Genomic DNA, 110,218 nt, shown 5'->3' on the forward strand with positions numbered 1-110,218 from the left:
TTTTTCATAGTTTTACTCCCTTTCTAATGACCTGTTTCCCCAAAGCAGGTCTTTTTTATATCCCGCTTCTCTTTTCACCATTTTTTCACCATAAAGGTATAGGATAGTACTTGCGAAGCCAATTAGCATATTTTTTTCATAGTTTTACTCCTTTGTGAAGACCTGCTTCCCCAGAGCAGGTCTTTTTTTGTTTTATGTTTCTTTTCACTGTTTTTTCACTGTTCGGCGTTAAGATAGTAAGTGTAAAGCCAATTAGCATATTTTTTCATAGTTTTACTCCCTTTCTAGTGACCTGTTTCCCCAAAACAGGTCTTTTTTTTTTTTTTTCTAAAAGCTTCCATCTTTTCACCGTTTTTTCACTTTTCTTTTGTATACTAAGTTTGTCAAAGCAATTTCATCATTTTTCATAAATGACCCCTATTTATTCCCCGCTTTTTGTGAGCGGGGCTTTTTTTATAAGAAAAGCATATTTTTTTAAAAAGCTTCTCTCTTTTCACCGTTTTTTCACTTTTCTTTTATATACTGTTCTTGTCAAAACAATTTCATCATTTTTCATAGATGTACCCTATTTGCACCCGCTTCTTGTAAGCGGGCCTTTTTTTTATTTCCATACAAAAAAGCTTAACCCGGAGGTTAAGCTTTTTTCGCCTGCTTGCGAAGAACAAGCATCATAATCGTAATGATGGTAAAAGCAATAAATGCTAAAAAAGGAATGGTGATAAACCCAAGCCAGTTAATATATTGACCTGAGCAAGGAACACCGCTTGTACACGTTTCAAATGCTTTAAGAGCCGGTATTCTCTGCAGACAATAATGATAGCCTGAAAGCGCCATACCAATCACAGAAAACGGCAGGACGTATTTGTAGATGAACGTATCATTCCGATACACGGCTACACCTAGCACAATCGCGAGCGGATACATTAAAATTCGCTGATACCAGCAAAGTTCACACGGGATAAAGTGAAGAACTTCACTAAAAGTTAAGCTTCCAAGCATCGCGACAAGCGCCGTAAGCCACCCGAAAACCAAAGACTTGTTCATTATTTGTTCTCCTTAGCCGCATCTTTGACCATTTGATCAAAATCATCAATTGTTTTTCCTTCAAATTTTTTGCCGCCTACATAAATCGTTGGTGTACCCGTAATGCCTAAGTCATTGGCTGTCTTCATGTCTTGATCAAACGCATCTTTTCCTTTTCCGTCTTTAAATGCACCTGCTACTTTTTTCGCATCAGCATCGCTAGATACTTCTTTCAGCGTATTTTCTAAGTAAGATTCCGTTAAGACATCTTTCTTTTCGTCCGCTGCGTTTTGCTTTTTATAAAGAAGTTCGTGGAATTTCCAAAATGTATCGTTTCCAAGCTCTTTGTATACCGTTTCAGCAAACTCTGCTGCACGAGAAGAGTCGTTGTTGATAAACGCATAGTTCATAAAGTAGAATTTCACTTTACCTGTATCCACATAATCTTTTTGAATCAGCGGGAAAAAAGATTCTGTGAAGTTTTTACAAGCCGGGCATTTGTAATCTCCAAACTCTACCACTTCTACCGGAGCTGAGTCTTTTCCAAGATACGGCTGATTATCATATGTAAGAGCGGCCTTTTCATCTCCTCCGCCCTTTGACATATTTGAAAGGACGATTAATCCTAGGATACAGACCGTAATAATTCCAATCACCCAAAAAATCCACTTGCTTGAGGAAGCTTGCTGATTGGGTGTTACTTTTTTCTTTTTCTTTGCTTTTGACACAATCTCATCTCCTTCTTTTCTTTCTCTCTTCCAAACTTACAAAGCTGTTAGAGCTGTAAAAATGAGCGCACACAAAATAAAAAACACGTATAGCGACGTCAGCGTTAAAACAACAGGAGGCTGCATCGGCATTTTCGTTTCCGGGTTTAAAATATATTGAATGCGATAATTAACCGACGTATCAGCAAACGATACGTGCGCACATGAAAGACTTGCCTGTCCCGTTTTTACCATTTTTAAAAGCGCGCTGCCGATGTGAGCAGGCGTGCCATTTTTCACAATGGCATCTTGATCAGCCAGCACTTCACGCATAACTTTGAAGCGTTTATGGCTCCATTTAATAAACGGAATATACCATAATGCAGAGGCAAGCGTGCTTAGTAAAAACGTTTTGAGCGGGTCTTTGTTTGCAACGTGCGACTGCTCATGGTAAATAACGGCTTCTAGTTCATTTTCATCAAGTACTGAGAGCAATCCTGTAGACAGAACGATGTGCGGTGTAAAGAGCCCCATCGTTAGGGCAATGGGCTGATCTGTTGTTAAGACCGTTAAATCCTTTCCGTACGCTTTTTGCAGGTTAGCCGTTGTGGTTTCATCTCGCAGCTTCGTAATCATTTTACGGACTTTCCGCATTTGAATCACTTGCTTTACAGCTTTAATGAACAGCACAAACATCGTGTGAAAAATAACGGCATTCAGCATATATTCAATAAAAAACAAGCCGAAAAAGTGGGCTACTTTGTTACAAAGTAAAATTAAGTTAAACGATAAATTCCATCCAAACAGCAAATGCAGCACATACATGCCCATTTGCATAAGCAACGTCACGGCAATAAAAAAGCACAGGTTAAAAATAAGCTTAGAACGCTTTAGTATTCCTTGATTCATTGATTATTCATCCTTTTTTAACTGTTTGACTTTTGATTCGAGCATACTTAACAGTGAATCATCGACTTCTTCTAATGCATCAAGCATATGAGTAACAGCAAGCGAGCCAAATTCATCGATCAGTTCGTGCGTTAACTCTTTCGACTGAGCGTCGATAAATTCCTCTTTAGAAAGAATCGGCTGATACATCGACGTACGTCCTTTTAAACGCTTTTGCAACACGCCTTTTTCCACCAATCGATTCATAACGGTCATAACGGTGTTGAAGTTCACTGATTTTTCTTTCTCAAGCACGTGCTGCACGTCTTTAATAGACATTTCACTTCCGTTCCATAAAGCCGTCATAATTTTTGCTTCAAGCGGGCCAAAAAAGCGATTAAGGCCGGTTTCGTTAAATTTGAATTTTTCAATTTTCATATTTGACACCTCACACTACTAATTGTAGTGTGAGGTGTCAAATCCGTCAACTTTTCCATGACAACCGCCTTACAATTGTCATAATTATTTTTTTACTTCATCGGTTAAATGCTGAATGGACAGCACAACTGTATCAAGCTTGGCTTCGATTCGGTGAAGTAAATAAAGCGTCACCACAACAGGAAAACCAACGTCTGAAACAAGCGTAAACCACTCTGTCATCTTCCTCGCTCCTTTTAAAAAAGCCCTTCGCACCGAAGTGGAAGGACTTTCGTTTTTAAATCGTAAATTCTGTTACATTTCGCTCGACAATTTGAGCGCCTTTTTTGGCAACGAGCGCTCCGCCGCTTGAAGTAAAGACATCGCTTGCGATCAGCGCATTCATTGCTGCTGTGATGGTGGCTGCATCTAACGTATCTTTTGGTGATTCAATCGATAGGATTACTGCTTTTTGTGACTCATTCAAAAACTGCATCGTTAAAGTTTTCATACTCTACCTCTTTTCTTATTTTAAAAGTGAAAACGTGACAACTTCGTTGATTTCAACAAGCGGCAGCGACTGCAGGCTAGCGATGGTTTCGCTTGCTGTAATGAGTGCATCTGCAGAACTTCCAGGCTGAATGTTCATATAGGATTTTGTCTTTAAATCGGGTTTTCCATCCTCTTTTATTCCTTGTTCTAATACTAAGCGAAGCTGGCTTGAATACTGAATTTTTTCTGCCATCTTTTATTCCCCCTTTCACTTTATATATAGAAATTGAAATAGGAAAGAGGGATGATGGAAACATAAAAATTTTTGGTTTATAATGGGAGATAGTCTGAGTTAGAAAGAGGCTTTGGTAATGAGAAAGTGGAGCTTTTTATTTTTTGTTCTAGCATTCATGCATCCAGCTTCAGCACTTGCTGATGACGGTGCAGATGAAAAAAAGCTTGGTCCGTTTTACTACACGGTTTCTCATGATTATAGTCGAGAAAAATGGAATGTAGGGGTGTTAAATCAGCAAGACAAAACGAACATTCCTGAGACTGATTTGAACGATGAAACGCTAAAACTGTTTCAAAGCACGGTTGATGATTTAGCAGACCTCGCGATTCGATTTGCTGCTATGAGCGTGCTGCTTGTATGTTCACTCGTTGTTTTTACGTACTTTCGCATTCAGAAAAAACGCCCTTTTCTCCGCTTGTTTTTTGTTTTTTCAAGCGTTGGCTTTCTATTTTGCGTCTATACATCATTGGAATTATTTAAAAAAACTGAACAAGCAAAATCATTATTTTACTTACTATGACTTGAAACCAAAAAAACCAGCCGATTGGCTGGTTTTTTCATTTATTTCTTACGGTTATGTAGTTCTGTTCATACGTCATTTCTTCCGTTTGCTTTTGCTGCTCCAGATGGTAATAAGCAGCGCATACTCCTCCTAATCCAGCCAGTGCTAGGACAATTAGAAGTATGGATGTCGCTTTTTTCATTGCCTTTTCTCCCCTTATGTTTAACCCTACCTAGCAACGGCATTTGTAAAAAAGAGTCCCCTTTCTCTTTTTTACTTGCTCATTACTTACGAAAGATATTATCATACTTTTTTTCACTTTTGTCATTTTTTTAACCATTGTCAAAAAATTGTATATTTTACCCAAGATTTAACGAATGTTTAAGAAAATCCAGAGACTGGTTTTTTGAAAGGCCAAAAGCTGTCACGATATAATCAACGTAGGCAAGAAGCTCCAGATCCCCTCCTAATTTTGTCGTTTTAAATGATTGATTAAACCGATATTGTTTTTTATCTGAAAAGACGAGCCCCTCTTCTTCTAGAAATGTTTGAAACTGTTGATGCGGAAAGTAAAGCACATCGTTTCGAACGTTCTCTAAGTCAATTACAATAATCATGTCTTCGAGCTCAGCTTTTAATTCCATCATACAATCGATGTATCCGCCGATGCAGCTGATTAGAGATGTGAGAAAAAAGGGTCCGTTTATATATTGAAACTGCTCAAAAATCGTCTCATCAATATAGCTTGAAATGCTGGATTTCAGCACGTCATGAATTTGTTTTGGTTCTTCCATATACGGAATAGGAATGTGAAACTTAGCTGATCCGTTATAAAATTGCTCCCACGCAATTGTTTTATCATATGCATCAATCACATCTGTGCTTCGAAAAATGATGGATTCCGCTGAATAAGAAGCTTTGACAAACGGTGTATGCAGCATCACCGTACTCTCGTCGTCCAAACGATAGTGTTTTGGTTCGCTAGATTTGCTTAAAATATATTGCTTTAGCCGTTCTTCTTCCATTTGTTCGATTAAATGCAAATCATATAGTGGCAGCACGTACATATTACACATCCCGTAATGAATATAGCTTTTCCCGTGCATCGGCCACTTTCTGTTATAGATAGACAGTTCTTTTGTGCAAAATTCCTCTATTCGCTGCGTTTGATCCTCCGATTTTTGATAAAGACGATCTAAATGATAGCGATCATCGATTTCCGTAACGGGAGATGTGCCGCTTCCAATTCTTCTGTAAATTTTCCCGTAAGACATGTACGGAGGGTTCGGACCTTCGGGAATCCAAATCACAAAAACACCTTGCCCGGGGTGATCTTCAGGTGATAAAAAACGTGTAACGATACGAGGAATGGGATTGGTGACATCTTTCAGCATATTATTAATAAACAGCTCATATTCCTTGCGCTCGAGCAGATTAATGGAATGGTCGTCTTCATCTACGCCAAAAATAAGCCACCCTCCTTTTTCATTGGCAAACGAAGCGATGATATTTGGGATTTTCCGTTTGACCGTTGAGCTTACTTCGCGCTTGAACTCAAGCTGATAGCCTTCTTCTAAATGTTTTTCCATCATGCGCTGCACATCTGAAAACTCAATTTCTCCAATTGTTTTTTTCTTTCCGTTTTCGCTTATAAATGGTGAATAAAACGTTTCTTCGTTCACTTGTCTTCCCCTCCTCACCACTTCTATTTAACTTATCCATATGATGAGAAGTAAAAAGACAGTCATACTTCTTTTATTTTTTTCGAAAAAACAAGTTTTTTCCAAATTCGTCCTTCTTTATATTATGATAGAAAAAGAGGTGAATAATATGATTGAAGCGATATTTTTAGATCGAGACGGAACGATTGGCGGCAGTAACGAAATACAATATCCAGGTGAATTCCAGCTGTTTCCCCAAGCGAAGCAAGCAATTAAAGAAATAAAGAAACAAAACATTCCGCTGTTTTCCTTTACGAATCAGCCCGATATTGCCAAAGGAAAGGTAAAGAAATCACAGTTTATCTCTGAGCTTTTAGCTTTTGGATTTGATGATGTTTACCTTTGTCCGCATGAAGATTCAGACGCCTGTCCGTGCCGCAAACCAAAACCCGGCATGCTGTTAAAAGCAGCGGAGAATCACAGCTTAAATTTGGCTAACTGCATCGTGATTGGCGACCGGTGGAAAGACCTCGTAGCGGCCAGTGCAGCAGGGGCTCAATGTATTTTAGTGTTAACAGGTGCTGGGCGCGACACGCTGCATGAACAAGAAAAATGGGCTGGTGTACAAGCAGCCTTTATTGCATCCAACGTGCAGGAAGCTGTTGAATTTATCTTTACGTCACTGAGTTCACAGCCGATACTACCGCATTCACATACGCGTTAAACAGCTGCTCATCCTGTAATAATTGTTCATACTGAGGAGTGGTGATTTCAAGCTGCAGTCCTTTATGCCGCTGATTATCGTTGGCGATATTTCGAGGTGAAACGCCTTTTAAATGCACGGGCGTTTCACTGATTTGAAAACCTGAGAGTGCATGACGCACCGCTTTTTCTAACTTTTCGTCTCTTCCTCCGATATAAGTCGTGCAGACGTCGCTATAGGCACCGTGAAGAGAAATCGTGACGGCTGATTTTTTAACGAGATGACGCGCCATTTCTTCATCGTAGTTTGCAGACGTAACATGCAATTCAAACGGATTTTCTGTTTTCAGCGTTTTAAATACGTACACCGTTGCGTTTAGCTTTTCTGCTATTTTTTCCGCTACTTCTTCTGTTCCAATTTCCATCGTTCCTCCATGAATAGCAAGCACGACAATTTCTCGCCGGCGAATGACACATTTTATTTCGTAATCGATTCCCGCTCGTTCGCACTGAGACAGTTCTTGAAAACTTTGATACACGTCCCTCATCTGTTTCTTCACACCTTTCTTTTATCTTTCATATACCCAGGCTTTATTATTTCTTTTTCTTCATATAGTAAAGGGATTCACCCTTTGTTTACTCGTTTATTTTTGTTTTTATACTTTATCTGTTAGTGTGCGCAAAAAAAATTTTTGAAATTCGAAATAAAAGTATTGCCAAACAAACCGTCCAGACGGTAAAGTATTCTAGGGAAAATCAAAAAGGAGGAAATTCATGTGTCTACATATGATGATATATTGCTTGCGGCCACTCAGGTTGTACAGCGTGACGGCGTGGGAAATTTAACTCTTGAAAAAGTAGCAAAAGAAGCCGATGTTAGTAAAGGCGGCTTGTTGTACCACTTCTCATCAAAAGATGAATTGATTCAGCAAATGCTGTACTCAGTCACAAAGCAATATGATGACGGGCTACACGTGCAAATTGAACATGATGATGCTCCTGGCAAATGGAGCCGGGCTTATCTCGCTGAGACGCTTCATGATCTGCAGCGTGAACAGGCGATGAGCGCAGGGTTGCTTGCAGGGATTGCAACGAATCCTGAACTTCTGCAGCACCTTCAAAAACACTACGAAAAGTGGCAGCAGCATATTGAACAAGACGGCATTGACCCTGTCCTTGCGACCATTGTGCGCTTAGCAGCTGACGGATTATGGTTCAGCCAAATGTTTGGGCTCGCACCCGTGGATCCAGACATGCAAAAAAAGATTCAACAACAACTTCGGAAATTAACAGAGGAGGGTTTTCGATGAAAGCCTATTTATTTTTAGCAATTGCAATTAGTTCAGAGTTATTTGGTACATCTATGTTAAAAGCATCAAACGGATTTACAAAATTTTGGCCTAGTCTTGGTGTTTTATTAGGGTTTGGTCTTGCTTTCTATGCGCTTTCCACATCGCTTCAGCACATTCCGCTCAGCGTTGCATACGCCATTTGGTCTGGTGTAGGAACTGCTGTGACAGCTGTGATTGGTGTAGTCATTTGGAAAGAAAGCGGCAGTCTTACGATGGTATTTGGCATCGTATTAATCATTGCAGGAGTCATTCTTTTAAATTTAAAATCAGTGGCTCATTAAAAAAAGAGCCAGTAAATACTGACTCTTAAGCAAAGGAGGAAAATCGACTGTCTACTTATGAAAGTAGTATGTATCGTTTTCCTTTTTTTTATACTCTTTTATAGATTAAACGGATCTAGGAATTTAACAGATGGATATTTGTCTTGGAACAAACGCCATACAAAATCGTTTTCAAACATAAGAACGGAATGCTTATCACGATCTTCTACTAGCATCACGCGAGAATCTAGCATGCGATCTTCAATTGTTGATTTGTCTACCCATTTTGCAATGTTATGAGACATGCGCGTGAATTCAAGATCGACATTGTACTCACCTTTCATACGATGTTCAAACACTTGGAACTGAAGTTCACCGACTGCTCCTAAAATATAATCTCCAAAGAACGGCGTACGGTAAAGCTGTACCGCTCCTTCTTGTACAAGCTGATTAATCCCTTTTTCAAAGTGCTTTGATTTCATTGCATTTTTCGCACGAACTTTTACAAACAGTTCAGGCGGGAACTTTGGAAGAGCGTCAAATTCAAATACTTTTCCCTCTCCTACAATTGTATCGCCAATTTGATACGTACCTGAGTCATACAAGCCAATAATATCCCCTGGATACGCTGTGTCTACTGTTTCACGGCTTGATGCCAAGAACTGATGAGACTGCGCTAGCTTCATTTTGCGGTTCGTTCTTGCTAATGTTACGTTCATTCCACGCTCGAATTTCCCTGAACATACGCGTACGAACGCAATGCGGTCGCGGTGAGCTGGGTTCATATTCGCTTGAATTTTAAAGATGAAACCTGAGAAATTTTCATCCGTAGGCTGAACGGTGCCATTCGTTGATTCACGAGGCTGCGGCGGTGATGTTAATTGTAAAAATGAATTAAAGAAAGACTGTACGCCGAAGTTTGCAATCGCACTTCCGAAGAAAACAGGCGTTAGTAAGCCTTGCTTTACTTTTTCGATTGAAAAATCATTACCTGCTTCATCTAATAGAGATAAATCATCCACTAAGCCTGGTAAATACATTTCATCGACGTGTTTTTTAATTTCATCGTCGATATTTTCACCGTCAAAGTCTGCAAAATAAGACTCTTTGTTTCCTTGATACACTTCAATTTGCTTTGAAAAACGGTCATACGTTCCTTGGAATCGTTTCCCCATGCCAATTGGCCACGTTACAGGGTATGATTGGATACCAAGTACATCTTCAATTTCTTCAAGCAGCTCAAGCGGCTCTTTTCCTTCACGGTCTAATTTATTGATAAACGTTAGGATGGGAATACCGCGCATACGACAAACTTTAAAAAGCTTAAGCGTTTGTGCTTCAATCCCTTTTGTTCCGTCAATAACCATGACCGCACTATCTACAGCTGTTAAGGTACGATACGTATCCTCACTGAAGTCTTCGTGTCCTGGTGTATCCAAGATGTTAATAAAGTGATCTTTATACTCAAACTGCATAACACTTGATGTAACCGAAATTCCACGTTGTTTTTCGATTTCCATCCAGTCAGATGTAGCAAACTTGCCTGATTTTTTTCCTTTAACCGTTCCGGCTGAACGAATCATTCCGCCCAGTAACAGCATTTTTTCTGTTAACGTTGTTTTCCCGGCATCCGGGTGAGAAATAATGGCGAATGTACGACGTGAATCGACCATCGTTTCTTGAAGTTGGTTGCTCATACGTTTTAAAATCCTTTCTGCTCTACAATTCCTATTTTCATCATTTCATTATACGCTTTTTTTATACTGCGTGACTAGTTTTTTTCATATTTGAATACTTCTGCAAAATCAAAGAAATCGTCAACAAGGTGTAAAAAGCGAACAAGAAAAGACCCCTTTTATAAAAGGGGCCTTCTCCCAGTTTAGTTTAACGAACGACCAGAGAAACGTTCTGCTGATCGGCTTAAACTTTATAAAAAAAATTACTTTTGAACGTTAGCAGCTTGTGGTCCACGGTTGCCTTCAACGATTTCAAATGTAACTTCTTGACCTTCTTCTAAAGTTTTGAAACCTTCGCCTTGGATAGCAGAGAAATGAACGAATACATCGTCTTGTCCTTCTACTTCGATGAAACCGAAACCTTTTTCAGCGTTGAACCATTTTACTTTACCTTGTAACATATCTCTTTTCCTCCTTGTGTGACAATCCACACATTGTGTATTACTCTATTCCTGCTCTTACAATAAGTCAAGACGAACACTTCGAACTATCCTTACCGAACAAAAATAAGCACCTTTATTGTAACAAATCCTCCAAAAAATTTCAAAGGAATTTGCACATTCTTTTTGTTTGCTTCTATCCCTTACCTACAGCCTTTCTACCCCTTTTTAAGCAGCCGAATGTGAACGCATTATCCGCACTTCTTCTTGATGTTTTTTCTTGTATAACGATCCTTTAAATGGATAACGCTATAGAGATAGATACTCTTTCTATTTATGGGAAAGCAGGTGACATCACAACCTATGGAAGACATTCTCATGTCCCTTCTTAGAACCTTTGTTTCTTTTATTATTTTAAGCATTACAACTTTCCTGATTGGAAAACAAATTAACACGCATAATAATCATTTTACGTTTGCGATGTCCATCATTATTGGGTCTTTCATCGCAAATATGGGATTTGATTTAAAATTAAAATTTCTGCCGATGTTCGCTTCTTTTGCTTTTCTTGTGGCTATTCATTTTCTTTTAGCATCAACAGCTCTAAAAAGCAGGCGCTTGCGAAAATGGATTACAGGACGCCCGACGGTTATTATGGAAAAAGGAAAGCTTCTTGAAGCAAATATGAAAAAAGTCAAATATTCTATTGACGACTTGAATCAGCATTTACGAGAACTAGGAACGTTCAACATTGCTGAAGTAGAATTTGCTGTTTTAGAAGTAAGCGGAAAGCTGTCAGTGTTAAAGAAAACTGCTTATCAAAACATTGCCAAACAGGACGTTTTGTCTAAGCCGTTTAAAGAAATGAATTTACCGGTAGAACTCATCATGGACGGAGAAATTATTCATAAAAATTTAACATCTCAATATACCGAACAATGGATCAACCTTGAGCTTTCAAATCGTCAGCTTCAGTTGAACCAAGTGCTGTATGCAGTTGTGTCAACAAACGGCATGCTCTATGTAGATGAGTATAAAGATCAGCTATCCGCTCCTACAGACAGAGAATAAGATTGAGACATAGCTAAATTACGCCAATCTAAAGGCAGACAAATGAAGGGAATGAGTTCGTATGGATCGATTGTGACATCGCTGTTGATTTCGGTGCAGGGCTTTGCTTTCCGCGGGCAGCCAGTGAGTCCCCTCTCTGCGTCCGTTCCCGCGGGATCTCACCTATTTCGCTTTTTCCGCTAGTCTTCGCCTTGGCCTCCAATCAACAGCTAGAAACAACTAGCCTATGTTCACGATCACCATGAAAAAATCCGAACGAATTTGATTCTTGATAGAGAATCAAACTGGTTCGGATAAAATGCGTTTGTTCCAGTCTCACTGTGCCATCTCTTCAACGGTTCCTTCTTTTAAGCCATAGTAGTTCCGTTCAAATCGCTTTATTTCTTGATCATAGCGGCGTACTTTTGCATCGGCTAGCTGGCGGCTTTGTTTTGTTTCTTCAAGCAGCTCAACCTGCTGATTAATTTGAAAAATAGTCGTCGTCAGCTCGTCTTGATAATCATAAATTTCATTTTGAATATCCACGCATACGGGCAAACGATTTGCTAAAATAAAGTCCGTCATTTGCATAAGCACTTTTTTACGCTCTACTTCTTTCACTTTGCTTTTGACAGCTCGTTCTGCAGAACGGAACGTCAGCCTTACTTTAGAGAAGAAGTCACCTTTAATCGAAAGCTTGCGCTGCAGTTCTTCTACATCTTGTTTTAATGATTCATGCTCTTCAATCATTTTTTGAAGCACAAGTCCCCCGTTTAACGATGTGAGCTCCATTTCATCAAGCTGCTGGCGAATGGCTGTTTTGAGCGTTTCAATTTGTTTCACCGTCTTTTTCTCCGTAGCGCGGAGCTGCTTAACATACTGCTCTGTTTTATAAATAAAGCTGTCTAACCGTTCACGGTCAAACAGTGACTGCTCTTTCTTTTTTACATAATCTTGATACGATGTGTGTACAGATGACCACTTGATCAGCAGAGACTGATAATTCAACAGCTCATCCTGATGCTCAAGCTTGTACGTCCACATCAGCTGAACAACTACTAATAACAGCGGTAAAAAAGTTCCAGCTTCCTTGCGTTTTGCAATAATTTCATGACTTTCAAAGCTTGCCATTAAAAACAGCGGCGCATTCATACTAAATAGCAGTGCTGGCGGGTAATTAACGGGAATAAAGATACTCATTACGGTTGCCATAAGGCCTGAAATAGCAGGGTATGCGTGCGGAGGAAGCTGTTTGTATAGCTCGATTGTCCCTTTTTTTTGCAGCAGTTTCACAAGCGCTTCCTGCTGATATTCTCCTAATACATCAATCATTCTTTCCTGATACATAGGAGGAAGCTGCTCAATCCAATTCATCAGCTGCTGCTGAAACACCGCTTGCTGACGATTTGTAGCAATCATGTATTGCGAATCAATTAGATGAAAGAACAGTCGGATTTGATGGCGCATTACGTCCTCTAGCGTATGACAGCGTGCAATTGAAAACAGCTCATTGTATTTAGATACAAGCAAATTTCCAATGTTGTCGCTTAACTCGTACAGCTCGCCATTTGTTGTAGCATGAGAAACGGGAAGTTCAAAAAACTTCGCCATTTCAAGCAAAATATGCAGATGCATGTCTACTTCAGGCTGTTTTTCAAGCAATTTCATTTCTTCTACCAATGATGCTTGAAAATCCGTATGCTCCGTTTGCTGATACTGTGCTGACATTTCCGTATAAATGCGGTGGTCACATAACACATAAGCAGCTCTTAGGATCTCGCCTTTAGACGTAAGCAACCCATACAATAACTGTTGTCCGTTCATCTTCACACCGTCCTTCATTAAATTTTTGTACTATAGCTTTCTATCATTTTATACTTTTTCTATAAATTCGATGCAATAGTTCAAATTTCCTGTTATCTTTCTTCTTGTTTCCTTAATACAAAAAGTGCCGTCCAACATGACATCAGCGCAGGCGGAATGGTCCAAGTCATATATCGCCACTCACCGGTCACAAGCGCCATAATAAGAAAGATGAGCGGAAAACCTATTAGTACTATGATAACACGTGCTCGGCTTACCGATTTTTTCATCGTGCATCGCCCCTTCTGTTCGTCCCTTATTCTTATAATACCCTTTCTCTTCTATAGCATTAAACACCTTTATAAACCGTTCGTACATTTCTTTGTTTTCTAGACAGTCTATGACATAAGTTTTAAAAAAGAACAGAGGATACCTCTTACTTTGGTGAATCTCGTAAGCAGCTTTTATGTTTTGACAAGCTAAATCGAGAAAAATGTGTTATGGTAAAAGAAAATTTCGTTTTTACTACCTATATTGAAACGAAAGGGTTGATCGCATGAACATTTTTTTGATTGGCGCAAGCGGCAGGACAGGACAAGAATTAATAAAGCAAGCGATTAAAAACGGACATTATGTAAAAGCATTTGTGCGAAATCCATCTAAGCTTAAGCTAACGCATGCGAACGTACACATCATACAAGGCGACGTGCTTGATTATTATGAAGTGTGTCAGGCCATGCGAGGGTGTGATGCAGTAATTTCTTGTCTTGGAACCGAAAATCTAGGGCATTCTACCCTTTTAGTAGAAACGACAAATCTGCTGATTCAATGTATGAATGAAAACGGAATTCAACGTATTGCCTACACGGCTTCTGCCGGAATCGACGGAGAAATTCCAGGCATGACGGGCTGGCTTGCTCAGCGTATTTTAAAAAATGTGCTTCGCGACCATCACGAAGCCGTGAAGCTCTTGAAGGTAAGCGGACTCGACTGGACAGTTGCTCGGCCAATGGGTCTAACGAGCGGTCCATTAACCACGTATTACCGTATAGGAGAAGCTAGCATACCAGAAAACGGACGCAACATCAGCCGTTCTGACGTCGCTCATTTTCTCCTTCAAGCCGTAGAAAACAACAGGCATATAAAAAAATCACTAAGTCTTTCGTATTAAGTGTTCTAAAGGAGTGTTGATAGTGAACCTATCAAAAATTTTTCTAAAAATAAGTCTTGTACTTTTAATGGCATGCGTCTTTATTGAAGGTAATTTTCAGGTAGCACTTGGCATCTTTGCTGCTGTTTGCATGCTTGTTATTATTTTTGCTAAGCCTCTTTCAAAATCGCTGCTGCCTGTTAATAAAAAAACAGGAAAAAAAGACCGCGAAACATTAATGATGGTCATTGGTGTCATCGTTTTTATTTCAGGAAGCTTTTTTATTGCGTAATAGCATCGTAAAGAAAACAGGCTTACATTGACATTTTGAATCATATAAAGAGCTGTGCTGTAAGTCAAATGTTCGACTTATGACACAGCCCTTTTTTAGCTTTAATGAGGTCTCGTTTCACAATAGCTTCTGTACCATTCCATTATTTAAGCAAATTACCTTACAAACCCTCTTATGCTTTTTTTCATCAACTCACATAATATATGTAGAAGATGTCGTAAGACAAGCGTCAAAAGAAAGAGGAGGAAGATAAATGAAATGCCCCCATTGCGCTTATTCTAATCCGGAAGGGGTAAAATTCTGCTTAAATTGCGGCCATGAAATCGTGGACCGCGATGAAAACTACAGCATATTCTACTTGTTTGCCCATCGTGTTGATAAAATTCCAAGAAATGAACGTTCGGTTGAACCTAAATTTCGAAATATATTCTCTCGAGTCTTCCGACAGCACAGTGAAATGGAAGCTGAACGGCTTTTTATTGTAGGAACAGGGCTTACGACTCCTAAAATAGAAGAGGTTGTAAATACGTGGCCAAAGCCTTGGCTTTTTGCAAGGGTCTTTCTTATTGCGCTTGTCGCATATTTAGGCCTATATCTAGGCGTAAGCTTGTTCGAAAACATCAACTTCATACCCGGTCTTATTGTAGTCGGTGCTTTTGCAGTGCCATTTACTACGCTCATTTTCTTTTGGGAAATGAACGCTCCGCAGAATATTGCTATTTACAAAATTGTTTATGTCGTTTTTATTGGCGGAATCCTCTCACTTTTATTAGCACTTGTGTTTTATGATATTCTTGGCAATAACACAAACGTGATTGTGATTGGAATATGTGAGGAACTGGCTAAAGTCATCGCGGTTATTTATTTTGTACGCAATCTTAAATATAGATATATCCTTAACGGACTTCTCTTAGGAGCTGCAATAGGAGCTGGTTTTGCTGCTTTTGAAACAGCTGGCTATGCTTTGCGAGCACTTCTTTCCGGGAGCTTTCACATGCTTTATTCTACAATACTCTGGCGCAGTATTTTTGCTCCTGGAGGACATGTGGCTTGGGCTGCCTTGACTGGAGCTGCCATCTGCATCGTGCAAGGAGATAAGAAATTTCAGTGGAGCATGTTGATAAAACCAAAATTTTTCGGTGTATTTTTGCTTGTCGTTTTTATGCACGCTCTTTGGGACTCACCTGTACTAGGTATTTTCCCAGCTGGACATACGATTTTAACGGTTATATTATGGATTTTGGTATTCAGTATGATTCGTATTGGGCTAAAAGAAATCGCGGATAAAAAGCTGGAGTTGACCTACTGCAAAGAAAAGCCTACACCCTCATAGGAAATGTTCAGCTTGCGTTTAGCTGCTCGTTTTAACTTTTTATTACCTTTATGTTTCATTTTGAAAATTGTTGTTACAAATTGTAAAAAACAGTATTCAAACTGCCTGTACATGGTATGATAACCTCAATAACATGAAAGGGTGATTTGGTGGATGAACCTAACTGAAATTAAGCACATGATAGCAAATTTAGTAAATTATAGAGATAGCGACATTACTCATACTCTTGCCAGTAGGTTTACACTAAGTTATTCAAAACAATTAAGCAGTTTCCAAATCCGCGATATTGAAAACGATATCATTCATCGTTACGAAGAACTGGAGACAGCTGCTTTAGCTTTGTTTAACATGATTCATAATCTTCCGGAAACCATTTATAATCATACTCATTCCTTTAAACAAATTTAAAGTGGGTAAAAGGTAAAAAAGCTCGTGTATTAAATAATATGAGCTTTTTTGCCGGTGTCTATCTGTTTTAGTTATTTATAACCTTCTTCAAAAGAAGAATATCCTTTTTAATTGCCTGTCTAATTTCTTCAGCTTTACAGCGTTTGTATTCTTGTACTAAGCGATAGAGCTCTCGTTTAAATAAAAATCCATCTTGTTGACTACTCATAGCAGCATGCCCCTTATTAGCTTTCTATCACAAGTGATTAAAGAAAGTATTCCCTTTTCTTCTTATAAAAAACAAGTAAATTCACAAATAGATGTAAAACAACCGCTTATCCCGAGTTTATGTAAACGGCGGGATGTTCTTGCATTTAGAGGAACGACAGCTGAAGAAACATAAAAAAACATTGACTACTAGCTCTCAGTCAATGTTTTTATTTGCTTTAGCTCTAATTCATTAAAGCTAATTTGCATATTTTTATGCGTTCATGTCTCCAAGACCTGGAGCGTGCTCATTTGGCATTTCAGATAAATGAGGGACTGGAAAAGCTTCAGGTGGAGGTGTTACGCTCAAGTCTCCGCCATTTCTGCTTGGCGTCTGTCCTTGGAATATTTCTCCCATTCGGTGCGGATCTAATCTAAAATCAAACTGCGTATTATGATACCCCATTTCCACAAATTTTCTGCATTCAGGGTATTTGTTAATATCATAATTTGGTACAGGGAATAGTTTTCCCCAGTCCACGCCTAGTGTTTCAAGAGCTTTTGCAAACGCATTTTGATGAGCATTATCTCGAACAATTAAGAAACCTAGCGTTTCTCTTAACGTTTGGTTAGAACTCATTTCGTATATTCTTGTTTTTTGTAAAACGCCGGTTGATTCTAATACGACGTTATTGAGCAAATCAGCCACTAGATTTCCGTGATTATAAACCCATGAGCCGTTCCATGGATTTCCGCCCGCATCCACTGGCAGTGAGCTTTGAGCGCCCATGATATAGTGATGAGGATTAGCATGTTTTACGGCTTCATCAAGAGGAGCCTGATCTGAACCTTGACTTCCTACCCCGGCTCCGCCAGATTCATCTAACAATGCATTAATGGTATTTTGAACGAGTTCTACGTGAGCTATTTCTTCTAAAAAAACACCTTTCATTAAATCGCGATACTGCGTCTCTTTCCCTCTGAAGTTAGAGCTTTGAAAGAAATATTGCATCATTGTCCGCATTTCACCAAACTGCCCGCCTAAGGCTTCTTGCAGTACCTTCGCGGCCGCAGGATCGGGCTTATCCGGTTTAATGCCATTGATTAATCCTTCTTTGTAATAATACATGTCAAACACTCCTTTTACTGACATTGCTTGATTGTTTTCTTAAACTAACATATGCACATACCTACTTTTTCCCTATGCGGCTTTTTTATTCTAGATATTAAAAGGTAACTTGATTGAAACACGTGGATAACACCCTTTGTTATAGGCAAAAAAAAAGACCTCTCGCACATATCGAGGGCCTTTCTTTCTTTTATTTAGAGGAAACTTTTTTACGAGTTAAATCATGATGCAACGAAGTATCAGGAATTTCCGGATTGGGAACCTGTCCTTTTGCTACAGGGTCTTTGATATATACATATTCACCGCTCCCGTCTGGGGCACTTCCAGTAGCCCACGGTCCCTCTTCTGATTCAGCGCCTTCTGAGAGGTTCCAAAACTCATAAGCTTCTGGCTGTGATTCTTTTTCAGCCTCGGGAGGGAAAGATGCAGGAACAACTACTCCATTTTTTTCTTCTAGTTCGTTTATAGCTTCCATCCACTGATACTGGTGATAGCGATCACGCGCTAGCATTTTGCGGAATGTCGCGCGTACACCTTCATCTTTTGTCATATGGTATAACCTAGCTACTTGAAGTCTGCCTTGACTTTCTGCATGCAAGTTCGAACGCATGTCTGCTAATAAATTGCCGCTTGCTACGATATATGAACCGTTCCATGGAATTCCATTTGAATTAGTAGGCAAACCACCAAGCCCGCTCACTAATAAATGCTGAGGATTAATTCCTCCCATGATAGCTGCTGTTGCAGGATCTTTCGCAGCTTCTGCTTGATCTTCTGGAGAGGCTCCATCAAGTAATTGACTAATAAGTGAACAAAGCATTTCTACGTGTCCAATTTCCTCTGTACCTATATCCATCAGCATATCTTTATATTTTTCTTCTCCTCGACAGTTAAATCCTTGAAAGAGGTATTGCATCATTACCGTCATTTCACCGAATTGTCCACCTAGTACTTCTTGAATCTGGCGAGCAAGCATCGGATCCGGGCGATCTACTTTAACTTCAAACTGCAGTTCTTTTTGATGACGAAACATGTTAATTCCTCCTTTAATATACTAAATTCCTTTTAGAGATTTTTTCCTCTTTTTTCCGTTCCCTCTTCCTATTCAATTAATCGCTAAACTTGTATTTTTTTTTATCTAGAACGAAAATGGATAAAAACACCTATTAATAAACTTAATATAATTGAGTAGAAAGACACTTAAAGAGAAGAAAATACCTCCCTTTTCTCTTTAGTATTCATTCAGTTTAAAAGCTCTCTCTGGCTTTTATAGACAAAACTGCTCCCAGACAGAAAAATATTCATTAAAAAAAGAGCTGGTTTAAACCAGCTCTTTTTTCTCTATTACTTCTCTATCCCTGCTTTGATTTCTTTAATCATGCCAGCCATTGACTCAAGACCTCCCCCAGATAAATACCAAAGGCCTGGATCAAGATACACAACGTGATCGTTTTTCACCGCATTGACTTCTTTTACGTACTCATTTTCAACAATTTGTTTAGCGGATGATTTTTCACCAATCGCTGCACCGCGGTCAACGACGAATAAGTAGTCTGGATTTTGCTTAACTAAATATTCGTATGAAATGCTTTGGCCATGCTTAGCCGATGGATCTAAGCTGTCGTCTGCAGCTTTAATACCGAATACGTCGTGGATTAATCCGTATTTAGAACCTGGACCAAACGCTGTCATTTTGCTGTCATTTGCCATCATTACAAGCGCTTTTTTATCTAGTTTGTCCGCTTGTTTTTTCAAATCTGCAATTTGCTTATCAATTGCTGCTAGCTCTTTTTTCGCTTGATCTTCTTTATCAAAAATTTGTCCTAGTACTTTTGTATTTTCTTTAAATGACTTCATATAGTGCTGGTTGTCCGTATCGATATAGATCGTCGGCGCAATTTTTGAAAATTCATCAAATGAATCTGCTTGGCGGCCTTGAATAATAATTAAGTCTGGCTTTAATTCTGCAATTTTTTCGAAATCAGGTTCTTTTAAGCCACCTACATTCGCATACTTATCATCTTGATACTTTGATAAATACTCCGGAATCGCTTGTTTTGGTAAGCCCGCTACTTCAACCCCTAGTTTATCTAGCGTATCAAGTGCACCCATGCTGAATACTACAACTTTTTTAGGGTTTTTCTTAATTTTAATTCCGTCTTTATTGAACTGATCGGTTACTGTTACCGTCTCTTTTTGCTTACTTTCTCCACCTGTTGTTTCTTTTGCTCCTTGATTACCGCAAGCAGCTACAACAATCGCAGTTAAGACTGCTACAAACATTACTAACACTTTTTTCACTTTTGTCACCTCATGAATAAGTTTTATGAAAAATACACGCAAATACGCTGGCCGCCAACCGTTTCGATTGGAATATCCATATCGTATATATCCTTTAATACAGACGTTTGAATGATGGTTTCTGTTGGGCCTTCACGGATCACTTCACCGTTTTTAAGCGCCACGATGTAATCCGAATAAACAGACGCAAAATTAATATCATGAATGACAATCACAATGGTTTTGCCTAAGTCTTCTACGAGACGTTTCAACAGCTTCATAATTTCAACAGAATGCTTCATATCTAAGTTATTGAGCGGTTCATCTAAAAAGATATACTCCGTGTCCTGTGCGATGACCATAGCGATAAAAGCTCGCTGACACTGTCCACCGCTCAGTTCATCCAAGTATTTGTCTTGAATACTTTCAAGCTTCATATAACTTAGCGCCTGATTAACCGCTTGTTCATCGCTTTTTGTTAACCGGCCTTTTGAATAAGGAAACCGGCCAAAATTTACGAGTTCACGTACGCTAAGCCTGATATTCAGCTGATTGGACTGTTTTAAAATACTCATTTTTTTGGCTAAATCTGAGCTGTCAATAGTCTCTATATTTTTTCCTTCTATTGATATTGATCCTGAGTCGGCTTTAATAAGACGGCTCATAATTGAAAGCAGCGTACTTTTCCCCGCTCCGTTTGGGCCGATAAATGACGTAATTTTCCCTTTTGGAATTACGACGGATGTTTTTTCTAAGACGGTTTTTTCTCTGTATGTTTTACTGACATTTGTTACTTCTACCATGATTTATTCTCCTTTAGCAGCAAATAAATAAAGTAAATTCCGCCGGCAAAGTCAATGATGACGCTCAGCGTGGTGCTGAAGGTGAACACTTTTTCAACGATAAATTCTCCTCCGACGAGAGCTATAACACTAAGCAGCAGTGATCCCATCATTAAATAGGTGTGCTTGTACGTTTTGAACAGCTCTCTCGCAAGGTTCACAACAAGCAGTCCAAGAAAGGTGATCGGCCCAACTAACGCTGTAGCCACTGAGACAAAAATGGCGATTACAATCAGCATTTTTTTGACGAGCCCGTCATAATCAATACCTAAATTTACCGCATGTTCTCTTCCCAGCGACAGGACATCAAAAATGGATGTAAAGCGCCATACGTAAATGCCAAGCAAGATAAATATGACGGCTGCTATGTACAGCAAATCGGTATTAACATTGTTAAAGCTTGCAAATGATTTATCTTGTACAATTTGAAATTCATTCGGGTCAATCAGCATTTCCATAAACGAAGACATGCTTTTAAATAACGTGCCGAACACAATTCCAACCAGTAAAATAAAGAAAATATTCTTACCGGCTTTTTTGAACATCAGTATGTAAAGCAAGACCGAAAAGATAATCATCAGCGAAACGCAAAGAAGAAAATTAAGATTTTTGTTCATGATGACAATATTCGTCGAGCCAAAGATGTACACAATAAACGTTTGCAGAAATAAATACAGTGAATCCAGTCCTAGAATACTAGGAGTGAGAATTCGATTATTAGTAATCGTTTGAAAGATAACGGATGAAAACGCGATAGCTCCTCCGGTTAAAACAATCGCAGCGACTTTTTCAATTCTTCGCGGCAGCGTGTACTGCCAGTAGCCTAAATCATAGCTGATAAACAGCGCCACTGATAAAATGGCCAGCGCAGCGAGAATGATGATTTTATGTTTGTTATGCATAACGACCTCTCCTTATCAGCATAAAAAGAAAGATCGCACTTCCTATTACACCGACCATTAGCCCAATAGAGATTTCATAAGGGAAAATAATGACTCTGCCTAAAATATCGCACGCAAGTACGAACACAGCTCCAAGCAGCGCTGTATGAGGCAGACTTTTTCGCAAATGATCTCCACGGTAAATCGATACGATATTTGGAATGATTAATCCTAAAAAAGGAAGCATGCCAACGGTCAAAATCGTAATCGACGTAATAAGCGAAACAATGACTAATCCAATGTTTACGATTTGTTTGTATTTCACGCCTAAATTGATTGAAAAGCTTTCTCCCATACCAGCAACCGTGAACTTATCTGCGTAAAGATAAGCAATTATTAAGAGTGGTATACTCAGGTATAAAAGTTCATATCTCCCTTTGACTACTAGCGAAAAGTCTCCTTGCAGCCATGAAGAAAGGTTTTGAATCAAATCGTATTTGTAGGCGATGAAGGTAGCCAAGGAACTTACGATACTGCCGAGCATTAAACCGACTAGTGGAATATAAATCGTATCGTTAAATTTAATTCTGTCTAGTATTCTCATAAACAGTAGATTGCCCGCGAGTGAGAAAATGAAAGCAATGCTCATTTTTAATAGAGGACTTGCTGAAGCAAATACTAGCAGAGAAATCAACACACCAAGTCTTGCCCAGTCCATCGTTCCTGCGGTTGTTGGAGATACAAACTTATTTCGCGTAATTTGCTGCATAATTAATCCGCAAATACTAAGGCTCATTCCCGCCATAATAATACTCAAAAGCCTAGGGAAACGACTAAAAAACAGCGTTTGGCTTTCTTCTTTTGTTAAATGAAACAGATCCATCGCTGACAGATCTTGTACGCCTACAAAAAGAGACAAGACCGATAGTACAGCAAACACAAGAATTAACTGATAAAACTTCAACTTTCCTTACTCCTTTCTTCTCTCTATAAGTCTAGTTATCTCCTCCTCTATATCATGTGTAAATGATTATCATTATCAATTGACTCCCTTTATCATACCATTATTCTCTAAATAATCAATGGTTTTCTTAAAATTTAAGCAAAAAAATGCCTTAACAGATCCATCTGTTAAGGCATTTTAAAGTCAATTAGACTTAAAAATAGCCATTTCTTTCTTCATACATAAGAGGTTGAAACATACCTAACTCGCCCTCATTTAAAGACGAATAATAGGAATAAATGATCTGGACTGTTTGTTTCACCGCTGTTGATTTCCGTTCAAGGCTTCGCTTTCCGCGGACGGCCGATGAGCCTCCTCGTAGCATGCGCTTCCTGCGGGGTCTCATTTGTTCCGCTTTTCCTGCAGGAGTCTTCTCCTTGCCCTCCAATCAACAGCTAGAAGTACCTCTACATATACGAAACCTACGTTCACCATAACAAAAAAATCCAAACTATCAATATTAATAGTTTGGATTTTACTTTAACCAAGATACTTTTGTAGCAGACTCTTTGTATCAACATTACATATATATAAAATATATGTTTATATTTGAAAGAAATCTACTTATTTTGCAAATACATGGTTTCCGATAACTGCCGTTACTTGCTGCGTTGCAACCCATTGGCTTTCAGCGATTTTTGGATTATAGAAAAACAGCGCATCGTTTTCATGCGGGTTTGATATTGCTTCGCTTACCGCTCGTTTTGATTCTTCTGATGCAGGCTGATTAATTGCTCCGTTTGCTACTGGTGAAAATTGATATACACCGTTTCCTAGCTGCTGATAAATAACGTCGTGAATGTTATTTGGGAATTCCGGTGAAGCCACACGGTTTAATACCACAATTGCTACCGCTACTTTTCCTTGATACGGCTCACCTTTTGCTTCTGCCTCTACTAATCTAGCTAGTAAATCTTGATCTTGTGCAGAAACCGATGTAGACGGAGCAGTTTGTGCCGGCGCCGGTGCTTCTCCTTGAAGTTTTAATGTTTGTCCGATGGTAATGATATCACTTTGTAAACCGTTAACAGCTTTTAACTGATCCACAGTCATGCCGTTTTGTGTTGCAATATGATATAACGTTTCGCCTTGTGCTACTGTATGTACAGATGTTGCCGGACTAGCGGCAGGTTGTGCTTGTCCCTGGTCAGGAATCGTTAATGTTTCTCCAACGTAAATCATGTCGTTTTGGCGGTTATTAGCACCTTTCAGCTCATCTACCGTAACCCCATTTTGTTGGCCAAGCCCCCACAAGGTATCTCCTTTTACGACTTTGTGCGAAGCTGCTGCTGATGCTGTTCCTTGACTTGCTAGAAATGCTACAGACGCTGCAGAAGCAACTGCCCATTTTTTTACACGTTTTTTACTCACAAAAACTACCTCCTAAAATTTAAACCTGTTATTACCTTAGCACATAGATTCGCCTTTTCATTAAAAAAAACAGTAACATTTGTTCTAATTGGATTAAGTTTCTTACAGTGCCATTCATTATGTTACAACTTTTACATGACCCTTAAAGAATATGTAGAAATATGACGATTTCATTGCGAAACGAGCTTTTTATCTGTTTACTTACATTCCTCTTTCTGTAAAAAACTTGATTTTATTATGATTAATCGCAGAGATAAAAAGGAAAACAGCAGTCAAATAGAGAAATAGTGTAACTATTGAGGAATGATTCAGCGCTTCTTTGTCAATTTACGTTTGTTTATTAATAAAGGAGGTCCATTTGGATGTGTGCAAATAAAATGTATGTAACGTATAATACGGAAAAACCGGCTATTACGATTCAAGGAGCTTTTTATCATACGGGAGGAACGCAGGAAGAGTTTTTGCGGGAGTTCAAGTACTGGCTTGAATCTCACGGCTGGTCATTTATGGGCGTAACAAATGAAACGACGATGACAACGGCGAACAAAGAGTTAAAAGAAACGATGGAACAGCATAAAATAGAAGGCAAAAAAGTTCAAAGACTAGAAGATTTATAACGATTGCCTCTATGACCCTTCACACATGTCCAAATGCCACTACGTAAAAAAGCCTTTAGATGAGCTAAAGGCTTTTTTACATTAACGAGAAAGTGCGACCACCTTCTGATTTTCTACTCTCTCTTCAACAGGCTTTCTCATTTCTTTTTCCGTCCATACGCCAATGCGTTTTTGTCTTTTCCCAAGAGGTTGTTTTTCACATGCATAGCAAATTTCTGAAATATCATCAAAATGAGCTAACGACATCTTTATCCCTCCTTTTCTAAATATACACAGGCAAGTTAGTATGTTTCTTCCCTTATTTTCCAAAGCTAAACTGGTTCCTCTTATATTTAAACAATTTATAAACAAACGGAATAAATAATTTCTACTTCATTATCATTTAGATTGTTTTATTTAGATTTAGACGGGTAAACAAAAACTATCCCACCTCACACCCTGAAGTTTGAAACTGTCACGTAAAAAAGCTGCTTTCTATACATGTAATGTATAGAAAGCAGCTTTTTTATGTTTTTTTCTTTTACTAGCTGTAAAACCTAAGAATTCTGATTCTCTCAGAAAACGAGCGACTCTATTTTTATTGATGCTCTCCTATTCCAAATACTTCTGCCACATGATTTTCTAATTTATGTTTGTAGTGATCAACGTTTGGATGTTTGACTACATCGTGAATAGAGTATGTTGGAAGTGGACTCATACCGACGTACTGATTCATTTTATGCAAATGCATAATGGCTTCGTCTAAACTTTTTCCTTCATAGAAAGCTTCGTTATTGTCGAAAATAGCTTCCGGCGCATTCCACGTGAGAGAAAACATGTATTTTTTTCCTGTTAATAAGCCGCCTCGCCCGTATTGATTTGAACCTTTAAAGAAAATGTTATCTATATACACGCGATCAATATATTGCTTAAACTTTCCGGGAATGCTGAACCAGTAAATGGGCGTCTGCATAATCACAACATCAGCCCATAGCCACTTTTCAATTTCTTCTTCTACTTCGTAGCCTTTATCAACCACCGTTGTTTTAATGTCAAATTGATCAGTGAGTAAATGCTGCATTTCGTTAAAAATCGTCTGATTTAATTCTCCTTTTGACTTTTTATAATACTCGTGGCCATTAATAATTAATACGTTTTTCATGCTGACCTGCTCCTTTCCAAAATCCTTACTTCTTTATCTTCATATATTTGTATACCCATAAAAACTGCTTATCTATCAGTATCTACTCTTACTTTGAAGTAATATAGGTACCTAGAAGTCCCTTTTTAAACGCCCTTATGATTTCCTAAACAAAGAAAAAAACAAGGTCTAATTTACTAATTCCTTAGAAGATGTTTAACTTGTATAAAGCAAATCGTTTTTTAAAAATCAGTTCTTTTCACCCAACAAAAAAAAGACTGACGAATTAAATTCCGCCAGCCTTTTTCCCTTTTTTTATTTCGGTTCGCCTACTTCATTTAACGGATAGTAGCGAAACTGCACTTTTCCGATAACTGATTTTTGTGAAATGAAGCCAAATGCTCGTCCATCATGACTTACAGGACGGTTGTCACCCATTACAAACAGTGAATTTTTCGGCACCTTCACTTTGCCATCAGTTGCAGGCAGCGTTTGAAGCGTAAAATCTTCCGTGAATTTTTCATTAGGTGCAAGAGATTTTTTAGATTCTTTTAAATACGGCTCTTTATAAGATTTTCCATTAATATACAGAACGTCGTTTTTCATTTCTATCGTATCTCCTGGCAGTCCAATTACACGTTTAATATAATTTTCATCTGCATCCGGTGCATGAAATACAATCATATCAAAGCGATCAACATCACTGATTTTATTTAAAATAACGCGGTTTGAATCTTCAAACGTTGGATACATCGATTCACCGTGAACCGTAGTTGGCGCAAATAAAAAATGACGAACTCCCACTACAATAACCAATGCAATAACAATGGACTTAATCCATGAAAACACTTCTTTTTTTACGTTATTTTTGCTCATTTCAAAACATCCCTTACGTCAAAATATACTTTCATCATAGCATCAAATAGAGGGAAAGTATAATAATAACCCAATAATCTTATTTATTGATCACCATTTGTCACTGTCCCTTGATGGAAAAACAAGCGCCACTTTTCTTCTCTTTTTCGCCAAATAGAACTGCGAAGAGTCTTTTTTTCTGCCGTATGGTTCATAAGATGATAAGTAGTTAATACGCAGTCAGGAGACAATACGTCTACATGAAAATGAGAGATTTCAAATACATCTGGCGAAAGTACATGATTGTTATTGTAATCTTTTCGTTTCCATACCCTGCCTGAACTGCCAAACTCCACGTAATCATCTGCCAAAATATTTGAAAGCTCTTTAGCAGAGGTTCGTACTTCTGATTTTAAGTGCATGCATTCTAATTCATAAAATATTTGGGTGATATTCGCTTTTTCCACTTTCACAGTCTCCTCTCATTCTTTCTTACATTCATTATAAAGGAATACTGCCGTTTTCACTTAAGACTTGTTGCATCATTTCAAACATAGAAACCCCTCCTATTTTTGAATTTTTTCCCATAAGAGTTTCACTTCATATTAAAACAAAGTATCGCACACAGTGCTTTTGCACCTCCTCCTTCTTCAAAAGCAGCTCAAAAGCAGATTGTACCTATTTAGCGATTTCTATCTGTCTAGTAAAAATTTTTCGCAGGAGCTTTCCTTTTCATCTCAGAACCTATTGACTATTATTTTCATTTCATACAAAATTAACAATTGTGCATGGTTTACATGTGAATAAGAGCAAAAAGATACTGTTTTGCAACATTAAAGGAGGAACAACATGAACATCGTTACGATTAAAAGAGAAGCTAAAGCTTCTTTAAAGAATCGCTGGGGACTTGCGATTCTACTGACCGTGGTGACGTACGGAGTATATACGCTTCTGCCTATTCCATTTGAAATTGTGGCAAGCGGCGGCTATGACAATTGGATGAAAGATGAATCTGATTCGGCGTCATGGATTTCAACTGCTTTTGCCATTGTCTTTTCACCTCTTCTTATGGCGAACTACTGGGCATTTTTAGGTTTAGCACGAGGTGAATCTGTTCAATTGGGGCACTTGTTTAAAACATTCCAAGACTTCGGTCTTTATGTAAAGTCATTAGGGATTTATGTACTTATGACTCTTTATGTGATGCTGTGGTCACTGCTTTTACTGATTCCTGGAATTATCAAAGCACTGGCATATTCACAAACGTACTATATTTGTAAAGACAATCCTACTTACTCGATGAATCAAGCGATTACAGAAAGCCGCAGGTTGATGAATGGTTATAAAGGACAGTACTTCCTGCTGCTACTAAGCTTTCTTGGCTGGTTTTTATTAAGTATTATTACACTAGGAATCGGCTTTTTATGGTCTATTCCATACCTTTCTGCTTCACTTGCCCGTTTTTATGAAAATTTGTTAAATGAACGCTCATCGCATGCTGAATAATAAAAAAATCCTCTTCCACGTGAAGGGGATTTTTTTACAAGAACACTGTTTGCATAAGTGAAGCTCTGATGTCATAAAGCTTACTAAGAGTCTAGAAGAAAGGCAGGAGCTTATATGTATACTACAAATGAAATTTGTCAGCATTTTGGCCAGATTTTAAACGCTAAAAGCAAAGTTAGTCCAACAGGATGCTCAGTGTCTCTTAAAAGAAGCTTTCAAGCTCATGTTCAAGGGCGGAAAAGCAGCTCTGTCGTTCCTGTTGGTGTATCATTTGAAGCAATAGACGCACAGGGAAACGCGTTAAACTTGGCTGAAATTGCTATTTTACAAGAAGAAATCCCCCGTTTTACAGAAGCTGCTGCGCGGCAAGGTCTTATCGTAAGCGCTTTGCATAACCATTGGCTTTTTACAGAACCGGTCCTTATGTATCTTCATATTCAATCTGTAGAGCCTCCTTTACATTTTGCGAAAAAAATGGCTTTTTGTTTTACAATCCTCAAGAGTCTTCCCGTTCCGACAAACGAATAATTTATTAAACGCGTCTCTCAGGTACATTAGAGCGGTGAAAGATGTTTTTTTGTACCTATAGATTATTAATATAGCTAAAAAAACCTCCTTACCTTTTAAGTACTTAACAAAAGGGGAATGTTTATAAAACATTCCCCTTTTGTTATTTTTAACATTTGATCCAGCTTGCGTCCAAATCTCCCCAAGTTTCCGGAAGAGAAGCAGTGCATAAAATATAATCAATGTGCTTTAAAGAATCTATTTTGTAGTTCGCCTTCACTTCTAGCTTGGAATGATCAGCCAATACAATGGTCTGGTTTGCATTAGCGATGAAGATTTTAGACAGCAGGCACTTTTCTAAGTCAAAGCTCGTAATCCCAGCTTCGGGATGAAGGCCGTCAATTGAAATAAAGGCTTTATCTACATAAAATTCTTTTGCAGCCCTTTCTGCTAGGGATCCAGAAGCCCGAAAATGTTTGCTTCTTACATGACCTCCTAGAAAAATAACTTCTCCGCTGAAAACCTGCTTGTTTTGGTAGTCGATTAGCATAGTCACAAGAGGAAAGGAATTTGTAATAACCGTTATATTAGAAATATTGACAAGTGACGAAACCATTTGCATGGTCGTGCTGCCTTCATCTATAAAAATAACGTTGCCTTCTTCTATCAGCTCAGCTGCTTTACTCCCTATTTTTTTCTTTTCTTTGTTTCTTATGACTTCTCGCTCAAACATAGGCGGCTCAACAATTTCTGTTTCTATTTTCACGGCCCCGCCATACACTTTTTTTAACTTTTTTTCTCCTTCTAATTCTTCTAGATAACGGCGAATAGTCTCAGTCGATACATCAAAAGCGTGCGCTAAGTCGTTTACTTTGACTTGCCCTTGATGTTCAATCATATCTAAAATTGTTTTTTTACGTTGTTCTGCCAACAAAGACACATTATTGCACTCCTAACTCTACGAAAAAATTTGCTCATGTAAAGATTATATTTTCTTTTTTCATGCAGACCTTGCTTCTTTAACTCTTGAAAGATAGTATTACGCTAAATTTTATACTGATTCGCGAGAAATTTTACCGGCACCGCCTAAACACGTTCATTGCTGAATCTCCTTCCTCTTCACTGTCGAATGAATCGCTTCTAGCAATCTTTCGATATCTTGTTTATGTACGTCTCCAATGTTTCCAATTCTAAAGGTGTCCACTTGAGAAACTTTTCCTGGATAAATGACAAAACCTTGTTTTTTTAAAGATTGATAAAATCCTTGAAATGTAAAAAAAGAATAGGTAGGGTAAAGAAAGGATGTAATAATAGGTGACTGCTGTTTTGATTGCAGCAGCGTATTAAACCCTAGCCTCCTCATCCCTGTCACTAGCAAGTGCTGATTTTCTCGATATCGCTTAAAGCGACCTTGGACTCCCCCTTCTTCTTCAAGTTCGAGTAGCGCCTGATAAAATGCCCGGACCACATGAGTTGGGGAGGTAAAGCGCCATTTCCCTTTATCTCTTTCCATCGTTTTATATTGATCATAAAGGTCGAGTGAAAGGGAACGGGCATTTCCTTTACATTTTTCAAGCTCATCTGTTTTAGCAATGACAAATCCGAATCCAGGAACGCCTTGAATGCATTTATTCGAACTGCTGATAAGTAAATCAATCTGCAGCTGCTCTATATCCATGGGTATACCGCCAAAACTGCTCATGGCGTCTACAATGGTCATTTTATTATAGCGCTTAGCAATACAACATACTTCTTCAATAGGATTTAAAATTCCTGTTGTCGTTTCACAGTGAACGACAGCTACATGAGTGATGTCTTCGTCTTCTTGAAGCATTCGTTCAATCACATCTGTATCAAAAGACTCAGTTTCATTTACTTTATATACAGTGTTATTAATTCCGATTGCTTCACACATATGAACCATTCTTAAGCCGTAAGCTCCATTTGCTGCTATCAGGATTTTCCCTTCGACTCTCGGTACGAACGTTCCGATGGCTGCTTCTACACAAAACGTGCCGCTTCCCTGCATTAACACAGCAGTGTATAAAGAAGACGCCGTTGCCAGCTTGACTAAACGCTTTCTTATATCTTGGACGAGATTATTATATTCATCATCCCATGTACACCAATCTTTCAGCATCGTTTCGCGAACCGAAGCTGTCGTAGATAATGGACCTGGAGTTAAAAGCAAATATGGATTTTTCATGATAATCCTCCTCTTTATTGTTGTTCCAATTGATTAATCACTTGATCAAGGTCAGATATACGATCCACTACGAAATTTGCCCCGGCTTCTTCTAAACGGCTTCTCACTTCTTCCATTTTTATTTTTAATACTTTTTGATCCATATTCTTTTCCGCTTCTTCAGAAAGTCCCATCTCACTGCTTCCTAAAATCACGCCTACTGTCCACATGCCGGCATTTTTTCCTTCTTGCATATCCGTCACGGTGTCTCCTACTTTTATGATACGATTCATAGGAAAGACATCTAACTCCATGGCATTACGGTAACACATCCATGGATACGGCCGGCCTGCTTTTACATCATCTGCTGTGAAGTAACAGTCCGGTGAATATCCTTTTTCTTTTGCTTTTGGCGCAACAATCTCCATCATTTTTTTCGTATATCCCGTCGTAGAACCTATTTTAATATTTCTATTTCGCAAACGCTCTGAAAGCTCAACAGCTCCAGGAATAGGCGTGGTGAAGTCTTCTAATATACAAAATAAGCTTGATTCAAATTCATCATTCAGTTTTGCAACATCTTGTTCTGTTGACTTTGATCCGTGTGCCTTTTTCCATTCCCGTTGAATACGCGGCATCTTAAGAAGCGCTCGGATATGTTCAATTTTCAGCATGCCCATTGGCTCTCTAGCTTCTTCAATTGTAATTTCTACCTTATGTCTTTTAAATACCTCTAAAAACGCCTCAAGCGGAGCAAAACACCCGTAATCAATCATTGTTCCAGCCCAGTCGAATACTACAGCTTCAATTTTTTTCATTTTTCCTCTTTCCTTTCGTTATTTAATTTGCCATTTACAATGTTTTTGATAAATAGTTTTCTCATTCGTAGAGAATTCCTACGATGGACGAAAGCGGTAAAAATAATGAGTGCACTTATATCTGAGGCTGTTTTTTTACACTTAACAAAATGAAAGTGCTTTAGATGTTGATTATTGTTGTTTTTAATTGTTTTTATAACTATTACATATTATAACATGTTAAAACAACAAAAAACCACAATAATAAACAACTATAAAAGTGATGTAAATTCCTTTAAGATTTATTTGGAGATTTGTTCTATGTAGTTTTGAGAAGCTGCATAAAAACAAAACCCAGCATTTTCTTATAAGTGCTGGGTTTCTGCTTTATCTATTTTCGCGTATATCTTTTTCAATTTTCCGCAATGCTTTTTTTGATCCTCGCTGCAGATCATGCTGCTCTTTTCGGTCTTTATAGCTAATAAATAACGAATCGAGGTCATAGCCTTCGGGATATAATTCAGCAGCTTTGATTTCAAGAGCTACTCGCTTAACGTTTACTTCAATTAACTCATTCTGATAGAGTACGACTATATTGTTTGTGTTGTCTTTAGACTTATACACAATCGCATGTTTCTCATAATCTAACAGTTTGACTCGATCTCCTATTTGGTATTCAACACGGTCTTTTTTCTTTTCCTTCAAAATAGTTGGTTTTTTTATTTTATTTTCTCTGACGACTTCAGTATCATACGATTTGCTTTCCATATAGAACTTTGCTTTTTGTAAAATCTCTTCTTCTACCTTCATCTTCTTTGAGATCCAAAGCGCATTGCTTTCTCCAGATGTGCCAATTAACAGCTGATACAGCGGTTCTAATGTTTTACTGTTGAACTGCATCGCGGCATTCATAAAGTCAGGATGAATTTCTGAGAAACGCTTAATTTCTCCGTAATGCGTAGTCGCGACCGTTATGCAGCCCATATGATAAAACTTTTCTAAGATTGCAATCGCAAGTGCAGCTCCTTCATTCGGTTCGGTGCCGCTGCCAATTTCATCGAATAGGAGCAGCGTATTGTTCGTTGCTTTTTGCAAAATAGCCGATATATTTTTCATGTGTGAGGAAAAGGTGCTCAGCGCATTTTCAATACTTTGGTTGTCGCCGATATCGACAAAAATATGCTCAAACAATGCAATTTCTGTTCCTTCATCAGCTGTAATATGAAATCCTAACATTGTAGCGAGTGTCAGTAGCCCAATCGTTTTTAAGACAACGGTTTTTCCTCCTGCGTTAGGTCCTGTAATAATTAAGCTCCGATAATTCTCGCCAATTTCGAAGTGAAGCGGAACAATTTCACCAGTTAACAGCGGGTGATATGCGCCTTTTAAATGAATATATCCATAATCATTAATTTTAGGTTCGATTCCTTCTGCCTGTTTACTGTATTTTGCTTTGGCAAACACCATGTCGTATTGGCTAATTAGTTCTAAATTAATATGAATATCAGCTAGTTTCTCTAACACTAAACCTGTTAAAGACGCTAAAACTTGATATTCTTCTACCTCTTCTTCTGCTTTCAAAATCGCTAGTTCTGCATTCAGCTTTGTAATAGATGCCGGCTCTATGAACACTGTTGACCCTTTAGAGGATGTTTCAACAATTGTTCCTCCAACGTGATTTTTATAGGAGGCCTTAATCGGAATCGTATAGCGGTCTCCTTTTTTACTGATGAAGAAGTCTTGAATATACTCTTTGTTTTTACCGTTTCGTAAAAATTTCGCAAGCTGTTCTGAAATCTTAGCTTCCGTTCCTTCTATATGTCTTCTGATACGCTTAAGCTCTTTGCTTGCCGCAGCATCTACTTTTCCAGCTTTGATGGCAAAATTAATTTCCTCTTCTATATTTGTCAGTTCTTTCATCGAATAAGCATAGGAACTTAAGAGCGAAGCAAAAAATTCTTTATCCACCATATATTGTTTTACTTTTCTGCAGCCTTTTAAAAAATCGGATACGCGCATTAGCTCTTCGGGCTCTAAAATCATGCCTTTTTCAAGCTTTTCGATGACTCTTCCTATACCTGAGACACCTGATAGCGGAAGTGATTTCTCAGCATCTAGAAGTCTTCGTGCTTCCGTTGTTTCTTTAAGTCGGTTTTTTACTGTTTTAAGAGATGTGCTCGGCTGAAGTTTATCCATTAATTGTTTTCCCAGCTCACTTACGCAGTGAGATTTTACGATTTCTTTTAATTCGTGATACTGCAATTTTTCAAATGTCATCGTATTCATGTTTTTTCTCCTCACTATGATTTGTCATCACATATGAAGATACCTATTTATTAGAAGGCAATGAAAAAGGTAAACAAAAAAAGCTGTGGTGATCCCACAGCTTTTTGCGTTCATAAGGTGTCTAAACACATATCACGAAAGAAAGCTCTGTAAAAACAGACGCCTCTTTCGCGACAAATGCTGAACCCTTTATAAAGCATTGCAGGTATCTTCATAGGCAGTGAAATAAATCCATAAGCAAATAAAGGGTACCTTCATTCTCCAAAAAATACCCGTCTTGCTTATTTAATTTATTTCATTCAATTGTTCCTATTTAGATACTACTCCGCTCATAAAAGCACCTCATCTATATTTTAGTTTTCATTGGCTTCTAATTTACACTCTTATCATACTATATGAAAAAGCGTGCGTAAAGGAGACAGTAAAAAAGCTCAAGAGCATAACTTGAGCTTTCATGACAAAAGAAAAAAACGAAGGAGCGCCATCATTCCAACTCCGCTAATAACGGTGATGGATAAGCTTTTTGTTTTCAGCGCAATCAGTAAGGTTGGAATGACTACGACAATGACGGGCCAGTTAATCTTTACGCTGTCATTTGTTTGAATGATAAAGTTTTCTACAACAAGTGCTGTTAAAATACAAATAGGAATATAGGATAGCCATTTTAATACGGGTTCTGGCAGCGCGATGTTACGCACAACTAAAAACGGAACAATACGAGGAACTACGGTAACAAGGGCACACCCTAAAATAATGATAAGTGTTGAAGAGTGGATACTCATTTATCCGTCACCACCCCAATTGTCGCTACAATAATCGTTGAAATTAATACAGCCACATGTGAAGGTACCAAAAAAGACAGCACAATCATAATAATCGCCATATAAAGAATCAAACGTAAATAATGATTAAGCTTTGAAGGTAACACGCTTTCAATTTGTAAAACAAGCAGAGCTAAAAACATAGCCGTTAAGGCAAAATCAAACCCAAAGGCTTCCGGGTCAGGTAGCAAATGGCCCAAAATAGCGCCTATCGTACAGGCGATAATCCAGCTGACGTAAGCTGTTATATTTAATCCGTTCATCCAGCGGTCATTAATTGGCTCCCCTTTTGCAATTTTACTTGAAGACACTCCAAATGATTCATCCGTCAGAAGTGCTCCAATTCCAACGTTTTTTAATAACGAATATTTTGTAAATTTAGGTGCGACCGTAGCACTCAAAAGAAAATGTCGTAAGTTAACGATGAATGTTGTGAGAATAATAGCTGAAATCGAACTGTTTGCAACCATGAGTGCACAAATAATAAACTGTGCTGCCCCGGCATACACGAGCGCTGATAATAAAGTAACTTCCATAACGGAAAGATGCGAGGACACTCCGACAATCCCGGCGGCAAGACCTATGCTTATGTAACCGAGTAGCGTAGGAACACAGTCCTTAGCCCCTTGTCTGAACGTTAAATCCACTTTTTCTCTTTGTTGTACTGCTTTTTCTGCAATCACCGTACTCCCTCCTTTTCTGCTATATTATACATCTATACGTTATATTAAACAACGGTATGTTATACTATCTTTATAATAATTAAAGGAGTACAACAATGGACGCGATTCAAGATATTATTGCTAAAAATCTTGTTAAATTACGAAAAAATCGAAATTTGACGCTTGATCAAGTTTCCGAATTAACGGGTGTGAGCAAAGCAATGCTTGCACAAATTGAAAAAGGTAAATCCAGTCCCACGGTTACCACGCTTTGGAAGATCGCTAACGGCCTTCAAGTCTCTTTTTCCGTATTTATGAAAGAAGACACTCCGGATGTCCAGAAAGTGAGTATAAAACAGCTAAATCCCATCACGGACAACAAAGGTGATTACTTAGTGTATTCTTTTTTTCCTTATCATCCGGAGAAAAAGTTTGAAATTTACATTGTTACATTAAAGCCCGGATGCGTGCACGAAGCGAAAACTCACTTAGGAGATGAATACTTACTTATTAAAGAAGGAGAATTAACGGTTCGTTTTGAAAATGAAGAACATGAATTAGTCTCAGGAGACGCTCTGCATTTTTCAGGAAATACCTCTCACAGCTATATCAATTCATCTGAAGAAGAAGCAAGCTTTTTTTTGCTTATGCACTACCCCGAATCATAAAAAAAAGAGCGTACGGATCATCCGTACGCTCTTTTTTATTAAGCTGCGTGGGCTTGTTCTTTTTTCATTTTTTTGTTTTTCATGTACCCGATGCCTACAACTGCAATAGTTAAGATAACTTGAACAGCGAGATGTAAAGCTGTGCTTGGAACAAATCCGCCGATAATTTTATCTTCAACAATCATTTTTCCAGCAGACCATGCAAGCATCGCCGCTCCAGCGTAAATGATAATCGGAAATTTTTCCATTGCTTTCATAATAAAGCTGCTTCCCCAAATAATAATCGGAATTGAAATTAATACACCAATCATAATCGGGACAAATTCATGAGCTACACCTGCTAGAGCTAATACGTTATCTAATGACATGACCGCATCTGCGATAATGATCGTTTTAACCGCGCTCCATACCGTTGCTCCACCTTGAGGATTGTCGCCGTGATCGTGATTGTCCGCTAATAATTTATATGCAATCCACACTAGCATCAAACCGCCGACCGCTCCGATTAATGGTATTTTCAATAAAGGGACAATAATAGCCGCAAATAATAATCGAAGACCAATCGCGCCGCCTGTTCCAATTAAAATCGCTCTTTTTTGTAAATCTTTTGGTACATTACGAGCCGCCATTGCAATCACAATCGCGTTATCCCCGCTTAAAATTAAATCAAGAAAAATAATTTGCAGCAAACCTTGCACTGATACGCCAATTAGTTCCTCCATAGTTACCTCCACCTTCTCTTTTTATGTAACGTTTCTCCTCTAAATGTCCGAGCCTTTTCCTCCTTTTTTATAATTGAATACAAAAAAGACCCTTACCAAATAAGCGGTAAAGGTCTTGCTAACAACATAATGTCGCCAACAAAGCCGAGAGATAATCTCTGTAATGACGACTTTGCTGTTAAAGCTACTCCCCTTTAGGAGATACGTTCAATTATTTGTTTGTATTTACACCACTTATACTATAGCATCTCCTACATTCTGTCAATCGTTTTTTATGTAAAACGATTATCAACGCTTTCTCTTTCAATCAATTCATAGTTCGAAAGTGTAAGCTTTTCGACTTCTTCGCCGTTAACTAGCTTAATAATTCGCTGTGCCCCCATTTGTCCCGCTTCTTTATAGTAATATTTTACGGTTGTTAAGCTCGGATGAATCACACCTGTAATTTCATAGCCTCCAAAGCCGGTAATAGATACATCTTCAGGAACGCGCAGTCCGTTTAAATAAGCTGCCTTTAACGTACCAAGCGCAATGTTATCGGTCGCACATACAATCATGGACGGGTTAAATTCTTTCATCACTGCCGTAGCTGCTGCGATTGCATCGCTCATGCTAAAGCTTGTTTGATAACAGCGGATCTCGCAATCGCTGTCTTTAAGACCTTGCTTTACACCTTCTTTTCTCTTTACACCTACAGCTATGTCTTTTTCGGTTACGCCTAAAAAAGCGATTTTTTTATGCCCTTTTTCCCCTATGTACCTTCCAATGTCGCATGCAGCCTCGTAATCTTGGTGAATTAAACTGTGGACTTCTTCATGCTGCTGTCCAATTAGCAAAACAGGAATTGAAATTGTGCGGAACGCTTCTAAATGAGCTTTTGTGATTTGAACGGCAAGAAGAATAATACCGGCTACCTTCTGCTTAGCCAGCGTATAGATGTTTTCGATTTCTCTTTCTAAATCTTGATTAGAATTGGAAATAATCATTTGATAGTGGTGGTCTCTAAGTTCTTGGTCAATACCATCTAATGTGCGGGAAGTCGCAAAAGAACCCATGCGCGGAACAATTACACCAATAATATTTGTTTTTTTTGCTTTTAAGCTTTGAGCAAAAGCATTTGGGCTATAGTTTGTTTCTTTAATAATCTCTTCGATTTTTCGTTTCGTCGCATTGCTCACAGACCCTCCGTTAAGGTAGCGGGATACAGTGCTTTTTGCTACTCCTGCAAGTCGAGCGATATCTGCAATAGTTGTCATTCTCTCATCTCCGTATTTTGTTGCTGCTTCTTTCACAGTATACACGAATATCGCGTGTATATTAAGTAACTGCTTTACTTTTTGCTTCATAAGCAGTATGATAACCTAAAAGTGGACAATCATTATCCACATTGTACACATATAGCAGGAGATGATGTTTTTGCATATGAAAACAGGAGTTGAGCAATCGGTGTATGCCATTTTGCTGCTTACGTTTTTACCTGAAAAAGCTGTGCTGCCAGGAGATGTTATCAGCACTCAGCTTGGAGGTTCGCCTACGTATTTTCAAAAGCTTCTTCGCAAGCTGGTTAGCGCTGATTTACTTGCTTCCGTTCCTGGAAGCAAAGGTGGATTCCGCTTAAAGAAAACGCCGGAAGAAATTCGAATCTATGACGTATACGTAGCCATTGAAGGCAAGCAGTCTCTTTATTCATCAAGCGGTATTTTTCACGATATGCTTAATTTAAAAGACAAAGATATTTGCTTATTATCCGATTTAATGGAAGAAGCCGAATCTTCATGGCAGTCCATTTTGAAACGGCAAACCATTGCTACGCTCACAAATGAAATTCACAAAAAATGTCCAAAAGAAAACCTGGACATGTTAAAAGCAACAGTAGAAGAAAAAATGGTGCTGTAGCACCCAAAGGAGATTATCATGGAAAACTTAAATAGATATTTTGATTTATTCGATCAATCACGTACAAGCGAACAAGCATTTGAAGAATTGGTGAGCCTTTTTTCAGACGATATCGTATTTGTCTTAAACGGCCACAAAAAGCAAGGAATTGAAAACTGGAAGCTGTTTGTGAAAATGGTGTTTAAAGAAAATGCTGATATTAAACATATGTTCGAAGGCTGGAAAGCAGTTGAAGTTACAGATAAGTTTGAAACGCCTTGGGCAGTGTGCGGAAAACGTTCATCTGGCAGCGTATTTACTCAAACGGGAAAAGACATTGCTAAGCTAGATAAAAACGGGAAGATCAGTTATTTAGAAAATGTGCCTGATGACACAAACATGTTTGATACGTATAAAAATTAATATGTGAAAAGAAGGGCATCGCTAGCCCTTCTTTTTTTACGGCGCAAACCCCTCTTGAGAAAGATAAATCATCGAAGAAGGATAAAATTTTTCAAAATAACGAATGGCTTTGATATGAATGTCTTTCTCATACCAATCGAGGAAACCGTGCTGTTCAAATAGTTCGGGCATCCCTAGCCTTTTAGACGTTTTCCCTAAGGAACCGTCTCCTAAGTACAAGGTATCAATGCAAATTCGGTCCATCATTCCTTCTATTTTCCCAGGAAATTCAGGGGTGAAAGGAAGCATTGGAGCAATGGTTACTTGCGTTGAAATTCCGCTTTCTTTTACTTTTTTTAACGCGTTCATACGAAGTTTCATCCCCGGAGCATAAGGAGAAAAAATTTGTTTTACATCTTCTCGGTCTGTTTCAATAGTCATCGATACGCGAAGATCACATACTTTTTGAAGCTGTAAAAGCAAATCAATATCTCTCGTCACAAGCGGCGATCTTGTTTGAATCAGTAAAAAATCAGGCGGATAATTGATCATCGTTTCTAAAAGAGCCCGAGTGATGCCTGCTTTACGCTCAGCTGGCTGATAGGGATCTGTCGCTGAAGACATAAAGATGCGCACTGGTTGCTCTTTTTTTCGCAGCTTTTGTATTTCTTTTTGATAGACTTCGGCTGCGTTGACTTTAAGCTCTAGCCACGTCCCCCACTCCATTTCTTTAAAACGCTGAATTGGCAGTTCTCGCACGTAGCAAAATTTGCAGGAAAATCCACATCCGGCATACGGATTTAAACTATGAGTATAACCCGATGCCAAAAAGCCGGTCGCTTTTGTTAAAATACTTCTCGAAATGACGTCTCTTTCGTTCACCTTTCTCACCTCTTCGTCCAATAGGTATATCAAGTTCACAAATGAAAAAACTACTTTCCATATGGAAAGTAGCCCTTTATGTTTTCAATTCATCAACTTTGATTTTCTTTCTTTTCACTTGTCGTTTCAAGTAAAGAGGTTAAATATGAATTTAACTCAAATTGGTCCTTTTCAATAAAATCAGATAATACCGGCTACTCTTCTTTTCTCATCTTTCTCCACTCCCTTTGTTTTTTATGTATGTGTTTTCAATCATCAATGGATAAAAGTAATGTACTTAACTCTACCCGTATCTAAACAAAAATAATCATGGTATTTTATACTATTTTTACATTTATGCACGTTTATTTGTATATTTTTTACAACATCACGCACATTAATAGCAAGATTAGCAAACGCATCTATTCTACTATGCAACATGAGAGGGTTTTCATCATGACGATTAACAAATCAAACGATTGTTCTAGTCTGGCTGAAGTAGTTGACCGAATTTTAGATAAAGGTGTGGTAATTGACGTATTCGCTCGTATTTCCGTTATTGGTATTGAATTAATTACCATTGAAGCTAGAATCGTGATTGCGAGCGTGGACACATGGCTAAGGTACGCCGAGGCCATTCGATTGCTTCATAACGAAAGAGAAGATTTCCTTTCTTCCAATAACAGCGGAAACAAACTTGAACAGCTAAACCTTTTGCAAGATTTAGATTTATAAACTCATAAAGGTGGATTAGAGAAGTGAAAGTAGCCGAAATCATGGAAGCCGTGACTGATTTTTTTAAAGAACACGTCGCTCCTCCTCATCGAATTATTTCGTATGAATCGATTCAAAATGGAGGATGGAAAATAACACTTGAAGCATTTGAAGAACAGGAATATATGAGGCGCTATGCAAAAGATGAACTGCTTGGTATCTATGAAGTGCTGGTCAATAAGCAGCATAACATTACGTCTTTTTCACGCACCAGCCTGCGCTATCGAAGCTCCCCAGCAGAGAAGTAAGCCTATTATTTTAATGGAAAGGAATGAAACAGAAATCGATGAGTGAAGCAACGGGCATTTATATTTTTTGCAGCATTCCCGCCACCGAGGCGCATACGTTTGGCAGCGTCACGATTGACCATCAAGAAAGAGCTACTTTTACCATTCACTACCGAGATGCAGCTATAGTGGCCGCGGCCTTTCCTCTTAAAGTTTATCACCCTACAAAAGAGAATGTCACGGCGCATCAGCAGGTGATTTCTAAAGTAATGAAGGAGCATGATTCGGTTATTCCAATCAGCTTTGGCAATGTGTTTCATAGTCAACAAGATGTTGAAATGCTGTTAGAAAACTTATATCCACAGTTCGCCTCCCTTTTCCCACAGTTAAAAGGAAAAATAGAAGTCGGACTAAAAGTAATTGGGAAAGCGGACTGGCTGAAACAAAAAGTGAATCAAGACTCTTCTTTGCAGCAAGTGCGAAACCCGCGTTCTGCCAATGCTGATTTTTATAAACAAATTGCGCACGGAGAAACAGCTCAGAAATTCTTTTTAAAGCTTCAGCACGACTGTAAAAAAGAGCTGTATCAACATTTAGAACCGATGGCTGAAGCGTCTAGACTTAACCCTCCTATTGTCGAAACGATGCTTTTGAACGCTTCTTTTTTAATTGACCGAGAAAAAGAAGCAGCGTTTGATGAACGTGTAAATGACTTGTATGAAAAGTGGAAGCACAAAGCCGATTTTAAATATTCCGGACCATGGGCTGCTTATAACTTTATTAATATTCAATTAAAAGTAGAAGAGAATGTATGATTCATAAATTGCTGCTGTCTCCTGTCACCCTCATTGTAAAAGTAGGACAGAAAATCAAGGAAGAAGCGGATAAAGAACTTTACGATGTCTCTTTTATTCAGCAAAAAATCGTTCATCTTCAAATGATGTATGAACTTGGAGAAATACCAGAAGATGCATATATGGAAAAAGAAAAAGAACTGCTGCTGAGGTATGAAGCAGCAAAAGAATACGAATTAAAAAGATGGGAATCAATGATGAAGAAACAAAAGTGAGGTTAAACGATGGAAAAGCTCATTTATTTATATGGTCTAGTTCCAACCGAAGAAGCTAAGCAAATTTCCTTCCCCGCCCTTGAAGGCATGGACAAGAACAACCCTATCTATACTCTTTGCTTTGATGATATTACCGCATTTGTATGCGACTTGCCAAGCGCTGAGTATTCAGAAGAAAGGCTAAAAGAAAAGATAGAGCAAGATATGAAATGGCTACAAGACAAAGCTATGCATCACCATGAGACCCTTCTTTTCTTACAGAAGCACTACACGCTTCTTCCAATGAAATTCTGTACTGTCTATAAAAGCAGGGACAGCTGCAAAAAAAGTATTGTCGATAACAAAGAAAAAACCCTCTCTTCTCTTCAGCTTTTAAAAAAATCTGAAGAATGGAATATAAAAGTGTATGCCCATACGAATCATTTAAAGAGCTATCTCTTAACATACAATGAAACGATTCAAAAGAAAAAAGAAGAAATAAATACGCTGCCTCCGGGCAGGCAGTTTTTTGAACGTAAAAAGATAGAAAGGCTTATTGAAGAAGAAACAGAAAAAGAACAGCTTTCGCTTTGTGATAATCTGCACAGTGAGATAAGTCCCTACGCTGCTTATCATAAAATCAAAAATAACTGGAGTCAAAAAATAACCGGCGACAGCTATAGCATGTGCTGGAACAGCATCTACCTTTTGTCCAAGAGCAATGTGGAATCGTTTCTAAAAGCCATTAGCAACAAGCAAACGCTTTACAAAAACATGGGACTAAACATTGAAGTAACAGGACCATGGCCTGCTTATCATATCGACACTCTGCGCTCGGAGAAAGATGCGGGATGACATCGCTGCGAAAACAAACGCTCGAGCAAAAAGACATTGCCCTCATTGATATATTAGATGTGATCCTCGATAAAGGAATTGCCATTAAAGGTGATGTATTGATTTCAATTGCCGGAATTGATTTAGTCTATCTTGATCTGCGGGTACTGATTTCTTCTGTAGAAACGCTGATAGGCTCACATGATCGTCAAATCATTTCTTCTGAGCAGTTTGAACAGGAAACGGAGGCGTTGCGAAATGGAAAATAACCTCAAACGAAACGGTCGCATTGAGCTGAGTGCGGAAAATGCTGAACAAGGCCTAGCGCAGCTTGTATTAACCGTCATTGAATTACTGCGGCAGCTCATTGAAAAACATGCGATTCGCCGAGTCGACAGCGGAAACCTAACGGACGTTCAAATCGAAGATCTGGGCGTGGCGTTGATGAAGTTAGAGAACAAAATGGAGGAGCTAAAATCAGTGTTTAACTTTACAAATGAAGATTTAAATATTGATTTAGGTCCCCTAGGAAAAGTGTTATAACAAGGAGTGAAAAAATGGCGGCGGAACATAACGGGCAGCTGGGCACCATTGTAGAAGTATTGGAAAAAGTATTAGATAAAGGTCTTGTCATTGCTGGAGATATTAAAGTGCAAATTGCTGATGTTGAACTCTTAACAATAAAAATCCGGCTGCTTGTCGCTTCTATTGATAAAGCAAGAGAAATTGGCATGGACTGGTGGGAAACAGACCCTTACCTATGTTCCAAAGCAAATCAGTCTTATCAAAAACTTCAGGCGGAAAATGACAGTTTAACGCAGCAAGTGGCATCTTTAACGCAGCGAATTCAAGATGATTTGCTTTCGCTTGATTAACAGCTCACTTTATATAAGGAGGAATAACAAACATGAATCCTGAACAAAAATCTACGCTGTCTCCTATTTCACAAGAGCAGCAAAGCCCCGATACTCAGCTAACGGAAAAAGAAGAGCGTATGCCGGAGTATACGCATACGTCGCTTAATCCAGACTCATAGAACAAAAAGAGAAATGCCTCGGCGTTTCTCTTTTTAATGTTTCTATACTTTTCTTCATTAATCATGACGTTGTGACAAATAAAGGTAAACATAATGAACATGGCGAATGAGTACTATTATCTATTAATGACAAAGGAGAACGAGCATGAAGAAAAAAGTGATGGGAGCAGTTTATGCTCTTTTAACGGTGTTCATTTTAAGTGCTTGCAGTACCGAAGACGTTATGACAAATCATTCAAATCCAAAAGTTTCTGCTTCTACTACAGTTAAACCGCTGACAAAAAAAGAATTTAGTGAAGTTGAAACATCAGAGTTAGCAAATCCTTCTAAAGAAGATTTTCGCAGTGTACGCATGATTCTTACGTTACGCGGTACCGATTCTCTGTCAGATATTCAAGTTAAGCTACCTCACTATAGAGAAGCTTTTAATAACATCAAAGATGATCGGCAAATAAGATATTGGTTTGGCAGCGGTGCAGATGAAGAGCAAGAAAACAAAAACATCTATACAAGGGAATTTATCCTTTATACGAAAGGCTTAACCGATAAGCAAATCAAAGATATTTTAGCAGCAGCTAAGGTAAAGACGTCCTGGGTGGTAAAAGATACAAAAGCGAAGGATCAATCTGAATTTGCTGCTGGTAAAAACATAAAGTTTGAAGCAAAATAAAAAATGCACCAATTAGCAAAAGCCCCCTTTATTAAAAGAGGGCTTTCTCCTATTATTTGAAGAACAATTACCTTGTCACCTGCAGCTAAAGGTTTGGGTTTGAGGCCAGACTTTCAGAGTGCAGCATATCTTCTAAGCTATCTACCCGTTATAAACGCTAGCGCATGTTCCAGGCTTCGGCTCATAGTAGCAGTGATTTTTGTATTGACCAGAAGCGGGCTGGCCGTACCATGTTGGAGGGCATGGAGCGGATGGATTAAAGTACCACAGTGCGTATTTCCCCGGGTGTTCTCTCCAATAATCCAAATTCTTTTTGGCTAACCTTTTTTCAACACCTCTTGCTCTTTGATAAAATACGTTTCCTTTTTGAACAGCCTCGAACGAATAGTTGCCTCCCTGCACCTGATAAATAACTTGCGGAACGGATCTTAAATTCTTGAAATCTAAACAGTTTGCTTTAAGGCGATTTACAATGACATTTCCAACATACAGCATGCCTTGTTTTCCTTCGCCTTCAGCTTCTGCTCTCATCATCCTTGCCATTAAAGCAACGTCTGAATCTCGATAATTTACTCTTGGCATTTTTTCACCCCAAAAATATACTATGAGAAAATTAGTTAAAGGTGAAACAGAAATATTAACCAATGATCTCGCTTAATATTTCTGTCGTGCACGGAAATCAACAGCGGTGTCACAAGCAATCTATACGAGTTGATTTCTCAAATTTGTTCGCTTTTAGACGATATGGGTTTAGTTGTGTCTTCACCTCGCTATAAAAAATAACCTCCGCTAAATAGCGGAGGTTATTTTTTATTTATCCAGCCCACACGTCTTTTGCGTATCGGCCCTTTTCTTCTAGCTGCTGCAGCCATAAGCGAGCGTCTGCTTCACTCACTTTATGAACTTCAGCATAGCTTTTAATAAGCGTTGCTTCAACGTCAGGTGCCATTTGGCTTCCGTCTCCGCAAATATAGAAGTGCGCTCCTTGATCAAGAAGTTCAATCAGTTTCTTGCCATCTTGTTCCATAACGTGCTGAACGTACGTTTTCGGCTGATTTGGTACGCGAGAAAAAGCGGTATGAAGCGTAATGATGCCTTCATTTTGTGCGTTTTCAAGCTCTTCTTGATACAGATAGTCTTCATGAGGTGAACGGCAGCCAAAGTATAAATGCGCTTCTCCAAGCGACTTTCCTTGTTCTTTTAACTGCTTGCGAGCCTGCACAAAGCCTCTAAACGGCGCGACGCCTGTTCCCGGTCCGACCATGACAATCGGTGTTTCAGAGTCTTTTGGCAGCGTAAAGCCTGACTGCGGTGTAGAAACAAAGCACGTAATCGTATCTCCTTCTTGCAGCTCGGCAAGATAGTTCGATGCAATTCCTTTATATTCTCCATATCCGCTCCACGCTTCTCCTGAGACAACGCTAACCGTGATGCTTGCTTGTTTTTCATCCACGCGAGGTGATGAAGAAATTGAGTAATAGCGCGGGCGTATGCTTGGAAGAAGGGCGATAAATTCGCTGAATTCCATTTCACACGCCGGATATTTTTCAAGCAGTTCAAGCATTGTTAAACGTTTTGCTAACACTTGTTCTTTGTACGCCTGCTTTTCAAGCAATGCTTCAAGCTCTACTTTATGCGGCGGGCAGACCGTTTTAGCAGCCATTGCGCGAAGCTGCGTGCGCGTAACAGGATCTTGAAGCTCCACATATTGCAGAAGCTCTTCTACTGATACTGTTTTACCGAGTGGCAAATGCGCTAATTTTTCTTCTTCAGCTTCCAGACGGATTTGCTGTGATACATCTAGACCGAACCTTGCTGTTACACGATTTACTATCTCTTCATAGTTGCGAGGAATAATCCCTAAATGATCTCCTTCTTGATAAGAAGCTTCTTTTGGAAGTTCAATTTCAAGATGACGCGTGCTTCGTGTACTGCCTGGCTGTTGAAGTTCTTTGCTTAATACGACGTTTGCTGAAAACGCACCGTGCATTTTAGCAAGCGGCATGTCCGCAGCGCTGTCGACAAATTGAAGTGAAAGCGTAGATTTATTATCTTCACTGTTTTCAATGTCGAGGTTAAAGTAGGCTGCTACGTCACTCCACATGTGTTCACGCCATTCTTCATATGTGCCTTCAAAGTCGTCGCTTGCATCTGCTTCACCGCGTTCAGCGATGTTTTCTGCTCCTTTAGCGGCAAGCGTTTCATCAATAAAAGCAGGCACTTTTTGATACGTAGTAGCCCAGTTTTTATCGCCGCACCCAAATACGGAGTAGCGAACGCCTTTTACTTCATCAGCAGACGCTTGGTCTAACCACTCGACAAACTGCTTTGCGTTATCAGGCGGATGTCCGTTATACGAAGCCGTTACAATTAACACAGCTCCTTCACGCGGAAGATTTCCTGCGTGGGAATCAAGCGTTGCGACTTTCGGTGCGAATCCTTTGCTCATCGCAATATCCGCTAAATCACGCGCCGTTCCTTCGGCTGTTCCCATATTTGAACCGTATAGCACAAGCAGCGGCGTATTATGAGCGTTTTCTACCTTTTTGCGTACTTTTTTAGCAGACTGTTCAGTGCTAGGTGAAGGAATACCACCAAGCGGAATTTGTTTCGATTTTGCTTTTACCACAAAGCCTTCAGGTTTTAACGTTAAAGTTTCTTTAATATCCAGCTCGTAGTTTGTATGATCTTCAAAATCAAAGTGTTTTAGCATCATACCAAGTACAAGCGTTGCTTCATGAAGAGCGAACTGCTGACCGATACACGCGCGCTGCCCGTTTCCAAATGGTTTAAACGCATGCTGCGGAATCGCGCTTGGGTTTTCAAAACGCTCTGGGCGGAACTCTTCTACATCGTCTCCCCAGATCGTTTTATCACGGTGAAGCTGAGGAATCAGAACCATCAGTTCATCGCCTTTTTCTAACGGATATTCTCCTCCAAGCACCGTATCCTCTTTTGCATATAGAGAAAACGCAGGAGCCGTCGGCCATAAGCGCAGCGCTTCATTTAAGACCATGCCCACATATTTAAGCTGTTTGACTTGTTTGTAGGTTGGAACAGGATCTACTAGAACTCGTGCTGCTTCTGCTGCTGCTTTTTGTAATACATGTGGATTTTTCACTAAGAAATACAGCGCAAATGATAAAAGACCACTTGTTGTTTCGTGTCCCGCAATTAAGAACGTAATAATTTGATAGCGAATGTTCTCGTCATCAAGCGGCTCACCTGTTTCTGGATCTTTTCCGTTTAGCATATGCGTTAGTAGATCATCGCTTTGTTCACCGCTTGCTTTGCGATCTGCAATAATTTTATCTACTAGGTTGTTCATCACCTTAACATCTTCTTGAAACTGGCGCTTATTTTCATCATAAGCTGGGTCATCTGGATTTGCACGCTGCAGCTTTTTCATCGATTCGTCCAATGCACGGACCATACTTGTAATAAACGGGTGCGGCTGATCGCGATAAAAGCTGTTAAAGCGATAGTTAAAGCCGCAAAGACCAATGGTGTCAAGCGTTAATCGCGTCATATCTTCGGGTACTTCAATATGCTCATCTGCATTTAGGCGCTCCCACTTTTGAATAAGCTGTACGGCGATATCGACCATCATCGCGTGATAGCCTTTCATTGCCTGCTGGCTAAAGCTTGGAAGTAAGATGTTGTGTGCTTTTTTCCAGTTTTTTTCATGAGTCCAGCTTGTAAATAAACCGTCTCCTGCAAAATCACGCACAAATTTAAGCGCTTGACTTAAGTTTTTATCGAATCGGGACTCATCGCATGCTTCTTTAATTAGACGCTGACTTGATAAGTAGCGCGTTACACGGCCAGGCGCTTCAAATTTAAAGATTTCCCCTAATTCATCCGCAATTTTCATCAGCGTTTGAAGTGGTTTGTCTGTGTTTAATAAAGGTAAGTTTTTAAGCTCTCCAAACGTTTTTGGCTGAGGCATTTCTTTAATTGTCATGTTATCCCTCTTTCATTTGTTAAGTTTCATGATTGTCTGCTAAGTGCTGCCCACAGACTCTCTTCTACACCTGTAAGAAGTTCATCAGTTAAAGATAAGTAGTCATTTTCAATCATTTCATATACTTCCATGAAACTTCCAAATAAAATAGCAATTAGCGCATTTTCAGGAAGATTCCTAATCACACCTTGCCTTTGTCCTTCTCTGAAGAACCTGCAAACAAATTCCACTAGCTTTTGATATGCTAAGCGGCTCTCTTCTGTTAAAAAAGCTCCTTGGCTATGAGTTTTAATAAATCCAAGAGCACGAGGATGGTTTTTAGTAAATGTCACCATACCTTCAAAGATATGATGAAACCCATCTCGGTATCCATCTCTCTCGTTTGCCAGACCGCTTTCAATGCACTGTAAAAACTCATTTACGTGCTGTTGAAATAGCTCATTTACAAGGCTTTCTTTATTTTTAAAGTAGCGATAAATTGTTCCTGCTCCTACTTTGGCATTCTCTGCAATCATTGGCATCGTTGTTGCATCAAATCCTCTTTCTGCAAACAGCAGAAGCGAAGCAGAAAAAATCGCTTTTTGTTTTGTTGGAGTAGATTCCACTTTATCACCTCTTTCCAAAAACGGAATGAACGTTCATTCCGATATAATTACAAGTATAAAAAACTGCATCTTAATAGTAAAAAGATAACTAGAGAAGTGGAAAGAAAAGGTTCTTTCACTCTAATTTTATACCATTTAAAGGTAAATAATGGAGTCTTTCAGAATATTTTATGCTTACAGAAAATTAGTCCACTTATCCCCTTCATTAACATAATTTAACACAATCTATTAAAGGCAGAAGTTTAAAGGAAAAGCAACGTGGAAATAGAAAAGAGTTACACAAGGCGTAAAGGAGGATTAAAAATGAATCAAGCAAGAGTTATAGAATACGAAGAAATGCTTCGTTCAGCCATGCTTTCTAATAACGTAGAGTTATTAGAAGAATTACTTTCAGATGAGCTTATTTTTGTGAATCACTTTGGGCAATGGTTGTCAAAAGAACAAGATATAAATGCTCATCGTTCAAAAAGTCTTGATATAGCGGGCATCGAAGTGTTGGAACAAGAAATTAAACTGTTTCAGGAACTTGCCGTTACCGTTACAAAAGTAGCGCTAAATGGGTCGCTTGCAACTGGTGAATCTATTGGAGGCGAATACTGCTATACGCGAATTTGGGAAGATGTCGGAGGGAAATTAAAGGTTATTTCTTGTCACTGCAGTTCTAGAGCATAATCAACGCTGTCATAATAAAAAACATCCCTTCTTTACTAAGAGGGATGTTCCTTTTGCTCATTAAAAGATTTTCTTTCTGTCTCTGTCATCTTTTAAAATCTCCACCGCTTCACGGAACCGCTGTGAATGAACAATCTCTCTTTCTCGTAAAAATCGTAAGCTGTCGTTTAAATCTGGATCATCTGATATATCAATTAACCATTGATATGTAGCTCTTGCTTTTTCTTCTGCCGCTATGTCTTCATAAAGATCTGCAATCGGATCTCCTTTTGCCTGTATATACGTAGCTGTAAACGGAACCCCAGCAGCGTTATTGTAATAAAGTGCACTATCATGGTTCACATAATGTTCTGTTAATCCCGCTGCCTTCAGCTGCTCCGGCGTTGCATCTTTTGTTAGCTTATAAATCATTGTAGCAATCATTTCAAGGTGAGCAAACTCTTCTGTCCCAATATCGTTTAGCAGTCCAACAACTTTATCGGGAATTGTATAGCGCTGATTCAAATACCGAAGTGCTGCTGCAAGCTCTCCGTCCGCCCCCCCGTACTGTTCCATTAAATATTTGGCAAGCGTTGGATTACACGTACTTACTTTCACTGGATACTGCAATTTCTTTTCATACACCCACATATAGTTCCCGCCTTTATCTGCTTATATTTGCCATGGCCAAGGGCTTGTTCCCCAGCTCCACTTTCCATCGGTATAGCTGTTTCCATATTGCTGGAGCGGCCCGTACTTTGTTTCAAAGTTTCTTTTTAACTGCATAGCCTGCTGCGCGTATTCGTTAAACTGCTGCATAGCCTGCTGGTCATTTGGATGGGTATCTAAATACAGCGTTAATTCTACTAATGCAAAATCAATCGCCTGTATTTCTTCTAAATCCTGATAGTACTCCGGAGGTAGTTTCTTCATTCTTCATCCCTCTTCTTATCTTTGTATGGATTTTCATAGTAGTCCCAAAAAGCCGGCCACAGCGTGCCTTTTTTTAGCGCTTCTTTCGGTGAAAACTGCTGCAGATTCGGCGGCTGAAATCCCATGTATAATTGAGGCGGCGTAGAATAATACTTCACTCCTATCGGCCGGCAAGGATCATAGATACTGTGGAAAGGCTGATAGGTCTTAACCGGTGTAAACATCTTTTTTGGATTGTTATCCATGAAAAGTCCTCCTCTAAAAACATACTCTGTTTTATCCTATTCAGCTTTTATCGAGTTCATGAAGGAATTTACTTCTGACTTAGGAACCAAACTTTTTTTCATAAAAAAGACCTATGTAAAAAACGCTATAATTGCCCAATGCCTTTAGGCAGCTTTCTCATACTTTATAAAATAGTAATCAAAAAATGGACATTAACTACATGGATTTTTATTCTTACCCGACAAGGTTTTCTGGACCTCAGCTCCCGCCCGGTCCACCTAGACCACCAGGCGGTTTACCTACACCTAGCCCGCAGCAAGCTCCAACTTCCCCTCCGCCGGCATTTATTCCAGCTCAACAAACGGCAACTCCATTTGCTGTTGGTCCAGGAGCCATTTCTCTATGTCTATTCCGCAACACGTTCATATGGCTTAGAAACGGCTCTAGCTTCTGGTATTTTCCTATTTTTGCAGGCCCGCGATCGGTTGCAGGACTTAGATGGAACGGACGTTTTTGGACCATTTTTGGTGTCGATACACGACAAATTGTTTCGTTTACGTGTTTTTAAACGTAATATAAACCAATACCGTTTTAGGATTAAGAAAATTACTAAGAGCCCCTTACATATATGCTTCTTTATAGCAGCGATTAGATAAAGACTTTACAGTTTTTGTTTCTTCTGAAATGGCCTCCAATGAGAGCGTATTTTTGGTCAGAAATATTCTGATGCCTAAGTAAAATAAGTACGCTGCCCCTATGTATTTAATGGTGTTAAACAGGTACACCGACTGAGCGATAGCAACAGACAAGCCAAGCACAGCAATGAACGTCCAAAACGTGAGGCCTGTAGCCATGCCGAGTATGGTAAAACGTCCTGCTTTTGCTCCGTGATGAAGCGTATTTTTCATGATAAGAATTGTATCAGCACCAGGTATCATGGACATGACCAATGCCATCAGCATGTAAGCAGCTAAATGATCCACAGTATTTCTCTCCCTTTTAAGCTATTACTAACATCCTGTTTTCTTTTCACTTTCAAATATTTTTATATATTGTTTTGGTGTTAGCCCAACCTGACTTTTAAAAAATTTAGTCAAATGACTTTGATCACTGAATCCCGTTAAAAAAAATACGTCAATCGTTTTTTTTCCTTGCTCTAGCAGCTTTTTAGCCTGATTGATTCGAATTGTTTCCAAGTAGCTATATGGAGAGATTCCTTTTTGCTTTGTAAAAGAGCGCAGCAGCCGGTATTTGCTCCATCCAATTAGCTGACTTAACTCATCCAGCGTGATCTTGTTTGTATAGTTGTCTTCCAAATAGCTGCAGATCGTTGTGATTTCATGAGACATGTCAACAACGGCTGACGAAAGAAAAGAAAGATTTGAATGATCCCGCATGAGTTCTTCTAGCAAATATAAAAATAACTCTTCTTTCCTCTAGTAATTTTCCGCTCAAATGATAAAATATAGACACATTTTATGGACGAAAGAAGGGATACCGTGAAATATAGACAAATTAAATGGCTGATTTTGCTTCTTCCAACTCTGACCATCGCGCTTTGGGAGTATGTTCGCCATGCCTTTTTGCTCCCTTACATCTCAATGGATATGGGAAATGTTCTTTCTCCGCTGCTTGTCTTTTTTGTAACGCTTGTGTTTGTCCGCTATTTATTTTCTATTTTAGAAAAAATGCAAGAGGAACTAAGGCAAGAAAAAGAAAAGAAAGCTGCGCTTATTGAACGTGAAAAATTAGCGAGAGAATTGCATGACGGCATTGCACAGTCGCTGTTTCTCCTATCTGTTAAAATGAACAAGTTCGGAAGAAAAAACAACTTAGAGCAGGATCCTGATTTTATACGAATGAAGCAAACTCTGCAGCATGTTCATGACGATACGCGCCAAGCGATTACAAATTTAAAGCACTCTCCTTCAGACTCTTCAGAAAGCTGGACTGAAAGCATTCATCAATACGTCGATGATTTAACACATACTCATTTACTAGATGTCAATTTAGATTGGAGACTATCAGAAACAACGCTGTCGAGAAAAGAAAAAAATGAGCTGTTTGCCTGTGTGAAAGAAGCTGCTATGAACGTCATTAAACATGCAAAAACAAATAAAATCTGGATTACAGCCAGTGAAACAGCAGGCGGATGGATTTGTGAAATTACAGATTCCGGTATAGGTTTCACCTCTGAATCTCTCAAGGCCGGGCTTGGTTTACAAATTATGAAAGATCGTGCTAAAGATATGAACTGGGACTTTTCCATTCAGCGAAAACAGAACCAAACGACTGTTAGTATTAAAAAGGAGGTTACGTAAATGCAGCCGTTTCGTATTTTGATTGTAGATGATCACGCTCATGCAAGAGAAGGCATTCGCGATATTTTAGAAGAATATGAAGATTTTATTATTGTTGGCGAAGGAACCAACGGACAAGAAGCCATTGAACTGACCGGAAAATTAATGCCCGATATCGTTTTAATGGATATCGGAATGCCTGTGATGGACGGTTTAGAGGCAACAAAACAAATTAAGCTTCAGTTTCCATACGTTAAAATTGTGGTTATCACGGTTTCAGACGATATTACGGATTTATTTGATGCGCTGAAAAAAGGCGCACAGGGCTATTTGTTAAAAAACCTGCAGTCTGAAATGTGGTACGACTATTTGCGTGCGTTCGCTTTAGACGAAGTTCCTATGTCAAAAGAAATTGCGTTTCAAATTTTAAAAGAGTTTCCTCAGGAAACGTCTATTACAAAACCCGATACTCCCCTTTCTGCACGAGAGCTTGAAGTACTTCAATTAGTGGCTAAAGGACTGTCGAACCGTGATATCTCCGCGCAGTTATTTATTTCTGAACACACGGTAAAAAGCCATTTAAAAAACATTTTAAGCAAGCTTCATTTAGAAAATCGCGTGCAGCTGACAAGCTATGCGTTTCAAAATGGCTTAATGAACTAACAGCTTTCACGAGCTGTTTTTTTATTAGCCCCTTCCTCTTATAAGCCCCAACAATCACTCTCAGGGGTGATGGCTAATTATCCCTTTCCTTCTATAATAAAAGCACGTTAGTTAGTAAAAAGGAGGAAAAGAGAAAAATGATGCAGGAAAAGCGCGAAGAATCAGCGAGTACAGCTGAAAAAAGCACGGCGCGTTCTCAAGGTCTATACAAAGCCATATGGCGCTGGCATTTTTATGCAGGTTTAGTGTTTACTCCGTTTCTTCTTATATTAGCTGTTACTGGCGGGATGTATTTATTCAAGCCTCAAATTGAAGAAAAACTGTACCACGACTTGTATCATGTACAAGCTCAGTCACAGTCTGTATCCCCTTCAGCGCAAGTACAGGCTGTAAAGGAAAAATATCCAGACGCTGATGTGTTGACTTATAAGCCCAGTGAGCGCTCTACTCGTTCTTCAGAAATAGGAATTTCATTAAAAGACCATACATATACGATTTTTGTTAACCCTCACAATGGTCACATCATAGGAAAATTAGATGATTCGAGTCGCTTGATGAATCAAATTGAAGAGTTCCACGGAGAGCTGATGGCAGGAACAGCCGGTGATCGTATCGTAGAACTTGCGGCCTGCTGGGCAATTGTCTTAATTGTAACCGGTGCTTTTTTATGGTGGCCGCGCAAAAAAGACAAAATAAAAGGCGTGCTGATTCCTCGTTTTTCAAAAGGTAAAAATGTACTGATGCGTGACCTTCATGCAGTACCGGCCTTTTGGATTTCAGCCGGGATGCTTTTTCTTGTACTAACGGGGCTTCCGTGGTCAGGACTGTGGGGCAATGCGTTTCAGCAAGTCGCCACAAACGCAGGCGTTGGGTACCCTCCGTCTATTTGGGTAGGCAGTGCTCCTACTTCAACCGTGCAAACAAAAGATGTAGCGGACGTGCCTTGGGGAGCTGAAACGTTAGAAGTTCCAAGCTCCACAGCTTCGCAATATACAAAAGTATCGCTTGATGACATTGTCACGATTTCAAGAGAACAGCATATGCACGACGGCTACACCATTTCCATTCCGCAAGAGCCTCAAGGCGTGTATACACTTTCTGTTTTTTCACCAAGAGCTCAGGATGAAGCCACCATTCACCTTGATCAATACACCGGAGCTGTGTTAGCAGATTATCGGTACGACAATTATGGATTTATGGGTAAATTGATTGCGCTTGGTATTACGCTTCATAAAGGCACACAGTTTGGATTTATCAATCAGCTTATTGGCCTTATTATTTGTATCGGAATTGCTGGTATCGCTATCAGCGGAGCCTTACTGTGGTGGAAGAGAAAACCAGATAAAAACATGGGGGCTCCTAAAGTTCCTGAAGGAAATGCAATGCGAATCGTGACGTGTATAATCGTCGTGTTTGGTCTCGTCTTTCCTTTAGTCGGACTATCCTTGATTATCGTATGGCTTTTAGATTTCTTTGTCATCAAACGAATTCCAGCATTGAAGCGGTTTTTAATAAACGCATGATTTACGAAACGATGTGAGGTGCAGTAACAATGAACAAATGGAAAATACCCGGATTGGTCATACTCAGTACACTTGTACTTTCCGCGTGCTCTGTAAACAGTAACGCAGACCAGCTCTACAAGCAGCCAAAGCCGCTGTCTGCGCATGTGATGCTTCCTGAAAATATAGAGCCACAGAGCACACAGGTGTTAGAAGTGCACGTAATGCAAGAAAATAAAACGGTGGATGATGCCAAAATCGTTCAGTTTAACGTGTGGAAAAAAGATGCTCCCGGTAAAGTCGAAACAGCAAAGGCACATTATGACGGCAGTATGTACAAAGCAAAAGCAACTTTTGAAGAGGATGGTATTTACTATATTAAAACCGATATTAATGCCCGCGGTGAGCATATCCTTCCTACTCAGCAAGTCGCAGTAGGCACCTTATCGAAAGAAGAGTTGCGTTCACTGCAGCCAGCTGAAAACGAAACGCATCATCATCACTCTCATCACTAGACATAAGCTCACGTTCATCTGCTGAACGTGAGCCTATGTCTTTCTTATGAATTCTAGCTAGTTCCATTATATGTTTTTACATTTTTTTCTTATTACTTTAAAATAAAAGTGATAAACGTTTTATAAAGGAGTTTTACAGATTGAAAAAAATTGTTTCTGGTATTTTAATTTTAGTATTAGCCGTTATTGTTATGATTGAAGGAAATCCGTTAGAGCAGAACTCTTCAACGAATACCTCCTACGATGAAGTAATTACCTTCCCTGCTGATCGTTATCCTGAAACTGCAGCGCACATTCAACATGCAATCGATAAAGGAAAATCGGCTGTTTGTACAATCGACCGAGACGGGGCCGAAGAAAACCGCCGTGAGTCTTTAAAAGGTATTCCGACTAAAAGCGGCTATGACCGAGATGAGTTTCCGATGGCCTTTTGTGAAGAAGGTGGAAACGGCGCAGATATTGAATATGTAAAGCCTTCAGACAATCGAGGCGCCGGGTCTTGGATCTCACATCAAGTAGACGAGTTTCCTGACGGTACGAAGGTTTTAATTGAGGTGAAGTAAAAAGAACGGTCATCGCGACCGTTCTTTTTTTTATGTTGAGAGCCTGTATAAGAAAAAGAATAAAAAAAGAAAAATTGCTCTTGCCTAAAGATACTCTTCACTTTTAAAATAAAAACGTGTGTGTTACATATATGCATCATTGTTTTATAGGAGGAATGAGTTTCTTGGACAATCTATGGCAGCAGCTACTTCCTGCCTCATGGCAATTAACTTTATTTATTTTCTTTTTTGTCTATATCTTGCGCTACAAACAAGAGAATAAATTCAGCATGCAGCTTCACTTGCTGCTTAAGTTTCTTTATGCCGTTATTTTGATTTTAAATGCGGTGTTGTTTTTAGTGGAAAGTCAGCGCGATTTTCTTTTTTATGCAACGCTTTTCATGAGTATCCTGACTATTATTTTGATGGAGTTCACGCTTTCTGCAAAAAAACAGAACGAGCTTGATTTTATTTCAGCCTTTTCTTGCTGTGTTCTTCCAATTTTTATTTCTTTACTTGAACTTAGTTAATGAACCAAAGGCCTCTGGGGATCCAGAGGCCTTTTTGATGTTATTGATCTTTGTTGTTACGGTCCATCATATCTTTTGGATCTTCTACAATATCTTCTCGATCACGGTTGTTGTCTTTTTCATCATCTCGATACATCTTGTCATTTTTATCTACGCCAGGTACGTTATTGTTGTTGTTCATATTGTCTAAGCCCGTGTTTACAAACGCCACGTATACTTTGTCGATTTTACTATCTGCTTCTCTTACGCGGTCCGCAATTTTTTGTTCAAAATCAGTTGAAACTTCATGGTAAGTGTCGCCGTTATACGTTACAGTGTTCACCTTGCCGTTATCGTTGTTGTCAGCTGCGTCATTTCCAGCTAGGTCTACCGTTACATAGGCATTATTATTATCGCGAAGCACATATGCATCATCAACTTCCTTCATATCTTCTACATTTTGCGCTGCTTCAACTGACTTGGTCGGCTGATCAGTATTATCCATTGGGATATTATTATCTACTCCGTCATTTGTAGCAGTGTTGCGTAAGTCATTTTGAGTATTGTCCATTGCGTTATTGTCTTTATTTCCTCCACATGCAGCTAAGCCTGAAAGAAAAAGAACTGAGGAAGCAATGATAAGTCCTTTTTTCATTTTTACCATCTCCTTAAATATAGTTTGCAGTCGTATTATGCTTAATTTTTGCAAAACTATTCACAGGAAGTAAAAGATTCAAAATCCCTTTTCCATTCTAAGCTTACTAAAAACACACATTGATTCACTGAATTGTTGAAGTAACGAAAATAATTTAACCCATGCATTTCCCCCAAAGGAAACAGCTTTTTATGACATATAAAAAGGTGCTTCGCGTGTTAAACGAAGCACCTTTTATCTCTCATACTATGACTGCGCTAATTCACTTTTTTAAGTTAAACTGATCGTGAGGCAGCTAATTTCTCAATCGGGGCTTGTTCAATGTCTGCTGCTGATATATTAAGCAATTTTTCTAAAACAGCCGTTATGCCCTTATTTGTTTCATTACTTTTTTTGCAGTCATTAATATGCTGGTTTAATTGTTTTTTATAAGCCTCGGTATGAATGAGCCACTGACTTAAAAGCTCTTTTGTCGCCTTTCTTTCGTCTTCGCTTTTAGCTCCAAATAAGCTTTCCATATCAGGTTCTTGAATAATTAGCTTACTAAAATCTTCGCTTACTGCAAGCCAAAAATAGTTCTTTTCGTATTCGTAATATCTGTGTTCTTTTAATAAAAAGTAGCCAATTTCAAATTCAATGCGATAGAGCGGCTGGTTAACTTTCGGCGCATGAAGGCTTTTAAAGTTAATATGCTCTACATCATCTACATAAACCTCTAAACCGTATTGGGTTTTAATCATCTTAGCGTCTACTGTATTCATGGTGTTTACCTCTTTAAGGATATTATGAGAGAACGCGTGCATTCTTTTCTAGAATGCGCACGTTCTTTATCTTTTACTTAGTTTTGAACAGCATTTTTCCAATCAGCCGCAAATTTTTCAATTCCTTGTTCGGTTAAAGGATGTTTAACAAGCTGCTCGATTACTGAATATGGAATAGTTGCAATATGAGCTCCGGCAAGGGCTACGCGTGTAACGTGGTCCGGATGTCTTACAGAAGCCGCAATGATTTGAGAGTCAATGTTTTGAATGCGGAACAGCTCGGCAATTTTAGCCACAAGCTGCACGCCGTCTTCTGAAATATCATCAAGGCGACCAAGGAACGGAGATACATATGTTGCACCTGCACGAGCCGCTAAAAGCGCTTGGTTTACAGTGAAAATAAGCGTTACGTTTGTTTTTACACCTTTTTTAGCAAGGTAACGAGTCGCTTCTAGTCCAGCGAGTGTCATTGGAAGCTTAATCGTAATGTTTTGATCCCCGCCGTTAATTTTGATTAATTCTTCTGCTTGGGCAATCATGTCTTCTGCTGTTTCGGCATCCGGCGTCACTTCTGCTGAAACGGATTCTACTTCTGGAACGGTTTTTAAAATTTCTTCAATACGATCTTCAAACTTTACGCCTTCTTTTGCAACAAGAGAAGGGTTTGTTGTAACGCCAGATAAAACGCCCAATTTGTATGCTTTTTTAATATCGTCAAGGTTTGCAGTATCAATAAAAAATTTCATTTTTTCATTCCTCCATTAGTTTTTTTTACTATACCCACTATTTCACTTGTTATTTCTTTTCCACAGCATGGCCGCCAAACTCGTTTCGAAGTGCGGAAACTACCTTTCCTGTAAAGGTATCATCTTCAAGCGAGCGATAGCGCATCAGTAAAGACATCGCAATAACTGGCGTAGCTGTTTGAAGATCTAGAGCGGTTTCTACCGTCCATTTCCCTTCACCAGAAGAGTTCATAACTCCTTTGATGTCATCTAGCTTAGCATCTTTAGAGAATGCATTTTCTGTTAATTCCATTAGCCATGAACGAATAACAGATCCATTGTTCCATACTCTTGCCACTTTTTCGTAATCATAGTCGAACTGGCTTTTCTCAAGAACTTCAAATCCTTCTCCGATTGCAGCCATCATCCCGTATTCAATGCCGTTATGAACCATTTTTAAAAAGTGCCCGCTGCCTGCTTCTCCAGCGTATAGATACCCGTTTTCTACTGCTGTATCGCGGAAAATAGGTTCAACAATTTCCCACGCTTCACGATCTCCGCCAATCATATAACAAGCGCCGTTACGAGCGCCTTCCATTCCGCCAGATGTTCCAACGTCCATAAATTGGATTTTGTTTTCTTTTAACTCGTTATAGCGTCGAATAGACTCTTTGTAATGAGAGTTTCCGGCTTCAATAACGATATCTCCTTCAGCTAAAAGAGGCTTCACTTCACTAATAACAGAATCAACAACCGTATGAGGAACCATCAGCCATACAACTCTTGGTGTTTCTAGTGACTGAACAAGTGCCTGTAAGCTTGATACTCCTGAAGCACCGTACTCTTTCATTTGTTCCACTGCGTTTGAATTTACGTCAAATGCTACAACGTCATGATGCTGATCCAATAAGTTTTGTCCTAAGTTAATCCCCATTTTCCCTAAACCAACTAATCCTACTTTCATATGAACAGCTCCTTCTAGTTATCTTTCCATCTTCTGATTTAAGCTTTTAGCAATTCATTTGCTTGTGCCACTACGTTTTCTTCTGTAAATCCAAACAGCTTCATCACATCAGCTCCGGTTCCTGAAGCACCAAATGTGTCAACTGCTAAAACTTTTCCTTTTGGCCCTACAAAGCGTTCCCAGCCAAGTGAAATTCCCATTTCCAGAGAGATTCGTTTTGAAATAGATTCAGGCAAGACGTGCTCCTGATACTCTTTTGACTGCTTGTTAAACAGCTCCCAGCTAGGCATTGCTACAACTCGGACGGATGTACCTTCACGTTCCAGCTGAGTTTTAGCATTGACCGCTAGTCCTACTTCAGAACCTGTAGCGATAAAAATCATCTCCGGCTTATCGTTTGTTTCGGTCAATACGTAAGCTCCTTTAGCTAGGTCGTTGATATTTTGTTTTGTTTCTTCAAATACAGGCAAGTTTTGACGACTAAGCACTAAGGCCACAGGACCTTCCACTTGCTGAAGAGCGTAAGCCCAAGCGCTTGCCGTTTCGTTTGCATCAGACGGACGGATTACGGTAAGCCCTGGAATTGCACGGAGAGAAGCTAAATGTTCAACGGGCTCATGAGTTGGTCCATCTTCTCCTACTGCTATGGAATCATGAGTAAACACATATGTGACCGGCAGCTTTTGCAGTGCTGCTAAACGAATCGCTGGACGCAAGTAATCATTAAAAACAAAGAATGTACTGACAAACGGCTTCACACCGCCGTGAAGAGCCATCCCATTACCGGCCGCTCCCATTGCGTGTTCACGTACTCCGAAATAAATATTTCGATTACCGAAATATCCAGGTGCGTAAGGGCCTTCTTCTTTAATGTCCGTCATCGTGGAATGCGATAAATCAGCGCTGCCTCCAAAAATAGATGGCACAGATTTAATGAAATAATTAATCGCTTCTCCGCTTGCAACACGAGTCGAAATCGCTTTTTTCGATGAAAATGTTAAAATATCATTCACTTCAATTAACGCTTCCCCCGTGATGGCACATTCTAATTCATCAGCCAGCATAGGGTATTCTTTTTGGTAAGAAGCAAACAGCTCGTTCCACTCTGCTTCTGCTTTCATCCCTTTTTCTTCTAGCTTTTCAAAATGGGCTTTTACTTCTTGTGGCACATAGAAGTTTTCTTCCGTTCCCCAGCCATAGGCTTGTTTTGTTGCTTTTGCTTCTTCTTCTCCAAGCGGATTGCCGTGTGCTTTATTTGTTCCCGCTACTTTCGGGCTTCCGTAGCCAATAATTGTTCTCACTTCGATAAGCGTTGGCTGTTCGGTGTTCTGCTTCGCTTTTTCGATGGCGCTTGTGACTTCATCCACGTCATTTCCATCTTCTACACGTAAATACTCCCAGTTCGCAGATTCCGCTCTTTTCTGGATATTTTCGCTAAATGAAAGATTTAATTCCCCGTCTAACGAAATATCGTTGGAGTCATATAAAGCGATAAGTTTGCCAAGCTTCATATGGCCAGCCATTGACATCGCTTCATAAGAAATACCTTCCATTAAGTCACCATCGCCTACTAACGTATACGTATAGTGATCAATAACAGGGAAATTTGGTTTGTTAAATTTTGCTGCTAAGTGGGCTTCTGCCATTGCCATTCCGACTGCATTTGCAATTCCTTGGCCTAAAGGGCCGGTTGTTGCTTCCACGCCGTCCGTATGGCCAAATTCAGGATGCCCAGGGGTGTTACTGTTTAGCTTGCGGAAGCTTTTTAAATCTTCTATTGATACATTGTATCCGCTTAGATGAAGCATGCTATAAAGCAAGCTTGAGCCATGACCGGGTGATAAGATAAAACGATCTCGGTTAAACCAGCTTGAATTTGCAGGATTATGCTGTAAGTGATTTGCCCACAGCGCATAGGTCATCGGAGCCGCTCCCATCGGAAGCCCCGGATGGCCTGAATTGGCTGCGTTTACGGCATCAATTGACAGGGTGCGAATCGTATTAACTGCAAGTGTGTCTATGTTGGTACTCATGTGTCATCCTTCTTTCGCTTTGTTTGTATTAAACTGGATGCACTTCGCGTGATTGACTTACTGTTTCTTCATCCAACCACCACTTAAAACCGTCTTTTTCTAAAAGTGCATGTGATGCATCTGGGCCGTGTGAACCAGCCGCATATTTGTGAAGCAGCACTGTATTTTCCTCAAATGCTTCAAGAAGCGGCTGAACCCATTCCCAAGCTAGCTCTACTTCTTTCCAATGAGCAAAGAATGTGGAATCTCCGGCACATGCATCTGCAATAAGACGCTCATATGCTTCCGGTGCTCCTTCTTGCTGACCTGAGAAATTAATTTGCACAGGCTCAATATGACCATGATTAAATGGATTTTTGCTGTTTAACTGCAGCGTAATATTTTCGTGCGGGTTGATTTCAATGATCAACAGATTTGGAGATGTTATTTCTCCTTTGTCTAAGTACAACTCTTTTAGCGAGTCTTTGAATTCAATAACAATTCGCGTCGCTTTTTCTGCCATTCTTTTCCCTGTACGGATGTAGAAAGGAACGCCTTTCCAAAGCGAATTATCGATATATAGTCTGGCTGCTAAAAACGTGTCCGTCTGCGAAGATGGTGAGACACCAGGCTCGTTTATATAGCTTGGCACTGAAGCCCCGTTTATTTTCCCAGCCTCATATTGACCGCGAACAACGTCTAAATCCATATCTTCTTTTACAAGCGGACGAAGCGCTTTTAACACATTTATTTTTTCTTGTCGAATATCATCAGCGCTAATACGAGTCGGTAAGTGCATGGCCGTCATCATCAGCATTTGCAGCATATGATTTTGAACCATATCTCGAATGGCTCCTGAATGGTCATAATAGCTTGCTCTTTCCTCTACACCGACCGTTTCACTTGCTGTAATTTGTATATTCGCAATATGTTCGTTATTCCATAATGATTGAAGAATAGGATTAGCGAATTCCAGCGCTTCTAAATTTTGCACCATCGACTTGCCAAGATAGTGGTCAATGCGATAAATCTCTTCTTCTTTAAACGCTTTGCTTAAGTTTTCGTTTAATTGACGAGCTGACTGTAGATCACGGCCAAATGGTTTTTCAATAATTAACCGTTTCCAACCTTTTGTAGCACCTAAGCCACCTTCTTTAATATGCTCGGCAATTGTACCAAAAAATTCTGGTGCAACGGAGAGATAAAACATTCGGTTGCTTGGAATGTTTAGTTCTGCTTCGCGTGCTTCTACTAGATTTAACAGACTTTTATAGTCTTCAGCATTCGTTGCATCCAATTGGCTGTAGCGAAAAGCTGAAAGAAAATGCTGCATAAGAGATGAATCCTTCTCGACGCGACGTGAAAAAGTATGAATAGCTTCTTTTACTTTTTCTTGAAAATCAGCATCGGACATCTCCCTTCTGCCTAGTCCCACAACAGAAATTGATTTAGGGATTTTCCCGTCTACAAATAAATTATAGAGTGCAGGATAAATTTTGCGTTTCGCTAAATCACCTGTTGAACCGAATAAAACAAAAGTCATCGCTTCCATATCTCTTCCTCCTGTTAGGAAAAATATAATCTTTTAAAAGTAACTTTTCTTTCACTCGTTACTTTATGTAACCTATCTTATTCCTGAAATATTTTTTCGTCAAGATATTAAACTCGTAAAAAATCATTTCAATTTTCTTTTTTCTTTAAACCTTATAGCAGCTTATCTCGGTTAGTTTATGGAAAAATAATAAAAATACTCTTTAGTTGAATTTAGAAAATAAAACTGCTTTAATGGATTTGATAGAATTGTATGAAAGTAAAAACATACATAATGTTTGCATATGTGCCGGGGAAAAATATCAAAAGGTGGAAGTAACATGAAAGCTCAGCTAATGAAGAAGGTTGAAGATCTATCTGTTTTTCGCGTAAAAAAAATCGCAGAACACTTTAAGGGAGAAAGAAAGTTTGACCTCTTTCTTTTAAGCTGCACGCACGCCTTTAATGCGTGGCTACAGCGAGAAGTATAAGCATCATATAGAGGTTAAAAACAGCTAGTAAAACAAGAACGATATAGACTAGTTTTTTACCTATTTTCCCTAAAAAGTAGACGTTTATTAAACTAAAATACACGCTTGCTGCGCATAAAACGAATGCAAAAAATTCCTTGCACTCACTGGGCTTCATTTGAAAATCTGGATTATAATAAATTCCGAGTTTATTACTAATAGCGAACGGAACAGTCCACCATCTGATTAAAACCCCTATAAACATAAATATTCCGATTACATTTAGCGTAAATTGCAGCGTTCTCTCCTTTTTCACGCTTCTTTTTGCAGATTCTTTAAAGTTTACCCGCATGTATTTCCCCCCTGATGTTTTTAACACAGTAACTGTTTTGAGCAGATTTTATATAAACGTTCCTTCTTTTAATTTTATACACGCTAGGTCTTACAGATGACATGATTGATATAAGAAAAGCTTCTTCCATTTATAAAGGAAGAAGCCTTAAATAATTAGACAATGTATATTAGCGCTCTAATTTATCTCTGTGTTCTTTCATAATCAAATCTTTTATTGCGATGACTTTCCCATTCCCTTCGCAGCATTCCCATTTTGATGCTGTCAAAATGTTCACCGTTTACGATACGTGCTTCTCTGATTCTCGCCTCTTCTTTCATGCCTATTTTTGCAGCAGTTTTTATCATTCTGATGTTGCCTGACCACGTGGACATACCGAGTCTATGTAAATGTGTAGACTCAAATAAAAAATCAATCCACATGCGGTAAGCTTCCGTTCCGTATCCTCCGCTCCAATAATTTGAGTCGTAGATGACAATCCCGGTTTCCAGCCAGTTTGTATGCTTGTCCACCCAGTAACAGCTTACGATTCCCACCGCTTTTTTATTAATGATGACCGCAAGGAGTCGAGGAACGCCTGGAAAAAGCTCATACTCTTTTTCCCATGAGTTCATATCTTCTTCTTTCGTAAGCTTTTCTTCTGTTATATAAGGAGCGTTCCACTTTTTTGCTTCTTGGTTTTTTTCTTCGTATTTCCAATAATAAAGTTCATTAACATCTTGCTGTGTCGCTTCCCTTAGCAACACTTTTTCTCCTATTAGTTTCATCATAAAAGATCTCACTCCTTGATTTATTAAATTCTAGGAAATTAAAACGAATATGAATACACAGGTGTACAAGCATAACTTTAAATAACGAATAAAATATGACAACTATGACGAAAGGAGTGAATCCTATAAAAAAATATTATTGCTACTACAATTCAGCAGATGACAAATATTATGTAGAAAGCGATTATTCTTTTAAAAAGCGTTCCCACAAGAAAAAAACATGCTGTTTAACTATTAATTATTATACAAATATTGCATATGAAGGCGGGCAAAATGCATCTCAAGGTGGACAAATTGCCAAAAATGGCGGGCAAAATGCTAATCAAGAAGGACAAATCGCAGGAAAGTGCGGGCGAAATAAGCTAATTGAATTTAATTTTACTAATGATAATGAAGAGTAATTCATCCTGTACTACGTGTAAAACACCGAGAAGAATATATATGCTCCCGGTGTTTTTGTTTTTCTTTTATTTCATATTCGCGTTTTCCATAACTGCAAAATAGTTATCTTCACTGTCTGAAAAGTTAAAGACTCGCCCTGAAGGCATAGATACGATTTCTCCCACCGTTACGCCTTTAGCTGTTAAATCTCTGTATAGTTCATCCACATTCTCTGTAAAAAACAGCAGCGAAGGAGTCCCGACATTTAATTCTGGCTGCATTTTTGCTATTAACTGTTTGTTATGAAGAATAATAGTTGTTTCAGCACCCGTTACCGGCGCTAGCTCAATCCACTTCATGCCTTGTTCATTATTTTGTTCAGACACAACTTGAAATCCCATTTTTTCTGTCCAAAACTTTACCGCTTGATCTTGATCGTTTACATACACCATAATTTGACCGACTTTTTTAATCATTGCTTCCACTCCTTTTTCTCATCGTTTCATCACCTTTTTACTATTTCTTCATTGCTTTTCCATTTCCTGTTTCTTATTTTCTTCCTTCCTAAATAGCGTTGTTTTATTTTCGCTACACGCTTTTTAAAGAAGTGGAATATGAATAACTAACCCATCTACTAACAAAGAAGTGAACGTACGGAGGCGCCAAACCGAGACGACAAATATATGCACAATGAAGAACGCAAAAAAAGTGCTGCTCTTGTCAAGAGCAGCACTTTTTTAAACTTGCACGCTATTTGATTCCACTAATTTCCCATCTTCCATCCACACAACGCGGTCACATAAATCCAGCATTCTTTGGTCATGCGTAACCATCACAGCTGATTTGCCCCTTAGCTTCACTTCATCTGCGAGCATTTGCACGACTGCTCTTCCTCGCTCTGAATCCAAGCTTGCCGTCGGCTCGTCTGCAAAGATAATTTCAGGGTTATTCATCCACGCTCTTGCAATCGCTGCCCGCTGGCGTTCTCCGCCCGATAGACTTTCAGGATAGTGATGCTTTCGATGAGCAAGCCCTAGCTTTTCAAGCAAATCATCCGCTCTTTTTTTGGCGTCTTTGTCTCGATTTCCTTCTAGTTCCGTTACAAGCAGCAGCTGATCGCGAACCGTTAAATATGGAATTAAATTAGCTGATTGAAAGATAAAGCCGATTTTCTTCATACGGATGCTGTTCATTTGTGATGGAGACATTTTATTAATCTCGTCTCCGTCAATGATCACACGTCCGCTAGACGGTGAAAGCAACGCGCCTGCAATGGATAAAAAGGTACTTTTTCCAGAGCCAGAAGGACCGACAATCGCCACAAGCTCTCCTGCTTTTACACGCAGCGATAGGTCATTTAACACGACTACAGCGTTTTCTCCGTCTCCAAATGACTTGCTAACACTCTCTAAAACTAATTTTTCTTCACTCATTAAACAGCCCTCCCAATTGCTTCAACCGCATCTACTTTTGCTACGCGATACAGCGACAATAATGAACTCAGTACAGAAACAGCTACAAACAGCGCCGAGCAGCCTGCGATTAGCGATAAATCCAAGTAAAATGGCATCGAATCAGGCAAAATGGCAGCTACTCCGTATGTCAGTCCAATACTAATAGCGAGACTGCATAAAGTTAACACAACCACTTGAGATAAAATCGTCCGCGCTAAATAACTTGTTTTTGCTCCTATCGCTTTTAACACCCCAAACTGATTCATTTTTTGAAGCGTCATCACGTAGAAAAAAACGGCTAATACAAAAGCTCCAATGATAAACAGAAACGCCACCATCATTAAAAGCGAGCCTTGTTCTTCTTGATAGCCAGGAATTCCTTTTAACACTTCATCTTTACTAATCACATCAATGTCAGACTGCTTTTTTTGAAGAACATGTGCTTTTTTATCGTTCACGTTTAACACCACTGCATTAAAGGCACCTGTGCTTTCAATTGTCTTCCACTCTGTAAGATTAATATGAATAACAGGCGCGTGACTAAACGACTGATTTTTTGTAAAACCAACAATCCTAAAGCTTTTTCCTGAAGCCGTATCTTTTATCATATCACCTAGCTTTACTCCTTCTTCTTTTAGCGAAAAGTCCGCCACGGCTTCATGTTTCGCATCGTTCGTAATCATCTTTCCTTCTATTACGTTCGGAGCTAAAAAGCCGCTTGTGCTTATGGCAAAAAACGAGGCGTCTATCTTTTTCTGTTTTCCTTCATTTATAACGGCTGTCATCATCACACCAAGCGGCTCAGCATTTTTCTTGCCGCTTAGCTGTTGAATATCTTCTGTTTTGTTTATAGATAAAACAGAGCGCGTCAGGCGCTGATCCGCTTCTTTTTGAAGCACAACGTAATTTCCTTTCATTTTTTGAACAGCTGAAGCATTGTCAGAGGAAAGCCCCTTTGCTAAGCCTGATACAAAAAGCACAAGCCATACAATTAACACCATAATCACGCCAATGAGTAAGTAGCGCAGCTTCGCATGTTTTAATTCACGTAAAGCCAAAAACATGTTTCTTTCATCTCCTTTTTTAATTCTATTTAAAGTATAAAAATAGAAAATGAATGGAAGATGAACGGCTCATTACATTTTCGGAAGATAAACGTGAAAGGTGCTGCCTTTTCCTTTTTCGCTTTCAACGTGAATGGAACCTCCGTGCATTTCGACAATTTGCTTCACAATCGCTAAGCCCAGACCGCTGCTTCCTTCCGTCCGGCTTCTTGCTTTATCTTCTTTATAAAAACGATTAAAAATATGCGGGAGGCTTTCTTTTGACATGCCGATTCCCGTATCTTGAAATTCCACGTGGCAATGCGTGTCTTCCATACCAACACGAAGAGACAGCGTTCCTCCTTCTTCCGTAAACTTTACGCTGTTTGTAATCAAATTTGTCCACACTTGATGAAGCAGTTTTTGATCGCCTGAAATCATCGTTGAAGGAAGATCCATTTCAATGGCCAGCTCTTTTTCACGCCAGCTCCACTCCGTCATAAACAGCACTTGCTTGATTTGAGCTGCAACGTCAAACGTGCTTTTGTCGATATGCTCGTTTTCTTTATCAAGTGAAGCAAGCGTAAGCAGCTGTTTGCTGAGTGACGACATGCGCCGGCTTTCTTCTTCAATAATAGACAGATACTCATTTCTTTGTTCTTCAGAAAGATGTGCAGAACGGAGCGTTTTCGAAAATCCTTGAATGGACGCCAGCGGAGACTGAATTTCATGTGACACGTTGGATACAAATTCTTGGCGCATCTCTTCAAGCTGCTCTAAACTTTTAGCCATCTCGGAAAAATGTGAAGCAAGCGCGCCGATTTCGTCTCGGCGCTTTACGTACAGCTCGACGTTGTATTTTCCTTTTGCCACTTGTTTTGTCGCCTCCGTTAGCTTGACAATTGGTTTTACTAAATAACGCGTACTAATAAGTACAAATAAAATACTTAATACAATCATCAGCAGTAAAATAACCGAGAAAAAAATGCGCATTTCCCCGAACTGCAGCTGAATATCAGGGCGGATAAACAGCGCTTGCTGCTTGTTACTTTCTCCTTTTAACGGCACGCCGATGCTATTGGCTAACACATTATCAAAAAATCCCGTCACAAACATCTGTGAAGGAAAGTTTGCAATTCCGTGATACATTTTGCCGTCTAACACTTGTTTGACAGCACTCTTTTCTAAGCGCTGATTTCTAAACTCCCGTCCATAAAACGTCTTATGTCCGGTGCTGTCCACTACATATATTTGATAGCCCAATTTACTAATATGCTGTAAATAAGCTTGTTGATCCACGCCTCTATTGCTTTCGTAAAAGCTCGCAATGTCTTTTGCCATACGCGTAAGCTTTTGATCGTTATACGGTTTTAAGCTGTACTGATAATAAACGTTTGCTAAAATAAACGCTAGGAGACTGCTAAATACCATTACAGCAATGGTCGTCAGGACAATCCGCAAATAGAGCGTCTTCATTTTGCGGTCACCTCAAGCTTATAGCCGACTCCTCGAACCGTCGTAATGACAAAATCATCGGTATGTTCAAACCTTTCGCGCAGCCTTTTCACGTGTACATCGATTGTGCGGTTATCTCCGTTAAAATCCGCTCCCCATATCAGATGAATTAATTCTTCTCTTGTGAAAATTCTTCCTGGATAGCTCGCAAGCTGAGCTAATAATTCAAATTCTTTCATTGGAAGAATTAACATTCGCCCGCTGCAGTGCACTTCATAGCTTTTTCGGTCGATAGAGGTGTTGTTCAGCACGATCATTTTTTCATTTACCACTTCGTACCGGCGAAGCAGTGCTTTGATTCGGAAAATCAATTCTTTTGGTTCAAATGGCTTTGTCACATAGTCATCTGTTCCTGCTAAAAAGCCTTTTTCTTTGTCTTCCAGCTGATCTTTTGCCGTTAATAAAATAATGGGAAAATCATAATAGCTGCGTATTTCTTCGCAAACTTCATATCCGTCTTTATGAGGCATCATAGTATCGACAACCGCTAAATGAATGTGCTGCTTAGCAAGCAGACCCGAAGCTTCCTCTCCGTCTTTTGCTTCATGCACTATATAGCCTTCAAGCTGCAAATAGTGACGAACTAATTGCCGCATATGCTCATCGTCATCCGCCAGTAAAATGTGAATCATTTCTTCTGCCACTCCTTTTATCAACCATTTAAAATGGCGGCCTTTTGGCCGCCATCACTTATTCTTTCAGTATCTATCTGTTTACTAGTGTAACCAAACGCCGTGGTCCTATTGCGTTTTTATTAGGATAAGGACTTATTGTGAACAGCAGATGAACGGCTTGTTACAAAATCCATTCGCCTCTTGCAATCATCTCTACTTTTCCTCCTACTTTAATGTAAAAAGCTTCTCCATCATAACTAGCTTTTACATACAGCAGTGAAGGTCTTCCTATTTCGTATCCTTGTTCTACACGTATGTCAATGGCCTGCTGATTAAAATAACGGTATTTAACTAAATATGCTGCTAAACAGCCGTTGGCGCTGCCGGTTGCTGCATCTTCTGGAACGCCGTAGTAGTCGGCAAAATCTCGTACGTTTAAGTGGTGATCTTGGTGATAAGTTTCCGGCGAAAAGACCATAATCGCTTTCGCTTCTGTATTTTCTATCAGTTTGAAATATTTTTCTTTGTCTACATTTATCTCTTTAGCTGCTTCTAATGATGTTAACGGGACAAGGATGACCGGCAGACCGGTGGATACTTCTTGAACAGGAAAACGCGTGTGGATATAAACTTCATCAAGGTTTAACACGTCCGCCACTTGCTTTTTATCTAACACTTTCCCAAACGTGGGCTGACCTTGTGTCATCCATAGTACATCTTTTTGTTCATCATATGTAACGGGCGTAGGACCTGCTTTATAATGAAGAATAAGCTCCTCTGTACCTTTTTCTTCTAGTTCTTCTCGGATAACATAAGCGGTACCGAGCGTCGGATGGCCTGCAAATGGTACTTCTTCATTAGGCGTAAAAATCCGCACGTTATATTCTCCTTTTGCAGAAGCCGACGTAATAAACGTCGTTTCAGAAAAATTAATTTCTTTAGCCATTTGCTGCATCTCTTTGTCTGAAAGGCTTCCTGCGTCTTTAAAAACTGCGAGCTGATTTCCCGTATATTTTCTCTGTGCAAATACATCAACAATGGAATACTGAATACTTTTCATTTATGTGTTCCTTTCTAAAGGGAATTTTTATGTATGAAATAGGCCCTTACGTTTTTCTTTAGAGCCTCATATTGCTCTTTATTCGTATCCATAAACGCTTCTTCCCGACTGGACAAAATGTCTGCATAATGGAGAGGCTCGCGAAATTGTTCTTGTGTAAAATCACAGCGCTGTCCGTTGAGCTGATTATAGAAATGCCATCCTTCTTTACACGGAGTTTTTAAAATATATCCTCCTTTAATATCTTGAACGACAAGAGCTGTCACGCCGCACTGTCCCTTAGAAGGATTGTCAGCCGTCCACTTCGTGCTTGAATGAATTGACCACGATTGGTGCAGGGCTTTCTTTAAATGATTCATGCTCAAGCAGCTCCTTTTTCTTCAAATCTACCATATTATTCTTTTTTATGAAACTTCTTGTTGAAAAACCCATAGCACAAATATTCTTACTTTAAAAATAATTTAAGGAAGAATAGAAAAATACTAGAAATAATGTATAATAATAGAGTCATTTTAGATGATAGATTATAACCAATGAAAGGTGTTTTAAATGGAAGAACAAGCAGTAAATGAACTCGTTTCTTTTGAAGAAGAGCATAAAGTAGTTCGAACAAATACGTCCTATTATGATTTGAAGTGGGGAAAAACAGCTAATCCAGCTAAAAACAACACGTGGAACTGGGCAGCCTTTTTTCTGACAAGCGCTTGGTTTGCATATCGAAAAATGTATAAGCACTTTTTTATTTTAACGCTTATTGAGGTAATTTGGTTTTCCATTTTGTGCTTTGTAGACATACCAGAGTGGTGCGATGCAATTGTGTTCGGCGGTGCTTCACTTATTACAGGGCTATGTGCCAATCGCTGGTATTATAAGCACGTTAAAAACGTGTTAGCTCGAGCCGAAGCTCAGCCGGAGCAGCGGAAAGAAGCTTATCTGCAAATAAAAGGCGGTACTCACATCGGAATTGCTATTGGTTTAAGCATCTTAGCGCTTGTGATTACTTTTGGAGTCGGAGCGGGATTATCACTTTTACCAACAAAAACGAATATTAAAGATGTAGTTCGCTACGGCGACGAAGCAATTACGCTTGAAATGTACAACGATCATCCAAAATGGACCTACATCAAGCAAGAAGGCCGTCATCACGTTGTACAATTTACCGGCTACGATTATACAGAAAAAGAGCATGTACGCATTGTATTTAACGTTTATTTGGATAAACAAATTTACGAGTGGGACAAAATTTACATCAACGGCAAAAAGTTAAATAAAAAAGATGCGGAAGACTATGAATACTGGATTGAAGATAGTTCAGCATATTAAAAAGGTCAGCAAAAAAGAAAGGATGAGTGCTTGCTCTCCTTTCTTTTTTGTTTTACCTTAAAGCGTCAAAGGCAGCTTAACCGTCACCACTGTCCCGTTCTCATCACTTTCAATCGCAAGCTTACCGTTATGCTCGTTGATGATCGTTTTACAAATAGAAAGCCCTAACCCCATGCCTGTTCCATCTTTTGTTGAGAAAAATGGATTTCCTACTTTATTAATAATGGATAGCGGAATCCCAGAACCGGTATCTTGAATGTCAATAAGAGCCCAATCTTCCCATTCTTTGATAATAAGATTTAATTCCCCGTGTTTCTTTTTCTCCATTGCTTCAATGGCATTTTTCAAAAGATTCATAAACACTTGTCTCATTTGAGCAGGATCTATTGATACAAGGGGAATGGCTCCTTCTATTCTTACGTTCATTTCGACATTATACAGCGCAGCTTCACTTTTCAAGAAAGCAACGGTATCATGAATAACTTCTACAATCGATACGATTTCTTTTTTAGGCGCTGTTGGCTGCGTGACAAGTAAGAAGTTGTTAATGAGTTCATTCATACGGTCCAGTTCATCAAGAACAATTTTTTGAAAAGGCTCTGCCTGTTCATTTTCATTAAATAAAAATTGAATAAAGCCGCGCACCGACTGCATCGGGTTTCGAATCTCATGCGCTAACCCTGCTGCTAGCTGCCCTACGAGCGCCAGTTTATCAAGCTGCAGAATTTTCTCTTCAATTTTCGGCAAAACAGCCGCTTGATTTTTATAAATAATATAAGACAAAATACCAGCCAGCCGGTTTAATCCTTGAATTTCACTTTCGCTAAACTGATAAGGATCCGGATCGACCGCGCATAAGGTACCAAACATTCTCCCGTCTTCTAGCACGATAGGTGTTCCTAAATAAGAACCTACCCGGGCACCATCAATGATGGCTAAATTAGACGTTCTAACATCGCGTTTTGTATTGGGAATAACAAGGGGTTCATCGCACGTGACTAAGTTGCATACCGCAAGCTCTAACGGCAGCGTCAATCCATCCTCTACAAGGCTTCCCCCTTCTTTATTAAAGGCTTTCATAACTGAAAATTGTTCGTCGAAAATCCCTACAAACAGCGTCCTGCTTCCGACTACTTCGCTAGCCATCTGCAATACATCCCAAACGGCTTTTTCATTGATGTTCCTCTCTTCCATTTCCTTAGTCACCTACTATTTAAATATAGACTGTTCTATTCTCTTATTCTCATTATAAATTTTAAATGTAAAAACGTATATCAAAATTTTAAGAACTCATTTATTTCTTCTATTTCATCATTAGGGTTAAGAATAGCCAAGACTTGATGATCTTCCCATATGCCATTAATATTTACATTTTTTCTAGCGATTCCTTCTCTATGAAATCCTGCTTTTTCGAGTACGCGCTGAGAAGGCAAATTACGTGGCATCACCCCAGCTTCAATGCGGTGAAGATGCAGCTCTTCAAACGCATAGTCAACAAGTGCTTTTATGGCTTCTGTTGCGTACCCTTTCCCATTATGATGGTGATCTAAAAAATAGCCGATAACTGCGCTTTGTAAAGATCCCCGCATCACTTGAAAAAGACTAATGGTGCCAATTAATTTATTATTCTCTTTTTGAAAAAGACCAAAATAGTATTCTTGATCGTTTTTCCTATTCTCTTCATGACGCTGAATTTTTTCTACTTGGCTCTCTAACGTATAAAAAGAATGTTCTCGAATCATAGAAAACTGTTCAAAAAAGGCGCGATTGTCATTTTGCAACCGAAGGCTGTCGTGCGCATCGCTGACAGTTAACGGGCGTAAATAAATAGCGTGACCCTCTATCATACTATGTCTCTCCTCTATTTCAAGAAATATATGTAAAAAAAGAAGGCTTTTTTTAAAAACCTTCCATTTTCTCACATATTAAACTTTTCTTGTTTGAATGTAAAGTTCTAAATCACTGCTTTTCTGCGTTGTGATATGTTCTGCTATGATTTTAGCTAGCACCATATTATACACCGTTCCGTTATCTCCATATCCGCTTAGAAAGTAACAGTTAGGCATTTCGTCATATATTCCGATAAGGGGAAGCCCGTCATGAGTGCCACCATAATAAGCGCTTATGTAATAATCAGCTTCGACTTGAAGATGAGGAAAAAGCTTATTGAACTCTTTTAAAAGTTTGTCTCTTTTATGAACGAGTTTGGCATCACGTTCTTGCGGCACAATCGTGTTTTCATCAAGACCGCCTATAATGACCCGATTATCGGAAGTTGTTCTCATGTAAATATACGGTCGAGCGGTTTCCCAAATTAAATTTCGGTTTTTCCATCCTTTAAAATCCTTTACAGGAGTCGTAACGATAGCATAGGAACTTGTGAGTACAGCTTTTTTCTCTCTCTTAAATTCTTGATTTTCATAGCCTCCTGCCATGATGACATATTTAGCTTTGATTTGTGATTTATTTTTAGTGAAAAATGCAGCTTCATTTTTTTCTAACTTTTGACCGACAATTTCTGTTTCTTCAAACATCCGAACCCCATGCTGTTTTCCATACTCTAACAGACCGAGTGTAAAGCCGTAAGGGTTCAGCTCTGCATCATTTTTAATAAGCATTGCCATTCGTTTTTTAAATCCATAATCTTTTTCAATTTGTTCTTCTGATAAGATTTCAGCTTCAAATCCATGCTTTTGCATATAAAAGTAGTCTTTATTTATCTTCGTGATATCTTCTTCATAACTTGCATAATACAAGCTGTCTCTTCTTATAAATTCTGCATTAATCGGAAGCTTTTTAGCTGCTTCCTCAATATCTGTAATAGCCTGTTCGCACAGCTTATAATGACGGACTGTTTTTTCTTCTCCAAACGTGTTGACTAATTCGTAAAACAATTTATCTCCTAAATATTGAATAAGAGAGGTATTTACAATTGTACTTCCATGCCCTGCTTTACGTTTATCAACAACCACAACATCAAGCCCCTGCTCACATAAATAGTAAGCACATTGTGCACCTGAACTTCCCCCTCCAATAATAAGAACATCGCACTCAATATCTTCCTCTAGAGATGGGTATACAGGCGGCTTCGCTACAGTTGTCTGCCAATAAGGGTTTCCAGATAATAAATCCATGCAACCCCCTCCTTTCTTCTCTGTATTATGCCCAATATAAGCTAATGTTTACATTAGCAGGATGAAAGAAGGAGGTGGGCTAAGCTTTTCGAGAATAATAAGCAGGTTATTAACGTAGAGGTCAGGTGATTAAAGAAGCCATTCATTAAACTCATCTTCTATACAATAGAATTAATCATGACTCTTAATACCATGAGCATGTAAAGTGCACGACTACAGTATTGATAAACGTCATGTCGTGATCTTCTGCTTTGGACACAGACCTCCAGTAAGTGCGTAAATATATATGACCGATAGTCATTTTTCGACTTCTTCACTACATAAAAAACTCCACGCAAAAACCACTTGGAAAATCACCAGATGGTTTTTTATGTTAGGTGGGGTGCACGCTCTGATTAACTGTGGATGGGTATAAAGCCTTACGCTCCAAAACAGACTTCTTTATAGAAAAGAATGAGGTGAAAAATACTTCTTCTCGGATTTTTCTTTTATTTACGTTTAACAGCAGCCGCCGAAGCCATAGCCGTAACCGCCAAAGCCACCATACGGATAACCACCGTAACCGTAGCCGCCATAGCCATATGGTGATAACAGTGAGCCTGCTACTAGCCCACCTGCTAATCCTCCTAAAAATGGACCTCCAAAGCCAAAGCCGAATGGTCTGCCAAAACCAAACGGTCTGCCAAAGCCAAACGGCCTGCCAATAAACCTTTCATCTGCGTGTTGAAGTTGATGATCTTGAGAATATATAGTAGGTAAAAAATGCATTTCTGAATTCATAAGAGAAACCTCCGTTTTTTTGTTTTTTGCTTTCACCCAAGAATATGCATTTACCTATTCGCTGTCTTGGGCAAATATCTTGGTTATGTTGAAAATAAGGGAAAAGAATTACGAAAAAAAACAAATTACTAGGTTTATATGAAAATGAGCTTGATTTCTCTTTAGTACCTAATACATACAAAAAGAAGCTGATCATGACTTAGAATGGTATATGGAAATTACTAACGTGTTTATTTCATAGTAAAAAACAAGAAGCCAAAGAAAAAATTCTTCGGCTTCTCCTTCATTATGTACGCAGGCTAAGGAGGAAGTGGTATTAGCCTGCTTTGTTATAACATGGGGGCTCATATATGAGATCTTGGGATGATTCATCCTATGTAGAAAGTGAAAAAACGTACCGTGTCCATCTTATTTTCTTATCTTTTTTTATTTCCATTGAAATAATTGGATATTTTTGGAGCACTTTTGCATTTCAGGCATATGTTAAAAATGTACTCAGAACTTGGAGGTGAAATATATGGGCTTCTATGGTGGCTGTGGTTATGGCGGTTACGGTTATGGCGGTGGCGGCTGCGGATTTGGCAGTGGCTTTGCTTTAATCATCGTATTATTCATTTTATTAATCATCATCGGCTGTGCTTGCTGGGGAGGATTTGGCGGTTGCTAATCATTAGAAATAATGATGAACAGCTTCATTTCCACTAATTTTTTTACCAAAAGCTAGCTTTCCACTTTATTATGAAAAAGCAGTGTCCACATAATGGGCACTGTTTTTAAGTGTGCTCATTATGAGACTCACCACTGAGAAAAAACAACATGCTTTTTAATCTACCGTTCCTTGTTTACGCCTTCTCATTACCTTATTTTTCTTGTTCATACTTCCCTTTCTTCTACATATTAATAGATAAAAAGATGAATTAAAAAGAGAGCCACTGTACAACTCTCTTCCCGCTTTAAGTAAAAAATTATACAAACGATTTTTTCAAGACGACCCGCTGATCATTTACAGTATAACCGTTTCTTTCATAAAAAGCCTGTGCAGCTCCTCCAGTCGCCGTCAAGAGATACAAGCTGTTGATATCGCGTCTTTGAAGTTCGTTCTCAAACCGGCTTAAGATAGCTGAACCATATCCTTTTCCCTGCACGCTTGCGCTGACGCAAAGCTCGGCCACGTAAAAGGTCATACCGCTGTATGATTTTTTCGCGTGACCTGCAATCATGCCAATTAAATTTCCTTTGTCATAAAATAAATAGCCCATAAATTTAGGCGTGTTCAGTAAATCAGTCAGCCTTTCTTTAGCTGATTCTTCCGTCCATGGTTCATCCCAAGGCTTTTCTGTAAATACATCTAGATACAAGTCAATGCACTGCTGTATATTCTCTGCAGTGAGAGGTACTGCTTTTCCGATCATTTTTACGCTTCCTTTTTTGTTTAGTTTGAAGGCTTGTTAACAATTCGCTCGTACATTTCCGGCAGGTGCTTAATTTTATAATCAATCGTCTCAAGCTTGTGATGGATTTCTTCGATTTCTTTTTGTACCGCTTTTTTATGATCCATCAGCATTTGCAGACTTTTATCAAGCACGGCATTTTCAAGCGTACAGTTTTCAATAAGCGTCCGAATGTCCTTGATTTGCATACCTGTGCTTTTTAAACAACAGATTAAATCAATCCATTCAATATCTTGTTCTTTAAAAATACGATTCCCTGACGCTGTACGATCTAAAAATGGAAAAAGCCCTTCTTTATCATAATAGCGAATGGTATAAATTGTCACGTTCAATTTTTTTGCCACTTGTGAAATGGTATACGTCATACTGCTTCCTCCTACACCTTAAACTTTTCAGAAAAACATGATGGTTTGTCTTGACCTCCAGTTATCTCGAGGATTTATTCTTTTATAGTCTTCTTCATTACGCTCTTTATGCCGCAGGTTTTTTGTACAAGCAGCAACATATATTTAAACCCGAAAGGATGAATACGATGAATACTGCTCACATGATGCTTACCATTGTAATTGGCGGTTTTATTGCCTTTTTATTAGGTCTTGGCGTCACCAAAATAATTGAGCTGCTGCTAAATTATTTTCTAGCTTAACCAGTAGTTACTTATCGTAAAACGCAGGTAACTCCGTTCCATATCCGAACGGAGTTACCTGTTTTATTTTAAGAACTAAAGCGCTTAAGGCACCATGTTACCAGCGGCTTTATAAATATCATACCATTCTTCGCGCATTAACTTGATTTCTGAACCTTTGCTCGCATCTTTCATACGTTGAATATTTGTCGTACCAAGCACTACTTGGATATTTGCAGGATGAGTTGTAATCCACGCAACGGCAATCGCTGTATTCGTCACGCTATATTTATTTGCGATGCGATCAATCACTTCGTTTAGCTTTCCAAATTTCTCTTTATCACCGAGGAAAGGTCCTTCAAAAAATCCGTTTTGGAATGGCGACCATGCTTGAAGCGTTATATCATTTAAACGGCAATATTCAAGCACACTGCTGTCGCGGTTCACAGCTTGGTCGATGCCCATATTTAAAGAAATACCAGAGTCTATGATTGGCGTATGTGCGATGCTGAACTGCACTTGGTTTACGACAAGCTTTTGGTTGATATATTTTTCAAGCAGCTGAATTTGCGCTGGATTGTGGTTCGACACACCAAAGTGACGTACCTTTCCGCTGCTTTGAAGCTCATTAAACGCTTCTGCTACTTCTTCAGGGTCCATTAGCGGATCTGGACGATGAAGTAATAAAAGATCTAAGTAATCTGTTTTTAAACGCTCTAAGCTGCCGTTAACAGAGTCTATGATATGCTTCTTTGAAAAGTCATAGTAATTTTTCGCTGAGTTAATGCCGCATTTACTTTGAATCACCATTTTCTCACGAAGACTTGAATTCATTTGTATAGCGTTTGCAAAATACTCTTCGCATTGTCCTACATAATCAGGACCGTAAATATCAGCATGGTCAAAAAAGTTAATTTCTTCTTCCATCGCTGTGCGGATTAGCTTCTCTGCTTCTGGTAAAGAAAGTTCTGTTAAACGCATATTCCCCATAATTAAATTTGATACGTGTAAGTCAGTATTAGCAATTGTATGATACTTCATATAAAGCCCCTCCTTGAAATGATACTACTACAAGATAAACCATAGAGTTAACTCTAGGTCAAGCAGAAAGAATAAAAGATTTTATAAGCAGCGATGGTAAAACACCCTATCTTTTTTGGTAAAAAGATGAAATACTAGGTTGTGGTGTGATAAAAGTCACTGCCGCTCTGCATTTCATTTAGTAGTATATGTTACGTTCTTTTCTTCCTTTTTATCGAAGCTTATTTCATAGCAATACATCAATTTACCAGGCAAAGGAGCTTATCAAACACTATGCAGAAAACGAAAGCAAAACGATTTGAAATACAGTATTCCGTTCTAAAAGATGAAGCCAAAATCAAAGGGACTTTTGTGATAGAATCTGCTAAAAACCGAGATGACGCATCAAGACTTGCTAAATTAAATGTCTCTACAAAAGAAAGAGTGTTTATTCAATATGTAAAGATTTTAAAAGTCAAACGAGTTTCTACAGATTCTGCGGCAAAGTGACATTGGTTTTCTTCTTCTTTTAGCAGCCCCCATTTATGCTGAAAGTGTCGTCTCAGAAGATGCTTGTTTCGTTCGTGTGAGTAATAAAACTAATCCAATAATACAAGCTGTGCCAATCCATTGATAAAAACCAAAAGGCTCTTTCAGCCAAACAACGGTTGTAATAACAGCGGCCAAAGGTTCTAAACTTCCAAGCAAACTCGTTTCTTTAGGTAAAAGACTTTGCAGGCTTTCTACATAAAACCAAAAAGCAAGCATCGTGCCAAAAATAATGACAAATAAAATATATCCCCAGGTTATTGGTGATAAGCTTGACGCTTCCCAAGGAGGATGAATAAAGCTCATTACGCTTCCCCCAATTACCATTGACCAGCCAACGATGACAAGCGAACTGTACTTTTTGATCAGCGGCACCGCATACAGCGTATAAAAAGCAGCCGCTACGCCGGATAACACTCCCCAAATAACGGCAGGTACAGGAACAGACAGCTGAGAAATAGAGCCGTTTGTTAATAAAAAAAAGCAGCCCCCCAGTGCCAGCAGAACAGTGATAACGTCTTGTCGCGTAAATATAGACTGCTTGCGCAAAAGTAAATAAATAATAATCATCACCGGTGATAAATACTGCAGCAGCGTAGCTACTGCTGCATTTCCATGCTTAATAGAAGCCATATACGTATACTGAACGGCGAGCATACCGACTATGGCAAAAACGACGAGCTGAAAAGCTGACTTTCGGTTCTTCCATACTCCAAGTACGTGAGAACGACTATTTTTTATACATGAAATCATTAGCAGCAAAAAACCCGCAATGAGCAGCCGTACTGAAACAAGCCAGTCCACGCTGATTTCAAATTCTTGAAAAAGCTTTTGAGCAACCGTTCCTCCCATCCCCCAACATATAGCTCCAGTTGTTACAAAGAAGAACCCTTTTTTTCTGCTGAAATCGTTCATCTTTTATCCCTCACTTTTATTATAAGAATAGTGTTATAATAAGTGAAAAACGGGGCAGAAAATACGCATATTGCATTAAAAAATATAAATATATTGAGGTGATCATGTATGCCAGCAGCCAATTTTAAAATTGACAAAAACTTAAAAGAGCTAACGAACCATCGCACCGTTGAGCTGCCCGTAGCATGTTATCAAACGACGATTAGTGATCACATAAACGGCTACATCCCTCTTCACTGGCATGATGAGCTTCAATTTGTATTGGTTATAAAAGGTGATGCGTCTTTTCAAATAAACGAAAAAATAGTGACTGTAACACAAGGCTACGGACTGTTTATTAACAGCGGATGTCTTCATATGACTGAAGACATAAACAAATCCGGCTGCGTGTACATTTGTTTAAATATTTCTCCTCATTTTCTTGTGCCGCAAGAACTTTTCACAAATTACGTTTATCCCTACATTCATGCAACGAATCTATCACATTTATTCATCAGTCCAAAGCAACCCTGGGGAAATAACGTGTTAGAGTCTATACATAAGATATACACGTGGATTCATAAGCAGCCGCACCACTATGAAATAGAGATTGCCTCTGAACTCAGCATACTTTGGAAAAATGTAATTCTTAACGGTTTGCAGCTGAAATACAATGAAAAAGAAATGATCAAAAATCAGCGGATGAAGCAAATGCTTAATTGGATTCATTTGCACTTTGCTGAAAAGATTACGCTCGATGATATTGCCAAAGCTGGACAATTGAGCCGTTCTGAATGCTGTCGATATTTTAAGAAAATGTTAAAAAAATCGCCTTTGACCTATGTATTAAACTATCGAATTCAGCAAAGCTTAGTTATGCTGCAGCAAGCAGAAGCAAATGTGACGGACGTCGCCTATCAAGTAGGATTTAATAGTACAAGCTATTTTATTAATCAGTTTCGAAAAGAAATGAAGATGACTCCGCTCATGTATCGAAAAAAGAAGCTGCACATCTCATCACCTTACTAAAAAACGGCGGGGCAATCACCCCGCCGTTTTTTATGAACTCTTTTTACTCGTTGATTTTGCATCAGAAATCTTTCCTAAGAAAAACCCATCTACTTCTGCTATTTTCCCTCTCCAAAAGATCTTGCCTTTAGAAGGAGTAGATTTACTGTCTCCACAGTAGATCTTTGTATTTTTCAAATGAATAAAATGGGCTTCTGCTTCTCCGTTTGATTCGCTCGCTTCGCTTGCTAAAGAGAATTGTTCGCTTAGCGCCTGAGCCACTTCACTGCCTTCTTCAAACGTTTCGCTTAAGTAATCAAAGTATTCTTTTGCTGAAATCATGGTACCGGAAATCACAGCGCCGTTTACATTTAATGAAATATCAAGTGAAAAGCCGTGTTGATTAGAAGCTTTTACAAAGTATTCAAGCGTATTGTCTTTAGTTGAAAAAGAAGGTCCTGTACTCATGTATTTCTTTCCTCCTTTATACCTTAGGCTGTTGTATCGTCTTCACTAGAAAGAGATGTTGCGTCTTCATCTTCTTCGTCTGTGTTTTTCTTTGCTTTTGTATTTTTTGATTTTTTAGCTGTTGATTTTTTTGGTTTAGTTTCTTTTTTTTCTTCGCTTTCGTCGTCTTCGTCTTCATCTTCTTCTGTTTTTACTTTTTTGTTCTTTTTGCTTGAGCGAGAATCTTCGTTTTCTTCCTCGCTGTCTTCGTCACTTTCTTCTTCTTCTTGCTCATTTTCTTTTTGATTTTTTTTACGAGGCTTAGACGTTTCTTCTTCGTTTTCATCGTCCTGCTCGTTTTCTTCGTTCTCATCGCTCTCTTCTTCGTCGGAATCTGTATCTTCTGTTTCTTCGTCTTGATTTTTATTGAGGCTAAGCTCAACAAGCATGTTCATTTTTTCTTCAAGCTGTGATAAACGATCTTGAAGAGTTTGATTTTCTTCTTTTAACTCGTCGTACTCTTGAACGTTATCGTCTTCTGTTTCGCTGCTAGAAGAATTTACGTTTTCTTCGTCATCTTTTGATTTATCTTTATCTTTATCTTTTTTAAACAAGCTTCCCGCAGATGTTTTCAGGCTGGCCACACTGCTTTTTGATTTTTCTTTTACCTTTGATCCTAAATCGGATGCTTTGCTTTTTAATTCGTCTGTATCAATGCGGTCAAGGAGACTTTTTCGATTTTCAGGAGTCGATACATATCCAATCGTTGCACCGATGATGCCTCCTGCTACCGCTCGTTTGATTGGCCCGCTGCTTGTTGTTTTACTTGCTTTTGAACCGTTCTTTTCTTTTGAACCGTTTTCCGTATTTTTATTTTCCTTGTTTTCTGCCTGTGTGTTATCTAATTTTGTTTCAGTTGCCATTGTAAATCCCTCCATTTTTTAAGTAGCGTACAGTTTTTACTGTTTCGTTTCTATTTTTTCTTCAAGCGTTTTTAACCGCTCATGCAGCATTTTATTTTCTTCTTCGAGCGCTTTGTTATTGGCTCCTTTTGAACTGAGATAGGGATCATTTTCCCACCAGTCCATGCCAATTTCTTTGGCTTTATCAACCGAAGCCACAATTAAGCGAATCTTTATCGTTAATAGCTCGACATCTGCAATTCCTACGGTGATGTCCCCCGCTATGACGACTCCTTTATCCAAAATCTTTTCGAGCACATCTACAATCGTACTTGACTGCATATTATGTTCGACTGCCATACTGTTCCTCCTACTGACCGCTTAAAGCAGGCTGCCTAGCGGTCCAAGATCAATATTTAAATCTTCTGCATCCAGACCGAACACCTCTTTCAACTCGTCCATTTTTTCTTCTAAGTTCATTAGTGCAATTCCTAAGTTTTCAATTTGTTCGTCCGTCAACGTTCCACCCTCCACCCGCCTCATGGCATGACGTTCAACGATTTGCCTCAATAGCTCAATAACTGTCATCACAAGCTGCGCTAAGCCTTGTTCAGCTTGATCAGGATCCAAGTGGATTCGTCCATTTGCTTGGCTGACCGGTTGCATCCATTAATTCCTCCTTTTGTTTATCAAATTGTTCAGAAGTAATTGGTTTGCGATTTCCTTCTTTTGCTTGCACCAGCGTTTCAACCGAAGAAATAAGCACCCGCAAATCCAAATACACTAAGTCGACGCCGGCTATGGAAATGATTAAGTCTCCTTTAATGGCGACTCCTTTATCTAAAATGACATCTAAAATATCAATAAGAGCAATATCTTTATTCTCCATGGATTGTTTAAGAGACATAATGTTAATTCCTCACTTTACGCAAAGCTCGAGAAATGATAGGGCGGCCATGGTCCCGTTACTTCAAATTTCCAGCCTTTATTTTCAAGCTTTTGCTGAAGCTCTTCTATTTCATTTACAAACTTAGTGATCTGCAGAGACGGGAGAAGAAATACGCTGTTCCACGCCATCTGTTCAGCTGCGCCCGTTACGTCCTTGCTCCAATTCTTTTTAACAGAGTCATAAAGCGACAGTTCTTTGAGCTTGTCATGTATCTCTTCACACACTTTATTTTTGTGAAGCTCTAGTTCTCTTTCAATCAGCTGATCTATTTTTTTCTTTTCAAAAAACTGTCTTCCTGGTGATAATTCACTAATTTCTTGTTTTTTCGATTTTACGCTTTCATTCGTTTCGCTGATTTCTTTTTTAAGCTCTTTATCATCACAGTAAATCTTCACATTCCACTCTTCATTTCCTTGAAGCAGCGTCAGTGAATTCTCTATCTTTTCTTTGTTAATCTCAATAGCTGCCTGCAGACTTTCTTTACTTTTATAAATGGTGCAAAATTTTAATGGAATGATCGTAAATTCTTCGTACAAAGCGGCTACCGTTTCATGATGATGAAATGCTTTTTCCTGCAGCCAGCTCATATCCTGCTCCATTTTTTCTTTAATCACTTCTTCTGAATAGCTGTCAGCATCCAGCTTAGAAACGACAGCCGTCACCTGATCAATCGTTATTGGGTACAGTGAATGTTCTCCGTCAAACCCTTTATAAGATGGAAACGGCTCTATGGCTGCTGCTTCTTTTGTTGGAATTAAACCGTATAAATACAGTAATTCTCCCATCTAGGATTCCTCATTTCTTTTTTGTGTTAGCTCTTCCCATTGTTCAATTTCTCTGCGTTTCGCAATTTCGTACCTCATTAACAATTCATCTTCTTTTTCTTGAAACGCTTCTTCCGGAATTTCACCAAGCTCAAACATCATTTGAAGCTGAATGAGTTTTTGCTGAATCGTCGGAAGGTCATATAGCTGTTTATCAGCTTCTTCCTGTACTTTTTCACCGATTTTCACTACAAGGTTAATAGGGGCGGTTACTAATTTGTGAAGCACGTTATTTCTCTTCTACTTTTAGGCGAATGTTTACAAAATTATAAGCAGGCCATGGACCGCTGTAATGAAAATCGGCTTTGTCTTTCCAGTTTTCATGCGCTTCATTCACTTTTTCATCAAACTTTGCTTCATCTTCTCGGTTAATTAAGAAAGACGCGTTTAAAAGCATCGTTTCGCCCGTTGGCTCATTTGCTTTTGCTGCTTCCGCTGCTTCTTCAAGCGGAGAAAATACATCTGTCTTGACTTCTTTTTGCAGGGAAGTAAACATCTTTTGAGCCATTCCCCCAAGTTGAATACGCTCATAATAACCGGCTGCTTCTGATTTTCCTTTTACCGATGCTGATACTTTTTCAAGTTCAGGATTTTCGTTTACTTTTTTCTCAAGCCATTCTTTTTTCCCAATTACTTTTAAACCGACTTCAATTTTTCCTTTGATCGCTGGAAACAGCTTTTCAAACTGCGGATAAAGATTTTCCAAAAGAACTTTTACATCTTCTTTGGATTTAAATACATTCCCAAAGCTGATTGGAATAACCGTATCGTTTTTGTCCATAATCGCTGCTACTGCGTTTTGATGCATTAATAAATTTTGGCGATTAGGATGATAAATTTTCATCGGTACTTCAGCTGCTACCATAGCTGCGTCTTTATAGCGAATCAAAAATGTTTCAGCTTTTGTTCCTTCTACTTCCACCGAGCCAAATTCTTCGTCTTTATCCGTTTGAATGGCGCTAAAAATATAAATACCTGTTTCGTTTGTTTCACTCATGTTTTCAAGCTCCTTTACTTTTCTTCCGTGTCTATATTCTTACATTCTTCTAAAATGATTTTTTCGGCTTTGCTTTTTGCGTTTTCTTCATCCAAACATTTGGTAAGCGGATGATGCAAAATATCCATACATAACGTTTGAAAATCTTCGTCATTTCCATCGATAGCAATGTCTTGCTGCGTGGCGAGAGTAGCGATCATAAGCGAAGCCCGAAGGCTAAGTCCGCTGCTGTTTTCGTCTCCAGAACGGTTTCGCACGTTTGCTACGAGCGTTACAATTGTGCGCGCTTCGTCTTCTTCTACGTCCGTTTTCTCTGTTAAAATCGCTGTCTCTCTGTCGATGTCTTTATAGTCAATAAACATGGTAATTAACCTGTCAAGAAGCGCATCTTGCGTATCGTATACGCCGGCATACTCAGCTGGATTGCTTGTAAAGATGACGCGAAAATCGGGATGCACGCGCACAAAAGGATCGGTCATTTTTACTCCATACAGCGGAAGCACGCCTTCTTCTAATATTGATAGAAAGATATTATTCGTTGCAGGCTTAGACCGAGTAAATTCGTCGTAAATCAGCGTATAGCCATTTTTTACAGCTTCAAGCAATCGGCCATCCTGCCAGTTTTCACTCACTTGTTCATCTTTTTTATAGACAGAACGAACATACTGGTCGATTACTTTTTTGCTCGTGTATCCCGTAAAATCGCCAATTAAATCTTTATTGTTGAGCTCGTGATTCCCGTGCATCAGCATCACAGGACGCTTTCTCTTTTTAGCAAGCGCTCGCGCTAAAGAGGTTTTGCCTCCGCCGGCAGGACCTGTAAAATGAATGGAATAGCCGGATTTCAAATAGCTCAGCGCTCTTGAAAGAATCTCTTTTGTCTCGTCATCTTGTATAAAAGCTCCACTGCCTTTTTTCCTTTTGTCTGTTAAGACGGTCATTTTTACGTTCCTCCTGCCATCTTATCGTTTATGCTTCAATGCCAATGGCGCTTCTATATCTGACGTCGAGTCGTTTGAATGAAATGACTTCTTTTTCTTTATTTAAAAAGCACTCGTATGTTCCGAGCATTTCATCTTTTGCGTACTTTTTCATATATTCTCGTTCTTCAATGACTTCAACAATAACTCTCCAGCCTTCATCTTCAGTAGCTTCCACCGAGGTAATTTTATGAGGAGGAGCTACGTTTTCAGCAAAAAAGTCGTTCACGGCTTGCATAATTTTTTTAATTTCCATCTTTAGTAGCCTCCAATAGTTAGATCTAAAAGCTGGAACCACCCTCAAAAAGGAAGGTTCCATACCACTTCATATTAAATGCTAAAACGCGGCTGTCCTTCACTTGAATTTGAACGTTCAGGAAGACCGTTTTCTTCTACGTCGTCACGAAGAAGCCCCACTGCTTCTGCATAGCGTAACCATGTATCAACACTAGCAATAACCACTCGTGCTTCAATTGTTAAAATTTCAATTCCTACAACAGACACTCTTGCAAAAGCATCAATAACAATTCCTTTATCTAAAATACGGTCAATTACTTCTGCTAAACTTGAACTATTAGTACTTTTTTGAATAGACATATCCCATTTCTCCTTTCGCTTATGATCCCATTGTTTTTAAATCTGTAGATGATTTAATATCATTGGAACTTTTAATCTTAGTAGAGCTTTTAATATCGGTTGCTTTTTTAATCTGATTTACGCCTTTTATTTTCCGCTTGTTTTTTGACTTCTCTTTATCGTCTGAAGAAAAAACTTTTTCTTGAAAGTTTTCTCCAGCTTCTTTCACATCGCTAAGCTTATCTTTGACCGATAATAAGACGTCTTGAAGCTTATCTTTTGCTTCTTCCCCTTTGCCGTGTACCTTACTGGCGTTTTTCTCTTTTGTTTTCTGCAGTTTTTCTGACGCTTCATTTGCTTTTTCCTGCAGTTTCCCTTCGGTTTTTTCGACAAACTTTTCTTTTGCTTTTTCTTTAACTTTTTCTTTAACCTTTTCTTCTACTTTTTCCTTAACAGGTTCAGGCGTGTGCTCAACTATTTTTTTTCCCGCTTTTAGTGCTGCTTTCTCCACATCTTTTTTATCCATGAAATTCCCCTTCAGGACGGATATCTTACTTCTTCGCGTCCATGAGTTTGTTTAGCATTTCTTCAATGCGCTGCAGCTGATCATTCATATTTTTATTTTCTTCTTTTAACTCTTCGTACTGTGACGTTTCCATTTCTGCGCTTTCGCTGACTTCTTCCTGCGAATCTCCCTGTTCATTTGATGCATCTTCTTTTTTCTTTTTAGGTGCCAGCAGCTTGCTTAAATTGTCTTTTTCAAGATAGCCTGTAGCCGTCTGTCTTAACGCCCCCATCGCTTGCTGCGTTAAAATATCCTGTGCGTTTCTTCTTAACTCTTGCCCTGTCGCACGTACAATTTCTGATTGTCCTAAGCGGCTGAGTACTTTTTTACTCGTTTGCGGACTTGAAAGAAGTCCAATTCCCGCTCCTACTACGCCTCCTAAAATGGCAAGATTTAAAGAGTTTTGTGTTTTTTCTTCTTGCTGCTGATTTTGTTGTTTTTCATTTTGATCAGTTGTTGTCATGTTCCATCCTCTTTTCTCTTATTATTATTTATTAAATGAATCTTCTAATGATTAAAAGACTTAAAAGCTAAGCCCTGCTCCTCGCTCCTCTGTTCGGCCAGGCAGCCCTTCTTCCTCTACTTTGTCGGTTAATAACCCGACGGCTTCTGCGTAGCGAAGCCACGTATCGACACTTGCAATAACCACTCGTGCTTCAATCGTTAAAATTTCAATTCCTACGAGTGATACTCGAGCAAAAGCATCGATGACAATTCCTTTGTCTAGAATTCGATCAATCACTTCTGCTAAACTTGAACTATCTGTACTTTTTTGAATACTCATTTTTAGCAGCTCCTTTCGAAATTTAACTAAATGAATGATGCTACTAAACAACCTGCTTAACTTTTTTAGTAAACATACTTTTGAAATATACTTTTTAACCATCTTTCAAACATGAATAATTTGCTAAAAATTAATTCCTAAAAAATAATTAGAAAATTATTCTACTTCGTATAATAGTTTACAGTTAATTTAAGGATGTATTTTACACGAAAATCCCGTTGTTAAAGCTTTTACTGAAATTAAAATTCCAAAATAAAACAATAAATACATTATTGTTACAATAATATTACATTATAATTTAAGGCATATTATTTTCAGGGTACCCTGAAAAAATTTGATGTTTTTAACTATTATGGAATATTATTGTGCGTTAAGTTCACTTAAACAAAGCCAGCGCATAAAAAAGCTGTCGCACTGCGACAGCTTTCTCTTACATATCATACGTTCTATAAAATCATTCCTGTTAAAGGCGCTTTTGGGTTTCCATCATGATCTGAATCTTCTTTGTCTACTAAAACAAGCAAGCTGCCTTCTTTGACTGAATCATTATATTGTTCGGCCTGCTGTTTTGGAATTCCCATACCGACTAAAATACCTGACAAACCTCCTACACTCGCACCAGCTGCTGCACCTGTTAATGTAGCTACAATCGGACCAGCCGCTACAATTGGGCCTATTCCCGGGATTGCAAGAGCACCGGCACCTGCTAATATTCCGGTCAAGCTCCCTAGCGTACCTCCAGTAAGCGCTCCGGTTGCTGCCCCTTCTGCTTTTGTATTCGTTTCTTTCTGAACTTTTTTAGTCTTTTTATGTTTACCGATGATAGATATTTCTTCTGATGCGTATCCTTCTTTTTTTAAACTGTCTACAGCATGAATTGCTTCTTGTTCCGTTTCATATACTCCAACAACATTCTTTGCTTTTGCTTCCATACTATCTCCTCCTCATTAATGTTGTGTGTACCCGAGAGTAGCGCTTTGAAACGTTTTAGAGAGTAAGAGGTCTTCTCTATTCTTAAATAAATAGCCCTAAATCACTTTTCATTTAGTGACGTTTTTATTTAAAAATGAATGAACTCGCTCTTTATTTAACCATATCCCTCCACAAGCAATGAAGCATGCAACCGTACTGAAAGCCAACGCGTAGCTCCGGAACCAATCCACAAGGAGCCCAAACCAAATCGGTGCGAGCACGATGGCAAATTGATTGAGCGTTAACGCAATGCTTACCGTTAAACCAATAAAACGATCATCAGCTTTTTCTGCTATTAACACGATAAACAAACTAAACCAGCCAATTGCAAAAAAGCCAAGGCTAAAACAAACTGCAGCTAGTAGCCAAAAAGGCAAAGTAAATCCAATATAAGAAATAGCTATGATTAGTCCTACAGTCACCCAAACCGTCGCTTGCAAAGGTGTTCTTCGATTTCCGTTATACACATGATCGCTTACCCAAGCTAAAGCAATTCTCCCAATCATTCCCCCTAACAGCGTGACGCTCAGCAACATGCCCGCGGAAGCAAAATCCATCTTTATGGCTTTCGTTAAATAGCTTATAAAGTGCGCCACAATGATCATTTGAAGGGAAATCATTGAAATACCTACAAAGAATAAGGAATAGAGCGTTTTATCTTGAGAAATACGCATGATTTTTTGAAGAAGCGTAAATGTTTCTTTTTTTTCTGGCGATGATGGGTATTCTCGATAGAATATAAAAAAAAGAAGACCCCCTCCAATAGCTGCCGCAGCCTGTACGAGAACAGCCCCATGCCACCCGTATTGATAAAACACCAGCGGTAATGCCGCGGAAGCAACAGCGCCTCCAATGGGAATTCCCGTTTGCCGAATCCCCATGGCAAGGCCTCTATGATGAGAAGGAAACCACTTCACCACGGCTTTGCTTCCTCCTGGCTGTGCTGTTCCATACCACACGCCTGCTGCAAGAAGTACGCCTGTTAGATACAAATAATGATCGGCTCTATAGGCAAAAAGCATGCTTACCCCCAGCAAAATAGATCCTCCTCCTACAAGCCATCTTTCTCCATAGCGATCCATCCAGTTTCCAAAGAACAGCATGGAAAAAATTGGACCAATTTGAACAGCTGATACGAGCAGTCCTGTTTGAAACTGCGATAAATCATATATTCTTTGCCAAAGCGCTGCCAATGGTCCTATCCCATACGTGACAAACGTGGCACACGCCTGAGACAGCGTGGCAATAAATAAAATCATCCACTTATAAGAAGCTTTTTGTCTGCTCATTTTCTCTCCTCCACCTTTACTTTCAGTGTAGAGTAGCGGTGATATCATGTAAAATAAGGAATAAAGATAAAAGTCATCAATAAAAGTGATAGCTGAAGGAGGAGATTTGATGGATATAAAAGATTTGCTTGTTTTTACGACAGTAGCAGAAGAAAAAAACATTTCAAAAGCTGCCAAAAGTTTAAGCTACGTGCAGTCGAATGTGACGATGCGAATTCAGCAGCTAGAAGCTGAACTCGGTACACAGCTATTTGAACGCAGCGGTAAAGGCGTAACGTTAACTTCCAGCGGAGAGCTGTTGCATCGTTATGCTGAACAAATTCTGCGTTTAACCAACGAAGCTACTATAGCTGTTCAAAGCAGCTCGCATACGCCGATAGGACCCTTAAAAATAGGTGCAACTGAATCCACCGCAGCTCTTCGGCTGCCGCCTTTGCTTTCTACTTATTGCACTGCCTACCCGGATGTAGACTTCATTTTAGAAACACATACAACCGATGTTCTTATTCACCTAGTTTTAACCCGAAAACTTGAAGGCGCATTTGTTGCAGGCAGCTGTGAACATCCCGATCTAAACTCTTTATTTACTCAAGATGAAGAGCTTGTACTTGTGAGCCGGCATCCTCTTCCTTCTCTTTACAGCCTAAACGATATGAACCTATTAGCTTTCAGCAGCGGATGCGCATATCGACATACGTTAGAAATGCTTATGACAAAAGAAGCCGTGTTTCCAAAACGCATATTAGAATTTGGTACCATTGAAGCCATTATTGGGTGTGTAAAAGCAGGTATGGGCGTAGCTGTAATGATGAAATCCATTGTATCTAACTATAATTCATTAACGTTAACTCCGCTGCCGCAGCCATATAGAAAGGTTCCTACTTTTTTTATTACGCGGAAAGATGCCTTTGTATCGGCGGCTTTACGTGAATTTTCTTTTCTTCTGACTGACCAGCTTTGCACAACAAAACCCTAAGAAAATAGGCGTTCTTAGGGTTTTGACTTAAGCAGCGGCGGGATTCTTCTTAACAAATTTCATAAATAATCCGCGAACTAAAGGTCCCATAATGAGAAGTTGAAGCGGATAGGCTACGATAAAGTTTTTCATAACGATCAATGCATAGCTTGAAAGAATCGGCTCTCCGTCTAAACCTTTCGTAAGTGACATCGTAATTAATCCGTATATAGACATAGAAAGCACCATTCCGATCACCATACATGATGATAAAATCAACACGACTTTTAACTGTTTAGACTTATCAAACGGCAGTGAAAATGCTACTTTTTTTGCTACGGGTCCTACTAAGAAAGTTTCGATAATCATGGCAACTACAAATGTGATAACCAAATTCAAAATACCTTCTGCAAGTGTGATATGCCCGATGACATCATTCATTAACATGTTATACATCGTCATCACAAGCACCATCCCTCCGCACATCATCATTCCAAAATAAATACTTTCTTTTTTAGTTGTTGGCACATTCCTCATCCTTTTCATGTTTTTTACTTGGCTTAGTATAGCTTTTTATCTTCCTTCTTCGTAAGTGAACATTTTGTGAACATTCATCTAAAAAAATGCCCTGTGACCAAAAAACAGTCACAGAGCATTTTTTTAGACTTAAGCGGCGCGTGCTCTTTTTTAGTAGGGCTGAGTATGGCAAATTACTCTAGTCTACATCGTTAATAAGTGTTTAGAGATTTAACAAAAAACCCCCGCTTTAGGAGCTAAAGCGGGGGGGGTTTTATAGAGATTCCGTGTGAGATGCAGGCGGAATTGGTGTTTGGGTTCGAAATACTTTTTCCCATTTCGAGACGACGATACAGGCAATGGCGTGGCCTGGAACGTTAACTCCTGTTCTGGCCATATCCATGATGCGGTCCACTCCTGCAATGATTGCGACTCCTTCAGCCGGCAGACCTACTGCGTTGGCTGTTGCTAAAAGAACAACAAGTGAACCTGACGGGACAGCCGCGATTCCTTTACTTGTCATCACGAGTATAAGCATCATAAATAATTGCTGAGTTAATGGCATATCGATGTTAAAAGCCTGTGCTAAAAAGACGCATGAAACGGATAAATACAGCGTGGAGCCATCACAGTTTAACGACAGGCCCGACGGAATAACGAACGAAACCACTCGTTTAGGACATCCGTACTTTTCCATCCGTTCCATCAGCTGTGGCAGCACCGTTTCCGTACTTGTTGTTGAAAACGCAATAAGAAACAAATCCCAAATCATTTTGAATACTTCAAAGTAGTTGAATTTGAACAAAAACCCAACAAGCGGAAATAAAACAAATAAAATAATAAAAAGACCTAAAAAGACGGTTCCAATTAGCTTCAGCATTGGAAGCAGAAGTACAATGCCGTATTGCCCCACAGATGCGGCCATTAGCGCTAATACACCAAGAGGCGCTGTAACCATAACAATTTGCGTTAATTTAAACATAATTTTAGCGGTGGATTCAAAAAATTTCATTGCAGGTTCGGATGCTTTACCAACTCCTGAAGCGGCAACACCGAATAAAATAGCAAAGAAAATCACGGCCAGCAAATCATTTTTTGCCATCACATCGACGATATTCGTTGGAATGATGTTTAAAATCATTTGTTTAAAGTCCACGACTTTGTCGGTGTACTGAGACAATTCACCGATATCTTTTTTAACAAGATGAGAAAGATCGAGGCCTACTCCAGGCTTTAGCAAATTCACTAACAGCAGACCGATTCCTAATACAATGGTAGTAATGATTTCAAACCAAATAATCGTCTTTAACCCTAAACTCCCCATTTGTTTCATACTGCCGCTTCCCGCAGCACCTATGACGATGGTTGAAAAGACAATCGGCACCACAATCATTTTAATGAGGCGGATAAACCCGTCTCCTACCGGTCTTAAAGCCATCCCGAAGTCTGGAAAAAAGTGCCCGATAACAGCTCCAATTACTAATGCAATTAAAATTTGAAACGCTAAAAATTTTTTCACATTTCTCCCTCCCTTTTGTCTTCATGAAACGGACATCTATTCCATTAATATCCAATCCCTCAGACACTTTAAGTAAGTTCGGGACATTTAGCTAGATTCCTTCTAAAATAGACAAATTGGTCTATATATTTTACCTTGCCAGTTAAAATACATAGAAAAAAGTCAGGATGAAAGTCTTCTTCATCCTGACTTTTTTATCGTTATGCTTTTTTCACAAACTGAGATTTTAAGCTCATCGCTCCAAATCCATCAATTTTGCAGTCGATGTTATGATCGCCTTCTACTAAACGAATGCTTTTTACTTTCGTTCCGATCTTTACAACCGATGAGCTTCCTTTTACTTTTAAGTCTTTGATGACAGTAACTGAATCTCCGTCTTTTAAAGCATTACCGTTTGCATCTTTTACAGTAAGCTGTTCCTCCGTGCTTTCTGCTTTTTCATCTTGCCCCCATTCATGCGCACACTCCGGGCAGATGAACAGGTTTCCATCTTCATATGTATACTGTGATTGACAGCTTGGACAATTAGGTACATTCATTTTCTTTTCCTCCAGCAGCTCGTAAACGTTAGCAAGGTCACGAGATTACGTTTTTTATCTGTTTTATACTGTCACATTTTTATAAATTTAACAAGCTTCTTTATTTCCTTGCTGCTGATGTTTTCTTTTCCAAATAAGTGAGCCAATAAACAGAACAAAACCCGCTCCAAAGACAAGAAGCTGATCTAAATAAAAGTCACCTGTTTTTACATACCGTATAATAAATAATCCCCCAAACATGAGCATCAGCATACATGAAAACCGAATGAGGTATGAATTGATCTCCATTTTGCATTCCTCCTTTTTGTAAGAATTTCTTTGTTACGAAAAAAACGCATACCATATGCCGAATGTAACGCCGTATAAAGGTAAAATAACGGCCAGCTTTTGCTTCCACCCTTTAAAAAAGGAAGAATTACGAGGTGCAAACCAAAGCTCTAACGTACCGTATAACAAGAGTGCTCCCGCTGCCAGTATGGCAATCACTGTCTCTCCTAAGTCCATACATGTTCCTCACTTTCATTCTACGTACTTGAAGCTAAACGCAGCTCATCATTATAAAAGAGCTTATAATCGTGATGCATACGGATTTTGAACACTTTCTAATAATACATTTATTTCCATTATATCATAATAAAAGCATTTTTGAGACTTTTTATACATGTGAATTATTGTATAATAAAAAGTAGACACAGAGAAAAAAGGGGAGGATTCTTTGAAGAGAACTCAACTTATTTTTGTTATTACCCTGCTTGTTGAAGCTGGATTAACCTATGCGTGCTCATTATTTTTGTCTATTCGCTTTATTGAGCTTATGTTTTTTAGCGGACTTTTGTTTTCAGTTTTGACTTTTTGGTTTTCAAGCAGCGGAAGCAACAGCGCTCATTCTCACTATAAAACTCATTCCATGAGGTTAATGTCTGGAGCCAATATTGAACATAATCCGTTTCGTTTGCGCTGGACGGCTTATTTGCTTGCTTCTTTAAGCTTTACGGGAGTGGGCCTGATGTTTTTCATTCTGCTGCTGACGGACGTTATTCCTCCCGTAAGCTAAAAAACCTGCTCTTTACAGAGAGCAGGCACTTACGAAAACAGCTTTAGAAGCAGGCATTTTCTCTTTATTTTGTTAGCAACAGCTTGAGTCACATGATCTTTTAAAGGCCGAGTTAACATTCGTTTCAGCGGATGTTTTAGCATTCGTTTGCTAATGGGAACTTTAAAAATAATGCTGAGAACTACTGTTGCAAAAACCGATAGCGGTAAGACCGCAAAGGGCTTTTTTTGAAACCATCTCGAGAAGATAAGCATCATTACATAAATAAGTGCTGACCACCCCAAATGCCAGCCGTGCCTAAATGTAATCCCCTTACACCTGAGCCCAATCCATTCTACAAACGAAGCTGTACATACCCATTTTGTAATATATTTCACCTGCTTAGCGAGTGTAGACGGATAGGTAGCTAAGAACGACAAAATCATGAGAGGTGTAATAAATATAAGGTGTAAAATACGCAGTCCTTTTAATGAAAGATGAGAAGATTTAAAATCCCAAAGCAACTTATCGTTACACAAAAAGTAATAAAGAATATTAAAAAAGCTCACATATAAAACCCCGGCATACAGCTCGCGTATTTTGTTCCAGGTTTTTTTATGGATATTTTGAAAAATCAGCCATAGAAGGACAGAAATATGCACCTTTGTTCACCTCTCTAACGTCGTTTTTAGAACTAATGTTATTTTATTTTCGTTTCGTCCTGCTTCTTTTCAATTTTCCGAATCCATCCAATCAGCAGCCGGTTAAGATAGGATTTTAACGTTACGCTAATAAAGGTGTGGTACCACATCCAGCCTGTTTTCCATTCGATAAGCTTCGTTCGTTTTTCAGCCCATAATTCAATAAAAAACATGGGAATCGTAAAAAGTACAATTTTATATAAAATTTTTAACCCTTTATCGTGATACGTAGCCTGATTAATCATAACGGATATGCTAGGATACAGTAAAAAGTCGAACAATACATTAATTCTAAACTGTTTTTTCAGTAAGCGAGTTGGATATCGAAGAAGGCCGTGAGAGACAATAAATTTATCAATAATACCATTTGTTAATGCATTAAATGCATAAGCCAGCAGCCAGTCTTTGATCGGTGGTTTTCTAAATAAAAAAGGGAGCATTCCCAGGGCGATAAGCAGCATTACACGTAAAAATTTCATTTCAAACTTTTTATTTCTCATCACCTTTTCGCTCCTTTCACCAAGTGTTGTTAGCCTACCTTCTTGTCAATTGGCAGCTTGAGACGGCTGTTCTCACCACGCTCAATTATTGCTTATGTTAATTTATAAAGATACGCAGCAGCGTCTAATGTAAATTCCCCGTACATAAACCCTAAGTTCACGCTATTCATACATACGTAAATGTTTGTTTTAGTTTTAAGTTCTTTGAAGAGATTTATACATGTGGTTGAGACATGAAAAAAGCCCAACTCTAATCAGTATGGGCTTCTTCCTTCACCTATTGTGTTTTTTTAAACGTTACCATCCGGCGTCCGGTGAAAATAAAATAAACGTCGACGATGAAACAACGGATGATGCCGTACTCGCAGTCAAAGCAATTGCGAAACAAAAAGGCATCGACAGCCGCAATATTTTTATACTAGGACACAGTCAAGGCGGCATGATGATGCTCAGGATTTTAAATCACACGCCCGATAAAAGCGTGCGCGGCTCTATGTTACTTGCTGCACTGAGCCGCACACTTCCAGAGTTAATGCTTGAACAATTTGCCTATCTTGTATCGCTGAATCAGCTTCCGAAAGAGCAGCTTGCATTTTTCCAGCAGCAGTTTGCCATCTTACAAGACCCAAGCTTTTCAGCAGCTCAGCCGCCAAAAGAATTTCTGCTTGGCACTCCTTATTTTTGGTATGACGTAGCTCACTGGCACCCTGCAGAAGTGGCAAAATCTCAGGACACGCCTCTGCTTTTTTTACAAAGAGCACGTAATTATCAAGTAACGACCAAAGATTTTGAAGGATGGAAACAAAGCTTATCTCAGCGTTCCAACACTTCTTTTAAGCTTTATCCAAAGCTCAACCACTTTTTCACAGAAGGAACTGGTGAAAAAAGCACGCCCGATGAATATGCTGTTTCAGCCAACATTCCTTCTTATGTCATTGATGATATTGTGAAATGGGTTCGTGAAACGCAAAAGTAAAGAAAAAAGGTGCTGTTTTATCAGCGCCTTGTTCTCTTACTTATTAAACCTTCCCATTACTACCGTATTATAGTACTTGCCGTCAGACAGCACCTTGTCATGTTTTAATACTCCTTCTATTTCAAACCCGAATTTTGTATATAAATCAATCGCTTTTTTATTGGTCTCTAGCACATTCAGCGTCATTTTCTTCATGCCCGCGCTATCTGCCCACAGTATGGATTGTTGTAAAAGGCCTTCGCCAATTCCGTATCCCCAACATTCTTTTGCGACGCATACGCCAAACTCTACTTTATGGGCAAATCGTTTCAACTCGTTGCCTTCGCACCTTGAAAATCCACCAATTTTATTATGTACAACCGCTACTAAGAATAAGTTCCGTTTACTTTCTGTATCACGTTGAATAAGTTTTTCAAAATCGGATTCGTCCATACACCCTTCTCCTGGTTCACGATCCAAGTTTTCCGTTTCTCCGTCTAGCTGAACTCTAAGGTGAGACAATTCGTCTGCATCGCTAGTCTCAGCTGAGCGAATGATGTATTGAAGTCCTTTTACATGGTAAATCTGCTGGTTGATGACCATTGTATACCTCCAAATGTCTTTCTCTCATTCAATCTATTAATTTGGTTTTATTTCCTTTATTATAAATCTTATACATAAAGAGATGGAAGAGAGTTGAACAAATTGCTTTGGTTACTACTTTTGATCCTATACGGCATTTACAAGTTCTATAAATCAAGGAGGCCGCTAACAAAATTTGACCATTTTTACGAAAAGGCATTTGAGCTAGAAGAAAAAAAGCGATATGACGATGCGCTTGAAATACGCAACCAAGGGATCGAACTCCATACCCTTACCGATTTAGAACGAGCTGATTTACACTTAGCAAACGGGCATATGCTTTTGAAACCAAAGCAGTATGAACAAGCAACGAAACACTACGACGCCTCATTTAAGCTAGCCAAATATGAAAACTTTCCTTACTCAGAAGGATTTGGCGAAGTCATTGAGGCCTACTTTTATGCAGGGCGTAATGAAGATGCCTTGATAATTACTAATGACATGTTAAAACGACAAAGCTACGATCAAAAATTTAAGAAGCTAGAGCCTTTAAAAGAAAAGCTTCTTTCACATGAAGACTTATGGTAAAATTAAACAAATGAAAGCGTGTTATTAAGAGCGACTGAGGTGAGTATAGTGATTATAACCGTTATTGTAGGAGTGCTGAGTCTAATTGGTTTAATTGCAGCAGGATTTGCGACGAATTATAAGGATACGAAGTAAGAATACATACAAAAGAACAAGAACCAAATAGGTTCTTGTTCTTTTTTAACGAGCCAACAGCTTTTCTGTTATGCGCAAAAACATCTTTACTCCAACTTCAAGCGAAGCTTCATCTACCGTAAACTTCGGATGATGATGAGGGTATACGATGCCCTGTTCTTCATTTCGTGCTCCGATGTTAAAAAATGCTCCTTCCGTTTCCTGCAGATAAGCTGAAAAATCTTCTCCTCCCATTTTAGGAGACAGTGTTTTAACCCGTTCTTTTCCATATTCTTCGATAGCTGTTTCTTCAATTAAACGCGTAATTTCTTCAGAGTTAATGACGGGATGATAGCCTTTTTCATATGTGAAGGTGTACTCTGCACCGTAGGCTTCTGTTAGTCCTTTTACAATCCGGTCAATTTGTGACGGAACTTTTTCTCGCAGAGCCGCGTCAAAGCTTCGAACGGTACCGTTGAGCTCCACTTTATCAGGAAGTACGTTGTGCGTAGTTCCTCCGTGAAATTGTGTAACCGATACGACTAATTTATCAATTGGATTGGTCGTTCTTGAAACAATCGTTTGAAGGTTCGTCACAATTTGTGCTCCTACAACGATCGCATCAACTGCTTCATGAGGCGCTGCGGCGTGTCCTCCTTTTCCTTTAATCGATATATTAAACGTGTCAGGCGAAGCCATCATAGGACCTGCAAGCACGCCGATTTCTCCGACGGGAAGACCAGAATTCAAATGCGTGCCAATCACGTAATCCACATCTTCCATCACGCCTTCTTTCACAAGCTCCTGCGCTCCTCCGGGCAGCAGCTCTTCTGCATGTTGAAAAATCAAGCGAATTTCTCCTTTACATTCATTTCCTAACTGAGAAAGTACAGAAGCTACTCCTAGCAAAATAGCCGTGTGACCGTCGTGACCGCATGCATGCATCACGCCTTTATGAACCGAAGCAAACGCAAACGTGTTTTCTTCTTCAATCGGCAGCGCGTCCATATCTGCTCGAATCGCAACCACTTTTCCCTGCTCTTTTCCTATTAATCTAGCCACCACGCTTGTTGGTGTAGGACGTGTAATGATAAAGCTTCCAAACGAACGAAGCGTATCTTCAACGTACTGAGCCGTTCGGTGCTCTTGAAACGATAATTCAGGATAGCGATGAAAATGTCTTCTCCACTCAATTACCTGCTTCTTTAAGCTTTCTGTGACGCTGTAGTCACTAATTGATTTAACTGTCATACACAAACTCCCCCTTTATTTGACTATATCGATTGGCTGGAACGGAAAGGTTTAAATTTCCGCGCAGCGTACTGCTTTCGTATGAAGTGTCGTAAAGTCCTCGCTCTTCCAAGATAGGCACCACTTTTTCCACAAACTGATGAAACGTCTCGCTCATAAACGGGCGAAGCACAAATCCATCTGCTGCTTCCTGCTCATGCCATTTTTGCATTTCATCCGCTACGTGCTCAGGTGTTCCTGAAAACGGCGAACGCGGTAAAACTGTTTCAAGTGCCAATTGTCTTAAGGTTAACTTTCGAGCAGCCGCCGCTTGTTTAATTTTATTTGTAGTGCTTTGAAACGCATTTGCTCCGATATCCCCTAACTCTGGAAACGGGGCGTCTACGTCAAATTGCTGAAAGTCATAATCATCAAAAAAACGAGCTAAATATGTAATGGCATGATCAATTGGAATGAAAGCGGCAAGCTCTTGATACCTTCTTTCTACATCTTCCTCGCTATCTCCTATAATTAAATCAATACTTGGAAAAAAGAGATGCTTTGATTGTTCAAAGCATCTCCAGTCGTCTGGTCGATCGGTTTTTAATAGATGTTTAGTTGACTTATCTGTATGTTATACCTACTATCCCGGTAAGTCAAATTAGCTTTTTAAATATGTGCTTTTATTTCTTTAAAACTACAGCTACATTCCCTATTTTACGTCCGGTTTCTACATATTCATGTGCTTCTGGAATTTGTTCTAAAGAGTAGCATCTATCAATCACTGATTTTATCTGCCCTTCTTCCATCAGTTTTTTAAGAAGTAATAAATCTTTCGTCTGCACTTTGGCAATTCCTTGCCCTTCGACCGAAACAAAGCGTCCATTTAAGGCTAACGCTTCCTTGCACTGATTTTTTGTGATTTTCCCAACGGCATCAAAAATAAGATCGTATCTGTCTTCTTTTTCAATAAAATTTTCGTGTTGGTAGTCGATGACGCGATCTGCTCCTAAAGACTTTACTAATTCACTATTTTTAGCACTGCACACGCCTGTCACTTCAGCTCCGTAATAGCTAGCAAGCTGTACAGCGGCAGTTCCTACGGCACCTGAAGCACCGTAGATAATCGCTTTTTGCCCAGCTTGAATGTTTCCTTTTCTAAAAAAATGCAGAGCCGTCGTGCCGCCGAAAGAAATAGAGGCGGCTTCTTCATGGGTTACATTCTCTGGCTTTACAGCTATTGTCCCCTTTTCTGGTAAGCAGATATATTCCGCATATCCTCCGAACTTCATACCTGTCATCGCAAAAAGCTGATCGCCTTTTTTGAACCGCGTTACGTTCTTGCCGACTTCCTCTACCTCTCCGGCCAGCTCTACGCCTAGTATTGATTTTCTAGGCTTCCGTAATCCTAAAACTATTCGCATTGGAAGCCACAATAGCAGTGGACTATTAAAGCTCCTCACTCTGCAGTCGCCCGATGTGACCGTGGTGGCATAAATTTTTATCAGTATTTCATTCTCTTTTGGAATAGGCTTTTCCACTTCTTGAAGCTGAAGAACATCTGGTTTCCCATACTTTGTACATACCATTGCTTTCATAACAGCTCTCCCTTTTTCACTAGAGTTCAATATATGTTTATAAACTATGCTCGTCGAAATCCATTCTTTCACATTTTATAAAGAACGCCGGTGAATCTACTGTCACATATGGTAAATAAAAGGATATTGCTATAAAATAAGTATAAAAACAGAAAGCGTGGTACGTATTATTGTTTAAACTTCTTTTAATTGAAGATGATGTAACGCTGTTTAATGAACTGAAAGAGCGGTTGGAGCAATGGTCTTATGATGTTTACGGCATCCGTGATTTCAGTAACGTTATGCAGGAGTTTAGCGAGGTAAAACCTGATTTAGTTATTATGGATATTCAGCTGCCGAAGTATGACGGATTTCACTGGTGCAGAATGATTCGTTCTCATTCAAAAATCCCTATTATCTTCCTATCTTCACGTGATCATCCTTCTGATATGGTAATGTCTATGCAGTTTGGAGCAGACGACTTTGTTCAAAAGCCGTTTCATTTTGATGTGCTTGTAGCAAAAATACAGGCCCTTCTTCGCCGCGTATATAACTACAGCGTTGAACAAGTAAACCTTCTTTCGTGGCAAGGCGCTACGATTGATTACGAAAAAAATAAAGTATCAGCGGGATCTACAGCTATTGATTTAACCAAAAATGAAATCTTTATTTTAAAATGCTTAATACATAAAAAGAATAAGATTGTAAGCCGAGATGAGCTGATTAATAGTTTGTGGGAAGATAAACGGTTTATCAGTGACAACACGCTGACGGTAAACGTCAATCGCCTGCGAAAAAAGTTAGATGAAATTGGACTTGGAGCTTTTATTGAAACAAAAGTCGGCCAAGGCTACGTAGCCATTGAAGAGGAACGCTATGATTAAACTCTTTATTCGCGAGCGTCTAAGCTGGATCCTTTTCTTTTTTATGATGCATCTTTTTATGCTTTTTATCGCTTATATTGATGAATCCATTCCTGTGTCTTCGATTCTTTATATCGTGTTTATATCATCAATTGTCTTTCTTATTTTTTGCGTCTTCCGCTATCATAAAGAAACAAAATTTTATCAAGGGTTAAAAGATGAAGAGGATTTCTTTGATTCTTCTACTCTTTCTCATCCGCTGCGCCCCTTTGAAAAGATTGTTCAGCGAAATCTGATGCAACAATTAGAACAAGCGAAAAAAGATGGCGTGCAGACTCAGCTGTACGTGACGCAGGAAAAAGATGAATTGTTAGCTTGGATTCACGAAATTAAAACGCCGTTAACTGCGATGCATTTAATAATTGAACGGTTAGAAAATCGAGAAGTTAAAGCGAACTTGACGTTCGAATGGCTTCGTATTCACTTTTTACTTGATCAGCAGCTGCATCAAAAGCGCATTTTCTTTATCGAAAATGATATGTATATTGAACATCTGGATTTAGAGTCCCTTATTTTCACTGAAATCAAAACGCTGCAAGCTTGGTGTATGCAAAAAAATATTGGGTTTGATGTGGATATACAGGCAGAACGTGTACTTTGTGACGCAAAGTGGCTTTCTTTTATTATGAGGCAGCTGTTAACAAATGCAGTCAAGTACAGTGAAGAATCTGATGTGCTGATTAGAAGCTACGAGCACCACGGTCAAGTGTACATCGAGGTAAAAGATAACGGACGGGGCATTTCTCCTCAAGATATGCCCCGCATTTTTGAAAAAGGTTTCACCTCAACTACGCAGCATGAAGACGGCCGCGCTACAGGCATGGGTCTGTATCTCGCTCAAAAAGCGGCGCACGCTCTTTCGATTCACATTGGTGTGAAGTCCGTTCTTAACGAAGGCACGACATTTACGCTTGCCTTTCCTAAATCAAATGATTTTGTTGATATGAAAAGCATGTGACAAAAATGTCACATGCTTTCGTCATTTGTTCGGTGAATCAAAGGAAAAGCTAAAGCCCTTTTTTTATAATAAACGTATCAGATCAAAGGAGTGAATACATATGAACATATTAGAAGCTACTAATATTCATAAAAGCTACGGAAATAAATTTAATAAACAAGAAGTATTAAAAGGTGTAGATATTACCATTATGAAAGGAGAATTTGTAGGAATTATGGGTGCTTCAGGCTCAGGTAAAACGACGCTTCTGAACGTGCTTTCCTCTATTGATAAAATCAACGGCGGAACTATCAAAATTGAAGGAAATGAAATTAGCAGAATGAAAGAAAAGCAGTTAGCGAACTTCCGAAAAACACATTTAGGCTTTATTTTTCAAGACTATAACTTGCTTGATACGCTGACAGTGAAAGAAAATATCCTCTTGCCGCTTTCAGTTGTCAAAACTCCTTCAGCAGTAGCTCACAAAAAATTTGACGCGCTTGCTAAACAGCTCGGTATCTACGAGCTAAAAGATAAATACCCAAATGAAATTTCGGGCGGACAAAAGCAGCGTACCTCTGCTGCAAGAGCCTTTATTCATGAGCCAAGCATGATTTTTGCTGACGAACCAACCGGTGCGCTTGACTCAAAAGCAGCCAGCGATTTATTAAACAAACTGACCGAGCTTAATGATAAAAGAAGCGCAAGTATTGTGATGGTAACGCATGACCCAGTGGCAGCCAGCTACTGCAGTAAAGTGATTTTTATAAAAGACGGACAAATTTATACACAGCTGTATAAAGGCAACCAAACGCGAAAAGACTTCTTTGAAGATATTATGAAAACTCAAGGCGTACTAGGCGGAGTGCAAGATGAATATTAATCAGCTCGTTTTCCGCAACTTCAAAAAGAATGTAAAAAACTATTATTTATACGTTTTTGCACTAATTTTCAGCGCAGCTTTATATTTTGCTTTTGTCACGCTTCAGTATGATCCTGCTCTTGATGCAACCAAAGGCTCCATTAAAGGAGGCGCAGCCGTTCGAGCCGCTTCTGTTTTACTTGTAGCCATTGTTTCTATCTTTCTATTATATGCAAATACGATATTTATCAAACGACGCAGTAAAGAAATTGGCTTATTTCAGCTGATTGGCATGACCAAAACAAGAATTTTCCGTATTTTGACCGTTGAAAATTTTATGCTGTACTTTAGCTCGCTGATTGTCGGCATTTTAATCGGGTTTTCGTTTTCAAAAGTAATCATTATGATTTTATTTAAAATTACGGACACCAAAGGTATCGCGAAACTTCATTTTTCTGAAGAAGCCCTGATTCAAACGCTTATTGTGTTCGGAGTCATCTATTTACTGATTATGACGATGAACTATCTTTTTATTAAAAGACAGACCATTTTAGCCCTATTCCGCGTTACGTCATCAACAGAAGGCAAAACAAAAAAAATTAGTATACTTGAAATTATTATTGGAATTCTTGGCATGACCTTTATTGCTTGCGGCTACTATATTTCTGCTAAATTGTTTGACGGATCTTTTACAAGCATGAATGCTTTAGCAATCGCCATGATATCTATTTTAGCCTCAGTTATCATAGGTACTTACTTGTTTTATAAAGGCTCGGTCCGCTTTTTATTAAATCTGATGCGAAAAAGCAAAAAAGGCTATTTATCGATTAACAATGTATTATCTCTTTCTTCGATTATGTTTCGCATGAAATCAAACGCACTGTTGCTAACGGTTATTACAACCGTATCGGCTCTGGCTATTGGCCTATTGTGCTTGAGCTACATCTCTTATTATTCTGCTGAAAAGTCGGCTGAAGATTATGTGCCTAACGATTTTTCTATCAATAATACAAAAGACGCTGCTTCGTTTAAAGCTGCGCTGAATCGGAAGAAAATAGCATATACGAAAAAAAAGATCGACGTTATCCAAGTAAAAGCAAACGTAAAAAGCATCTTAGAAAATAATTTGGAAGCCCCGATGGTAGACTCGTCCGCTATGGTTTTTTCGGTTGTTAGTGAAACATCTGTTAGTGGTGTAAATGTAGCTCAAAATGAAACTTTGTTTACCGGCTATAATGATATGCTTCAACGAGTAAATTCATTTAAAGATTCCGGAGAAATTGAGCTAAAAGGAAAGAAAGAAGTCATTCCGCAAAAGTATATAGGCTTAAATCGAAAATTTCTCTTATCTACTTATTTTACGAGTGGTATGCCTACTATGATTGTAGACGATTCCGTGTTTAATGAACTGAAAAAAGACGTGGATCCTTCTATTCAAAAAGAATCTTCTGTGTACACAGGGGTAGATATATCACAAGAAAATGACTTACCAAAAGCAAACGAGATTTTCAAAGAAATGAAGTTGGACAATCATAACTTCAATGATTCGCGTATCGAAACGGTAAAAAGCCAAAAGCAGACTATGGGTCTAATTATGTTCATTGTCGCTTTTCTAGGACTGGCATTTTTAATTACATCAGGGTGTATTCTTTACTTCAAGCAAATGGACGAAAGTGAAGATGAAAAACCAAACTATACAATTCTTAGAAAACTAGGCTTTACCGAAAAAGACTTATTAACCGGCATAATAATTAAGCAGCTTTTTAACTTCGGCATTCCGTTAGTCGTAGGTTTACTACACAGTTATTTTGCCGTACAATCCGGGTGGTTCTTATTTGGAACAGAGCTTTGGACACCAATGATTATCGTTATGATTATCTATACGGCCCTGTACTCTATCTTTGGTATATTATCGGTTCTTTACTATAAAAAAATTATTAAAGAAGCTCTTTAAAGATCAAAAGCACAAGCTATAGCTTGTGCTTTTGATCTTTACATGCCATTAATTGCTGGCATTTTCTTTATTTCCCTGACTGGCTGCATGTAAAAAACCTTCTAGTCGCTTTTTGACAAACGGCCACTCGTCGTCAATTACACTGAAAATAACCGAATCTCGTACGTATCCATCAGGTAAAACCATGTGTTTGCTGGTGATGCCTTCCTGCGTGGCACCTAACCGTTTAATAGCCTTTCTAGACCGCTTGTTTCGCACATCCGTTTTGAATTGAACGCGGTGAAGCTTCAGCTCTTCAAAACAGTATTTTAATAATAAATACTTACACTCCGTATTAACTCGCGTTCGCCACACGGATGGATGATACCACGTCCACCCTATTTCTACGCTTTTGTTGGGAAGTGATATATCTAAAAATCTCGTGCTTCCTACAATTGAATGTGACTCTCTATCAAATACAGCAAAAGGCAGCTCTCTTCCCTCTTTCTTGGCTTTTAAAGCACTTTCAACCAGCCGTTTCATATCACTTAAACTATGAACTTTTACCGGGAGATGCTCCCAAATTTCTTTCGGTTTTGCAGCTTCATAGAGTCCTTGCTCATGCATTTTCCCAAGCGGCACTAGCTTTACCGCTGTTCCTACAAGTTCACCTGACTTTAGCATAACCTCGCTCCTTTTCGATACGTCTAAAGAAAATGTTAATACATGTATATGTACTGGAAAAGGGTCAGTTTCTGCTTATTGTAAGGTATCACTTTCAGAATACATAGCTAGTGATCAGCTAATTGTTTTTCGAGAAAATCACTTATTGTTTGGAAGGCTTGGTCTGCTGATTCTTTATGAAAGGTTTGTGAAAAAGGATTCATAAAACCATGAACGCCATAAAACTTTCTGATTTCCAAAAGCGGCTCTCTTTTTTGCTCTAATGAATTTATTAAACAGTCTACATCAAATGTTTGCTCTTCAGCAGGAAAAATAAGAAGAGTTGGGCAAACAGGACTTCTATTTACATAATCTCTAATACGCGATCCGTAACAGCCGATCACGAAGCTACACAAATTATTTTCACTGCATAGCCACGATATTGTGGCTCCTACACTGAAGCCTATAACTCCTACTTCTTCATATTCTTGTTTTAGTTGAATTAACATGTTAGTAATTTGTCTTGAACCCTCATCAATCCCAATGTTTTGAACAAAGTTTTGATAAGCCATTCCTTCTTCTTCATAACTATAGGAAACGTCTTCAGATAATAAGTTAGGACAGATAATATCTGCCTCTAACTTAGACAATTTCTCTTTCATAAACTTCATATGATTATTCACACCGTATATTTCATGAATTAATAAAATCGCTTTATTTGATTTTTCCATTTTTTTATAAAACAGTCGTTTCCTTTGTCAATTCACGATGCAATACGTCTCCCATGCGCTTCATGCCTTCAACGATTTGTTCAGCAGACATATTAGAATAATTCAAGCGCAGCGCATTGTTTCTTGTTCCGTTTGGAAAGAAAGGAGTTCCCGGAACACAGGCTACGTTGTTTTTTAGACATTCTGAAAAGATATGTGCTGAATCAATTCCTTGGGGCAGTTCCACCCAAATAAACAATCCGCCTTCTGGCTTACTGTAAGACAAATTCTCCGGGAAAAATTCTTCGATGCACGATAACATTTGGGTACATCGCTCTTTGTATACGGCTTTAATTTTTTGAATGTGCTCTTCGATATCATAAAGCTCCATGTACTTAGCCGTTACGCGCTGAGCAAAGCTGTCCGTATGCAAGTCTGCCACTTGTTTAAACGCCACGTACTTATCAATGAAAGCTTCATCTGCACACACCCAGCCGATTCGAAGACCCGGTGCAAAAATTTTAGAGAATGTGCTGATATAAATAACTCTGCCTTCTGTATCAAAATGCTTAACCGGCGGCAGCGCTTCTCCTGCAAATCGAACGCCTCCGTACGGATTGTCTTCTACAATCAGCACATCGTATGCATTCGCAAGCTCGATCATTCGCTGACGTCTTTCGCGCGTTAAGGTGCGCCCTGTAGGATTTTGAAAATCAGGAATTGTATAAATAAATTTAGCATGCGGATTTTCCTGAAGCTTTTTCTCTAGCTCTTCCATAATCATTCCGTCTTCGTCCATGTCTACTTCTACAAACGTTGCATTGTAGGATTTAAATACGTTAATGGCTGCTAGGTACGTTGGGCTTTCACAGATTACCACGTCTCCGTCATTAAGAAACAGTCTTCCGGTAAGATCGATTGCCTGCTGAGATCCGGACGTAATTAAAATGTTCGAAACCGTGGACTCAATGCCGATGTCCTGCATTCGTTTAGAAATGGCTTCTCGTAAAGGGATATACCCCTCTGTTGTACTATATTGAAGCGAAGCGGCTCCGTCTTCATTTAATACGGCGCGGCACGCATCGTTCATTGCTTCAACGGGAAATAGCTCCGGCGCTGGAAGTCCTCCTGCAAACGAAATGACTTCTGGTCGTTCCGTTACTTTTAAGATTTCACGCGTTTCAGAGGATTTTACAAGACTAGCTCGTTGGGCAAATTTATCTTTCATTGATGATCATTCCTTTTTCAGATTTTAAACTTTTAATATTAATTATTTGAATAGTCAGAAAAGTTGGAGCGGGCGACTTTCTCTATGAGATCAGACAGTTTTTACACCCTGTAAGATGCTATTTTTAATAGACAACTAAGCTGTTTACACCTTGTCTGATCCACTCTCTGACTCTTCATTCCTACTTTATGTCCCTTTCTCCTTTCTATCCATTTTTTTCTTGTCCACTGCTTATAATACAAATCAAAGGTCGTACGATAAATATGGCCTTGTATTTAATGTATGTTAAAAAGGATAACATAAAAATCAAATAAATAAACAATAAATTCTATAAATTCTTAATTTTTTATGCAAATATATTTATCTCAGTAAACTATCTTGTAAGATTCCTTCCCTTTTCATTGACCTGCCGTATAAAACCCTTTATAATCCTTATTAACTCGATGAGATTTAAAGGTTTTAGTACGGGAGTGATGAAAAGTGAAATGGTTTCATTTACTGTTTAATGAACGATGCCCTAAATGCAAGCAAGTGTTAAATACATCAAAGTCCAATGCCCTTCGCTCTACTGTTGTGAAAGTATGTCCGTCTAGCCACTATCAAAAAGAATTTCATCCTGCGCTTGAAACTTTTGTGGAAAGTGATGAAGTACTATAAAAAAAGCTAAAGCTATGAAGGGACTGACCCCCTAGAGTGAGACAAATAAAAAACACCTTTAAGTTAAAAAACGGGTATGTAGTACCTAACAATAAC

142 protein-coding genes and 2 pseudogenes are annotated in these 110,218 nt (G+C 39.0%); 47 read left to right on the forward strand and 97 right to left on the reverse strand.

From position 1 onward, the window contains the following. Nucleotides 1–633: 633 nt before the first annotated feature. From SB717_RS23595 to SB717_RS23625, 7 genes are all read right to left on the reverse strand, one after another. A complete protein-coding gene (locus SB717_RS23595) occupies nt 634–1,044 on the reverse strand; it encodes a disulfide oxidoreductase (protein ID WP_410904908.1) in 411 nt (136 codons plus the stop codon). After that, on the reverse strand, nt 1,044–1,751 hold the full coding sequence (locus SB717_RS23600) for a DsbA family protein (RefSeq protein WP_410904909.1): 708 nt from the start codon (nt 1,749–1,751) through the stop codon (nt 1,044–1,046). The genes SB717_RS23595 and SB717_RS23600 overlap by 1 nt, the downstream gene beginning before the upstream one ends. A gap of 36 nt (nt 1,752–1,787) precedes the next feature. Beyond that, nucleotides 1,788–2,639 carry a M56 family metallopeptidase gene (locus SB717_RS23605; RefSeq protein ID WP_029714789.1) on the reverse strand — a complete coding sequence of 284 codons (852 nt, stop codon included), beginning with the start codon at nt 2,637–2,639 and terminating at the stop codon, nt 1,788–1,790. A gap of 3 nt (nt 2,640–2,642) precedes the next feature. Next, nucleotides 2,643–3,056: a BlaI/MecI/CopY family transcriptional regulator gene (locus SB717_RS23610; RefSeq protein ID WP_410904910.1), complete on the reverse strand. Its 414-nt coding sequence runs from the start codon at nt 3,054–3,056 to the stop codon at nt 2,643–2,645. An 84-nt stretch (nt 3,057–3,140) separates the two neighbouring features. Then, a complete protein-coding gene (locus tag SB717_RS23615; RefSeq protein ID WP_013057866.1) occupies nt 3,141–3,278 on the reverse strand; it encodes a YvrJ family protein in 138 nt (45 codons plus the stop codon). 55 nt (nt 3,279–3,333) lie between these two features. Beyond that, a complete protein-coding gene (locus tag SB717_RS23620) occupies nt 3,334–3,546 on the reverse strand; it encodes a DUF2922 family protein (RefSeq protein WP_029714788.1) in 213 nt (70 codons plus the stop codon). Nucleotides 3,547–3,561: 15 nt separating this feature from the next. Continuing rightward, nucleotides 3,562–3,780, reverse strand: coding sequence for a DUF1659 domain-containing protein (locus SB717_RS23625; protein ID WP_264135280.1), 219 nt, complete (start codon nt 3,778–3,780; stop codon nt 3,562–3,564). A gap of 118 nt (nt 3,781–3,898) precedes the next feature. Between SB717_RS23625 and SB717_RS23630 the strand changes: the two genes are divergently transcribed. Then, a complete protein-coding gene (locus SB717_RS23630; RefSeq protein ID WP_264135279.1) occupies nt 3,899–4,342 on the forward strand; it encodes a hypothetical protein in 444 nt (147 codons plus the stop codon). A gap of 37 nt (nt 4,343–4,379) precedes the next feature. Here SB717_RS23630 and SB717_RS23635 read toward each other — a convergent pair whose 3' ends face one another. Next, nucleotides 4,380–4,526, reverse strand: coding sequence for a hypothetical protein (locus tag SB717_RS23635; RefSeq protein ID WP_264135278.1), 147 nt, complete (start codon nt 4,524–4,526; stop codon nt 4,380–4,382). Between the two features lie 157 nt (nt 4,527–4,683). Then, on the reverse strand, nt 4,684–6,006 hold the full coding sequence (locus SB717_RS23640; RefSeq protein ID WP_074680046.1) for an AlbA family DNA-binding domain-containing protein: 1,323 nt from the start codon (nt 6,004–6,006) through the stop codon (nt 4,684–4,686). 148 nt (nt 6,007–6,154) lie between these two features. On the opposite strand from SB717_RS23640, the gene SB717_RS23645 reads away from it, so the two are divergent. Further along, on the forward strand, nt 6,155–6,709 hold the full coding sequence (locus SB717_RS23645) for an HAD-IIIA family hydrolase (protein ID WP_410904911.1): 555 nt from the start codon (nt 6,155–6,157) through the stop codon (nt 6,707–6,709). Here SB717_RS23645 and SB717_RS23650 read toward each other — a convergent pair. Next, nucleotides 6,660–7,235, reverse strand: coding sequence for a poly-gamma-glutamate hydrolase family protein (locus tag SB717_RS23650; protein WP_410904912.1), 576 nt, complete (start codon nt 7,233–7,235; stop codon nt 6,660–6,662). The genes SB717_RS23645 and SB717_RS23650 overlap by 50 nt on opposite strands. Nucleotides 7,236–7,463: 228 nt before the next feature. On the opposite strand from SB717_RS23650, the gene SB717_RS23655 reads away from it, so the two are divergent. Further along, nucleotides 7,464–7,997 carry a TetR/AcrR family transcriptional regulator gene (locus SB717_RS23655; protein ID WP_410904913.1) on the forward strand — a complete coding sequence of 178 codons (534 nt, stop codon included), beginning with the start codon at nt 7,464–7,466 and terminating at the stop codon, nt 7,995–7,997. Continuing rightward, nucleotides 7,994–8,320, forward strand: coding sequence for a DMT family transporter (locus tag SB717_RS23660; protein WP_013057875.1), 327 nt, complete (start codon nt 7,994–7,996; stop codon nt 8,318–8,320). Before SB717_RS23655 ends, SB717_RS23660 begins: the two co-directional genes overlap by 4 nt. Nucleotides 8,321–8,418: 98 nt before the next feature. On the opposite strand, the gene SB717_RS23665 is transcribed toward SB717_RS23660, so the two are convergent. Next, entirely contained in the window at nt 8,419–9,996 is a 1,578-nt protein-coding gene (locus SB717_RS23665; RefSeq protein WP_074680038.1) for a peptide chain release factor 3, read from the reverse strand. Between the two features lie 242 nt (nt 9,997–10,238). Then, nucleotides 10,239–10,436, reverse strand: coding sequence for a cold-shock protein CspD (gene cspD, locus SB717_RS23670; protein ID WP_013057877.1), 198 nt, complete (start codon nt 10,434–10,436; stop codon nt 10,239–10,241). 342 nt (nt 10,437–10,778) lie between these two features. On the opposite strand from cspD, the gene SB717_RS23675 reads away from it, so the two are divergent. Next, nucleotides 10,779–11,486, forward strand: coding sequence for a DUF421 domain-containing protein (locus SB717_RS23675; protein ID WP_071272980.1), 708 nt, complete (start codon nt 10,779–10,781; stop codon nt 11,484–11,486). Between the two features lie 315 nt (nt 11,487–11,801). Here SB717_RS23675 and SB717_RS23680 read toward each other — a convergent pair whose 3' ends face one another. Both SB717_RS23680 and SB717_RS23685 read right to left on the reverse strand, forming a co-directional pair. Continuing rightward, nucleotides 11,802–13,289 (reverse strand): hypothetical protein, encoded by a 1,488-nt coding sequence (locus SB717_RS23680; RefSeq protein ID WP_074680035.1) that lies wholly within the window; start codon nt 13,287–13,289, stop codon nt 11,802–11,804. A 92-nt stretch (nt 13,290–13,381) separates the two neighbouring features. Then, nucleotides 13,382–13,558, reverse strand: coding sequence for a hypothetical protein (locus SB717_RS23685; RefSeq protein WP_016764823.1), 177 nt, complete (start codon nt 13,556–13,558; stop codon nt 13,382–13,384). Between the two features lie 266 nt (nt 13,559–13,824). Between SB717_RS23685 and SB717_RS23690 the strand changes: the two genes are divergently transcribed. The 4 genes from SB717_RS23690 (at nt 13,825) to SB717_RS23705 (ending at nt 16,451) form a co-directional block, all read left to right on the forward strand. Further along, complete coding sequence (locus SB717_RS23690) at nt 13,825–14,439, forward strand: NAD(P)-dependent oxidoreductase (RefSeq protein WP_258356406.1); 615 nt, start codon at nt 13,825–13,827, stop codon at nt 14,437–14,439. 22 nt (nt 14,440–14,461) lie between these two features. Next, nucleotides 14,462–14,710, forward strand: coding sequence for a hypothetical protein (locus SB717_RS23695; protein ID WP_074680030.1), 249 nt, complete (start codon nt 14,462–14,464; stop codon nt 14,708–14,710). A gap of 253 nt (nt 14,711–14,963) precedes the next feature. Continuing rightward, nucleotides 14,964–16,043, forward strand: a complete 1,080-nt coding sequence (locus SB717_RS23700; protein WP_074680028.1) for a PrsW family intramembrane metalloprotease — start codon at nt 14,964–14,966, stop codon at nt 16,041–16,043. 153 nt (nt 16,044–16,196) lie between these two features. Further along, nucleotides 16,197–16,451: a hypothetical protein gene (locus SB717_RS23705; RefSeq protein ID WP_074680025.1), complete on the forward strand. Its 255-nt coding sequence runs from the start codon at nt 16,197–16,199 to the stop codon at nt 16,449–16,451. A 67-nt stretch (nt 16,452–16,518) separates the two neighbouring features. On the opposite strand, the gene SB717_RS23710 is transcribed toward SB717_RS23705, so the two are convergent. The 9 genes from SB717_RS23710 to SB717_RS23750 all read right to left on the reverse strand — a co-directional run bounded on the left by SB717_RS23710 (nt 16,519) and on the right by SB717_RS23750 (nt 24,143). Further along, a complete protein-coding gene (locus SB717_RS23710) occupies nt 16,519–16,659 on the reverse strand; it encodes a hypothetical protein (RefSeq protein WP_410904914.1) in 141 nt (46 codons plus the stop codon). Between the two features lie 252 nt (nt 16,660–16,911). After that, nucleotides 16,912–17,766 (reverse strand): manganese catalase family protein, encoded by an 855-nt coding sequence (locus SB717_RS23715; protein ID WP_013057886.1) that lies wholly within the window; start codon nt 17,764–17,766, stop codon nt 16,912–16,914. Nucleotides 17,767–17,956: 190 nt separating this feature from the next. Next, nucleotides 17,957–18,799: a manganese catalase gene (locus SB717_RS23720; protein ID WP_176584224.1), complete on the reverse strand. Its 843-nt coding sequence runs from the start codon at nt 18,797–18,799 to the stop codon at nt 17,957–17,959. A gap of 311 nt (nt 18,800–19,110) precedes the next feature. Next, complete coding sequence (locus SB717_RS23725; protein WP_410904915.1) at nt 19,111–20,067, reverse strand: siderophore ABC transporter substrate-binding protein; 957 nt, start codon at nt 20,065–20,067, stop codon at nt 19,111–19,113. Nucleotides 20,068–20,090: 23 nt separating this feature from the next. Next, nucleotides 20,091–20,849, reverse strand: coding sequence for an iron ABC transporter ATP-binding protein (locus tag SB717_RS23730; RefSeq protein ID WP_410904916.1), 759 nt, complete (start codon nt 20,847–20,849; stop codon nt 20,091–20,093). Further along, on the reverse strand, nt 20,843–21,790 hold the full coding sequence (locus SB717_RS23735) for an iron chelate uptake ABC transporter family permease subunit (RefSeq protein WP_074680010.1): 948 nt from the start codon (nt 21,788–21,790) through the stop codon (nt 20,843–20,845). Before SB717_RS23735 ends, SB717_RS23730 begins: the two co-directional genes overlap by 7 nt. After that, nucleotides 21,783–22,733, reverse strand: a complete 951-nt coding sequence (locus SB717_RS23740; RefSeq protein ID WP_071272956.1) for an ABC transporter permease — start codon at nt 22,731–22,733, stop codon at nt 21,783–21,785. The genes SB717_RS23735 and SB717_RS23740 overlap by 8 nt, the downstream gene beginning before the upstream one ends. Before the next feature lie 193 nt (nt 22,734–22,926). Beyond that, nucleotides 22,927–23,097, reverse strand: a complete 171-nt coding sequence (locus tag SB717_RS23745; RefSeq protein WP_410904917.1) for a hypothetical protein — start codon at nt 23,095–23,097, stop codon at nt 22,927–22,929. A 239-nt stretch (nt 23,098–23,336) separates the two neighbouring features. Further along, entirely contained in the window at nt 23,337–24,143 is an 807-nt protein-coding gene (locus SB717_RS23750) for a cell wall hydrolase (protein ID WP_016764833.1), read from the reverse strand. A 362-nt stretch (nt 24,144–24,505) separates the two neighbouring features. Here SB717_RS23750 and SB717_RS23755 point away from each other — a divergent pair, with 362 nt between their 5' ends. Further along, on the forward strand, nt 24,506–24,760 hold the full coding sequence (locus SB717_RS23755) for a hypothetical protein (protein WP_013057893.1): 255 nt from the start codon (nt 24,506–24,508) through the stop codon (nt 24,758–24,760). 81 nt (nt 24,761–24,841) lie between these two features. Here the strand turns inward: SB717_RS23755 and SB717_RS23760 are convergent, their stop codons facing one another. The 4 genes from SB717_RS23760 to SB717_RS23775 form a co-directional block, all read right to left on the reverse strand. Then, nucleotides 24,842–25,006 (reverse strand): hypothetical protein, encoded by a 165-nt coding sequence (locus SB717_RS23760; protein ID WP_013057894.1) that lies wholly within the window; start codon nt 25,004–25,006, stop codon nt 24,842–24,844. A gap of 331 nt (nt 25,007–25,337) precedes the next feature. After that, a complete protein-coding gene (locus tag SB717_RS23765) occupies nt 25,338–25,901 on the reverse strand; it encodes an NAD(P)H-dependent oxidoreductase (RefSeq protein WP_074680005.1) in 564 nt (187 codons plus the stop codon). A gap of 294 nt (nt 25,902–26,195) precedes the next feature. After that, nucleotides 26,196–26,756 carry a signal peptidase I gene (gene lepB / locus SB717_RS23770; RefSeq protein ID WP_074680003.1) on the reverse strand — a complete coding sequence of 187 codons (561 nt, stop codon included), beginning with the start codon at nt 26,754–26,756 and terminating at the stop codon, nt 26,196–26,198. 83 nt (nt 26,757–26,839) lie between these two features. After that, entirely contained in the window at nt 26,840–27,202 is a 363-nt protein-coding gene (locus tag SB717_RS23775; RefSeq protein WP_410904919.1) for a nuclear transport factor 2 family protein, read from the reverse strand. A 382-nt stretch (nt 27,203–27,584) separates the two neighbouring features. Between SB717_RS23775 and SB717_RS23780 the strand changes: the two genes are divergently transcribed. Both SB717_RS23780 and SB717_RS23785 read left to right on the forward strand, forming a co-directional pair. Further along, entirely contained in the window at nt 27,585–28,241 is a 657-nt protein-coding gene (locus SB717_RS23780) for a DUF975 family protein (RefSeq protein WP_410904921.1), read from the forward strand. Nucleotides 28,242–28,355: 114 nt separating this feature from the next. Next, entirely contained in the window at nt 28,356–28,769 is a 414-nt protein-coding gene (locus SB717_RS23785) for a DUF1259 domain-containing protein (RefSeq protein ID WP_410904922.1), read from the forward strand. Nucleotides 28,770–28,917: 148 nt separating this feature from the next. Here the strand turns inward: SB717_RS23785 and SB717_RS23790 are convergent, their stop codons facing one another. The 6 genes from SB717_RS23790 to SB717_RS23815 form a co-directional block, all read right to left on the reverse strand. Beyond that, the gene (locus SB717_RS23790) at nt 28,918–29,688 is read right to left on the reverse strand and encodes a DeoR/GlpR family DNA-binding transcription regulator (protein WP_410904923.1); all 771 of its coding nucleotides are present in this window, start codon (nt 29,686–29,688) and stop codon (nt 28,918–28,920) included. 156 nt (nt 29,689–29,844) lie between these two features. Then, entirely contained in the window at nt 29,845–30,957 is a 1,113-nt protein-coding gene (gene phnW, locus SB717_RS23795; protein WP_144644492.1) for a 2-aminoethylphosphonate--pyruvate transaminase, read from the reverse strand. A gap of 11 nt (nt 30,958–30,968) precedes the next feature. Then, nucleotides 30,969–31,751 carry a phosphonoacetaldehyde hydrolase gene (gene phnX, locus SB717_RS23800; protein ID WP_074679997.1) on the reverse strand — a complete coding sequence of 261 codons (783 nt, stop codon included), beginning with the start codon at nt 31,749–31,751 and terminating at the stop codon, nt 30,969–30,971. A 366-nt stretch (nt 31,752–32,117) separates the two neighbouring features. Continuing rightward, a complete protein-coding gene (locus SB717_RS23805; RefSeq protein WP_410904924.1) occupies nt 32,118–34,016 on the reverse strand; it encodes an endonuclease MutS2 in 1,899 nt (632 codons plus the stop codon). A gap of 452 nt (nt 34,017–34,468) precedes the next feature. Next, the gene (locus SB717_RS23810) at nt 34,469–34,798 is read right to left on the reverse strand and encodes an AzlD domain-containing protein (RefSeq protein WP_074679992.1); all 330 of its coding nucleotides are present in this window, start codon (nt 34,796–34,798) and stop codon (nt 34,469–34,471) included. Then, nucleotides 34,795–35,520, reverse strand: a complete 726-nt coding sequence (locus SB717_RS23815; protein WP_098622245.1) for an AzlC family ABC transporter permease — start codon at nt 35,518–35,520, stop codon at nt 34,795–34,797. Before SB717_RS23815 ends, SB717_RS23810 begins: the two co-directional genes overlap by 4 nt. A gap of 95 nt (nt 35,521–35,615) precedes the next feature. On the opposite strand from SB717_RS23815, the gene SB717_RS23820 reads away from it, so the two are divergent. After that, nucleotides 35,616–36,167: a helix-turn-helix domain-containing protein gene (locus SB717_RS23820; RefSeq protein WP_074679987.1), complete on the forward strand. Its 552-nt coding sequence runs from the start codon at nt 35,616–35,618 to the stop codon at nt 36,165–36,167. Nucleotides 36,168–36,205: 38 nt separating this feature from the next. Here SB717_RS23820 and SB717_RS23825 read toward each other — a convergent pair whose 3' ends face one another. Beyond that, a complete protein-coding gene (locus SB717_RS23825) occupies nt 36,206–36,889 on the reverse strand; it encodes a TerC family protein (RefSeq protein WP_016764850.1) in 684 nt (227 codons plus the stop codon). A gap of 272 nt (nt 36,890–37,161) precedes the next feature. Beyond that, nucleotides 37,162–38,145, reverse strand: coding sequence for a LacI family DNA-binding transcriptional regulator (locus tag SB717_RS23830; protein ID WP_029714939.1), 984 nt, complete (start codon nt 38,143–38,145; stop codon nt 37,162–37,164). A gap of 160 nt (nt 38,146–38,305) precedes the next feature. Here SB717_RS23830 and SB717_RS23835 point away from each other — a divergent pair, with 160 nt between their 5' ends. Together SB717_RS23835 and SB717_RS23840 are read left to right on the forward strand one after the other, a co-directional pair. Further along, nucleotides 38,306–38,785: an RrF2 family transcriptional regulator gene (locus SB717_RS23835; RefSeq protein WP_013057917.1), complete on the forward strand. Its 480-nt coding sequence runs from the start codon at nt 38,306–38,308 to the stop codon at nt 38,783–38,785. Nucleotides 38,786–38,803: 18 nt separating this feature from the next. Then, nucleotides 38,804–39,187: a nuclear transport factor 2 family protein gene (locus tag SB717_RS23840; RefSeq protein ID WP_410904925.1), complete on the forward strand. Its 384-nt coding sequence runs from the start codon at nt 38,804–38,806 to the stop codon at nt 39,185–39,187. A 36-nt stretch (nt 39,188–39,223) separates the two neighbouring features. Here SB717_RS23840 and SB717_RS23845 read toward each other — a convergent pair whose 3' ends face one another. Continuing rightward, nucleotides 39,224–40,048 (reverse strand): SPL family radical SAM protein, encoded by an 825-nt coding sequence (locus SB717_RS23845; RefSeq protein WP_410904926.1) that lies wholly within the window; start codon nt 40,046–40,048, stop codon nt 39,224–39,226. A 435-nt stretch (nt 40,049–40,483) separates the two neighbouring features. On the opposite strand from SB717_RS23845, the gene gvpA (SB717_RS23850) reads away from it, so the two are divergent. From gvpA (SB717_RS23850) to SB717_RS23895, 10 genes are all read left to right on the forward strand, one after another. Then, nucleotides 40,484–40,762: a gas vesicle structural protein GvpA gene (gvpA, locus tag SB717_RS23850; protein WP_029714942.1), complete on the forward strand. Its 279-nt coding sequence runs from the start codon at nt 40,484–40,486 to the stop codon at nt 40,760–40,762. A gap of 23 nt (nt 40,763–40,785) precedes the next feature. Beyond that, nucleotides 40,786–41,049, forward strand: a complete 264-nt coding sequence (locus SB717_RS23855) for a gas vesicle protein GvpO (protein ID WP_029714943.1) — start codon at nt 40,786–40,788, stop codon at nt 41,047–41,049. Nucleotides 41,050–41,072: 23 nt separating this feature from the next. After that, a complete protein-coding gene (locus SB717_RS23860; RefSeq protein WP_410904927.1) occupies nt 41,073–41,843 on the forward strand; it encodes a GvpL/GvpF family gas vesicle protein in 771 nt (256 codons plus the stop codon). Further along, nucleotides 41,840–42,097 carry a gas vesicle protein GvpG gene (locus SB717_RS23865; RefSeq protein WP_410904928.1) on the forward strand — a complete coding sequence of 86 codons (258 nt, stop codon included), beginning with the start codon at nt 41,840–41,842 and terminating at the stop codon, nt 42,095–42,097. Before SB717_RS23860 ends, SB717_RS23865 begins: the two co-directional genes overlap by 4 nt. 9 nt (nt 42,098–42,106) lie before the next feature. Continuing rightward, the gene (locus tag SB717_RS23870; RefSeq protein WP_182005040.1) at nt 42,107–42,931 is read left to right on the forward strand and encodes a GvpL/GvpF family gas vesicle protein; all 825 of its coding nucleotides are present in this window, start codon (nt 42,107–42,109) and stop codon (nt 42,929–42,931) included. After that, nucleotides 42,928–43,179 (forward strand): gas vesicle protein, encoded by a 252-nt coding sequence (locus tag SB717_RS23875; protein WP_029714946.1) that lies wholly within the window; start codon nt 42,928–42,930, stop codon nt 43,177–43,179. The genes SB717_RS23870 and SB717_RS23875 overlap by 4 nt, the downstream gene beginning before the upstream one ends. Beyond that, entirely contained in the window at nt 43,169–43,453 is a 285-nt protein-coding gene (locus tag SB717_RS23880; RefSeq protein WP_182005042.1) for a gas vesicle protein K, read from the forward strand. The genes SB717_RS23875 and SB717_RS23880 overlap by 11 nt, the downstream gene beginning before the upstream one ends. Nucleotides 43,454–43,467: 14 nt before the next feature. Further along, nucleotides 43,468–43,785 carry a gas vesicle protein gene (locus SB717_RS23885; protein WP_013057928.1) on the forward strand — a complete coding sequence of 106 codons (318 nt, stop codon included), beginning with the start codon at nt 43,468–43,470 and terminating at the stop codon, nt 43,783–43,785. A 32-nt stretch (nt 43,786–43,817) separates the two neighbouring features. Further along, nucleotides 43,818–43,946, forward strand: a complete 129-nt coding sequence (locus tag SB717_RS23890; RefSeq protein WP_013083966.1) for a hypothetical protein — start codon at nt 43,818–43,820, stop codon at nt 43,944–43,946. Between the two features lie 145 nt (nt 43,947–44,091). After that, the gene (locus tag SB717_RS23895; protein WP_410904929.1) at nt 44,092–44,616 is read left to right on the forward strand and encodes a hypothetical protein; all 525 of its coding nucleotides are present in this window, start codon (nt 44,092–44,094) and stop codon (nt 44,614–44,616) included. A gap of 141 nt (nt 44,617–44,757) precedes the next feature. Here the strand turns inward: SB717_RS23895 and SB717_RS23900 are convergent, their stop codons facing one another. The 3 genes from SB717_RS23900 to SB717_RS23910 form a co-directional block, all read right to left on the reverse strand. Continuing rightward, nucleotides 44,758–45,198 (reverse strand): cell wall hydrolase, encoded by a 441-nt coding sequence (locus tag SB717_RS23900; RefSeq protein ID WP_013083968.1) that lies wholly within the window; start codon nt 45,196–45,198, stop codon nt 44,758–44,760. Nucleotides 45,199–45,430: 232 nt separating this feature from the next. Further along, nucleotides 45,431–48,580: a bifunctional cytochrome P450/NADPH--P450 reductase gene (locus SB717_RS23905; protein WP_410904930.1), complete on the reverse strand. Its 3,150-nt coding sequence runs from the start codon at nt 48,578–48,580 to the stop codon at nt 45,431–45,433. 26 nt (nt 48,581–48,606) lie between these two features. Then, nucleotides 48,607–49,185: a TetR/AcrR family transcriptional regulator gene (locus tag SB717_RS23910; protein ID WP_098622241.1), complete on the reverse strand. Its 579-nt coding sequence runs from the start codon at nt 49,183–49,185 to the stop codon at nt 48,607–48,609. 303 nt (nt 49,186–49,488) lie between these two features. Here SB717_RS23910 and SB717_RS23915 point away from each other — a divergent pair, with 303 nt between their 5' ends. Then, entirely contained in the window at nt 49,489–49,857 is a 369-nt protein-coding gene (locus SB717_RS23915; protein ID WP_410904931.1) for a nuclear transport factor 2 family protein, read from the forward strand. Nucleotides 49,858–49,917: 60 nt separating this feature from the next. Here SB717_RS23915 and cotJC read toward each other — a convergent pair whose 3' ends face one another. The 3 genes from cotJC to SB717_RS23930 are packed head-to-tail and all read right to left on the reverse strand — an operon-like array spanning nt 49,918 to nt 51,014. Further along, nucleotides 49,918–50,487, reverse strand: coding sequence for a spore coat protein CotJC (cotJC, locus tag SB717_RS23920; RefSeq protein WP_025751043.1), 570 nt, complete (start codon nt 50,485–50,487; stop codon nt 49,918–49,920). A gap of 21 nt (nt 50,488–50,508) precedes the next feature. After that, the gene (locus SB717_RS23925) at nt 50,509–50,769 is read right to left on the reverse strand and encodes a spore coat protein CotJB (RefSeq protein ID WP_025751042.1); all 261 of its coding nucleotides are present in this window, start codon (nt 50,767–50,769) and stop codon (nt 50,509–50,511) included. Next, nucleotides 50,766–51,014: a spore coat associated protein CotJA gene (locus SB717_RS23930; protein WP_013057939.1), complete on the reverse strand. Its 249-nt coding sequence runs from the start codon at nt 51,012–51,014 to the stop codon at nt 50,766–50,768. Before SB717_RS23930 ends, SB717_RS23925 begins: the two co-directional genes overlap by 4 nt. A gap of 185 nt (nt 51,015–51,199) precedes the next feature. Between SB717_RS23930 and SB717_RS23935 the strand changes: the two genes are divergently transcribed. Further along, nucleotides 51,200–51,562: a transporter gene (locus SB717_RS23935; protein WP_410904932.1), complete on the forward strand. Its 363-nt coding sequence runs from the start codon at nt 51,200–51,202 to the stop codon at nt 51,560–51,562. A 153-nt stretch (nt 51,563–51,715) separates the two neighbouring features. Here SB717_RS23935 and SB717_RS23940 read toward each other — a convergent pair. Both SB717_RS23940 and SB717_RS23945 read right to left on the reverse strand, forming a co-directional pair. After that, nucleotides 51,716–51,977 (reverse strand): annotated as a pseudogene (locus SB717_RS23940) (LysE family transporter); the annotation flags it as partial. 27 nt (nt 51,978–52,004) lie between these two features. Continuing rightward, nucleotides 52,005–52,430: pseudogene (locus SB717_RS23945) on the reverse strand (helix-turn-helix domain-containing protein); the annotation flags it as partial. Nucleotides 52,431–52,493: 63 nt separating this feature from the next. On the opposite strand from SB717_RS23945, the gene SB717_RS23950 reads away from it, so the two are divergent. The 6 genes from SB717_RS23950 (at nt 52,494) to SB717_RS23975 (ending at nt 57,046) form a co-directional block, all read left to right on the forward strand. Further along, nucleotides 52,494–53,315, forward strand: coding sequence for a sensor histidine kinase (locus SB717_RS23950; protein ID WP_098622237.1), 822 nt, complete (start codon nt 52,494–52,496; stop codon nt 53,313–53,315). Beyond that, nucleotides 53,316–53,957, forward strand: a complete 642-nt coding sequence (locus SB717_RS23955) for a response regulator (protein ID WP_074679964.1) — start codon at nt 53,316–53,318, stop codon at nt 53,955–53,957. 137 nt (nt 53,958–54,094) lie between these two features. Further along, nucleotides 54,095–55,480: a PepSY-associated TM helix domain-containing protein gene (locus SB717_RS23960; RefSeq protein WP_410904933.1), complete on the forward strand. Its 1,386-nt coding sequence runs from the start codon at nt 54,095–54,097 to the stop codon at nt 55,478–55,480. A gap of 29 nt (nt 55,481–55,509) precedes the next feature. Then, the gene (locus SB717_RS23965) at nt 55,510–55,974 is read left to right on the forward strand and encodes a FixH family protein (protein WP_410904934.1); all 465 of its coding nucleotides are present in this window, start codon (nt 55,510–55,512) and stop codon (nt 55,972–55,974) included. A 140-nt stretch (nt 55,975–56,114) separates the two neighbouring features. Further along, nucleotides 56,115–56,537, forward strand: a complete 423-nt coding sequence (locus SB717_RS23970; RefSeq protein ID WP_013083984.1) for a NucA/NucB deoxyribonuclease domain-containing protein — start codon at nt 56,115–56,117, stop codon at nt 56,535–56,537. Between the two features lie 155 nt (nt 56,538–56,692). After that, entirely contained in the window at nt 56,693–57,046 is a 354-nt protein-coding gene (locus tag SB717_RS23975) for a DUF1516 family protein (RefSeq protein WP_410904935.1), read from the forward strand. Between the two features lie 40 nt (nt 57,047–57,086). On the opposite strand, the gene SB717_RS23980 is transcribed toward SB717_RS23975, so the two are convergent. The 8 genes from SB717_RS23980 to SB717_RS24015 form a co-directional block, all read right to left on the reverse strand. Then, nucleotides 57,087–57,680 (reverse strand): hypothetical protein, encoded by a 594-nt coding sequence (locus SB717_RS23980; protein WP_074679960.1) that lies wholly within the window; start codon nt 57,678–57,680, stop codon nt 57,087–57,089. Between the two features lie 275 nt (nt 57,681–57,955). Further along, a complete protein-coding gene (locus SB717_RS23985; protein WP_074679958.1) occupies nt 57,956–58,441 on the reverse strand; it encodes a hypothetical protein in 486 nt (161 codons plus the stop codon). 77 nt (nt 58,442–58,518) lie between these two features. After that, nucleotides 58,519–59,187, reverse strand: a complete 669-nt coding sequence (gene fsa / locus SB717_RS23990; protein WP_013083988.1) for a fructose-6-phosphate aldolase — start codon at nt 59,185–59,187, stop codon at nt 58,519–58,521. A gap of 49 nt (nt 59,188–59,236) precedes the next feature. Next, nucleotides 59,237–60,130 carry a phosphogluconate dehydrogenase (NAD(+)-dependent, decarboxylating) gene (gnd, locus tag SB717_RS23995; RefSeq protein ID WP_144644463.1) on the reverse strand — a complete coding sequence of 298 codons (894 nt, stop codon included), beginning with the start codon at nt 60,128–60,130 and terminating at the stop codon, nt 59,237–59,239. A 38-nt stretch (nt 60,131–60,168) separates the two neighbouring features. Continuing rightward, on the reverse strand, nt 60,169–62,163 hold the full coding sequence (gene tkt, locus SB717_RS24000; RefSeq protein ID WP_410904936.1) for a transketolase: 1,995 nt from the start codon (nt 62,161–62,163) through the stop codon (nt 60,169–60,171). Nucleotides 62,164–62,191: 28 nt separating this feature from the next. Continuing rightward, complete coding sequence (gene zwf, locus SB717_RS24005; protein WP_410904937.1) at nt 62,192–63,694, reverse strand: glucose-6-phosphate dehydrogenase; 1,503 nt, start codon at nt 63,692–63,694, stop codon at nt 62,192–62,194. A gap of 440 nt (nt 63,695–64,134) precedes the next feature. Beyond that, the gene (locus SB717_RS24010; protein ID WP_410904938.1) at nt 64,135–64,494 is read right to left on the reverse strand and encodes a hypothetical protein; all 360 of its coding nucleotides are present in this window, start codon (nt 64,492–64,494) and stop codon (nt 64,135–64,137) included. Nucleotides 64,495–64,676: 182 nt separating this feature from the next. Beyond that, nucleotides 64,677–65,264, reverse strand: a complete 588-nt coding sequence (locus tag SB717_RS24015) for a GNAT family N-acetyltransferase (RefSeq protein ID WP_098622230.1) — start codon at nt 65,262–65,264, stop codon at nt 64,677–64,679. A 95-nt stretch (nt 65,265–65,359) separates the two neighbouring features. Between SB717_RS24015 and SB717_RS24020 the strand changes: the two genes are divergently transcribed. After that, entirely contained in the window at nt 65,360–65,665 is a 306-nt protein-coding gene (locus SB717_RS24020; RefSeq protein ID WP_410904939.1) for a hypothetical protein, read from the forward strand. A gap of 66 nt (nt 65,666–65,731) precedes the next feature. Here the strand turns inward: SB717_RS24020 and SB717_RS24025 are convergent, their stop codons facing one another. The 7 genes from SB717_RS24025 to SB717_RS24055 all read right to left on the reverse strand — a co-directional run bounded on the left by SB717_RS24025 (nt 65,732) and on the right by SB717_RS24055 (nt 71,690). After that, nucleotides 65,732–66,121: a VOC family protein gene (locus SB717_RS24025; protein WP_074679942.1), complete on the reverse strand. Its 390-nt coding sequence runs from the start codon at nt 66,119–66,121 to the stop codon at nt 65,732–65,734. A 261-nt stretch (nt 66,122–66,382) separates the two neighbouring features. Beyond that, entirely contained in the window at nt 66,383–67,078 is a 696-nt protein-coding gene (locus SB717_RS24030; protein WP_410904940.1) for an ABC transporter ATP-binding protein, read from the reverse strand. After that, nucleotides 67,078–68,163, reverse strand: coding sequence for an ABC transporter permease (locus SB717_RS24035; RefSeq protein WP_074679936.1), 1,086 nt, complete (start codon nt 68,161–68,163; stop codon nt 67,078–67,080). The genes SB717_RS24030 and SB717_RS24035 overlap by 1 nt, the downstream gene beginning before the upstream one ends. A gap of 72 nt (nt 68,164–68,235) precedes the next feature. Continuing rightward, a complete protein-coding gene (locus SB717_RS24040; protein ID WP_410904941.1) occupies nt 68,236–69,618 on the reverse strand; it encodes a sensor histidine kinase in 1,383 nt (460 codons plus the stop codon). After that, entirely contained in the window at nt 69,615–70,289 is a 675-nt protein-coding gene (locus SB717_RS24045) for a response regulator transcription factor (protein WP_410904942.1), read from the reverse strand. The genes SB717_RS24040 and SB717_RS24045 overlap by 4 nt, the downstream gene beginning before the upstream one ends. 163 nt (nt 70,290–70,452) lie before the next feature. Further along, entirely contained in the window at nt 70,453–71,331 is an 879-nt protein-coding gene (locus SB717_RS24050; protein ID WP_410904943.1) for a PhzF family phenazine biosynthesis protein, read from the reverse strand. Between the two features lie 14 nt (nt 71,332–71,345). Then, nucleotides 71,346–71,690 (reverse strand): YunG family protein, encoded by a 345-nt coding sequence (locus tag SB717_RS24055; RefSeq protein ID WP_410904944.1) that lies wholly within the window; start codon nt 71,688–71,690, stop codon nt 71,346–71,348. 190 nt (nt 71,691–71,880) lie between these two features. On the opposite strand from SB717_RS24055, the gene SB717_RS24060 reads away from it, so the two are divergent. Further along, nucleotides 71,881–72,654, forward strand: a complete 774-nt coding sequence (locus SB717_RS24060; protein WP_410904945.1) for a DUF2628 domain-containing protein — start codon at nt 71,881–71,883, stop codon at nt 72,652–72,654. Nucleotides 72,655–72,711: 57 nt separating this feature from the next. Here the strand turns inward: SB717_RS24060 and SB717_RS24065 are convergent, their stop codons facing one another. From SB717_RS24065 to SB717_RS24080, 4 genes are all read right to left on the reverse strand, one after another. Further along, entirely contained in the window at nt 72,712–73,848 is a 1,137-nt protein-coding gene (locus SB717_RS24065) for a GAF domain-containing sensor histidine kinase (RefSeq protein WP_074679919.1), read from the reverse strand. Nucleotides 73,849–73,928: 80 nt separating this feature from the next. Beyond that, complete coding sequence (locus SB717_RS24070) at nt 73,929–74,501, reverse strand: GNAT family N-acetyltransferase (RefSeq protein ID WP_098622220.1); 573 nt, start codon at nt 74,499–74,501, stop codon at nt 73,929–73,931. Nucleotides 74,502–74,579: 78 nt separating this feature from the next. Beyond that, nucleotides 74,580–75,788: an NAD(P)/FAD-dependent oxidoreductase gene (locus SB717_RS24075; protein WP_410904946.1), complete on the reverse strand. Its 1,209-nt coding sequence runs from the start codon at nt 75,786–75,788 to the stop codon at nt 74,580–74,582. A 498-nt stretch (nt 75,789–76,286) separates the two neighbouring features. After that, nucleotides 76,287–76,568 carry a hypothetical protein gene (locus tag SB717_RS24080; RefSeq protein WP_410904947.1) on the reverse strand — a complete coding sequence of 94 codons (282 nt, stop codon included), beginning with the start codon at nt 76,566–76,568 and terminating at the stop codon, nt 76,287–76,289. Nucleotides 76,569–77,085: 517 nt separating this feature from the next. Between SB717_RS24080 and yjcZ the strand changes: the two genes are divergently transcribed. Further along, complete coding sequence (yjcZ, locus tag SB717_RS24085; RefSeq protein ID WP_014459214.1) at nt 77,086–77,235, forward strand: sporulation protein YjcZ; 150 nt, start codon at nt 77,086–77,088, stop codon at nt 77,233–77,235. 298 nt (nt 77,236–77,533) lie between these two features. Here yjcZ and SB717_RS24090 read toward each other — a convergent pair whose 3' ends face one another. The 3 genes from SB717_RS24090 to SB717_RS24100 form a co-directional block, all read right to left on the reverse strand. Beyond that, a complete protein-coding gene (locus tag SB717_RS24090; protein WP_410904948.1) occupies nt 77,534–77,980 on the reverse strand; it encodes a GNAT family N-acetyltransferase in 447 nt (148 codons plus the stop codon). Nucleotides 77,981–78,000: 20 nt separating this feature from the next. Continuing rightward, nucleotides 78,001–78,384, reverse strand: a complete 384-nt coding sequence (locus SB717_RS24095) for a MerR family transcriptional regulator (protein ID WP_025751010.1) — start codon at nt 78,382–78,384, stop codon at nt 78,001–78,003. Nucleotides 78,385–78,749: 365 nt separating this feature from the next. Beyond that, the gene (locus tag SB717_RS24100; RefSeq protein WP_410904949.1) at nt 78,750–79,685 is read right to left on the reverse strand and encodes an aldo/keto reductase; all 936 of its coding nucleotides are present in this window, start codon (nt 79,683–79,685) and stop codon (nt 78,750–78,752) included. A gap of 273 nt (nt 79,686–79,958) precedes the next feature. Here SB717_RS24100 and SB717_RS24105 point away from each other — a divergent pair, with 273 nt between their 5' ends. Further along, nucleotides 79,959–80,174, forward strand: coding sequence for a hypothetical protein (locus tag SB717_RS24105; RefSeq protein ID WP_013057984.1), 216 nt, complete (start codon nt 79,959–79,961; stop codon nt 80,172–80,174). Between the two features lie 33 nt (nt 80,175–80,207). Here SB717_RS24105 and SB717_RS24110 read toward each other — a convergent pair whose 3' ends face one another. Then, nucleotides 80,208–81,128 (reverse strand): EamA family transporter, encoded by a 921-nt coding sequence (locus SB717_RS24110; protein ID WP_410904950.1) that lies wholly within the window; start codon nt 81,126–81,128, stop codon nt 80,208–80,210. Nucleotides 81,129–81,236: 108 nt separating this feature from the next. On the opposite strand from SB717_RS24110, the gene SB717_RS24115 reads away from it, so the two are divergent. After that, the gene (locus SB717_RS24115) at nt 81,237–82,136 is read left to right on the forward strand and encodes an AraC family transcriptional regulator (RefSeq protein WP_410904951.1); all 900 of its coding nucleotides are present in this window, start codon (nt 81,237–81,239) and stop codon (nt 82,134–82,136) included. Nucleotides 82,137–82,166: 30 nt separating this feature from the next. Here SB717_RS24115 and gvpU read toward each other — a convergent pair whose 3' ends face one another. From gvpU to SB717_RS24195, 16 genes are all read right to left on the reverse strand, one after another. Then, nucleotides 82,167–82,583, reverse strand: coding sequence for a gas vesicle accessory protein GvpU (gvpU, locus tag SB717_RS24120; protein WP_074679893.1), 417 nt, complete (start codon nt 82,581–82,583; stop codon nt 82,167–82,169). Nucleotides 82,584–82,606: 23 nt separating this feature from the next. Next, a complete protein-coding gene (gene gvpT / locus SB717_RS24125) occupies nt 82,607–83,485 on the reverse strand; it encodes a GvpT/GvpP family gas vesicle accessory protein (RefSeq protein ID WP_251460725.1) in 879 nt (292 codons plus the stop codon). Nucleotides 83,486–83,521: 36 nt separating this feature from the next. Beyond that, entirely contained in the window at nt 83,522–83,824 is a 303-nt protein-coding gene (locus tag SB717_RS24130) for a gas vesicle protein (protein ID WP_074679887.1), read from the reverse strand. 21 nt (nt 83,825–83,845) lie between these two features. Further along, nucleotides 83,846–84,130, reverse strand: coding sequence for a gas vesicle protein K (locus SB717_RS24135; protein WP_013057990.1), 285 nt, complete (start codon nt 84,128–84,130; stop codon nt 83,846–83,848). Continuing rightward, on the reverse strand, nt 84,084–84,371 hold the full coding sequence (locus SB717_RS24140) for a gas vesicle protein (RefSeq protein WP_013057991.1): 288 nt from the start codon (nt 84,369–84,371) through the stop codon (nt 84,084–84,086). The genes SB717_RS24135 and SB717_RS24140 overlap by 47 nt, the downstream gene beginning before the upstream one ends. Nucleotides 84,372–84,388: 17 nt before the next feature. Then, complete coding sequence (locus tag SB717_RS24145; RefSeq protein WP_074679884.1) at nt 84,389–85,198, reverse strand: GvpL/GvpF family gas vesicle protein; 810 nt, start codon at nt 85,196–85,198, stop codon at nt 84,389–84,391. Further along, a complete protein-coding gene (locus tag SB717_RS24150) occupies nt 85,199–85,465 on the reverse strand; it encodes a gas vesicle protein GvpG (protein WP_013057993.1) in 267 nt (88 codons plus the stop codon). It abuts the gene before it with no gap. A gap of 1 nt (nt 85,466) precedes the next feature. Beyond that, nucleotides 85,467–86,234, reverse strand: coding sequence for a GvpL/GvpF family gas vesicle protein (locus SB717_RS24155; RefSeq protein WP_016764909.1), 768 nt, complete (start codon nt 86,232–86,234; stop codon nt 85,467–85,469). A gap of 14 nt (nt 86,235–86,248) precedes the next feature. Continuing rightward, nucleotides 86,249–87,175 (reverse strand): gas vesicle protein GvpN, encoded by a 927-nt coding sequence (gene gvpN / locus SB717_RS24160; RefSeq protein WP_098622212.1) that lies wholly within the window; start codon nt 87,173–87,175, stop codon nt 86,249–86,251. 28 nt (nt 87,176–87,203) lie between these two features. Continuing rightward, nucleotides 87,204–87,470, reverse strand: a complete 267-nt coding sequence (gene gvpO / locus SB717_RS24165) for a gas vesicle protein GvpO (RefSeq protein ID WP_028414534.1) — start codon at nt 87,468–87,470, stop codon at nt 87,204–87,206. Between the two features lie 74 nt (nt 87,471–87,544). Beyond that, the gene (gvpA, locus tag SB717_RS24170) at nt 87,545–87,811 is read right to left on the reverse strand and encodes a gas vesicle structural protein GvpA (RefSeq protein WP_013057997.1); all 267 of its coding nucleotides are present in this window, start codon (nt 87,809–87,811) and stop codon (nt 87,545–87,547) included. Nucleotides 87,812–87,830: 19 nt separating this feature from the next. Then, entirely contained in the window at nt 87,831–88,316 is a 486-nt protein-coding gene (gene gvpQ / locus SB717_RS24175) for a gas vesicle protein GvpQ (protein ID WP_410904952.1), read from the reverse strand. 25 nt (nt 88,317–88,341) lie between these two features. Next, complete coding sequence (gene gvpT, locus SB717_RS24180; protein WP_057244327.1) at nt 88,342–88,818, reverse strand: GvpT/GvpP family gas vesicle accessory protein; 477 nt, start codon at nt 88,816–88,818, stop codon at nt 88,342–88,344. A gap of 60 nt (nt 88,819–88,878) precedes the next feature. Next, entirely contained in the window at nt 88,879–89,139 is a 261-nt protein-coding gene (gvpA, locus tag SB717_RS24185; protein ID WP_013058000.1) for a gas vesicle structural protein GvpA, read from the reverse strand. A gap of 446 nt (nt 89,140–89,585) precedes the next feature. Next, entirely contained in the window at nt 89,586–90,071 is a 486-nt protein-coding gene (locus SB717_RS24190) for a general stress protein (protein ID WP_074679873.1), read from the reverse strand. A gap of 108 nt (nt 90,072–90,179) precedes the next feature. After that, nucleotides 90,180–91,400 (reverse strand): MFS transporter, encoded by a 1,221-nt coding sequence (locus tag SB717_RS24195; RefSeq protein ID WP_410904953.1) that lies wholly within the window; start codon nt 91,398–91,400, stop codon nt 90,180–90,182. A 109-nt stretch (nt 91,401–91,509) separates the two neighbouring features. Here SB717_RS24195 and SB717_RS24200 point away from each other — a divergent pair, with 109 nt between their 5' ends. After that, nucleotides 91,510–92,376, forward strand: coding sequence for a LysR family transcriptional regulator (locus SB717_RS24200; RefSeq protein WP_410904954.1), 867 nt, complete (start codon nt 91,510–91,512; stop codon nt 92,374–92,376). Nucleotides 92,377–92,403: 27 nt separating this feature from the next. Here SB717_RS24200 and SB717_RS24205 read toward each other — a convergent pair whose 3' ends face one another. From SB717_RS24205 to SB717_RS24225, 5 genes are all read right to left on the reverse strand, one after another. Continuing rightward, complete coding sequence (locus tag SB717_RS24205) at nt 92,404–92,883, reverse strand: DUF2798 domain-containing protein (RefSeq protein ID WP_410904955.1); 480 nt, start codon at nt 92,881–92,883, stop codon at nt 92,404–92,406. Nucleotides 92,884–93,145: 262 nt separating this feature from the next. Further along, entirely contained in the window at nt 93,146–94,390 is a 1,245-nt protein-coding gene (gltP, locus tag SB717_RS24210) for a glutamate-aspartate/proton symporter GltP (RefSeq protein ID WP_029715022.1), read from the reverse strand. A 200-nt stretch (nt 94,391–94,590) separates the two neighbouring features. Then, the gene (locus SB717_RS24215) at nt 94,591–94,929 is read right to left on the reverse strand and encodes a zinc ribbon domain-containing protein YjdM (protein ID WP_029715023.1); all 339 of its coding nucleotides are present in this window, start codon (nt 94,927–94,929) and stop codon (nt 94,591–94,593) included. A gap of 87 nt (nt 94,930–95,016) precedes the next feature. Then, a complete protein-coding gene (locus SB717_RS24220; RefSeq protein ID WP_221784064.1) occupies nt 95,017–95,217 on the reverse strand; it encodes a hypothetical protein in 201 nt (66 codons plus the stop codon). A 33-nt stretch (nt 95,218–95,250) separates the two neighbouring features. Beyond that, nucleotides 95,251–95,433: a hypothetical protein gene (locus SB717_RS24225; RefSeq protein ID WP_074679858.1), complete on the reverse strand. Its 183-nt coding sequence runs from the start codon at nt 95,431–95,433 to the stop codon at nt 95,251–95,253. A 211-nt stretch (nt 95,434–95,644) separates the two neighbouring features. On the opposite strand from SB717_RS24225, the gene SB717_RS24230 reads away from it, so the two are divergent. Next, nucleotides 95,645–95,983: a hypothetical protein gene (locus SB717_RS24230; protein WP_410904956.1), complete on the forward strand. Its 339-nt coding sequence runs from the start codon at nt 95,645–95,647 to the stop codon at nt 95,981–95,983. Between the two features lie 29 nt (nt 95,984–96,012). Here the strand turns inward: SB717_RS24230 and SB717_RS24235 are convergent, their stop codons facing one another. After that, on the reverse strand, nt 96,013–96,624 hold the full coding sequence (locus tag SB717_RS24235) for a CBO0543 family protein (protein WP_410904957.1): 612 nt from the start codon (nt 96,622–96,624) through the stop codon (nt 96,013–96,015). 38 nt (nt 96,625–96,662) lie between these two features. Then, nucleotides 96,663–97,163, reverse strand: a complete 501-nt coding sequence (locus SB717_RS24240; RefSeq protein WP_074679850.1) for a CBO0543 family protein — start codon at nt 97,161–97,163, stop codon at nt 96,663–96,665. 220 nt (nt 97,164–97,383) lie between these two features. Here SB717_RS24240 and SB717_RS24245 point away from each other — a divergent pair, with 220 nt between their 5' ends. Continuing rightward, on the forward strand, nt 97,384–98,139 hold the full coding sequence (locus SB717_RS24245) for a prolyl oligopeptidase family serine peptidase (protein ID WP_410904958.1): 756 nt from the start codon (nt 97,384–97,386) through the stop codon (nt 98,137–98,139). A 36-nt stretch (nt 98,140–98,175) separates the two neighbouring features. On the opposite strand, the gene SB717_RS24250 is transcribed toward SB717_RS24245, so the two are convergent. Beyond that, entirely contained in the window at nt 98,176–98,721 is a 546-nt protein-coding gene (locus SB717_RS24250) for a GNAT family N-acetyltransferase (protein ID WP_410904959.1), read from the reverse strand. A gap of 93 nt (nt 98,722–98,814) precedes the next feature. On the opposite strand from SB717_RS24250, the gene SB717_RS24255 reads away from it, so the two are divergent. Beyond that, on the forward strand, nt 98,815–99,288 hold the full coding sequence (locus SB717_RS24255; protein WP_410904960.1) for a hypothetical protein: 474 nt from the start codon (nt 98,815–98,817) through the stop codon (nt 99,286–99,288). Nucleotides 99,289–99,468: 180 nt separating this feature from the next. Here SB717_RS24255 and SB717_RS24260 read toward each other — a convergent pair whose 3' ends face one another. The 3 genes from SB717_RS24260 to SB717_RS24270 form a co-directional block, all read right to left on the reverse strand. Next, a complete protein-coding gene (locus SB717_RS24260; RefSeq protein WP_074679843.1) occupies nt 99,469–100,653 on the reverse strand; it encodes a M20 family metallopeptidase in 1,185 nt (394 codons plus the stop codon). Beyond that, nucleotides 100,643–100,930, reverse strand: a complete 288-nt coding sequence (locus SB717_RS24265; protein WP_312036112.1) for a hypothetical protein — start codon at nt 100,928–100,930, stop codon at nt 100,643–100,645. The genes SB717_RS24260 and SB717_RS24265 overlap by 11 nt, the downstream gene beginning before the upstream one ends. A gap of 385 nt (nt 100,931–101,315) precedes the next feature. Continuing rightward, nucleotides 101,316–102,230 carry an NAD(P)-dependent alcohol dehydrogenase gene (locus tag SB717_RS24270; protein ID WP_410904961.1) on the reverse strand — a complete coding sequence of 305 codons (915 nt, stop codon included), beginning with the start codon at nt 102,228–102,230 and terminating at the stop codon, nt 101,316–101,318. A 170-nt stretch (nt 102,231–102,400) separates the two neighbouring features. On the opposite strand from SB717_RS24270, the gene SB717_RS24275 reads away from it, so the two are divergent. From SB717_RS24275 to SB717_RS24290, 4 genes are all read left to right on the forward strand, one after another. After that, nucleotides 102,401–103,093, forward strand: coding sequence for a response regulator transcription factor (locus SB717_RS24275; protein ID WP_098622194.1), 693 nt, complete (start codon nt 102,401–102,403; stop codon nt 103,091–103,093). Then, nucleotides 103,086–104,090, forward strand: coding sequence for a sensor histidine kinase (locus SB717_RS24280; protein WP_410904962.1), 1,005 nt, complete (start codon nt 103,086–103,088; stop codon nt 104,088–104,090). Before SB717_RS24275 ends, SB717_RS24280 begins: the two co-directional genes overlap by 8 nt. 100 nt (nt 104,091–104,190) lie before the next feature. Beyond that, nucleotides 104,191–104,952 carry an ABC transporter ATP-binding protein gene (locus SB717_RS24285; RefSeq protein WP_289524519.1) on the forward strand — a complete coding sequence of 254 codons (762 nt, stop codon included), beginning with the start codon at nt 104,191–104,193 and terminating at the stop codon, nt 104,950–104,952. Next, nucleotides 104,942–106,885: an ABC transporter permease gene (locus SB717_RS24290; protein ID WP_410904963.1), complete on the forward strand. Its 1,944-nt coding sequence runs from the start codon at nt 104,942–104,944 to the stop codon at nt 106,883–106,885. Before SB717_RS24285 ends, SB717_RS24290 begins: the two co-directional genes overlap by 11 nt. Before the next feature lie 48 nt (nt 106,886–106,933). On the opposite strand, the gene SB717_RS24295 is transcribed toward SB717_RS24290, so the two are convergent. From SB717_RS24295 to SB717_RS24305, 3 genes are all read right to left on the reverse strand, one after another. Continuing rightward, on the reverse strand, nt 106,934–107,548 hold the full coding sequence (locus tag SB717_RS24295; RefSeq protein WP_410904964.1) for a GNAT family N-acetyltransferase: 615 nt from the start codon (nt 107,546–107,548) through the stop codon (nt 106,934–106,936). Between the two features lie 107 nt (nt 107,549–107,655). Then, nucleotides 107,656–108,198 (reverse strand): dienelactone hydrolase family protein, encoded by a 543-nt coding sequence (locus SB717_RS24300; RefSeq protein ID WP_234483451.1) that lies wholly within the window; start codon nt 108,196–108,198, stop codon nt 107,656–107,658. A 64-nt stretch (nt 108,199–108,262) separates the two neighbouring features. After that, nucleotides 108,263–109,465: an aminotransferase-like domain-containing protein gene (locus SB717_RS24305; protein ID WP_410904965.1), complete on the reverse strand. Its 1,203-nt coding sequence runs from the start codon at nt 109,463–109,465 to the stop codon at nt 108,263–108,265. A 480-nt stretch (nt 109,466–109,945) separates the two neighbouring features. Between SB717_RS24305 and SB717_RS24310 the strand changes: the two genes are divergently transcribed. Next, nucleotides 109,946–110,122: a hypothetical protein gene (locus tag SB717_RS24310; RefSeq protein WP_182005134.1), complete on the forward strand. Its 177-nt coding sequence runs from the start codon at nt 109,946–109,948 to the stop codon at nt 110,120–110,122. Nucleotides 110,123–110,218 lie beyond the last annotated feature (96 nt).

Origin of the sequence: Priestia sp. SIMBA_032 (genome assembly GCF_046535215.1) — a bacterium.
Classification (GTDB): domain Bacteria; phylum Bacillota; class Bacilli; order Bacillales; family Bacillaceae_H; genus Priestia; species Priestia aryabhattai.

Excerpts from the sequence above, each read along its gene's own strand:
- SB717_RS23665 (WP_074680038.1), bottom strand. The coding sequence starts at position 9,996 with ATGAGCAACCAACTTCAAGAAACGATGGTCGATTCACGTCGTACATTC.
- SB717_RS24115 (WP_410904951.1), top strand. The coding sequence starts at position 81,237 with ATGCCAGCAGCCAATTTTAAAATTGACAAAAACTTAAAAGAGCTAACG.
- SB717_RS24045 (WP_410904942.1), bottom strand. The coding sequence starts at position 70,289 with ATGATTCACATTTTACTGGCGGATGACGATGAGCATATGCGGCAATTA.
- SB717_RS23700 (WP_074680028.1), top strand. The coding sequence starts at position 14,964 with ATGAAATGCCCCCATTGCGCTTATTCTAATCCGGAAGGGGTAAAATTC.
- SB717_RS23630 (WP_264135279.1), top strand. The coding sequence starts at position 3,899 with ATGAGAAAGTGGAGCTTTTTATTTTTTGTTCTAGCATTCATGCATCCA.
- SB717_RS23865 (WP_410904928.1), top strand. The coding sequence starts at position 41,840 with ATGATTCATAAATTGCTGCTGTCTCCTGTCACCCTCATTGTAAAAGTA.
- SB717_RS24055 (WP_410904944.1), bottom strand. The coding sequence starts at position 71,690 with ATGAATCATTTAAAGAAAGCCCTGCACCAATCGTGGTCAATTCATTCA.
- SB717_RS24155 (WP_016764909.1), bottom strand. The coding sequence starts at position 86,234 with ATGAGTGAAACAAACGAAACAGGTATTTATATTTTTAGCGCCATTCAA.
- SB717_RS24270 (WP_410904961.1), bottom strand. The coding sequence starts at position 102,230 with ATGAAAGCAATGGTATGTACAAAGTATGGGAAACCAGATGTTCTTCAG.
- SB717_RS23780 (WP_410904921.1), top strand. The coding sequence starts at position 27,585 with ATGAACATCGTTACGATTAAAAGAGAAGCTAAAGCTTCTTTAAAGAAT.
- SB717_RS24295 (WP_410904964.1), bottom strand. The coding sequence starts at position 107,548 with ATGCTAAAGTCAGGTGAACTTGTAGGAACAGCGGTAAAGCTAGTGCCG.
- SB717_RS24285 (WP_289524519.1), top strand. The coding sequence starts at position 104,191 with ATGAACATATTAGAAGCTACTAATATTCATAAAAGCTACGGAAATAAA.
- SB717_RS23705 (WP_074680025.1), top strand. The coding sequence starts at position 16,197 with ATGAACCTAACTGAAATTAAGCACATGATAGCAAATTTAGTAAATTAT.
- gnd (WP_144644463.1), bottom strand. The coding sequence starts at position 60,130 with ATGAAAGTAGGATTAGTTGGTTTAGGGAAAATGGGGATTAACTTAGGA.
- SB717_RS23745 (WP_410904917.1), bottom strand. The coding sequence starts at position 23,097 with ATGCTACGAGGAGGCTCATCGGCCGTCCGCGGAAAGCGAAGCCTTGAA.
- SB717_RS23985 (WP_074679958.1), bottom strand. The coding sequence starts at position 58,441 with ATGAATACAGTAGACGCTAAGATGATTAAAACCCAATACGGTTTAGAG.
- SB717_RS23925 (WP_025751042.1), bottom strand. The coding sequence starts at position 50,769 with ATGAAGAAACTACCTCCGGAGTACTATCAGGATTTAGAAGAAATACAG.
- SB717_RS23885 (WP_013057928.1), top strand. The coding sequence starts at position 43,468 with ATGGCGGCGGAACATAACGGGCAGCTGGGCACCATTGTAGAAGTATTG.
- SB717_RS24100 (WP_410904949.1), bottom strand. The coding sequence starts at position 79,685 with ATGAAGTATCATACAATTGCTAATACTGACTTACACGTATCAAATTTA.
- SB717_RS24025 (WP_074679942.1), bottom strand. The coding sequence starts at position 66,121 with ATGATTAAAAAAGTCGGTCAAATTATGGTGTATGTAAACGATCAAGAT.
- SB717_RS24040 (WP_410904941.1), bottom strand. The coding sequence starts at position 69,618 with ATGAAGACGCTCTATTTGCGGATTGTCCTGACGACCATTGCTGTAATG.
- SB717_RS24195 (WP_410904953.1), bottom strand. The coding sequence starts at position 91,400 with ATGAGCAGACAAAAAGCTTCTTATAAGTGGATGATTTTATTTATTGCC.
- SB717_RS23625 (WP_264135280.1), bottom strand. The coding sequence starts at position 3,780 with ATGGCAGAAAAAATTCAGTATTCAAGCCAGCTTCGCTTAGTATTAGAA.
- SB717_RS24030 (WP_410904940.1), bottom strand. The coding sequence starts at position 67,078 with ATGAGTGAAGAAAAATTAGTTTTAGAGAGTGTTAGCAAGTCATTTGGA.
- SB717_RS24010 (WP_410904938.1), bottom strand. The coding sequence starts at position 64,494 with ATGCGGGTAAACTTTAAAGAATCTGCAAAAAGAAGCGTGAAAAAGGAG.
- SB717_RS23635 (WP_264135278.1), bottom strand. The coding sequence starts at position 4,526 with ATGAAAAAAGCGACATCCATACTTCTAATTGTCCTAGCACTGGCTGGA.
- SB717_RS23675 (WP_071272980.1), top strand. The coding sequence starts at position 10,779 with ATGGAAGACATTCTCATGTCCCTTCTTAGAACCTTTGTTTCTTTTATT.
- SB717_RS23595 (WP_410904908.1), bottom strand. The coding sequence starts at position 1,044 with ATGAACAAGTCTTTGGTTTTCGGGTGGCTTACGGCGCTTGTCGCGATG.
- SB717_RS23860 (WP_410904927.1), top strand. The coding sequence starts at position 41,073 with ATGAAACAGAAATCGATGAGTGAAGCAACGGGCATTTATATTTTTTGC.
- SB717_RS24020 (WP_410904939.1), top strand. The coding sequence starts at position 65,360 with ATGACAACTATGACGAAAGGAGTGAATCCTATAAAAAAATATTATTGC.
- gvpO (WP_028414534.1), bottom strand. The coding sequence starts at position 87,470 with ATGGAAATTAAAAAAATTATGCAAGCCGTGAACGACTTTTTTGCTGAA.
- gvpA (WP_013057997.1), bottom strand. The coding sequence starts at position 87,811 with ATGTCTATTCAAAAAAGTACTAATAGTTCAAGTTTAGCAGAAGTAATT.
- SB717_RS23810 (WP_074679992.1), bottom strand. The coding sequence starts at position 34,798 with ATGAGTATCCACTCTTCAACACTTATCATTATTTTAGGGTGTGCCCTT.
- SB717_RS24290 (WP_410904963.1), top strand. The coding sequence starts at position 104,942 with ATGAATATTAATCAGCTCGTTTTCCGCAACTTCAAAAAGAATGTAAAA.
- cotJC (WP_025751043.1), bottom strand. The coding sequence starts at position 50,487 with ATGTGGGTGTATGAAAAGAAATTGCAGTATCCAGTGAAAGTAAGTACG.
- SB717_RS23715 (WP_013057886.1), bottom strand. The coding sequence starts at position 17,766 with ATGTATTATTACAAAGAAGGATTAATCAATGGCATTAAACCGGATAAG.
- phnX (WP_074679997.1), bottom strand. The coding sequence starts at position 31,751 with ATGAAAAAAATTGAAGCTGTAGTATTCGACTGGGCTGGAACAATGATT.
- SB717_RS23965 (WP_410904934.1), top strand. The coding sequence starts at position 55,510 with ATGAACAAATGGAAAATACCCGGATTGGTCATACTCAGTACACTTGTA.
- SB717_RS24090 (WP_410904948.1), bottom strand. The coding sequence starts at position 77,980 with ATGATCGGAAAAGCAGTACCTCTCACTGCAGAGAATATACAGCAGTGC.
- SB717_RS23905 (WP_410904930.1), bottom strand. The coding sequence starts at position 48,580 with ATGACAATTAAAGAAATGCCTCAGCCAAAAACGTTTGGAGAGCTTAAA.
- SB717_RS23760 (WP_013057894.1), bottom strand. The coding sequence starts at position 25,006 with ATGTCGTTAGCTCATTTTGATGATATTTCAGAAATTTGCTATGCATGT.
- SB717_RS24300 (WP_234483451.1), bottom strand. The coding sequence starts at position 108,198 with ATGAAGTTTATGAAAGAGAAATTGTCTAAGTTAGAGGCAGATATTATC.
- gvpN (WP_098622212.1), bottom strand. The coding sequence starts at position 87,175 with ATGACCGTCTTAACAGACAAAAGGAAAAAAGGCAGTGGAGCTTTTATA.
- SB717_RS23890 (WP_013083966.1), top strand. The coding sequence starts at position 43,818 with ATGAATCCTGAACAAAAATCTACGCTGTCTCCTATTTCACAAGAGCAG.
- cspD (WP_013057877.1), bottom strand. The coding sequence starts at position 10,436 with ATGTTACAAGGTAAAGTAAAATGGTTCAACGCTGAAAAAGGTTTCGGT.
- SB717_RS23650 (WP_410904912.1), bottom strand. The coding sequence starts at position 7,235 with ATGAGGGACGTGTATCAAAGTTTTCAAGAACTGTCTCAGTGCGAACGA.
- SB717_RS23685 (WP_016764823.1), bottom strand. The coding sequence starts at position 13,558 with ATGAAAAAATCGGTAAGCCGAGCACGTGTTATCATAGTACTAATAGGT.
- SB717_RS23935 (WP_410904932.1), top strand. The coding sequence starts at position 51,200 with ATGGACATTAACTACATGGATTTTTATTCTTACCCGACAAGGTTTTCT.
- SB717_RS24080 (WP_410904947.1), bottom strand. The coding sequence starts at position 76,568 with ATGAATTCAGAAATGCATTTTTTACCTACTATATATTCTCAAGATCAT.
- SB717_RS24105 (WP_013057984.1), top strand. The coding sequence starts at position 79,959 with ATGCAGAAAACGAAAGCAAAACGATTTGAAATACAGTATTCCGTTCTA.
- SB717_RS23755 (WP_013057893.1), top strand. The coding sequence starts at position 24,506 with ATGTGTGCAAATAAAATGTATGTAACGTATAATACGGAAAAACCGGCT.
- SB717_RS23880 (WP_182005042.1), top strand. The coding sequence starts at position 43,169 with ATGGAAAATAACCTCAAACGAAACGGTCGCATTGAGCTGAGTGCGGAA.
- SB717_RS24200 (WP_410904954.1), top strand. The coding sequence starts at position 91,510 with ATGGATATAAAAGATTTGCTTGTTTTTACGACAGTAGCAGAAGAAAAA.
- SB717_RS23690 (WP_258356406.1), top strand. The coding sequence starts at position 13,825 with ATGAACATTTTTTTGATTGGCGCAAGCGGCAGGACAGGACAAGAATTA.
- SB717_RS23980 (WP_074679960.1), bottom strand. The coding sequence starts at position 57,680 with ATGAAAAAAGGACTTATCATTGCTTCCTCAGTTCTTTTTCTTTCAGGC.
- fsa (WP_013083988.1), bottom strand. The coding sequence starts at position 59,187 with ATGAAATTTTTTATTGATACTGCAAACCTTGACGATATTAAAAAAGCA.
- SB717_RS23895 (WP_410904929.1), top strand. The coding sequence starts at position 44,092 with ATGAAGAAAAAAGTGATGGGAGCAGTTTATGCTCTTTTAACGGTGTTC.
- SB717_RS23875 (WP_029714946.1), top strand. The coding sequence starts at position 42,928 with ATGACATCGCTGCGAAAACAAACGCTCGAGCAAAAAGACATTGCCCTC.
- SB717_RS23975 (WP_410904935.1), top strand. The coding sequence starts at position 56,693 with ATGAGTTTCTTGGACAATCTATGGCAGCAGCTACTTCCTGCCTCATGG.
- SB717_RS24305 (WP_410904965.1), bottom strand. The coding sequence starts at position 109,465 with ATGAAAGATAAATTTGCCCAACGAGCTAGTCTTGTAAAATCCTCTGAA.
- SB717_RS24225 (WP_074679858.1), bottom strand. The coding sequence starts at position 95,433 with ATGGACTTAGGAGAGACAGTGATTGCCATACTGGCAGCGGGAGCACTC.
- SB717_RS23615 (WP_013057866.1), bottom strand. The coding sequence starts at position 3,278 with ATGACAGAGTGGTTTACGCTTGTTTCAGACGTTGGTTTTCCTGTTGTG.
- SB717_RS24240 (WP_074679850.1), bottom strand. The coding sequence starts at position 97,163 with ATGAGAAATAAAAAGTTTGAAATGAAATTTTTACGTGTAATGCTGCTT.
- gvpT (WP_251460725.1), bottom strand. The coding sequence starts at position 83,485 with ATGGCAACTGAAACAAAATTAGATAACACACAGGCAGAAAACAAGGAA.
- SB717_RS24035 (WP_074679936.1), bottom strand. The coding sequence starts at position 68,163 with ATGTTTTTGGCTTTACGTGAATTAAAACATGCGAAGCTGCGCTACTTA.
- SB717_RS24140 (WP_013057991.1), bottom strand. The coding sequence starts at position 84,371 with ATGTCTCTTAAACAATCCATGGAGAATAAAGATATTGCTCTTATTGAT.
- SB717_RS24145 (WP_074679884.1), bottom strand. The coding sequence starts at position 85,198 with ATGGGAGAATTACTGTATTTATACGGTTTAATTCCAACAAAAGAAGCA.
- SB717_RS24250 (WP_410904959.1), bottom strand. The coding sequence starts at position 98,721 with ATGGTCATCAACCAGCAGATTTACCATGTAAAAGGACTTCAATACATC.
- SB717_RS23620 (WP_029714788.1), bottom strand. The coding sequence starts at position 3,546 with ATGAAAACTTTAACGATGCAGTTTTTGAATGAGTCACAAAAAGCAGTA.
- SB717_RS23645 (WP_410904911.1), top strand. The coding sequence starts at position 6,155 with ATGATTGAAGCGATATTTTTAGATCGAGACGGAACGATTGGCGGCAGT.
- SB717_RS23870 (WP_182005040.1), top strand. The coding sequence starts at position 42,107 with ATGGAAAAGCTCATTTATTTATATGGTCTAGTTCCAACCGAAGAAGCT.
- SB717_RS24260 (WP_074679843.1), bottom strand. The coding sequence starts at position 100,653 with ATGACAGTTAAATCAATTAGTGACTACAGCGTCACAGAAAGCTTAAAG.
- SB717_RS23830 (WP_029714939.1), bottom strand. The coding sequence starts at position 38,145 with ATGACAACTATTGCAGATATCGCTCGACTTGCAGGAGTAGCAAAAAGC.
- SB717_RS23730 (WP_410904916.1), bottom strand. The coding sequence starts at position 20,849 with ATGGTAGAAGTAACAAATGTCAGTAAAACATACAGAGAAAAAACCGTC.
- SB717_RS24280 (WP_410904962.1), top strand. The coding sequence starts at position 103,086 with ATGATTAAACTCTTTATTCGCGAGCGTCTAAGCTGGATCCTTTTCTTT.
- yjcZ (WP_014459214.1), top strand. The coding sequence starts at position 77,086 with ATGGGCTTCTATGGTGGCTGTGGTTATGGCGGTTACGGTTATGGCGGT.
- SB717_RS24190 (WP_074679873.1), bottom strand. The coding sequence starts at position 90,071 with ATGGAAGCAAAAGCAAAGAATGTTGTTGGAGTATATGAAACGGAACAA.
- SB717_RS23765 (WP_074680005.1), bottom strand. The coding sequence starts at position 25,901 with ATGAAAAACGTATTAATTATTAATGGCCACGAGTATTATAAAAAGTCA.
- SB717_RS23915 (WP_410904931.1), top strand. The coding sequence starts at position 49,489 with ATGAATCAAGCAAGAGTTATAGAATACGAAGAAATGCTTCGTTCAGCC.
- SB717_RS23960 (WP_410904933.1), top strand. The coding sequence starts at position 54,095 with ATGATGCAGGAAAAGCGCGAAGAATCAGCGAGTACAGCTGAAAAAAGC.
- SB717_RS24220 (WP_221784064.1), bottom strand. The coding sequence starts at position 95,217 with ATGGAGATCAATTCATACCTCATTCGGTTTTCATGTATGCTGATGCTC.
- SB717_RS24245 (WP_410904958.1), top strand. The coding sequence starts at position 97,384 with ATGTGGTTGAGACATGAAAAAAGCCCAACTCTAATCAGTATGGGCTTC.
- SB717_RS24075 (WP_410904946.1), bottom strand. The coding sequence starts at position 75,788 with ATGGATTTATTATCTGGAAACCCTTATTGGCAGACAACTGTAGCGAAG.
- SB717_RS23680 (WP_074680035.1), bottom strand. The coding sequence starts at position 13,289 with ATGAACGGACAACAGTTATTGTATGGGTTGCTTACGTCTAAAGGCGAG.
- SB717_RS23840 (WP_410904925.1), top strand. The coding sequence starts at position 38,804 with ATGGAAAACTTAAATAGATATTTTGATTTATTCGATCAATCACGTACA.
- SB717_RS24065 (WP_074679919.1), bottom strand. The coding sequence starts at position 73,848 with ATGGAAGAGAGGAACATCAATGAAAAAGCCGTTTGGGATGTATTGCAG.
- gvpU (WP_074679893.1), bottom strand. The coding sequence starts at position 82,583 with ATGAGTACAGGACCTTCTTTTTCAACTAAAGACAATACGCTTGAATAC.
- SB717_RS24095 (WP_025751010.1), bottom strand. The coding sequence starts at position 78,384 with ATGACGTATACCATTTCACAAGTGGCAAAAAAATTGAACGTGACAATT.
- lepB (WP_074680003.1), bottom strand. The coding sequence starts at position 26,756 with ATGAGCAAAAATAACGTAAAAAAAGAAGTGTTTTCATGGATTAAGTCC.
- SB717_RS23610 (WP_410904910.1), bottom strand. The coding sequence starts at position 3,056 with ATGAAAATTGAAAAATTCAAATTTAACGAAACCGGCCTTAATCGCTTT.
- SB717_RS23660 (WP_013057875.1), top strand. The coding sequence starts at position 7,994 with ATGAAAGCCTATTTATTTTTAGCAATTGCAATTAGTTCAGAGTTATTT.
- SB717_RS24110 (WP_410904950.1), bottom strand. The coding sequence starts at position 81,128 with ATGAACGATTTCAGCAGAAAAAAAGGGTTCTTCTTTGTAACAACTGGA.
- SB717_RS23900 (WP_013083968.1), bottom strand. The coding sequence starts at position 45,198 with ATGCCAAGAGTAAATTATCGAGATTCAGACGTTGCTTTAATGGCAAGG.
- SB717_RS23720 (WP_176584224.1), bottom strand. The coding sequence starts at position 18,799 with ATGTTTCGTCATCAAAAAGAACTGCAGTTTGAAGTTAAAGTAGATCGC.
- SB717_RS24215 (WP_029715023.1), bottom strand. The coding sequence starts at position 94,929 with ATGAATGTACCTAATTGTCCAAGCTGTCAATCACAGTATACATATGAA.
- SB717_RS24070 (WP_098622220.1), bottom strand. The coding sequence starts at position 74,501 with ATGATAGAGGGTCACGCTATTTATTTACGCCCGTTAACTGTCAGCGAT.
- SB717_RS24015 (WP_098622230.1), bottom strand. The coding sequence starts at position 65,264 with ATGATGAAACTAATAGGAGAAAAAGTGTTGCTAAGGGAAGCGACACAG.
- SB717_RS24050 (WP_410904943.1), bottom strand. The coding sequence starts at position 71,331 with ATGAAAAGTATTCAGTATTCCATTGTTGATGTATTTGCACAGAGAAAA.
- SB717_RS23710 (WP_410904914.1), bottom strand. The coding sequence starts at position 16,659 with ATGAGTAGTCAACAAGATGGATTTTTATTTAAACGAGAGCTCTATCGC.
- gvpA (WP_029714942.1), top strand. The coding sequence starts at position 40,484 with ATGACGATTAACAAATCAAACGATTGTTCTAGTCTGGCTGAAGTAGTT.
- SB717_RS23820 (WP_074679987.1), top strand. The coding sequence starts at position 35,616 with ATGGACGCGATTCAAGATATTATTGCTAAAAATCTTGTTAAATTACGA.
- SB717_RS23930 (WP_013057939.1), bottom strand. The coding sequence starts at position 51,014 with ATGGATAACAATCCAAAAAAGATGTTTACACCGGTTAAGACCTATCAG.
- SB717_RS23605 (WP_029714789.1), bottom strand. The coding sequence starts at position 2,639 with ATGAATCAAGGAATACTAAAGCGTTCTAAGCTTATTTTTAACCTGTGC.
- gvpA (WP_013058000.1), bottom strand. The coding sequence starts at position 89,139 with ATGAGTATTCAAAAAAGTACAGATAGTTCAAGTTTAGCAGAAGTGATT.
- gvpQ (WP_410904952.1), bottom strand. The coding sequence starts at position 88,316 with ATGGATAAAAAAGATGTGGAGAAAGCAGCACTAAAAGCGGGAAAAAAA.
- SB717_RS24135 (WP_013057990.1), bottom strand. The coding sequence starts at position 84,130 with ATGCAACCGGTCAGCCAAGCAAATGGACGAATCCACTTGGATCCTGAT.
- SB717_RS23735 (WP_074680010.1), bottom strand. The coding sequence starts at position 21,790 with ATGCATAACAAACATAAAATCATCATTCTCGCTGCGCTGGCCATTTTA.
- zwf (WP_410904937.1), bottom strand. The coding sequence starts at position 63,694 with ATGGAAGCGATGACTTTTGTTTTATTCGGTTCAACAGGTGATTTAGCG.
- SB717_RS24060 (WP_410904945.1), top strand. The coding sequence starts at position 71,881 with ATGGAAGAACAAGCAGTAAATGAACTCGTTTCTTTTGAAGAAGAGCAT.
- SB717_RS23955 (WP_074679964.1), top strand. The coding sequence starts at position 53,316 with ATGCAGCCGTTTCGTATTTTGATTGTAGATGATCACGCTCATGCAAGA.
- SB717_RS24130 (WP_074679887.1), bottom strand. The coding sequence starts at position 83,824 with ATGGCAGTCGAACATAATATGCAGTCAAGTACGATTGTAGATGTGCTC.
- SB717_RS23805 (WP_410904924.1), bottom strand. The coding sequence starts at position 34,016 with ATGAATACGATGACATTTGAAAAATTGCAGTATCACGAATTAAAAGAA.
- tkt (WP_410904936.1), bottom strand. The coding sequence starts at position 62,163 with ATGAGTACCAACATAGACACACTTGCAGTTAATACGATTCGCACCCTG.
- gvpT (WP_057244327.1), bottom strand. The coding sequence starts at position 88,818 with ATGACAACAACTGATCAAAATGAAAAACAACAAAATCAGCAGCAAGAA.
- SB717_RS23825 (WP_016764850.1), bottom strand. The coding sequence starts at position 36,889 with ATGGAGGAACTAATTGGCGTATCAGTGCAAGGTTTGCTGCAAATTATT.
- SB717_RS23785 (WP_410904922.1), top strand. The coding sequence starts at position 28,356 with ATGTATACTACAAATGAAATTTGTCAGCATTTTGGCCAGATTTTAAAC.